Source organism: Streptomyces sp. NPDC046866, from assembly GCF_040704625.1.
Lineage (GTDB): Bacteria > Actinomycetota > Actinomycetes > Streptomycetales > Streptomycetaceae > Streptomyces.
In genome coordinates this window covers 1-113,721 of record NZ_JBEYXN010000009.1, presented here as the reverse complement: position 1 = coordinate 113,721, position 113,721 = coordinate 1, and the positions used below count along the sequence as shown (strand labels likewise).

Annotated in this window: 101 protein-coding genes, 5 tRNA genes and 2 pseudogenes (1 of these 108 only partly in view); 42 read left to right on the top strand and 66 right to left on the bottom strand. The window is 73.4% G+C overall.

Going from position 1 to position 113,721, the window contains the following annotated elements:
• A protein-coding gene (locus AB0953_RS16115; RefSeq protein ID WP_366860080.1) for a DUF1707 and DUF4190 domain-containing protein crosses the window boundary here: on the bottom strand, positions 1-71 show its 5' portion. The gene continues 556 nt to the left of window position 1, outside the view; only the first 71 of its 627 coding nucleotides appear in the window; its start codon is at positions 69-71; the stop codon falls past the left edge of the window.
• A gap of 178 nt (positions 72-249) precedes the next feature.
• Here AB0953_RS16115 and AB0953_RS16110 point away from each other — a divergent pair, with 178 nt between their 5' ends.
• A complete protein-coding gene (locus AB0953_RS16110) occupies positions 250-972 on the top strand; it encodes a hotdog fold domain-containing protein (protein WP_366860079.1) in 723 nt (240 codons plus the stop codon).
• Positions 973-1,156: 184 nt separating this feature from the next.
• Here AB0953_RS16110 and AB0953_RS16105 read toward each other — a convergent pair whose 3' ends face one another.
• Positions 1,157-1,549 (bottom strand): helix-turn-helix domain-containing protein, encoded by a 393-nt coding sequence (locus tag AB0953_RS16105; protein WP_366860078.1) that lies wholly within the window; start codon positions 1,547-1,549, stop codon positions 1,157-1,159.
• 97 nt (positions 1,550-1,646) lie between these two features.
• On the opposite strand from AB0953_RS16105, the gene AB0953_RS16100 reads away from it, so the two are divergent.
• A complete protein-coding gene (locus AB0953_RS16100) occupies positions 1,647-2,567 on the top strand; it encodes an NAD(P)-binding domain-containing protein (RefSeq protein ID WP_366860077.1) in 921 nt (306 codons plus the stop codon).
• Between the two features lie 503 nt (positions 2,568-3,070).
• Here the strand turns inward: AB0953_RS16100 and AB0953_RS16095 are convergent.
• The 3 genes and pseudogenes from AB0953_RS16095 to AB0953_RS16085 form a co-directional block, all read right to left on the bottom strand.
• Positions 3,071-3,796 (bottom strand): annotated as a pseudogene (locus AB0953_RS16095) (EI24 domain-containing protein); the annotation flags it as partial.
• A gap of 67 nt (positions 3,797-3,863) precedes the next feature.
• The gene (locus AB0953_RS16090) at positions 3,864-4,286 is read right to left on the bottom strand and encodes an organic hydroperoxide resistance protein (RefSeq protein ID WP_361905094.1); all 423 of its coding nucleotides are present in this window, start codon (positions 4,284-4,286) and stop codon (positions 3,864-3,866) included.
• Between the two features lie 65 nt (positions 4,287-4,351).
• A complete protein-coding gene (locus AB0953_RS16085) occupies positions 4,352-5,371 on the bottom strand; it encodes an NADP-dependent oxidoreductase (protein WP_366860076.1) in 1,020 nt (339 codons plus the stop codon).
• 92 nt (positions 5,372-5,463) lie between these two features.
• Between AB0953_RS16085 and AB0953_RS16080 the strand changes: the two genes are divergently transcribed.
• Entirely contained in the window at positions 5,464-5,895 is a 432-nt protein-coding gene (locus tag AB0953_RS16080) for a MarR family transcriptional regulator (protein WP_366860075.1), read from the top strand.
• Between the two features lie 9 nt (positions 5,896-5,904).
• Here the strand turns inward: AB0953_RS16080 and AB0953_RS16075 are convergent, their stop codons facing one another.
• A complete protein-coding gene (locus AB0953_RS16075; RefSeq protein ID WP_366860074.1) occupies positions 5,905-6,789 on the bottom strand; it encodes a hypothetical protein in 885 nt (294 codons plus the stop codon).
• A 78-nt stretch (positions 6,790-6,867) separates the two neighbouring features.
• On the opposite strand from AB0953_RS16075, the gene AB0953_RS16070 reads away from it, so the two are divergent.
• Positions 6,868-7,503: a hypothetical protein gene (locus tag AB0953_RS16070; RefSeq protein ID WP_366860073.1), complete on the top strand. Its 636-nt coding sequence runs from the start codon at positions 6,868-6,870 to the stop codon at positions 7,501-7,503.
• Positions 7,504-7,710: 207 nt separating this feature from the next.
• On the opposite strand, the gene AB0953_RS16065 is transcribed toward AB0953_RS16070, so the two are convergent.
• Positions 7,711-8,478 carry a triacylglycerol lipase gene (locus tag AB0953_RS16065; RefSeq protein WP_366860072.1) on the bottom strand — a complete coding sequence of 256 codons (768 nt, stop codon included), beginning with the start codon at positions 8,476-8,478 and terminating at the stop codon, positions 7,711-7,713.
• A 221-nt stretch (positions 8,479-8,699) separates the two neighbouring features.
• Between AB0953_RS16065 and AB0953_RS16060 the strand changes: the two genes are divergently transcribed.
• On the top strand, positions 8,700-9,737 hold the full coding sequence (locus tag AB0953_RS16060; protein ID WP_366860071.1) for a rod shape-determining protein: 1,038 nt from the start codon (positions 8,700-8,702) through the stop codon (positions 9,735-9,737).
• The gene (locus AB0953_RS16055) at positions 9,734-11,293 is read left to right on the top strand and encodes a GAF domain-containing protein (RefSeq protein ID WP_366860070.1); all 1,560 of its coding nucleotides are present in this window, start codon (positions 9,734-9,736) and stop codon (positions 11,291-11,293) included. The genes AB0953_RS16060 and AB0953_RS16055 overlap by 4 nt, the downstream gene beginning before the upstream one ends.
• Here the strand turns inward: AB0953_RS16055 and AB0953_RS16050 are convergent.
• Complete coding sequence (locus tag AB0953_RS16050) at positions 11,290-11,736, bottom strand: Lrp/AsnC family transcriptional regulator (RefSeq protein ID WP_366860069.1); 447 nt, start codon at positions 11,734-11,736, stop codon at positions 11,290-11,292. The genes AB0953_RS16055 and AB0953_RS16050 overlap by 4 nt on opposite strands.
• Before the next feature lie 70 nt (positions 11,737-11,806).
• On the opposite strand from AB0953_RS16050, the gene AB0953_RS16045 reads away from it, so the two are divergent.
• Positions 11,807-12,592: a LysE family transporter gene (locus AB0953_RS16045; protein WP_366860068.1), complete on the top strand. Its 786-nt coding sequence runs from the start codon at positions 11,807-11,809 to the stop codon at positions 12,590-12,592.
• A gap of 43 nt (positions 12,593-12,635) precedes the next feature.
• Positions 12,636-13,988: a carboxyl transferase domain-containing protein gene (locus tag AB0953_RS16040; protein ID WP_366860067.1), complete on the top strand. Its 1,353-nt coding sequence runs from the start codon at positions 12,636-12,638 to the stop codon at positions 13,986-13,988.
• 55 nt (positions 13,989-14,043) lie between these two features.
• On the opposite strand, the gene AB0953_RS16035 is transcribed toward AB0953_RS16040, so the two are convergent.
• Positions 14,044-15,306, bottom strand: coding sequence for an MFS transporter (locus AB0953_RS16035; RefSeq protein WP_366860066.1), 1,263 nt, complete (start codon positions 15,304-15,306; stop codon positions 14,044-14,046).
• Between the two features lie 214 nt (positions 15,307-15,520).
• Here AB0953_RS16035 and AB0953_RS16030 point away from each other — a divergent pair, with 214 nt between their 5' ends.
• Positions 15,521-16,711 (top strand): glutamate--cysteine ligase, encoded by a 1,191-nt coding sequence (locus AB0953_RS16030; RefSeq protein ID WP_366860065.1) that lies wholly within the window; start codon positions 15,521-15,523, stop codon positions 16,709-16,711.
• 533 nt (positions 16,712-17,244) lie between these two features.
• Here AB0953_RS16030 and AB0953_RS16025 read toward each other — a convergent pair.
• The 3 genes from AB0953_RS16025 to AB0953_RS16015 form a co-directional block, all read right to left on the bottom strand.
• Positions 17,245-17,318, bottom strand: a tRNA-Ile gene (locus AB0953_RS16025).
• Positions 17,319-17,500: 182 nt separating this feature from the next.
• Positions 17,501-17,573, bottom strand: a tRNA-Asn gene (locus tag AB0953_RS16020).
• A 5-nt stretch (positions 17,574-17,578) separates the two neighbouring features.
• Positions 17,579-17,651: transfer RNA gene (locus AB0953_RS16015), tRNA-Asn, on the bottom strand.
• Between the two features lie 146 nt (positions 17,652-17,797).
• Here AB0953_RS16015 and AB0953_RS16010 point away from each other — a divergent pair.
• The 4 genes from AB0953_RS16010 (at position 17,798) to AB0953_RS15995 (ending at position 23,444) form a co-directional block, all read left to right on the top strand.
• Positions 17,798-18,109, top strand: a complete 312-nt coding sequence (locus tag AB0953_RS16010; protein ID WP_366860064.1) for a YtxH domain-containing protein — start codon at positions 17,798-17,800, stop codon at positions 18,107-18,109.
• A 74-nt stretch (positions 18,110-18,183) separates the two neighbouring features.
• Positions 18,184-19,638, top strand: coding sequence for an FGGY family carbohydrate kinase (locus AB0953_RS16005; RefSeq protein WP_366860063.1), 1,455 nt, complete (start codon positions 18,184-18,186; stop codon positions 19,636-19,638).
• Positions 19,639-19,791: 153 nt separating this feature from the next.
• Entirely contained in the window at positions 19,792-21,525 is a 1,734-nt protein-coding gene (locus AB0953_RS16000) for an ABC transporter ATP-binding protein (protein WP_366860062.1), read from the top strand.
• Positions 21,522-23,444: an ABC transporter ATP-binding protein gene (locus tag AB0953_RS15995; protein WP_366860061.1), complete on the top strand. Its 1,923-nt coding sequence runs from the start codon at positions 21,522-21,524 to the stop codon at positions 23,442-23,444. Before AB0953_RS16000 ends, AB0953_RS15995 begins: the two co-directional genes overlap by 4 nt.
• Before the next feature lie 234 nt (positions 23,445-23,678).
• On the opposite strand, the gene AB0953_RS15990 is transcribed toward AB0953_RS15995, so the two are convergent.
• A complete protein-coding gene (locus AB0953_RS15990; RefSeq protein WP_366860060.1) occupies positions 23,679-24,896 on the bottom strand; it encodes an RNA polymerase sigma factor in 1,218 nt (405 codons plus the stop codon).
• 302 nt (positions 24,897-25,198) lie between these two features.
• On the opposite strand from AB0953_RS15990, the gene AB0953_RS15985 reads away from it, so the two are divergent.
• Entirely contained in the window at positions 25,199-25,507 is a 309-nt protein-coding gene (locus tag AB0953_RS15985; RefSeq protein WP_366860059.1) for a hypothetical protein, read from the top strand.
• Positions 25,508-25,522: 15 nt separating this feature from the next.
• On the opposite strand, the gene AB0953_RS15980 is transcribed toward AB0953_RS15985, so the two are convergent.
• Both AB0953_RS15980 and AB0953_RS15975 read right to left on the bottom strand, forming a co-directional pair.
• Complete coding sequence (locus AB0953_RS15980; RefSeq protein ID WP_366860058.1) at positions 25,523-27,601, bottom strand: molybdopterin oxidoreductase family protein; 2,079 nt, start codon at positions 27,599-27,601, stop codon at positions 25,523-25,525.
• A 261-nt stretch (positions 27,602-27,862) separates the two neighbouring features.
• Complete coding sequence (locus AB0953_RS15975) at positions 27,863-28,573, bottom strand: ElyC/SanA/YdcF family protein (RefSeq protein ID WP_366860232.1); 711 nt, start codon at positions 28,571-28,573, stop codon at positions 27,863-27,865.
• A 353-nt stretch (positions 28,574-28,926) separates the two neighbouring features.
• Between AB0953_RS15975 and AB0953_RS15970 the strand changes: the two genes are divergently transcribed.
• The 4 genes from AB0953_RS15970 to dnaG all read left to right on the top strand — a co-directional run bounded on the left by AB0953_RS15970 (position 28,927) and on the right by dnaG (position 34,470).
• Complete coding sequence (locus AB0953_RS15970) at positions 28,927-29,646, top strand: CbiX/SirB N-terminal domain-containing protein (RefSeq protein WP_366860057.1); 720 nt, start codon at positions 28,927-28,929, stop codon at positions 29,644-29,646.
• 162 nt (positions 29,647-29,808) lie between these two features.
• Entirely contained in the window at positions 29,809-31,146 is a 1,338-nt protein-coding gene (locus AB0953_RS15965) for a deoxyguanosinetriphosphate triphosphohydrolase (protein ID WP_366860056.1), read from the top strand.
• 93 nt (positions 31,147-31,239) lie between these two features.
• Positions 31,240-32,514, top strand: a complete 1,275-nt coding sequence (locus tag AB0953_RS15960; protein ID WP_366860055.1) for an FAD-dependent oxidoreductase — start codon at positions 31,240-31,242, stop codon at positions 32,512-32,514.
• 33 nt (positions 32,515-32,547) lie between these two features.
• A complete protein-coding gene (dnaG, locus tag AB0953_RS15955) occupies positions 32,548-34,470 on the top strand; it encodes a DNA primase (protein ID WP_366860053.1) in 1,923 nt (640 codons plus the stop codon).
• Here the strand turns inward: dnaG and AB0953_RS15950 are convergent.
• A complete protein-coding gene (locus tag AB0953_RS15950; RefSeq protein WP_366860052.1) occupies positions 34,467-34,949 on the bottom strand; it encodes a gamma-glutamylcyclotransferase family protein in 483 nt (160 codons plus the stop codon). The two genes, dnaG and AB0953_RS15950, sit on opposite strands and share 4 nt — an antisense overlap.
• Positions 34,946-35,320, bottom strand: a complete 375-nt coding sequence (gene cutA, locus AB0953_RS15945) for a divalent-cation tolerance protein CutA (protein WP_366860051.1) — start codon at positions 35,318-35,320, stop codon at positions 34,946-34,948. The genes AB0953_RS15950 and cutA overlap by 4 nt, the downstream gene beginning before the upstream one ends.
• A gap of 296 nt (positions 35,321-35,616) precedes the next feature.
• Here cutA and AB0953_RS15940 point away from each other — a divergent pair, with 296 nt between their 5' ends.
• Positions 35,617-36,162 (top strand): hypothetical protein, encoded by a 546-nt coding sequence (locus AB0953_RS15940; protein ID WP_366860050.1) that lies wholly within the window; start codon positions 35,617-35,619, stop codon positions 36,160-36,162.
• A 139-nt stretch (positions 36,163-36,301) separates the two neighbouring features.
• Entirely contained in the window at positions 36,302-36,922 is a 621-nt protein-coding gene (locus tag AB0953_RS15935; protein ID WP_366860049.1) for a class F sortase, read from the top strand.
• Between the two features lie 71 nt (positions 36,923-36,993).
• On the opposite strand, the gene AB0953_RS15930 is transcribed toward AB0953_RS15935, so the two are convergent.
• Positions 36,994-37,770 (bottom strand): TSUP family transporter, encoded by a 777-nt coding sequence (locus AB0953_RS15930; protein WP_366860048.1) that lies wholly within the window; start codon positions 37,768-37,770, stop codon positions 36,994-36,996.
• A 204-nt stretch (positions 37,771-37,974) separates the two neighbouring features.
• Between AB0953_RS15930 and AB0953_RS15925 the strand changes: the two genes are divergently transcribed.
• From AB0953_RS15925 to nirD, 3 genes are read left to right on the top strand one after another with little or no spacing between them, the layout of a single operon-like run.
• The gene (locus AB0953_RS15925; protein WP_366860047.1) at positions 37,975-39,351 is read left to right on the top strand and encodes an FAD-dependent oxidoreductase; all 1,377 of its coding nucleotides are present in this window, start codon (positions 37,975-37,977) and stop codon (positions 39,349-39,351) included.
• Between the two features lie 2 nt (positions 39,352-39,353).
• Positions 39,354-41,924 (top strand): nitrite reductase large subunit NirB, encoded by a 2,571-nt coding sequence (nirB, locus tag AB0953_RS15920; protein WP_366860046.1) that lies wholly within the window; start codon positions 39,354-39,356, stop codon positions 41,922-41,924.
• On the top strand, positions 41,921-42,268 hold the full coding sequence (nirD, locus tag AB0953_RS15915; protein ID WP_366860045.1) for a nitrite reductase small subunit NirD: 348 nt from the start codon (positions 41,921-41,923) through the stop codon (positions 42,266-42,268). Before nirB ends, nirD begins: the two co-directional genes overlap by 4 nt.
• Before the next feature lie 29 nt (positions 42,269-42,297).
• On the opposite strand, the gene AB0953_RS15910 is transcribed toward nirD, so the two are convergent.
• The 5 genes from AB0953_RS15910 to dusB all read right to left on the bottom strand — a co-directional run bounded on the left by AB0953_RS15910 (position 42,298) and on the right by dusB (position 49,198).
• A complete protein-coding gene (locus tag AB0953_RS15910; RefSeq protein WP_366860044.1) occupies positions 42,298-42,705 on the bottom strand; it encodes a VOC family protein in 408 nt (135 codons plus the stop codon).
• Positions 42,706-42,822: 117 nt separating this feature from the next.
• Positions 42,823-43,335, bottom strand: coding sequence for a group III truncated hemoglobin (locus AB0953_RS15905; protein WP_366860043.1), 513 nt, complete (start codon positions 43,333-43,335; stop codon positions 42,823-42,825).
• A gap of 190 nt (positions 43,336-43,525) precedes the next feature.
• A complete protein-coding gene (locus AB0953_RS15900) occupies positions 43,526-44,581 on the bottom strand; it encodes a helix-turn-helix domain-containing protein (RefSeq protein ID WP_366860042.1) in 1,056 nt (351 codons plus the stop codon).
• A gap of 389 nt (positions 44,582-44,970) precedes the next feature.
• On the bottom strand, positions 44,971-47,679 hold the full coding sequence (gene ppdK / locus AB0953_RS15895; RefSeq protein ID WP_366860041.1) for a pyruvate, phosphate dikinase: 2,709 nt from the start codon (positions 47,677-47,679) through the stop codon (positions 44,971-44,973).
• A 376-nt stretch (positions 47,680-48,055) separates the two neighbouring features.
• Entirely contained in the window at positions 48,056-49,198 is a 1,143-nt protein-coding gene (gene dusB, locus AB0953_RS15890) for a tRNA dihydrouridine synthase DusB (RefSeq protein ID WP_366860040.1), read from the bottom strand.
• A gap of 64 nt (positions 49,199-49,262) precedes the next feature.
• Between dusB and AB0953_RS15885 the strand changes: the two genes are divergently transcribed.
• From AB0953_RS15885 to AB0953_RS15870, 4 genes are all read left to right on the top strand, one after another.
• Positions 49,263-50,741: an MFS transporter gene (locus AB0953_RS15885; RefSeq protein ID WP_366860039.1), complete on the top strand. Its 1,479-nt coding sequence runs from the start codon at positions 49,263-49,265 to the stop codon at positions 50,739-50,741.
• A 116-nt stretch (positions 50,742-50,857) separates the two neighbouring features.
• Positions 50,858-51,907 (top strand): aldo/keto reductase, encoded by a 1,050-nt coding sequence (locus tag AB0953_RS15880; RefSeq protein WP_366860038.1) that lies wholly within the window; start codon positions 50,858-50,860, stop codon positions 51,905-51,907.
• A 21-nt stretch (positions 51,908-51,928) separates the two neighbouring features.
• Complete coding sequence (locus AB0953_RS15875; protein WP_366860037.1) at positions 51,929-52,522, top strand: TetR family transcriptional regulator; 594 nt, start codon at positions 51,929-51,931, stop codon at positions 52,520-52,522.
• Between the two features lie 145 nt (positions 52,523-52,667).
• Positions 52,668-53,384: a VC0807 family protein gene (locus tag AB0953_RS15870; protein WP_366860036.1), complete on the top strand. Its 717-nt coding sequence runs from the start codon at positions 52,668-52,670 to the stop codon at positions 53,382-53,384.
• A gap of 79 nt (positions 53,385-53,463) precedes the next feature.
• On the opposite strand, the gene AB0953_RS15865 is transcribed toward AB0953_RS15870, so the two are convergent.
• Positions 53,464-54,846: a glycine--tRNA ligase gene (locus AB0953_RS15865; RefSeq protein WP_366860035.1), complete on the bottom strand. Its 1,383-nt coding sequence runs from the start codon at positions 54,844-54,846 to the stop codon at positions 53,464-53,466.
• Between the two features lie 156 nt (positions 54,847-55,002).
• On the opposite strand from AB0953_RS15865, the gene AB0953_RS15860 reads away from it, so the two are divergent.
• Genes AB0953_RS15860 through AB0953_RS15845 form a run of 4 tightly spaced genes read left to right on the top strand, consistent with a single transcriptional unit; the run spans position 55,003 to position 58,160 of the window.
• Positions 55,003-55,995 (top strand): metal ABC transporter substrate-binding protein, encoded by a 993-nt coding sequence (locus AB0953_RS15860; protein ID WP_366860034.1) that lies wholly within the window; start codon positions 55,003-55,005, stop codon positions 55,993-55,995.
• Positions 55,995-56,810: a metal ABC transporter ATP-binding protein gene (locus tag AB0953_RS15855; RefSeq protein ID WP_366860033.1), complete on the top strand. Its 816-nt coding sequence runs from the start codon at positions 55,995-55,997 to the stop codon at positions 56,808-56,810. Before AB0953_RS15860 ends, AB0953_RS15855 begins: the two co-directional genes overlap by 1 nt.
• Positions 56,810-57,679, top strand: a complete 870-nt coding sequence (locus AB0953_RS15850) for a metal ABC transporter permease (protein ID WP_366860032.1) — start codon at positions 56,810-56,812, stop codon at positions 57,677-57,679. Before AB0953_RS15855 ends, AB0953_RS15850 begins: the two co-directional genes overlap by 1 nt.
• Before the next feature lie 49 nt (positions 57,680-57,728).
• A complete protein-coding gene (locus AB0953_RS15845) occupies positions 57,729-58,160 on the top strand; it encodes a transcriptional repressor (protein WP_366860031.1) in 432 nt (143 codons plus the stop codon).
• On the opposite strand, the gene AB0953_RS15840 is transcribed toward AB0953_RS15845, so the two are convergent.
• From AB0953_RS15840 to leuA, 6 genes are all read right to left on the bottom strand, one after another.
• Positions 58,157-58,726: a YcxB family protein gene (locus AB0953_RS15840; protein ID WP_366860030.1), complete on the bottom strand. Its 570-nt coding sequence runs from the start codon at positions 58,724-58,726 to the stop codon at positions 58,157-58,159. The genes AB0953_RS15845 and AB0953_RS15840 overlap by 4 nt on opposite strands.
• 47 nt (positions 58,727-58,773) lie before the next feature.
• A complete protein-coding gene (locus AB0953_RS15835) occupies positions 58,774-59,601 on the bottom strand; it encodes an isoprenyl transferase (RefSeq protein WP_366860029.1) in 828 nt (275 codons plus the stop codon).
• A gap of 23 nt (positions 59,602-59,624) precedes the next feature.
• Positions 59,625-60,371 (bottom strand): DNA repair protein RecO, encoded by a 747-nt coding sequence (recO, locus tag AB0953_RS15830; protein ID WP_366860028.1) that lies wholly within the window; start codon positions 60,369-60,371, stop codon positions 59,625-59,627.
• A gap of 84 nt (positions 60,372-60,455) precedes the next feature.
• Positions 60,456-62,132 carry a nucleobase:cation symporter-2 family protein gene (locus tag AB0953_RS15825; RefSeq protein WP_366860027.1) on the bottom strand — a complete coding sequence of 559 codons (1,677 nt, stop codon included), beginning with the start codon at positions 62,130-62,132 and terminating at the stop codon, positions 60,456-60,458.
• Positions 62,133-62,639: 507 nt separating this feature from the next.
• Entirely contained in the window at positions 62,640-63,335 is a 696-nt protein-coding gene (locus AB0953_RS15820; RefSeq protein WP_366860026.1) for a TerB family tellurite resistance protein, read from the bottom strand.
• A 294-nt stretch (positions 63,336-63,629) separates the two neighbouring features.
• Positions 63,630-65,393 carry a 2-isopropylmalate synthase gene (gene leuA / locus AB0953_RS15815; RefSeq protein WP_366860025.1) on the bottom strand — a complete coding sequence of 588 codons (1,764 nt, stop codon included), beginning with the start codon at positions 65,391-65,393 and terminating at the stop codon, positions 63,630-63,632.
• A 366-nt stretch (positions 65,394-65,759) separates the two neighbouring features.
• Here leuA and AB0953_RS15810 point away from each other — a divergent pair, with 366 nt between their 5' ends.
• The 4 genes from AB0953_RS15810 (at position 65,760) to AB0953_RS15795 (ending at position 68,847) form a co-directional block, all read left to right on the top strand.
• Positions 65,760-66,854, top strand: coding sequence for a M4 family metallopeptidase (locus AB0953_RS15810; protein WP_366860024.1), 1,095 nt, complete (start codon positions 65,760-65,762; stop codon positions 66,852-66,854).
• 41 nt (positions 66,855-66,895) lie between these two features.
• Positions 66,896-67,165 carry a protealysin inhibitor emfourin gene (locus tag AB0953_RS15805; RefSeq protein ID WP_366860023.1) on the top strand — a complete coding sequence of 90 codons (270 nt, stop codon included), beginning with the start codon at positions 66,896-66,898 and terminating at the stop codon, positions 67,163-67,165.
• Between the two features lie 27 nt (positions 67,166-67,192).
• A complete protein-coding gene (locus AB0953_RS15800; RefSeq protein WP_366860022.1) occupies positions 67,193-68,020 on the top strand; it encodes a GNAT family N-acetyltransferase in 828 nt (275 codons plus the stop codon).
• 116 nt (positions 68,021-68,136) lie between these two features.
• Positions 68,137-68,847, top strand: a complete 711-nt coding sequence (locus AB0953_RS15795; protein WP_366860021.1) for a class I SAM-dependent methyltransferase — start codon at positions 68,137-68,139, stop codon at positions 68,845-68,847.
• Between the two features lie 100 nt (positions 68,848-68,947).
• On the opposite strand, the gene era is transcribed toward AB0953_RS15795, so the two are convergent.
• The 3 genes from era to AB0953_RS15780 all read right to left on the bottom strand — a co-directional run bounded on the left by era (position 68,948) and on the right by AB0953_RS15780 (position 72,372).
• On the bottom strand, positions 68,948-69,889 hold the full coding sequence (gene era, locus AB0953_RS15790) for a GTPase Era (RefSeq protein WP_366860020.1): 942 nt from the start codon (positions 69,887-69,889) through the stop codon (positions 68,948-68,950).
• A 44-nt stretch (positions 69,890-69,933) separates the two neighbouring features.
• On the bottom strand, positions 69,934-71,283 hold the full coding sequence (locus AB0953_RS15785; RefSeq protein ID WP_366860019.1) for a beta-xylosidase: 1,350 nt from the start codon (positions 71,281-71,283) through the stop codon (positions 69,934-69,936).
• A 99-nt stretch (positions 71,284-71,382) separates the two neighbouring features.
• Positions 71,383-72,372 carry a helix-turn-helix domain-containing protein gene (locus tag AB0953_RS15780; protein WP_366860018.1) on the bottom strand — a complete coding sequence of 330 codons (990 nt, stop codon included), beginning with the start codon at positions 72,370-72,372 and terminating at the stop codon, positions 71,383-71,385.
• A 182-nt stretch (positions 72,373-72,554) separates the two neighbouring features.
• Here AB0953_RS15780 and AB0953_RS15775 point away from each other — a divergent pair, with 182 nt between their 5' ends.
• Positions 72,555-73,808: an MFS transporter gene (locus tag AB0953_RS15775; protein ID WP_366860231.1), complete on the top strand. Its 1,254-nt coding sequence runs from the start codon at positions 72,555-72,557 to the stop codon at positions 73,806-73,808.
• A 55-nt stretch (positions 73,809-73,863) separates the two neighbouring features.
• Here the strand turns inward: AB0953_RS15775 and AB0953_RS15770 are convergent, their stop codons facing one another.
• From AB0953_RS15770 to hrcA, 12 genes are all read right to left on the bottom strand, one after another.
• Positions 73,864-74,217, bottom strand: coding sequence for a cytidine deaminase (locus AB0953_RS15770; protein ID WP_366860017.1), 354 nt, complete (start codon positions 74,215-74,217; stop codon positions 73,864-73,866).
• A gap of 212 nt (positions 74,218-74,429) precedes the next feature.
• Entirely contained in the window at positions 74,430-74,792 is a 363-nt protein-coding gene (locus AB0953_RS15765; protein WP_366860016.1) for an MmcQ/YjbR family DNA-binding protein, read from the bottom strand.
• On the bottom strand, positions 74,789-76,093 hold the full coding sequence (locus AB0953_RS15760; RefSeq protein ID WP_366860015.1) for a hemolysin family protein: 1,305 nt from the start codon (positions 76,091-76,093) through the stop codon (positions 74,789-74,791). The genes AB0953_RS15765 and AB0953_RS15760 overlap by 4 nt, the downstream gene beginning before the upstream one ends.
• On the bottom strand, positions 76,090-76,587 hold the full coding sequence (ybeY, locus tag AB0953_RS15755) for an rRNA maturation RNase YbeY (protein WP_366860014.1): 498 nt from the start codon (positions 76,585-76,587) through the stop codon (positions 76,090-76,092). Before ybeY ends, AB0953_RS15760 begins: the two co-directional genes overlap by 4 nt.
• 13 nt (positions 76,588-76,600) lie before the next feature.
• Complete coding sequence (locus AB0953_RS15750) at positions 76,601-77,656, bottom strand: PhoH family protein (RefSeq protein ID WP_366860013.1); 1,056 nt, start codon at positions 77,654-77,656, stop codon at positions 76,601-76,603.
• A 150-nt stretch (positions 77,657-77,806) separates the two neighbouring features.
• Positions 77,807-78,916 carry a PfkB family carbohydrate kinase gene (locus tag AB0953_RS15745; RefSeq protein WP_366860230.1) on the bottom strand — a complete coding sequence of 370 codons (1,110 nt, stop codon included), beginning with the start codon at positions 78,914-78,916 and terminating at the stop codon, positions 77,807-77,809.
• A 243-nt stretch (positions 78,917-79,159) separates the two neighbouring features.
• Positions 79,160-80,065, bottom strand: coding sequence for a ribonuclease Z (locus AB0953_RS15740; protein WP_366860012.1), 906 nt, complete (start codon positions 80,063-80,065; stop codon positions 79,160-79,162).
• A 2-nt stretch (positions 80,066-80,067) separates the two neighbouring features.
• Positions 80,068-80,427 (bottom strand): histidine triad nucleotide-binding protein, encoded by a 360-nt coding sequence (locus tag AB0953_RS15735; protein ID WP_366860229.1) that lies wholly within the window; start codon positions 80,425-80,427, stop codon positions 80,068-80,070.
• Positions 80,428-80,557: 130 nt separating this feature from the next.
• Entirely contained in the window at positions 80,558-81,301 is a 744-nt protein-coding gene (locus AB0953_RS15730) for a 16S rRNA (uracil(1498)-N(3))-methyltransferase (protein ID WP_366860011.1), read from the bottom strand.
• Complete coding sequence (locus AB0953_RS15725; RefSeq protein ID WP_366860010.1) at positions 81,298-82,389, bottom strand: nitronate monooxygenase; 1,092 nt, start codon at positions 82,387-82,389, stop codon at positions 81,298-81,300. The genes AB0953_RS15730 and AB0953_RS15725 overlap by 4 nt, the downstream gene beginning before the upstream one ends.
• A gap of 152 nt (positions 82,390-82,541) precedes the next feature.
• Positions 82,542-83,678, bottom strand: coding sequence for a molecular chaperone DnaJ (gene dnaJ / locus AB0953_RS15720; protein WP_366860009.1), 1,137 nt, complete (start codon positions 83,676-83,678; stop codon positions 82,542-82,544).
• Positions 83,679-84,695, bottom strand: coding sequence for a heat-inducible transcriptional repressor HrcA (hrcA, locus tag AB0953_RS15715; protein ID WP_366860008.1), 1,017 nt, complete (start codon positions 84,693-84,695; stop codon positions 83,679-83,681). It lies immediately after the preceding gene.
• Between the two features lie 165 nt (positions 84,696-84,860).
• Between hrcA and AB0953_RS15710 the strand changes: the two genes are divergently transcribed.
• A complete protein-coding gene (locus AB0953_RS15710; protein ID WP_366860007.1) occupies positions 84,861-85,586 on the top strand; it encodes an MBL fold metallo-hydrolase in 726 nt (241 codons plus the stop codon).
• A 28-nt stretch (positions 85,587-85,614) separates the two neighbouring features.
• Complete coding sequence (locus AB0953_RS15705; protein WP_366860006.1) at positions 85,615-86,427, top strand: DUF3097 domain-containing protein; 813 nt, start codon at positions 85,615-85,617, stop codon at positions 86,425-86,427.
• A gap of 316 nt (positions 86,428-86,743) precedes the next feature.
• Here the strand turns inward: AB0953_RS15705 and hemW are convergent, their stop codons facing one another.
• The 3 genes from hemW to lepA form a co-directional block, all read right to left on the bottom strand.
• A complete protein-coding gene (gene hemW / locus AB0953_RS15700; protein WP_366860228.1) occupies positions 86,744-87,946 on the bottom strand; it encodes a radical SAM family heme chaperone HemW in 1,203 nt (400 codons plus the stop codon).
• Positions 87,947-88,100: 154 nt separating this feature from the next.
• On the bottom strand, positions 88,101-89,990 hold the full coding sequence (locus AB0953_RS15695) for an AMP-dependent synthetase/ligase (protein WP_366860005.1): 1,890 nt from the start codon (positions 89,988-89,990) through the stop codon (positions 88,101-88,103).
• Between the two features lie 239 nt (positions 89,991-90,229).
• Positions 90,230-92,095, bottom strand: a complete 1,866-nt coding sequence (lepA, locus tag AB0953_RS15690; RefSeq protein WP_366860004.1) for a translation elongation factor 4 — start codon at positions 92,093-92,095, stop codon at positions 90,230-90,232.
• Positions 92,096-92,317: 222 nt separating this feature from the next.
• Here lepA and rpsT point away from each other — a divergent pair, with 222 nt between their 5' ends.
• Together rpsT and AB0953_RS15680 are read left to right on the top strand one after the other, a co-directional pair.
• Positions 92,318-92,578 carry a 30S ribosomal protein S20 gene (rpsT, locus tag AB0953_RS15685; RefSeq protein WP_361905322.1) on the top strand — a complete coding sequence of 87 codons (261 nt, stop codon included), beginning with the start codon at positions 92,318-92,320 and terminating at the stop codon, positions 92,576-92,578.
• A gap of 233 nt (positions 92,579-92,811) precedes the next feature.
• Positions 92,812-93,492, top strand: a complete 681-nt coding sequence (locus tag AB0953_RS15680) for a hypothetical protein (protein ID WP_366860003.1) — start codon at positions 92,812-92,814, stop codon at positions 93,490-93,492.
• Here the strand turns inward: AB0953_RS15680 and holA are convergent.
• Positions 93,401-94,399 (bottom strand): DNA polymerase III subunit delta, encoded by a 999-nt coding sequence (gene holA, locus AB0953_RS15675; RefSeq protein WP_366860002.1) that lies wholly within the window; start codon positions 94,397-94,399, stop codon positions 93,401-93,403. The genes AB0953_RS15680 and holA overlap by 92 nt on opposite strands.
• 61 nt (positions 94,400-94,460) lie before the next feature.
• Here holA and AB0953_RS15670 point away from each other — a divergent pair, with 61 nt between their 5' ends.
• Entirely contained in the window at positions 94,461-94,703 is a 243-nt protein-coding gene (locus AB0953_RS15670; RefSeq protein WP_366860001.1) for a hypothetical protein, read from the top strand.
• Between the two features lie 17 nt (positions 94,704-94,720).
• Here the strand turns inward: AB0953_RS15670 and AB0953_RS15665 are convergent, their stop codons facing one another.
• From AB0953_RS15665 to AB0953_RS15600, 14 genes and pseudogenes are all read right to left on the bottom strand, one after another.
• Positions 94,721-95,602, bottom strand: a complete 882-nt coding sequence (locus AB0953_RS15665; protein ID WP_366860000.1) for a YceI family protein — start codon at positions 95,600-95,602, stop codon at positions 94,721-94,723.
• A 130-nt stretch (positions 95,603-95,732) separates the two neighbouring features.
• Positions 95,733-97,856, bottom strand: a pseudogene (locus tag AB0953_RS15660) (ComEC/Rec2 family competence protein); the annotation flags it as partial.
• A 245-nt stretch (positions 97,857-98,101) separates the two neighbouring features.
• A complete protein-coding gene (locus tag AB0953_RS15655) occupies positions 98,102-98,890 on the bottom strand; it encodes a ComEA family DNA-binding protein (RefSeq protein WP_366859999.1) in 789 nt (262 codons plus the stop codon).
• A gap of 531 nt (positions 98,891-99,421) precedes the next feature.
• Positions 99,422-100,267, bottom strand: a complete 846-nt coding sequence (locus AB0953_RS15650) for a DegV family protein (RefSeq protein WP_366859998.1) — start codon at positions 100,265-100,267, stop codon at positions 99,422-99,424.
• Positions 100,268-100,391: 124 nt separating this feature from the next.
• The gene (locus AB0953_RS15645; protein WP_366859997.1) at positions 100,392-101,177 is read right to left on the bottom strand and encodes a hypothetical protein; all 786 of its coding nucleotides are present in this window, start codon (positions 101,175-101,177) and stop codon (positions 100,392-100,394) included.
• A 133-nt stretch (positions 101,178-101,310) separates the two neighbouring features.
• Complete coding sequence (gene leuS / locus AB0953_RS15640) at positions 101,311-104,181, bottom strand: leucine--tRNA ligase (RefSeq protein WP_366859996.1); 2,871 nt, start codon at positions 104,179-104,181, stop codon at positions 101,311-101,313.
• A 246-nt stretch (positions 104,182-104,427) separates the two neighbouring features.
• A tRNA-Ala gene (locus AB0953_RS15635) sits at positions 104,428-104,500 on the bottom strand.
• Between the two features lie 162 nt (positions 104,501-104,662).
• Complete coding sequence (locus AB0953_RS15630) at positions 104,663-104,896, bottom strand: hypothetical protein (protein ID WP_008738908.1); 234 nt, start codon at positions 104,894-104,896, stop codon at positions 104,663-104,665.
• Between the two features lie 144 nt (positions 104,897-105,040).
• Positions 105,041-105,113: transfer RNA gene (locus AB0953_RS15625), tRNA-Ala, on the bottom strand.
• 111 nt (positions 105,114-105,224) lie between these two features.
• A complete protein-coding gene (locus AB0953_RS15620) occupies positions 105,225-105,893 on the bottom strand; it encodes a histidine phosphatase family protein (RefSeq protein WP_366860227.1) in 669 nt (222 codons plus the stop codon).
• Entirely contained in the window at positions 105,890-106,336 is a 447-nt protein-coding gene (gene rsfS / locus AB0953_RS15615; RefSeq protein WP_114057521.1) for a ribosome silencing factor, read from the bottom strand. The genes AB0953_RS15620 and rsfS overlap by 4 nt, the downstream gene beginning before the upstream one ends.
• A gap of 98 nt (positions 106,337-106,434) precedes the next feature.
• Positions 106,435-108,204, bottom strand: coding sequence for an LCP family protein (locus tag AB0953_RS15610; protein WP_366859995.1), 1,770 nt, complete (start codon positions 108,202-108,204; stop codon positions 106,435-106,437).
• Between the two features lie 26 nt (positions 108,205-108,230).
• A complete protein-coding gene (gene nadD, locus AB0953_RS15605; RefSeq protein ID WP_366859994.1) occupies positions 108,231-108,848 on the bottom strand; it encodes a nicotinate-nucleotide adenylyltransferase in 618 nt (205 codons plus the stop codon).
• A gap of 67 nt (positions 108,849-108,915) precedes the next feature.
• The gene (locus AB0953_RS15600; RefSeq protein ID WP_366859993.1) at positions 108,916-109,083 is read right to left on the bottom strand and encodes a hypothetical protein; all 168 of its coding nucleotides are present in this window, start codon (positions 109,081-109,083) and stop codon (positions 108,916-108,918) included.
• Positions 109,084-109,224: 141 nt separating this feature from the next.
• Here AB0953_RS15600 and AB0953_RS15595 point away from each other — a divergent pair, with 141 nt between their 5' ends.
• Positions 109,225-110,322 (top strand): M48 family metallopeptidase, encoded by a 1,098-nt coding sequence (locus tag AB0953_RS15595; RefSeq protein WP_366859992.1) that lies wholly within the window; start codon positions 109,225-109,227, stop codon positions 110,320-110,322.
• On the opposite strand, the gene AB0953_RS15590 is transcribed toward AB0953_RS15595, so the two are convergent.
• The 3 genes from AB0953_RS15590 to AB0953_RS15580 form a co-directional block, all read right to left on the bottom strand.
• Positions 110,306-111,451 carry a hypothetical protein gene (locus AB0953_RS15590; RefSeq protein WP_366859991.1) on the bottom strand — a complete coding sequence of 382 codons (1,146 nt, stop codon included), beginning with the start codon at positions 111,449-111,451 and terminating at the stop codon, positions 110,306-110,308. The genes AB0953_RS15595 and AB0953_RS15590 overlap by 17 nt on opposite strands.
• 67 nt (positions 111,452-111,518) lie before the next feature.
• Positions 111,519-112,070, bottom strand: a complete 552-nt coding sequence (locus AB0953_RS15585) for a hypothetical protein (protein WP_366859990.1) — start codon at positions 112,068-112,070, stop codon at positions 111,519-111,521.
• 76 nt (positions 112,071-112,146) lie between these two features.
• Positions 112,147-113,424 carry a glutamate-5-semialdehyde dehydrogenase gene (locus AB0953_RS15580; RefSeq protein WP_366859989.1) on the bottom strand — a complete coding sequence of 426 codons (1,278 nt, stop codon included), beginning with the start codon at positions 113,422-113,424 and terminating at the stop codon, positions 112,147-112,149.
• Positions 113,425-113,721 lie beyond the last annotated feature (297 nt).

The window sequence follows — 113,721 nt, the reverse complement described above, 5'->3', positions numbered from 1 at the left end:
CCGTACCCGTACGGCTGCGGCTGCGGCCGGGGAGGGACCGGGTACTGCTGCCCCCACGGCTGATCGCCCATCCCGCCACCTCCGTCGCCCCTGCGCCCGGCACCCGCCGCGCGCCGCGCGCCTGCCGCGCACGTCGTCCCAGGATGGAGGACGAACGGGCCCCGGCAAAGGTTGCCGCTCTGCGGCCCGGGTCCTGCCGGGGTCCCGCCCGGCTCCCGCGGGGCGGAGGTGTGTGATGAGGTGGCGGTCATGACCGACTTCGAGACGATCACGGTACCGGCCCGCCTGTGCGGATACCCCGGAGTGGCCTTCGGCGGGTACGTGGCCGGGGTGCTGGCCGCGCGGGCGGCCGCGCCGACGGTACGGGTGGACTTCCGCCGCCCCGTGCCCACCGGCAGCCCGGTCCGGCTCGCCGCGACCGCCGGCGGCGGCGTGGAGCTGACGGACGGTACGGCCCTGCTGGCGGCGGCGGTCCCCGCCGAGCCGCCGGCGGAAGCCCCGCCCGCCCCCTCCTGGGACCAGGCGTCCGCGGCGGCCGACGCCTTCCGGGCGGCTCCGCCGGACGGCGGCGTCGACTGCTTCGGCTGCGGCCTGGACCGCACCCCCGACACGGGGCTGCGCCTGCACTGCGGCCGGGTGCCCGGGACCGGGCTGGTCGGCGCGGCCTGGACGCCGGGCCCCGACCTCGCCGATGCCGACGGGCTGCTGCCGCCCGAGCTGGTGTGGGGCGCACTGGACTGCCCGGGGAACGCGGCGGGCCGCCTCCTCGACGACCGCAAGGCCGGGGCGGTCACGGCCGCGCTGACCGCGCGGCTGCTGCGCCCGGTTCCGGTCGGGGGCGGGGGCCTGGTCTCGTACGCCTGGCTGCTCGGCAGCGAGGGGCGCAAGTACCGCGTGGGCACGGCCCTGGCCACCGCCGACGGTGAACTGTGCGCCCTCGGCGAGGCCCTGTGGGTGGAACCGCGCGGCTAGGTCGTCTCTTTCGGATCCTGCCGGTCAAGCCCGCGTCGTCCGGTGCCGTGCATCGGCGTGTTGGCGGAGCGCCCTTGTACTGGACGTACTCGGGTGCACCGCCAACGCGGCGAGGTGCGGTGCCGGGCGGCGCGGGTCAGGCAAGATCCGGAAGAGAGCCTAGTGCGGTGTGGGCCGCAGGGGTTCACCGCTCCGGGTGCGGCGAACCGGGCCGTCCCGACCCGGGACGCCACGCCTGGGCGGACGCGGCGGTGTCCGGGAGCAGTCTCTTCCCGAACGTCGACAGCGGCTCCAGGGCGGTGTTGAGCTCGTGGCCCAGCGGGGTCAGGGAGTACTCCACGCGCGGCGGGACCTCGTCGTAGGCCTCGCGGTGGACGAGGCCGTCGGCCTCCATCTCGCGCAGCTGGGCCGCGAGCACCTTCTCGGAGACGCCGGGGACCAGTCTGCGCAGTTCGCCGAAGCGGCGTGGCCGCTGGTCCAGCTCCCACAGGAGCGACACCTTCCACTTTCCGTCGATCAAAGACACGGCCGCAGCCACACCGCAGTGCTCCGCACCCGGCCTCCGCGTCACCGACATCGCACACCCCTCCCGACCTGTTCGCTCACCTCGGAGTAAGCACCCACTCCCAAGTGCGTACTTGAGCACCCGTCAGCCCGTGACCAGGCTGAAGGGCATGAACGACACCGACGCCACCGTGGCACAGCGCTCCCTCACCCTTCTCGGCCTAGGCGACATGGGCTCGGCCCTCGCCCGCACCTGGCTCGCAGCAGGCCACTCCCTCACCGTCTGGAACCGCACCTCCGCCAAGGCGCATTCCCTCGCCGCCGGGCACGGCACCGCCGGCACCGCCACCGTCGCCGCGACCCCGGCCGAGGCGGTGGCCGCGAACGACCTCGTCGTGGTGTGCCTGCTGGACGACGCCAGCGTGGGCTCGGCCCTCGACGGCGTCGACCTGACCGGCAAGGACCTCGTGAACCTCACCACCTGCACCCCGGCCGAGGCCCGCGGCCGCGCCGCCGGCTTCGAGGCGCGCGGCGCCCGGTTCCTGGATGGCGGGATCATGGCCACCCCGGTGATGATCGGCGCGCCCGAGGCCGGCGGCTACGTCTTCTACAGCGGCTCGCGGGCCCTGTTCGACACCCACCGGGCGGTCCTGGAGGTCCCGGCCGCCGGCCGCTTCGTCGGCGGCGACCCGGGCCACGCCGCCCTGCACGACGTGGCGCTGCTGAGCGCGATGTACGGCCTGTTCGCAGGCGTCAGCCACGCCTTCGCGCTGATCGAGGGCGAGGAGGGCATCGCACCGAAGGACCTGGCGCCGCTGCTGTCGGAGTGGCTGGGCGCGATGGGCTTCTTCATCGGCAACGCGGCTGAGCGGCTGACCTCGCGGGACTTCACCACGGGGGTGGTGTCGAACCTGGCCATGCAGGTCGCGGGCAGCGGGACGCTGCTGCGCACCGCCGAGGAGCAGGGCGTCAGCGCGGAGCTGATCGCCCCGTACTTCGGGCTGATGCGGCGCCGGCTGGCCGCCGACGAGGCCGCGTACGCCGGGGAGGACACGGCGGGCGCGATCACCCTGCTGAGCCGGGCGGGCTAAGCCGCCGGCCCTGCCGCTCACGGCTGCGGCGCCGACGGCGGCGCACCGTGGCCTCCGGCGGGGTACTGCGGCGGATGCGGGGCCTGCTGATTGCCGGCGGCCGGGTACTGCGGCGGGTACGGGCTCTGCGGCGGCTGGGCGTACGGGCCGGGCTGCTGCTGCGGCTGCGCGTACGGGCCCGGCTGCTGCTGGGCGTACGGCTGCGGCGGCGGCTGCTGCGTCGCGTACGGCTGCGACTGCGACTGCGGCTGCTGCGCGTACGGGTTCGCCTGCTGCGGCGGGTAGGGGCTCTGCTGCTGCGGCGGGTACGCGGCCTGGTGCGGCCCGGTGGCCCGGCCCTGCTGCTGCGCGTACGGCCCCGGCCGGTCCGCGTACGGCGCCTGCTGCCCGTACGGCGAGTGCTGCGCCGGGGACGCCGGCCCACCGGCGCCGCCCTCCGCGGCCCCCCGGTCCCCGTCGCGACCGGTCCCGGGGTCCTCGCCCGCGCCCTCGTCCTCGCCCCGCAGGTCCCGCACCATCAGCGTGGCCCCGGCCACCGCGCCCGGCATCAGGAACACCGCCACCAGCGGCAGCAGGAACGCCAGCACCAGCGGCACACCGAAGCCGAGGGCCAGCGCCCGCCGCCCGCGCAGCAGCGCCAGCCGGTCGGCGAACTCCACCTCGCGCCGCTGGAGCGCGACGGCGGTGAGCTCCTCGGTGAGGAAGAACCCGGAGACGCAGAACCCGATCGCCGGAATCACGGTCTGCCCGATCACGGGGATGAAGCCCAGCGCGAAGAGCAGGATCCCGTACAGCAGCACCCGCAGCAGCACCTTCACGCTGTCCCGGGCGGAGATCCACAGCTCCGTCAGCAGCGGCAGCCCGGACTCGGGGGCGTCGCCGCCGACGCTGCGGTCGACCTGCTCCGAGAGGGACTCGTAGAACGGCTGGCCGATGAGCAGGGTCACGGCGGTGAAGGTGATCACCGCGAGGAACAGGCCGAGGGCGAAGACCAGGGCGGTCAGGAAGCCGCGGAACAGCCCGAGCCAGGGCGAGCCCCAGTCGTCGGCGAAGGGCGTCGCCCAGGCGGTGAGGTCGTCGGCGCCGTAGCCGAGGCCGACGAGGGCGCCGGCGTACAGCACCAGCGACACCAGGCCGGGCAGCAGGCCGAAGCCCAGCCACCGGCCGTTACGGAACACCCATCTCTGTCCGGCCCACAGGTAGCCGAATCCCCCCGCAAGATCACGCATGGGGTCCAGCTTACGGCGAAGGCCGCCCTCCGCACCGGGGGGCGGCCTCCGCCGGGCGCGAGCCGGATCAGACGGCGAGCTCGACCGTGATGTTGCCGCGGGTGGCCTTGGAGTACGGGCAGACCTCGTGGGCCTTCTCGATGAGCTCCTTGGCCTTGGCCTCGTCGACGTTCGGGATCACGGCGGAGATCTTCACGATCAGGCCGAACCCGTCGTCGTTCTTGCCGATGCCGACCTCGGCGGTGACGGTGGAGCCGGAGATGTCGGCGTTCTCGTTGCGGGCGACGACGCCGAGGGCGCCCTGGAAGCAGGCGCTGTAGCCGGCGGCGAAGAGCTGCTCCGGGTTGGTGCCGGCGCCGTTGCCGCCCAGCTCCTTCGGCGGGTTGACCACGACGTCGAGCTGGCCGTCGTTCGTCGCGACGCGGCCGTCACGGCCGTTCTCGGCGGTGGCGACGGCGGTGTAGAGGACGTCGGACTGCTGGATGGACATGTAAGAGGATCCTCCTGGTCATCGCCGCGACTCGCGCCCACGATCGCGACGGTTGTGGAGTGAGCCTAACGGGTGAAGGAAACGATCATCTTTCCGGTGTTCTCTCCGCGCAGCATTCCGAGGAAGGCCTCGGCCGCGTTCTCGACGCCCTCGACGACCGTCTCGTCGGCCACGAGCTCCCCGGAGCGCAGCCAGCCGGCCACGTCCTCGACGAACTGCGGCTGGAGCCCGGCGTGGTCCCCGACGAGGATGCCCTGCAGGCGCAGGCGCTTGCCGATGACCGCGACGAGGTTGCGCGGCCCGGGCGCCGGCTCGGTGTCGTTGTACTGGGCGATCGCCCCGCACAGGGTGGCCCGGCCGTGCACCTTCAGGGAGGCGATGGCGGCTTCGAGGTGGTCGCCGCCGACGTTGTCGAAGTAGACGTCGATGCCCTCGGGGGCGGCTTCCTTCAGCTGCTCGCCGACGGGGCCGTTCTTGTAGTTGAAGGCGGCGTCGAAGCCGTACTTCTGCGTGAGGAGCGTCACCTTCTCGTCGGAGCCGGCGGAGCCGATCACGCGGGCGGCGCCCTTGATCCTGGCGAACTGGCCGACCAGGCTGCCGACGGCCCCGGCCGCGCCGGAGACGAAGACGGTGTCGCCCTCCTTGAAGGAGGCCACCTCGAACAGGCCGGCGTAGGCGGTCAGGCCCGGCATGCCGAGGACGCCGAGGTAGGCGGAGAGCGGGGCGAGCGAGGCGTCGACCTTGGTGGCGTGCTTGGCGTCGAGGTCGGCGTACTCGCGCCAGCCGAGGCCGTGCAGGACGTGGTCGCCGACCTCGAAGCCCTCGGCGGCGGAGGCGACGACCTCGCCGACCGCGCCGCCGTCCATGGGCTTGTCCAGCTGGAAGGGCGGGATGTAGGACTTCACGTCGTTCATGCGGCCGCGCATGTACGGGTCCACGGACATGTGGAGGTTGCGGACCAGGATCCGGCCGGGGGCGGGGGCGCCGACCTCGACCTCGCGCAGGGCGAAGTCCTCGGCGACGGGCCAGCCCTGGGGACGGCGGATGAGGTGCCACTCGCGGCTGACGGCAGGGATCTCGGACATGGTGCACTCCCGGTCGGAAAAATGCTTCAGAAGATGAAACAACCATGCGCCTGGATATTTCATGTTGTCAAGTAAATGGGTACGCTGGATCCATGCCCAGTCACCCCAGCCGCCGTGCGGATCCCCTGACCGTCGAGGTCGTCGAGCTCATCGGCACCGTCGTGGCCCGCTACCACGAGGAGTACGAGCACGCGGCCGCCAGTCACCAGCTCACCGGCGCCCAGGCGCGCGTGCTGAACCTGCTGTCCCTGGAGCCGATGCCGATGCGCCGCATCGCGCAGAAGCTGAAGTGCGAGCCGTCCAACATCACCGGCATCGTGGACCGCCTGGAGACGCGCGGCCTGGTCGAACGCCGCCCCGACCCGGCCGACCGCCGCGTGAAGTTGGCCGCCCCGACCGAGGAGGGCCTGCAGACCGCGGACCGGCTGCGCGAGTCGCTGGACTTCGCGCGCGAGCCGCTGGCCGGCCTGTCCGCGGACGAGCGGGCGGTCCTGCGGGACCTGCTCAAGCGGATGCTGGGCTGACCGGCCCGCTCAGCAGAAGATCCACAGCACGCAGGACTGCGCCGTCTTCGTCGGCGTCGGACTCGGCTTCGGCGGCGGCACCGGCTGCGCGGTGCCCGAGGCGCCCGGCGACGGCTTCCCCGACGTTCCCGGCTGTACGGACGGCCCCTTCCCGGTGCCCGGCTGCACTCCGGAGTCCCCGGAGGCGGAGGCCGACACCCCGGGACCCGGCTGCGCCGCGCCCGAGGCGGAGCCCCCGGGCTGCCCCGGCTGCGAAGCCCCCGCGGAGGCCTTCGCCCCGCCCGCGCCCTTGGCCGGCTTCAGCGAGGCCGGAGCGGCCGGCCCGCCGGTGCGGCTCGGCAGCGGAGCCGGCTCCTGGGGACCGTTCTCGTCGGTCAGCATCACCTTGGCGGCGCGGTCGGAGCGCTCCCCCTCGGCCACCATGCGGGCCAGCGCAACCGAGCCGCCGACCGCGAGCGCGAGCCCGAGCCCGACGCTGAGCAGCATCCGCCGGCGCCGGCGGGTCTCGGCCCGGCGGCGGGCCCCGGCGCGGCGCTCGTACGGGCCGGCCAGCTCGACGAGGGAGTCGGTGAACGGATCGGCCGTCTCCGGCTCGGCGGCGGCCCCGCCGGGCACGGCCGCACCGTACGGCGCATGGGCCGCGTACGCCCCGGGGGCCCGGCGGACCCCGTCGGCCTCGAACACACCGTCGGCCTCGTACACGCCGCCGACCGCGTGGGCTGCGTCGCCCCCGTACGGCCCGGCGGCCTGGTACGACCCCGCCCCCTCGTACGGGGCTGCGGCCGCGGCAGGGCTCGGCGGGGCGACGGGAGGCAGGTACTCGGCCGGGGTTCCGCACCCGGCACACGCCAGAGCGCCGTTGAGGTGCCTCCGGCAGGCGTGGCAGTAGTCCATGGCGTCCTGACGCTACGCCGTTCGACGCAACATCCGTATCGCGGGTTCGTAAAGGTCCTGTGTGGAATCGTGGGCTCCATGACCACGACACCGCCTCCGGGACCCTTCGGCCGGACCGCGTTCCAACTGGTCCTGCTGCGCCGGATGGCGGACTTCCGGCCGGAGCTTGCCGAGGACGCCCGGCGCCAGCTCGGTGCCTCGCTCGCCGACCAGCGGGAGGCCAACAGGCGCTGGCAGGCGATGGTCCGCTCGCCCCGCTCGCGCGGGGCCCTGGCCCGCTACCGCTCGGTGCTGGGCCCGCCGGAGTCCACGGCCGCGCGGACCATCGGCGACCTGCAGTGCGAGGCCCTGCTGTGGGAACTGCCGCTCTGGCCGGACCTGCGCTTCGAGGTGCTGGCCGCGCCCGACGGGGCGGTGTGGAACGAGTGGCTGGTCCGCGCCCCCGGCGCGCCGGGCCCCGTACTGAACACGCCGCAGGACCTGCGGCCCTGGTCGGCGACGGTGGACGAGGTGGCGCGGGCCTTCGCCCCGGTGCGGCCGATGGAGGGCACCGCGCCGACCCGGTGGCGGCTGGCGTTCGCCGCGCAGGGCCGGCCGTGCGTGGCGGAGTTCACGTACGGCCTGCTCCAGCGCGTGACGGTGGACGGCACCGAACTCGCACCGGCCGCCCCCTCGGAGCAGCAGACCGACCCCGGCGGCCCGAGCCCGGCCTAGGGCGGACGGGACCCGACCACGACCGAGGCCGCGCTGCCCGGCACGCGTGTCGGTCGGAGGAGTGGACCTGCTCGCCTCACGCGGCCGCGGCCTTCTCTCTTCTCTCGGCCTGCGGTCGTCCAGGCAACCGCCAACGTCGGCATCACCGGTCAGAAGACCAGGACGCTGGGGACCGATGCCCGGGTCCGCGGCTGATCGGTCACGGCGCTAGCGCGCGAGGAAGGCCCGCACCCCGGCCGCGGTGGCAGCGTCGCCCAGCAGGTCGTTGTGGTTCAGGCAGCCGACGGCGGTGTTGGCGGCTCCGGCCAGGGGGACGCTGCTGTCGGGGTTGACGACCTCGTCGCAGTCGGACCAGAACGCCGCGTACTTCACCGCGTCCGGCGTCTCGTCCCCGGAGTTCAGGTGCTGCACCACGTACGAGCCGGGCGTCATGTCCCGGCAGGCCTGGTCCCACAGGGCGCAGGCCCAGGCGGTGGAGGTCCCGTGGTTGGGGCCGGCCAGCGAGACCCAGTGGTTCACGCTCGCGGTGCCGCCGCCGTACTTCACGTACCAGCGGCTGACGAGCGATCCGAAGGAGTGCGCGACGATGTCGACCTCGGCGGCGCCGGTCTGCCGGCGGACCTGGTCGACGTACGTGCCGAGCTGCCCGGCCAGGACCTCGTTGACGGAGCGGTGGGTGTCGTAGCCCCAGGAGAAGAGCTCGGAGTCCGCGTATCCGGCGGCGCGCAGCTGCGCGCGCAGGGAACCCCAGACCCCCGGATCGGCGTTGTAGCCGTGGACGAGGACGACGGGCCGGTGCGCCGCGGCGGCGGCCGGTGCGGCGGCCTGCGCAGGTACGGCAGCCTGCGCCGGTGCGGACGCCTGCGCAGGTACGGCAGCCTGCGCCGGTGCGGGCGCACGGAAGCCCAGGAGGGCCGGGCAGAGCGCCAGGCACGCCGCCAGGAGGGCGGCCGTTCTCTGGCGGGGCGTCACCATCGCGGTCCCCTTACCTCGTTACGGGCCAGTAGCGCGGACGGTGCGCGCATCGTCGTGCCTGTCGGTACAGAAATCCACCCCCGTGCAGCACCCCGCGCCCCTGCGGCCCGCCCCGGCCGGAGCAGTTCAACGGGCGGTATGCCCCATTCGCCCGAGAAGATATGGAGTGCAAACCGGCATCCGCCGGTCTTCTTGCGTCAGCGCTCTCGGGAGGATCTGCCGTGACCGTCAGTCTTGAGCAGTTGCGCCGTTGCCACGTCGCCGTCGACCTCGGGGCCGCCAGGACCCGTGTCTACGTCAAGGGCGCCGGCCTCGTCGTGGACGAACCCAGCGTCGCCGCCGTCAACACCCGCACCGGCGCGCTCATCGCCGTCGGCACCTTCGCCGAGCGGATGACCGGCCGCACGCCCGACTACATCCGCGTGGTCCGCCCCGTCTCCGGCGGCACCGTGGTCGACATCGACATGGCCCAGCGGATGCTGCGCAGCCTGCTCGGCGAGAAGCTGCGGCGCGCCCTGCGCCGCAAGCCGCGGCTGCGGGCCGCCGCCTGCACCCCGTACGACGCCGACCCGCTCGCCCAGCGCGCCGCCGTGGAGACCCTGGTCGGGCTCGGCGCCCGGCACGTCGAACTCGTCGACACCCTCATCGCGGCGGCCGTCGGCTGCGGCCTCCCCGTGGAGCAGCCGACCGCGACCATGATCATGGTCTGCGGGGCCGCGGCCACCCAGGTCGCCGTCCTCTCCCTCGGCTCGATCGTCACCGCCGAGCGGATCCCCGTCGGCGGCGAGGCCATCGACCACGCCGTCGTCCAGCACCTGCGCCACGCCCACGAGCTGATGCTGCCCAGCCAGGCCGTCCGGCCCCTCCAGCTGGCCCTGCACGGCAACGGCATCACCCCCGACGGCCCCGCCTCGACCCTCATCCACGGCCGCGACGTGGCCACCGGGCTCGCCCGCTCCGTGCACGTCGACACCGCCGCCGTCCGGGACGCCATCCACACCCCGCTGACCGCCGTCCTCGACGGCATCGGCAAGGTGCTGCGGGACTGCCCGCCCGACCTGGTCGCCGACCTGACGGACCGGGGAATCATGATGGTGGGAGGCAGCGCCCTGCTGCCCGGCCTGGACCAGATGCTGCACGACGCCACCGGCATGCCCGTCGCCATCGCGGAGAGGCCGGACGTGTGCGCCGTGCTCGGGCTCGGCAAGATGCTCGAAGGGAAGATCGCCCCGATGGTCCTCAACCCGCTGTCCGAATGACCCCCGGGCAGGGAGCCGACCTCCCCGTCCCGCCGCGGGCGGTCCGCGGCGCCGGCTCGGAGCCGGAGCTGCGCACCACCCTCCAGCACCTCGTGGACTCGGCCGCCGAACTGTGCGGTGCCCGGTACGCCGCGCTCGGGGTCTTCGATCCCGGGCGCATCCGGCTGACCGAGCTGTACACGGCCGGGCTGAGCGAGGCCGAGCGCGCCGCGGTCCCCCGCCTGTCCGACGGCCGCACCGACCTGCTCGCAGCCCTCACCGGGGATCCGCGCCCGCCGGTGCCGGACGACCCGACGCAGGACCCCCGCCCGGCCGGCTCCCCGCCCGGCCGGCTGCCCGGCCACCCGCCCGTGCGCAGCTTCCTCGGCGTCCCCATCCGGGTCCACACCGAGGTCTTCGGCAGCCTCCACCTCGCCGGGAAGCGCGGCGGCGGGCCGTTCCTGCCCGAGGACCGCGCCCTCCTGCGCGTGCTCGCCCTGCAGGCGGGCATGGCCATCGGCACCGCCCGCCTGTACGAGACCGCCCGCCGCCGGGAGCGCTGGATCGAGGGCGCGGCCGCGGTCACCACCACCCTGCTGGCCGGACGGCCTGCCGCCGACGCGCTGATGTGCGTGGCCGAGCGGGCCCGGCTGCTCGCCGACGCGGCCGCCGGGGTGGTCCTCCAGCCGACCCCCGAGGGCGGCATGGAGATCGTGGCCGCCTCCACGCACGGCGACCCCGGCGACCTGGTCGGCACCACCATCGCGCCCGGTTCGGCGGTCCTGGAGCAGCTGCTCGGCGGCGAGCCCGTGTTCATCGAGGACTCCGCGACGGACCCGCGGATGACCACCCCCGTGCGCAAGCGCTTCGGGCCGAGCATGATGCTGCCGCTGCAGAGCGGCGGGCAGCTGATCGGCACCCTCGCCCTGCCGCGGCCCCGGGGCGGCCGGCCGTACGACGCCGTGGACCGGCTGCTGGCCTCCCAGTTCGCCTCCCAGGCCGCGCTGGCGCTGGTCCTCGCCGACGCGCAGCACGACCGGGAGCAGCTCGCCGTCTACGAGGACCGCGACCGGATCGCACGGGACCTGCACGACCTGGTCGTCCAGCGGCTGTTCGCGACGGAGATGATGCTGGAGAGCGCCAGGATGCGGTCGGCGGCCGCCGCGTCCGGGGACCCCGTCGGCGACGAACTGGCCCGCGCGGTGGACGAGCTGGACTCCACCATCCAGGAGGTGCGCACCGCCATCTTCGCCCTCCAGCAGCCGCCGACCGACGCGCCGACGACCTTCCGCGGACGGGTGCTGCGCGAGACCCGCGGCGCCGCGGTCCTGCTCGGCTTCCCCCCGTCGGTGCACTTCGCGGGCGCGGTCGACGCCCTGATCCCCGACCCGGTGGCCAAGGACCTGATCGCCGCCCTGCGCGGCGCGCTCGCCGCGGCCCACCGGCGCGCCGAGGTCGGCTCCATCGAGGTGGAGGTGGACGCCGCCGCGGACCGGGTCCGCCTGACCGTCACGGACGACGGCCGCACACCCACGGGCACCCGCGGGACGACGCTGACCTGGGAAGCGGCGCTCTAGGACCGGTCAGCGGACGGGCGGGCGGCGGCCCGCAGCGCGATCCGGGTGCTGGACTGCGCCACGCCCGCCTCCCGCTTGAGGCGGCGCAGCAGGCTGTCGAGCGCGGCCGGGTCGGCGGCCCGGGCCCGTACGAGGTAGTCGTACTCCCCCGTCACGTGGACCACCTCGGTGATCCCCGGCAGGGCGGCGGCCTTCTGCTCGAACTCCTCGTTGGTGGTGTCCTGGCGCAGGGTCAGGTCGATGAAGACGACGAGCCCGCCGCGGGTGTCGGCGGCCGGATCGACGACGACCGTGAACCCCCGGATGACCCCCTCGCGCCGCATGCGGCGGACGCGGTCGGCGGCGGCGTTGGCGCTGAGGCCGACGCGGACGCCGAGGTCCCGGTACGAGATCCGCGCATCCCCCTGGAGGATGCCGAGGATTTCCCTGTCGAGGCGGTCCATGCCGCGATTCTCGCAGTCGCGGCCGATATGCGCCGCCGCGGCCGGGGCGGGGCGGCGCACGCTGCCGCCCATGACGGAACTACTGACTCCCGCCCTGGCGGGCACGGTCGCGGGGCTGGGCGTGGCGATGCCGATGGGTGCGATGAGCGTGCTGCTGCTCCAGGAGGCGATGCGCGACCGCCGCACCGCCGTCGCGGCGGCGGCGGGCGTGGCGGCGGTCGACTTCGGCTACGCCGCCCTGGCCGCGGCGCTCGGCCCCTGGGTGGCCTCCCACGTGCGCCCGGTCGAGGCCTGGATCCGGCTGTTCGCCGCGGTGGCGCTCCTCGCGATCGCGGCCCGCGGCCTGTACGCGTCGACCCGCGCGGCCGCCTCCGACCCGAGCGGCCCGGCGGTCTCCGACCCGAGCGGCCCGGCCGCCGGCCGCCCGGAGGGGGCCGCGTCCGCGGCCCGGACCGGCGCCGGGGCTCCCATCGCCGCCGCGGTCCGGACCGGCGCCGGAGCTGCAGCGGTCGGCGGCGGCGCCGGGGCTGCTGCGGGTGCCGGCGGGGCGGGGAGGGCGTTCGGGCGGTACGTCGCGCTCACCGCCGTGAACCCCACCACCGCCCTCTACTTCGCCGCCCTCACCACCGCCCAGGCGGCCGCCCTCGGCACCGCCGCGGCCGCGACCGCCTTCGTCGCGGGCGTCGCCGTCGCCTCGCTCCTGTGGCAGCAGGCCCTCGTCGCACTCGGTGCGCTCGCCGGCCGCCGCATTCCGCCCGGCGTCCGGACGTGGACCTTCCGGCTCGGCTACGGGCTCGTCGCGCTCTATGCCCTCGACATCGCCTTCCCCCTGCCCTGGACCGCCACCGCCCCTTAGGGGAAGATCCAAAAGTGGCGGGCTCACCCCCTAGGGTGAGCCCGTGACGACGACCCGCCTCTCGGCCCGCGCGGCCATCGCCTCCGTGACCGACCCCGGCACCTTCGCCGAACTGCCCGCCCCACGGCGGGAGTCGGCTCCCGACGGCCCCCTGGGCTGGACCGGCTACGACGACTCCCGGGCCCGCGCCGCGGACCGGACCGGCGAGCAGGAGTCCGTGGTCATCGGCACCGCCCTGATCGGCGGCTGCCGCACGGCCGTCATCTCCTTCGAGTTCGGCTTCCTCGGCGGCTCCCTCGGCGAACGCACCGGAGACCGGCTCGAAGCCGCGTACACCCACGCTCGCGAGCACCGCCTGCCCCTGGTGTCCCTGATCGCCACCGGCGGCTCCCGCATGCAGGAGGGCATGCTCGCGCTGACCCAGCTCCAGCGGGTGGCCCGGCAGTGCGTCCTGACCCGGGCGGCCGGGCTCCCCCAGATCGCCGTCCTCCGCGACCCCACCACCGGCGGCGGCTGGGCCACCCTCGGCGCGGGCGCGGACGTCGTCCTCGCGCTCCCGGGCGCGCAGGTCGGCTTCGCCGGGTCCCGGGTGCGGCCCGCGGACGCGGACCCCGCGGCGTACACCGCGGAGGGCCAGTTCGCCGCCGGGCACGTCGACGCCGTGGTGCCGCCCGGCGAGCTGCCGGGCGTCCTGGCCGACTGGCTGCGCGTGCTGGCCGCCCCGCGCTCCGCCGAGCCGGTCGAGCCGCCGGCCGCGCTCGCCGACGCCGCGCCCCCGGCCGGCGGCTGGGACGCCGTACGGCAGGCCCGGCACCCCGGCCGGCCGCACGCCGAGGCCTACCTGGACGCGTACTTCTCCCTGCGGCTGCCGCTGTCCGGCGACCGGGCGGGCGGCACGGACCCCGGCATGCTGTGCGGGTTCGGGCTGCGCGAGGGGCGGGCCGTCGCGTACGCCGCCCAGTGCGGCACGGCCACCCGCCCGGCCGGATACCGCACGGCCGCCCGCGTGATCCGCCTCGCGGACCGCCTCGGCATCCCGGTGCTGACCCTGGTGGACACCCCCGGCGCGGCCAACGACGCCGCGGCCGAGCACGCGGGGGCCGGCGCGGCCATCGCGGACACCTTCGCCGCGGTCGCGGCGGCCGCGGTGCCGGTGACCACGCTCCTGATCGGCGAGGGCGGCTCCGGCGGGGCCCTGGCCCTGGCCGCACCGGGCAACACCTGGGCGACGCCGGACAGCTACTTCTCCGTCATCGCCCCCGAACTGGCCGCGGCCATCCTCAAGCGCCCCCCGGCCGAGGCCCCGGCCACGGCCGACCAGCTCCGCATCCGCCCCCAGGACCTGGTGGCCCTGGGCGTGGCCCGCGGCATCGTCACCCCGCGGCCGCCGGCGTAGGCCCGGCGGCCCGCACGGGGCCCGCCCGCACGGGGCCCGCCCACACCGCCCGGCGCTACGCCTGCGGTGAGCGGGCGTCGTAGCGGGCGAAGCCGGGCCAGCGCAGGGCGAGCAGGGCCAGCACCAGGACGCAGGCGAGGCCGCCGCCGGTGATCGCCACGGCCGGGGAGGCGAGGTCGGCGACGGTTCCGGCGAGGAAGTCGCCGAGCCGGGGCCCGCCGGCGACGACCACGATGAAGACGCCCTGGAGGCGGCCGCGCATCTCGTCCGGGGTGGCGGACTGCATCATCGTCGAGCGGAAGACCATGGAGATGGTGTCCGACCAGCCGGCCAGGGCCAGGAAGAACAGCCCGAGCCACAGGTTCCGGGTGAGCCCGAACACCGCGATGGCCAGCCCCCAGGAGGCCACGGACAGCAGGATGGCCAGGCCGTGCCGCTGGATCCGGCCCTGCCAGCCGGAGAACAGGCCGCCCAGCAGCGCCCCGACGGCGGGCGCGGCGACGAGCAGGCCGACGGTGCGGGCATCGCCCCCGTACCAGAGCCCGGCGATGGCCGGGAACAGCGCCTTGGGCTGGGCCAGCACCATGGCGGCGAGGTCGGAGAAGAAGGTCATCCGGACGTTGGGCCGGGTCCCGAGGAAGCGCAGGCCGTCCAGGACGGAGGCCCGGCCCTGCTTGCCGCCCTCCCGGTCGGGCAGCATCGCCGGCAGCCGCCACATCGCGTAGAGGGAGGCGCAGAAGGTGACGGCGTCGATGAGGTAGGCGGCCTGGTAGCCGGCCCAGCCGACGACCAGCCCGCCGAGCATGGGGCCGACCATCGTGCCGGAGGTCATCGTGACCGAATTCAGCGCATTGGCCGCGGGCAGCTGCTCGGCGGGCAGCAGCCGGGGGATCATGGCGGAGCGGGCGGGCCCGGCGAGGGCTCCGCACACGGCCTGGAGCGCGACGATCGTGTAGAGCAGCCAGACCCGGTGGAACGAGAGCAGGGCGGCCGCGGCGAGCACGAGCGACAGGGCGGTGAGGCCGACCGAGCTGTACAGGCCGAGCTTGCGCCGGTCGACGGTGTCGGCGATGGCCCCGCCGTAGAGCCCGAACGCGACGAGCGGGACGAGGGTGAACAGTCCGACGAGTCCGACGGCGAAGCTGGAGCGGGTGATGTCGTAGACCTGGAGCGAGATCGCGAGCGCGGTCATCGCCTGGCCGACCCAGGAGATGGTGCCGCCGATCCAGAGCCGCCGGTAGTCGGCCGAGCTGCGCAGCGGGGTCAGGTCGGCGAGTATGCGCGTCGGGCGCCGGGTCGGCGTGCTCGTTCCAGTCACAGCGGATGATAACCGGCGGCCCCGCGGCCGCCTGAGTGCCGTTCACGCCGTTCACGCACCCGCAACAGTCGCCCCACCGGGACCCGGGGTACCGCAGCGGCCGGATCCTTGCCGCTAACGCGCCACTGGCCACCGACATTTGACTGAATCGGCGTGCGCTCCGCGCCCGCTGCTCGGCTCATGATGAAAAGACTCGTATGTCCAGGGAGGCGTAGTGATCGAACCTGGCAACAGCACCACGAGCACCGGCAACGCGGACAACGACGTCCCCTCTGTCACCACCGTTCCCGTCCCCCGCACGGATCTCACCGCCCCGCTGACGGTCGGCGTCGAGGAGGAGTTCCTCCTCGTCGACGCCCGCACCTTCCGGGTGGTCCCGGCCGCCCCGCTCGTCCTCGAGACCGCCGCAGGCCTGCCCGCCGAAGTGCATGCCGAGGGCACCCGCTACCAGGTGGAGATCTCCACCCCCGTCGCCGACTCGGCGCCGAAGCTGCGCGAGGAGCTGGCCGCGCTGCGGCGCACCCTCTCCCGGGCGGCCCGCGCGCACGGCTGCCGACTGCTGGCCGCGCCCTCGCCGGTCGTGGCCGTGGACGGACCGCTGCACCTGACCGACGACGAGCCCCGCCAGCGCGAGCAGCACCGCCGCTTCGGGGCGCTCACCGACACGCTCGTCTCGTGCGGGCGCCACATCCACGTCGGCACCTTCGACGTGGACACGGCCGTGGCGGTCTCCAACCGGGTCAGACCGTGGCTGCCCACCCTGATCGCCCTGGCCGCCAACTCGCCGTTCTGGGGAGGCCGGGACACGGGGCACGCCAGCTGGCGGTCGATGGCCTGGTCGGGCTGGCCGTCTGCGGGGCTGCCCCCGCACTTCACGTCCACGGCCCACTTCCGGCTCGCGGTGCAGACGCTGCTGCACTCGGGGGCGGCCCTGGACACCAAGATGGTCTACTGGGACCTCCGCCCGTCCGGGAACTGGCCGACGCTCGAGATCCGGGCGCTCGACATGTCCCCGGACATCGACACGGCCATCCTCCAGGCCGAGCTGGTCCGCGCACTGGTGGCCACGGCCCTCGGGGACATCGCCGAGCACCGGGCGGAGCCCCCGGTGCGGGACGACGTCCTGCGCCTGGCGCGCTGGCGGGCGGCCCACGACGGCCTGGAGGGCTTCGGTCTCGACCCGTACACGGGGGCGGAACTCCCGGCGGCGGACCTCGCCGAGGGCCTGCTGGACCGGGTCGCCCCGCAACTGGCGGCCTCCGGCGAGCTGGACCACGCGGCGAAGACCATGGGCGGCCTGCTGCGCGACGGCTCGGGCGCCCACCGCCAGCGCAGGGCCTTCGCCCGCCGGCAGAACCTGACGGACGTGCTGCACCACCTGGCCGACGAAACGGAGAACTTCTAGAGGAGGCGCAGACCGGCAGGGGCCCGGCGGACGCGTCCTGCGCGGTCCGCCGGGACCCTGTCCGCTCTCACCACAGCACGTACAGCCGCCCGCGGACCCGCTTGGTGCCGCCCGTACGCCACACCAGCCGGTCGGCGGGGAGAGCAAGACGAAGACGCCGGTGCGCAGCGCCTCCCGCGTGCGGCGGGTCCGACGCCCTCCAACGCCCCCTGGATCCGCCGGACGTGGCCGGAGGCAGCGCACAGCTGTCTGCCATGACGGCACACCCCCGGAGCCCGGTACACCTCACGATGATTACTCACCGTGAGATCCCTCAGGGGAAAGGTCCCCCTCTGGACGGGAAAGAAGGGGCGTTCGCCTCACCGAATGACGCTGAGCAAGCGTTTCCGGCCACCCTCCACGCCCGCCCCGCGGCGCTCCCCGACCCCACCGGGCCCCGGCGTGACAACCGCCACAGCGGGCACGCCGCCCACAGCAATCCCCGGAAACGCCGAAGCCGCAGGTGAGATCGTTTCTGCACCTACGGCTTGCGGTGGGGCGGGTGGGACTCGAACCCACGGCCGACGGATTATGAGTCCGCTGCTCTAACCGGCTGAGCTACCGCCCCTTCTCGGCGTGGCGCGTACATGTGTGCGCGCCGTCTGCCGCAGCATAGCCGCTCATACGATCTCCTGCCTCGGGTGGGCCGCATGATCGGCTGCGCCTGCTGAAGGAGACCGTTTTCCGGCGTGCCCGGTTCCAGGAGCAGGGCAAAAAAAGAAGAGGACCCGACGGGGTCCTCTTCGTCCGCTCCCCCGGCTGGACTCGAACCAGCAACCCTCCGGTTAACAGCCGAATGCTCTGCCAATTGAGCTACAGGGGATCGCGCTCCCCCGACTGGACTCGAACCAGTAACCTGCCGGTTAACAGCCGGCTGCTCTGCCAATTGAGCTACAGGGGATTGCTGCGTTGCGCCGAACGACCCACCTCCGGCCTTGGCCGGGGGGCGAGCGCCCGTTGCGAGTCATAGATTAGCGCAAGCAGGGGGGTGCTCCGCCAATCGGTATCGACTGCAGGCCGGGCACCACACGACGAAGGGTGACAGCCATGCGGTACAAGGTCACGTTCGTGGTCGGACTGGCCCTCGGGTACGTGCTCGGCACGCGTGCCGGACGCGAGCGGTACGAGAAGCTCAAGAAGTCCGCCCGCGACCTCGCGCAGAACCCGGTCGTACGGAACGCCGCCGAGACCGCCGGGCACACCGGCCGGCAGTACGCGGGCAAGGCGTTCGCGGCGGTCGGCGACCGGGTCGGGGACGCGGTGCCCGCCTCGCTGGCCGGACGGGTGCGCGGGCTGCGCGACCGCCGGGCCGGCTCCGGCACCGGCGCCGAGGACGACTGGGGCACGAGCAACACCTGAGGCCCCTGGTGCTCCGGGAGCCGCCACCCTCACGGACGGCGGCTCCCGGCGCGCCGTGCGGCAGAATTCTCCGCATGGGGATAGTCGCCGGGCTGGACAGCTCTTCCGCCTTCACTCGCATCGTCGTCTGCGACACCGACACGGGTGCCGTGCTGCGCCAGGGCTACGCGCCCCATCCCCAGCCGGCGGGTGATCCCGAGAGCCTGCATCCGCACGAGACCGACCCGCAGGCCTGGCTGCTCTCCCTCGGCGAGGCCGCCGGCAACGGGCTCCTCGAAGGGGTCCAGGCCATAGGCGTCTCCGCCCAGCAGCACGGGCTGCTCCCCCTGGACGCGCAGGGGGCCCTGGTCCGCCCGGCCCTGGTCGGCAACGACAAGCGCGCCCAGGTCGCCGCAGCCGACCTCACCGAGGCCCTCGGGGGCCGGCAGGCGTGGGTGGAGGCCGTGGGGTCCGTCCCGCAGTCGGCGCAGCCCGTCGCCAAGCTCGCCTGGCTCGCCCGCAACGAGCCTGACGCGGCCCGGCGGACCGCGGTGCTGATGTCCCCGCACGACTGGCTGGTCTGGCAGCTGCTGGGCCGGCCCGCCCGGCGGACCACCGACCGCGGCGGCGCCTCCGGGACCGGCTACTGGTCCGCCGCCACCGGCGCCTACCGCCCCGACCTGGTCGAGCTGGCGCTCGGGCACATGGCCCTGCTGCCCGAGGTGCTCGCGCCGGCCGAGGCCGCCGGGATGACCCCGGAGGGCCTGCTGATCTCCGCCGGGACCGGCGAGACGATGGCGGCCGCGCTCGGGCTGGGCCTCGGCCCCGGCGACGCGGTGGTGTCCCTGGGCGCCTCCGGCTCGGTGATGGCGGTGCACCACGAGGCGCTGACGGAGCCGGGCGGCCTGATCACCTCCCTGGCCGACGCCGGCGGCATGCACCTGCCGGTGGTGAACACCTCCAATGCCGTACGGGCCCTGCGCGGCACAGCCGAGCTGCTCGGCACCGATCTGGAGGGGCTGTCCGACCTCGCGCTGAAGTCGACGCCCGGCGCGCACGGCCTCGTCCTCCTGCCGTACCTGGAGGGTGAGCGCACCCCGAACCTGCCGCACACCGCAGGAACGCTGACCGGGCTGCGCCGGGACTCCATGAAGCCGGAGCACCTGGCGCGCGCCGCGTTCGAGGGCATGCTGTGCGGGCTGGCGGACGCGCTCGACGTGCTGCGCATGCGCGGGGTCGAGATCCGCCGGGTGTTCCTGCTGGGCGCGGCGGCCGAGCTGCCCGCCGTACAGGCCGCGGCCCCGGGGCTGTTCGGTACGCAGATCGTCGTGCCGGCGCCGGCGGACTACGCGGCGCTGGGGGCGGCGCGGCAGGCGGCGTGGGCCCTCGGGGTGCAGCAGGGGACGCTGGCCCCGCACACCCCGCCGGTGTGGCCGGGCCCGGTGGCGCAGCTCTTCGCGCCGGACGAGGAGTACCCGGCCTGGCAGGCGGTGCGCCAGCAGTACGTCGCCACGCGCGAGCAGATCCACCCGGGCGCCTTCCAGGCGTAGGACGGCGTACGGACGGCGGGGGGCCGCGGTCCTACGCACCGCGCCGGGGGGCCTCCTCCTTTTGACCGGCCTTTGCGAAAACCGGTGGGGATTGCACGCAGCGTTGGCCGAAGATGGGTCGAACCCCCTCGACCGTTCCCACGGAGCCTGCGCGTGCTCATACGACTCCTGCGGACCCATCTGGGTCCGTACCGCAAACCGATCGCCGCGCTGGTCCTGCTGCAACTGCTGCAGACCAGCGCGAGCCTCTACCTGCCCACGCTGAACGCGGACATCATCGACAAGGGCGTCGTCCACGGCGACACCGGCTACATCCTGCGCTTCGGCGCGCTGATGCTGGGCGTCTCCGTCGTCCAGCTGGCCTGCAACATCGGCGCCGTCTACTACGGCGCCCGCACCTCGGCGGCCCTCGGCCGCGACATCCGCGCCGCCGTCTTCGACCGCGTGCAGAGCTTCTCCGCACGGGAGCTCGGCCAGTTCGGCGCGCCGTCGCTGATCACCCGTACGACCAACGACGTGCAGCAGATCCAGATGCTGGTGCTGATGACCTTCACCCTGATGGTCTCGGCGCCGATCATGTGCATCGGCGGCATCGGCATGGCGCTCTCGCTCGACGTGAAGCTGTCGGGCGTGCTGCTGGCCGTGGTGCCGGTCCTCGGCCTGTCGGTCGGCGCGATCGTGTGGCGCACGCGGCCGCTGTTCCGCCAGATGCAGCAGCGTCTGGACGTGGTGAACCGGGTGCTGCGCGAGCAGATCACCGGCAACCGCGTGATCCGCGCGTTCGTCCGGGACGCGTACGAGAAGGAGCGCTTCCACGGTGCGAACACCGCGCTGACGGACGTCTCGCTCGCCTCCGGCCGGCTGCTCGCCCTGATGTTCCCGACCGTCATCGTGGTCGTGAACATCTCCAGCGTCGCCGTCATCTGGTTCGGCGCCATGCGCATCGACGGCAACGGCATGGAGATCGGCCAGTTGACGGCCTTCCTCGCCTACCTGATGCAGATCGTCATGGCCGTGATGATGGCCACCTTCATGTTCATGATGGTGCCGCGCGCCGAGGTCTGCGCCGAGCGCGTCCAGGAGGTCCTGGACACCGAGTCCAGCGTGGTCCCGCCCGCCGAGCCGATCCGCGAGCTCTCCCTCGCCGGCGTGCTCGAACTGCGCGGCGCCGACTTCCACTACCCGGGCGCCGAGGCCCCCGTCCTGCGCGGGGTCGACCTCGTGGCCCGGCCGGGCGAGACGACCGCGGTCATCGGCTCCACCGGCAGCGGCAAGTCGACGCTGCTGGGCCTGGTGGCCCGGCTGTTCGACGCGACCGGCGGCCACGTGCTGGTCGACGGCGAGGACGTCCGCCGGCTCGACCCCGAGCTGCTGGCCACGACGGTCGGCCTGGTGCCGCAGAAGCCCTACCTCTTCTCCGGGACCGTCGCCTCCAACCTGCGCTACGGCCAGCCCGACGCCACGGACGAGGAGCTGTGGCACGCGCTGGAGGTGGCGCAGGCCGCGGAGTTCGTCTCCGCGCTCGAAGGCGGCCTCGACGCGCCGATCACCCAGGGCGGAACCAATGTCTCCGGCGGCCAGCGCCAGCGCCTGGCCATCGCCCGCACCCTCGTGCAGCGCCCGGAGATCTACCTCTTCGACGACTCCTTCTCGGCCCTGGACTACGCGACGGACGCGGCGCTGCGCGCGGCGCTGTCCCGCGAGACCGAGGACGCGACGGTGGTCATCGTCGCCCAGCGCGTCGCCACGATCCGCGACGCCGACCGGATCATCGTGCTCGACGAGGGCCGCGTCGTCGGCGAGGGGCGCCACCACGAGCTGATGGCGGACAACGAGACCTACCGGGAGATCGTGCTCTCCCAGCTGACGGAGGCGGAGGCCGCATGAGCGGGCCCGGAGGACGGATGATGATGGGACCGGCCCAGCGGTCCCTGGACTTCAAGGGGTCGGGCAAGCGGCTGCTGCGGCAGATCGCGCAGGACCGGGCCAAGCTGTGGGGCATGGTCGCGGCCGTCTTCGGCAGCGTCGTCTGCACGGTGATCGGACCGAAGATCCTCGGGCGGGCCACCGACCTGGTCTTCGCGGGGATCGTCGGCCGGCAGATGCCGGAGGGGATCACCAAGCAGCAGGCCCTGGACGGGCTGCGTGCCAAGGGCCAGGACGGCATGGCGGACATGCTGGCGGGCACCGACTTCACCCCCGGCAAGGGCATCGACTTCGGCGCGGTCGGGGTCGTGGCGCTGTGGGCGCTGGCGGTCTTCACCCTGGCCGGCCTGCTGATGCTGGTCGGGACGCGGCTGTCTAACCACATCATGAACGGCACCGTGTTCCGGATGCGCGAGGAGCTCCAGGACAAGCTGGCGCGGCTGCCGCTGTCGTACTTCGACCGGCAGAAGCGCGGCGAGGTGCTCAGCCGGGCCACGAACGACATCGACAACATCGGGCAGACGCTCCAGCAGACGATGGGCCAGCTGCTGAACTCGCTGCTGACGATCGTCGGCGTGCTCACGATGATGGTCTGGATCTCTCCGCTGCTGGCGCTGGTCGCGCTGGTGACGATCCCGGTGTCGGTGGTCGTCGCAGCGAAGATCGGCAAGAAGTCGCAGCCGCAGTTCGTGGCGCAGTGGAAGTCCACGGGTGCGCTGAACGCGCACATCGAGGAGATGTACTCGGGCCACACGCTGGTGAAGGTCTTCGGCCGGCAGAAGGAGTCCGCGGCGGTCTTCGCCGAGCAGAACGAGGCGCTGTTCCGGGCCTCGTTCAAGGCGCAGCTGGTCAGCGGCATCATGCAGCCGGTGATGTTCTTCATCTCGAACATCAACTACGTGCTGGTCGCCGTCGTCGGCGGTCTGCGGGTGGCCTCGGGCAGCCTGTCGATCGGTGACGTGCAGGCCTTCATCCAGTACTCGCGCCAGTTCTCGATGCCGCTGACGCAGGTGGCGTCGATGGCGAACCTGGTGCAGTCCGGCGTGGCCTCGGCGGAGCGGGTGTACGAGCTGCTCGACGCGGAGGAGCAGGAGCCGGACAGCGAGGTCCCCGAGCGCCCGGAGACGGTCCGCGGCCAGGTCACCCTCGACAAGGTGGCGTTCCGCTACGAGCCGGACAAGCCGCTGATCGAGGACCTGTCGCTGACGGTGGAGCCCGGGCAGACGGTGGCGATCGTCGGCCCGACCGGCGCCGGCAAGACCACGCTGGTCAACCTCCTCATGCGGTTCTACGAGGTCACCGGCGGCCGGATCGCCCTCGACGGGGTGGACATCGCGAAGATGACCCGCGAGGAACTGCGCAGCGGGATCGGCATGGTGCTGCAGGACACCTGGCTGTTCGGCGGCACGATCGCGGAGAACATCGCGTACGGGGCCTCCCGCGAGGTCACGCGCGCCGAGATCGAGGAGGCGGCGCGGGCCGCCCACGCGGACCGGTTCATCCGCACCCTGCCCGACGGGTACGACACGGTGCTGGACGACGAGGGCGCGGGCGTCAGCGCGGGCGAGAAGCAGCTGATCACCATCGCGCGGGCCTTCTTGTCGGATCCGGTGATCCTGGTGCTCGACGAGGCCACCAGCTCGGTCGACACCCGTACCGAGGTGCTGATCCAGAAGGCGATGGCACGGCTCGCGCACGGCCGCACCTCGTTCGTCATCGCGCACCGGCTCTCCACGATCCGCGACGCGGACGTGATCCTGGTGATGGAGAACGGCTCGATCGTGGAGCAGGGCACGCACGAGGAGCTGCTGATCGCGCAGGGTGCGTACGCGCGCCTGTACGAGGCGCAGTTCGCCCAGGCGGTGGCCGAGGTCGACTAGGTCGTCTCTTTCGGATCTTGCCGGTCAAGCCCGCGCCGTCCGGTGCCGTGCACCGGCGTGTTGGCGGGGCGCCCTTGTACTGGACGTACTCGGGTGCACCGCCAACGCGGCGAGGTGCGGTGCCGGGCGGCGCGGGTCAGGCAAGATCCGGAAGAGACGGCCCAGCCCCGGGCGGGGCTGGGGAGGGGGCGGAGTCCGGCGGTGCCGGGCCCGCCCCCTCCGTGCGTCACGGCGCTAGTCGAGGTAGCCGCGCAGCTGGTCGGCGAAGGCGTGGTCGCGCAGCTTGCCGAGGGTCTTGGACTCGATCTGGCGGATGCGCTCGCGCGTCACGCCGAAGATGCGCCCTATCTCCTCGAGGGTGCGGGGCCTGCCGTCGGCCAGGCCGTAGCGCAGCTGGACCACCTTGCGCTCGCGTTCGCCGAGGGTCGACAGCACGGCCTCCAGGTGCTCGCGCAGCAGGAAGAACGCGGCGGACTCCATCGGGGAGGCGGCGTCGCCGTCCTCGATCAGGTCGCCGAGGGCGACGTCGTCCTCCTCGCCGACGGGCGCGTGCAGCGAGACCGGCTCCTGGGCCAGGCGCAGCACCTCCAGGACCCGTTCCGGCGTCAGTTCCAGGTGCACGGCGACCTCTTCGGCGGTGGGCTCGTACCCGCGCTCCTGGAGCATGCGGCGCTGCACGCGCACGACGCGGTTGATGAGCTCCACGACGTGCACGGGGACGCGGATGGTGCGGGCCTGGTCGGCGAGGGCCCGCGACATCGCCTGGCGGATCCACCAGGTGGCGTAGGTGGAGAACTTGTAGCCGCGCGCGTAGTCGAACTTCTCGACGGCCCGGATGAGGCCGAGGTTCCCCTCCTGCACCAGGTCGAGCATGGTCAGCCCGCGGCCCACGTAGCGCTTGGCGACGGAGACGACCAGGCGCAGGTTCGACTCGATGAGCCGCCGCTTGGCCATCCGCCCCATGACGACCAGCCGGTCGAGGTCGAGGGCGAGCCGCAGGTCGAGGTCCGGGGTGTTGGCGAGCTTCTCCTCGGCGAAGAGGCCGGCCTCGACGCGGCGCGCGAGCTCGACCTCCTCGGCGGCGGTCAGCAGGGGGATCCTGCCGATCTCCCGCAGGTACTGGCGGAACAGGTCGGCGGACGGGCCCCCGCTGCCGCCGCTCTCGCCGCGCCCGCGCTGCTCCGGGACCTGCTCGATCAGCTCGAGCACCTCGGGCTCGTCGTCCACGGCGTCCAGGGCGTCCACGGCGCCGAGCGCTGCGTCCGCTTCGCCCGGCGCGCCGGCTCCGGGCTCGGTCCCCGGCCCCGTGTCGGGCTCTTCGCCCTCGACGGCCTCGGCCTCGGCGTCGTGCGCGGGCGGGCTCACGTTGACGGTCAGGATCCGGGTCTGCACGGGGGCGACCTCCAGGGCTCCGAGGACGGTGGCACCGCGATTCAGTGTGGGGTACGACACATCACCGCCACGAGGGGCGTGCGAGCACTTTCTGAGTCCGGTGCGTGACCGGATGGTTACCCGCCGCGGAGAACCCCGATGCGGCTCGGACGCATGTCCGAGAACACCCAGCGGTTGCGGGGGCCCGCGGGCGGCCGCGGCGGGCCGCGCCCGCGACGCGCTGGCCGCGGAGCTCCCGGCCGCCGCTACGCGATCCGCAGGAGCGGGAGTTCGTGCTGCAGACGGCATGAGCGGCGCACAGGGGAGGCCGTCGACTCCGGCCGGCCCGGACGATCCCGCGGGGCCTGGCTGCGGGCGCGCCGATGGCGCAGTGGTTCGGCCCCGCGGCGCTGGAGCCGCACGGCCTGGACTTCGTCGTCGTCCGGCGGAGTGGCGGATCGAGGAGGACCGCAGTCTGGACGTACGAGCGCGTGCCCGGCCGGCGGCTGGTGCTGACCTGGTCCGCGCCGGGACCGCCGGGCGGGCAGGTCCAGTTGGGCTTCGTCTTCAACGAGCCGCTGCCGGTGCCCGCGGAGCCGGTGGAGGTGGCCGGCGGGGAACCTGTACCCGCAGGGCGAGGACCTGTACGACGCGGTGCTGCTGGCGGAGGGCTCGCGGCCGGCGGTGCGTGAGGACGCGCCGGGCCCCTAGGGCACCGGTTCGACGCGGACCGCGCAGACCTTGAACTCCGGCATGCGGGAGACCGGGTCCAGGGCGGGGTTGGTCAGGGAGTTGGCGCGGCCCTCGCCGGGCCAGTGGAAGGGCATGAACACCGTGTCCGCGCGGATCGCGTCGGTGATGCGGGCCGGGGCAACGGCGCGGCCGCGGCGGGACACGACCGCCAGCGGGGTGCCCTCGACGGCGCCGAGGCGGGCGGCCAGGCGGGGGTGGAGCTCCACGAACGGGCCGGGGGCGGCGGCGTTCAGCTCGTCCACCCGGCGGGTCTGGGCGCCTGACTGGTACTGGGCGACCACCCGGCCGGTGGTCAGCAGGATCGGGTACTCGGCGTCGGGGAGCTCGGCCGCGTCCCGGTGGGAGACGGGTGCGAAGCGGGCCCGGCCGTCCTCGGTGGCGAACCGGTCCAGGAAGAGCCGGGGCTGCCCCGGGGAGCCCTCGGGGCAGGGCCAGAAGACGCCCTGCTCGGTCTCGATGCGGGCGTAGGAGATGCCGGAGTAGTCGGCGGGACCGCCGGCGGAGGCGCGGCGGAGCTCCTCGAAGACCTCCTCGGGCGCGGTCGGGAAGCCCTTCTCGATCCCGAGGCGGGCGGCGAGCCCGTGCAGGACCTCGAGGTCGCTGCGGACGCCGGGCGGCGGGTCCAGGGCGCGGCGGCGCAGCAGGACCCGGCCCTCCAGGTTGGTGGTGGTGCCGGTCTCCTCCGCCCACTGGGTGACGGGCAGGACCACGTCCGCGAGGGCCGCGGTCTCGGACAGGACGACGTCGGCCACGGCCAGGAAGTCCAGGGAGCGGATGCGGTCCTCGACGTGGGCGGCGCGGGGGGCCGAGACCACCGGGTTGGAGCCCATGAGGAGCAGGGCCTTCACGTCCGTGCCGAGGGCGTCGAGGAGTTCGTACGCGCTGCGGCCCGGGCCCGGCAGGCTGTCGGGGTCGACGCCCCAGACCCCGGCGACGTGGGCGCGGGCGGCCGGGTCGGCGAGCTTGCGGTAGCCGGGGAGCTGGTCGGCCTTCTGGCCGTGCTCGCGGCCGCCCTGGCCGTTGCCCTGGCCGGTGAGGCAGCCGTAGCCGGAGTGCGGCCGGCCGGCCCGGCCGGTGGCCAGGCACAGGTTGATCCATGCGCCGACGGTGTCGGTGCCCTTGGACTGCTGCTCCGGTCCGCGGGCGGTGAGCACCATGGCCGAGGACGGGGCGCAGAACAGCGAGACCGCCTCGCGCAGCTTCGGCACGGGGACGCCGGCGATCCGCTCGACCAGCTCCGGCCAGTGCGCCATCGCCGCCGCGCGGGCCTCCTCCCAGCCGGTGGTGCGCTCGGCGATGAACGCCTCGTCGGTGCGCCCCTCGGCGACGACGAGGTGCAGCAGGCCGAGGGCGAGCGCGAGGTCGGTGCCCGGGCGGGGGGCCAGGTGCAGGTCGGCGTGGTCGGCGGTGCGGGTGCGGCGGGGGTCGACGACGATGAGCGTGCCGCCGTTCGCCTTGAGCTCGGTCAGGTAGCGCAGGGCGGGGGGCATGGTCTCGGCCGGGTTCGAGCCGACGAGGATCACGCAGCCGGTGCGGGGGATGTCCTCCAGGGGGAAGGGCAGCCCGCGGTCGAGTCCGAAGGCCCGCTGGTGGGCGGCGGCTGCCGAGGACATGCAGAAGCGGCCGTTGTAGTCGATCTGGGAGGTGCGCAGGGCGACGCGGGCGAACTTGCCGAGCGCGTACGCCTTCTCGTTGGTGAGCCCGCCGCCGCCGAAGACGCCGACCGCGTCGGGACCGTGGGCGCGGCGGGTGCGGGTGAGGCCCTCGGCGACGGCGTCGAGGGCCTCCTCCCAGGTGGCCGGCTCCAGCCGCCCGGCGCGGGTGCGGATCAGCGGCTCGGTCAGGCGCACCCGGGAGGAGAGCACGGCGGGCGCGGTGCGGCCCTTGCCGCACAGGGCGCCCCGGTTCACGGGGAAGTCGGCCCGCTCCTCCACCGCCATGCCCCTGCCGTCCGGCGCGGGGCGGAGGTTCATGCCGCACTGGAGCGCGCAGTACGGGCAGTGGGTGGCGGTGGCGGTGTCCGGGGTGTGCATGCGGCCAGCGTGCGGGGGCGGTGTTACACGGGCCGCCGCCTCCGGTTACACCTCCCGTACGACCACCTCAGCGCACCCTGGACGCCCCGGTGAGGACCATCCCGGTCCGCCCCGGCCCAGCCTCGCCGCCTGCCGCCGAAGGAGCAACCCGGCTCCGCCGGGCACCGGGCTCCGCCGGGACCCGCGTCTCAAACGCCGGCGAGGCTGGATGTGCCGACCCTCGGCTTCGACAACGACAGCGGGGCCACCGGCAGCGGCGGGTCAGTCCCTCGGGCTGGCCAGTGCGCGGGAGACGCCCGGCTCCTTCGGTCCCAGGAACTGCGGGCCCGGCTTGAAGGCCGCGTCCAGCGCCGCCTTGCCGGCGGCGAACACCTCGCGGGTGCCGCCGTAGTACCAGGTCGCGTCGTGCTCGTCGTCCACCCCGACGCCGTAGGAGTCCACGCCCGCCGCCCCGCACAGTGCGACGGCCCGGCGTATGTGGAAGCCCTGGCTGATCAGCACCGCCCGCTCCACGCCGAAGATCTTCCGGGCCCGCACGCACGAGTCCCACGTGTCGAACCCGGCGAAGTCGCTGACGATCCGCTCCCCCGGCACGCCGTGCCGCGTCAGGTACGTGCGCATCGCGTCGGGCTCGTCGTACTCGGTGCGGCTGTTGTCCCCGGTGACGAGGACGACCTTGACCTTGCCGGTGCGGTACAGCTCGGCCGCCGCGTCGAGCCGGCGCGCCAGGTACGGGGTCGGCCGCCCGTTCAGCAGCCCCGCCCCGAACACCACCGCCACCTCGGCGGGCGGCGCGTCGGCCGTGGTGCGCAGTCGGTCCGCGGCCACCGCGTGCGTCCACGCCGACGGCAGCAGCGCGAGGACGCAGACCGCCATCACGGCCTGCACGGCCCGCCTCCGGCCGCGCACGGTGCGCGGCAGCCGGGGCCGCAGTGCCACCGCCGCCCGCCGCACCCGCCCGCGCACCCGCATGCCCTTCGCCTCCACGACCGTCACCGTCCCCACCGCCCGCGCCCCGCGCCCGTACACATCCTTCGCACGCTTGGACGATCAAGGCCGGAGCCCCAGTTCCCCCGACCGGCTCTTTCACTCGGACGAATGACCGAGTGAGCACCCGGAAAACACCCGTCACCCCGGCGCAACGCCGACGCAACCTGCGGCCCGCAGGATCGGTCCATGACGGAGCCGGTGCACCCTCCCGAGTCCCCTTACCTCCCGCTTCCCCCCGCCACCGCCGCGGAGCTGCTGACCCGGATCACCGACCAACTCGGCACGCAGCTGCGCGGACTGCGCCCGCCGGGGGCCCGGCACCACGGAGCCCACGCATGCAGCCCACCCTCGTTGCCGTCGCCCACGGCAGCCGCGACCCGCGCGCCCTGCCCACCGTCCAGGCCCTGCTGGAGCGCATCCGCGAGCTCCGCCCCCGCCTCGAGGTCCGCCTCGGCCACATCGAGCTGAACCGGCCGCTGCTCGCCGACACCCTCCGGCGGACCGACGGCCCGGCCGTGCTCGTGCCCCTGCTCCTCGGCCGCGGGTACCACGTCAAGCGGGACCTCCCCGCGGCCGCCGCCCGCCACCGAGACGCCCGCGTCGCCGCCCCGCTCGGCCCGCACCCGCTGCTGGTCGAGGCCCTGTGCGAACGCCTGCTGGAGGCCGGCCGGCCCCCCGGCTCCACGCCCGGTGCCGCGGTCGTGCTCGCCGCCGCCGGCTCGCGCGACCCCGACGCCGCCGCCGACACCCGCCGCACCGCCGCCCTGCTCTCCGAGCGCCTCGGCGGGGCGGCCGTGGTCCCGGCGTACGCCTCCGGCGCCGCACCCACCGTGCCCGACGCGGTCCGCGCCCTGGCCGCCCGCGGGCACCACCGGGTCGCGGTGGCCTCGTACTTCACCGCCCCCGGCCGCTTCGCCGCGCAGAGCGCGGCCGCCGCGACCGGCCCGGCGGCCGCCCCGCTCGGCGACCACCCGGCCCTCGCCCGCCTGGTGCTGCACCGCTACGACGAGGCCGTGGCCCGCCGGCGGCCCCCTCTGGAGCTGGCCACCGCCTAGGGCACGGGCCGGAGCACACTGCCGGACCACCGAAGGGGCCCGGACCGCTCGGATCCCTCGAACCCCTCGGACGATCGCACCGCTCGGACCGATCGCACCGCTCGGATCGCCCGCACCGCTCGGATCGCCCGCATTGTCGGCGGTCCCGGTTACCGTCTGAGCATGGAAGGCATGGCAGGCACCGCACCCGTCCGTCCCCCCGCCCGCCCCCGCGAGCCCTACGAGCCGGCCGACACCGAGCGCTGGGTCGCCGAGCCCGACAAACGGCCGGGCCGGACCGCCTTCCAGCGCGACCGCGCCCGCGTGCTGCACTCGGCGGCCCTGCGCCGCCTCGCCGGGAAGACCCAGGTGGTCACCCCGGGCAGCCGCAGCCACGACTGGGACGCCAGCCCGCGTACGCGGCTGACGCACTCGCTGGAGTGCGCCCAGGTCGGCCGGGAGCTCGGCGCGGCCCTCGGCTGCGATCCCGACCTGGTCGAGGCCGCCTGCCTCTCCCACGACATGGGCCACCCGCCGTTCGGGCACAACGGCGAGGAGGCGCTGAACGAGTTCGCCAAGGACTGCGGCGGCTTCGAGGGCAACGCCCAGTCGCTGCGCCTGCTGACCCGCCTGGAGCCGAAGCGTTTCACCACGGATCCGCAGACCGGCACCCCCGTGAGCGTGGGCCTGAACCTCACCCGGGCCTGTCTGGACGCGGCCACCAAGTACCCCTGGCCCCGCGGCGGCCACCCGGCCGACCCGGACTCGGTCAAGTTCGGTGCGTACGAGGACGACCTGCCGGTCTTCGAGTGGCTGCGGCGCGGCGCGCCCGCCGACCGCAAGTGCTTCGAGGCGCAGGTCATGGACTGGTCCGACGACGTGGCGTACTCCGTCCACGACTTCGAGGACGGCCTGCACGCCGGTCACATCGACCCCAACCTCCTCTTCGCGGAGCCCGAGCGCACCGCGATCGGCCGGGTCGCGATCGGGCGGTACGTACCGGCCGACACCGACCCGGAGGAGCTGCGCGAGGCGTTGGACCGGCTGATGGACCAGGAGTGGTGGCCGCACGGGTATGACGGCTCGGCCGTCGCCCAGGCCCGCCTGAAGGACGCCACCAGCCAGCTGATCGGCCGGTTCTGCCTGGCCGCGGAGGGCGCCACCCGCGAGGCGTACGGCTCCGGCCGGCTCACCCGGTACGCGGCGGAGCTCGTCGTCCCGCGCGCGGCGCGCAACGAGTGCGCGGTCCTGAAGGCGGTCGCCGACCTGTACGTGATGCAGCGCGACGAGCAGGAGCGGCTGCGCGCCGACCAGCGCATCGTCCTGGCCGAACTCGCGGAGGCGCTGCGGGCCCGGGCACCCGAGGGCCTGGACCCGCAGTTCAAGGCGATCTTCGATGCCGCCCCGGACGACCGGGCCCGCAAACGCGCGGTCATCGACCAGATCGCGTCCCTGACCGACGCCTCGGCGCGCTCCCTGCACGCCAGGCTCACCATGCGCACCCGCCGCGCCGCCGGGTGATCCGATCGGGCCACTCCCCCTTCCCGGGGCAGGCTCCTTGCGGGACGCTCGCTTGTGGCCGCAAGTGGCGGTGAGGTTATGAGGAGGCATCAGGTGGTCGACGCACACCGGACGTTCGTCATCGTGGGCGCAGGGCTCGCGGGGGCCAAGGCGGCCGAGACGCTGAGGTCCGAGGGGTTCACGGGGCGGGTGATCCTGATCGGGGACGAGCGCGACCATCCGTACGAACGGCCCCCGCTGTCCAAGGGCTACCTCCAGGGCAAGGAGGAGCGCGACAGCGTCTTCGTCCACGAACCGTCCTGGTACGCCCGCGCCGACATCGAGCTGCACCTCGGCCAGCCCGCGGTGCACCTGGACCGCGAGGCCAAGAAGGTGGTCCTCGGCGACGGCACGGCACTGCCCTACGACAAGCTGCTGCTGGCCACCGGCGCCGAGCCGCGCCGCCTCGACATCCCGGGCACGGGGCTGGCCGGCGTGCACCACCTGCGCCGGCTGGCGCACGCGGAACGGCTGCGCGGCGTGCTCACCACCCTCGGCCGGGACAACGGGCACCTGCTGATCGCGGGCGCCGGCTGGATCGGGCTGGAGGTCGCCGCCGCGGCCCGCGGGTACGGGGCCGAGGTGACCGTCGTGGAACCGCTGGCCACGCCGCTGCACGCGGTGCTCGGCCCGGAGATCGGCCGGCTCTTCGCGGACCTGCACACCGAGCGCGGGGTCCGCTTCCACTTCGGCGCGCGGCTCACCGAGATCATCGGGCAGGACGGGATGGTGCTCGCCGCCCGGACCGACGACGGTGAGGAGCACCCGGCGCACGCGGTGCTCGCCGCGATCGGGGCGGCGCCGCGCACCGCGCTCGCCGAGACCTCCGGGCTGGCCCTGGTCGACCGGGAGCACGGCGGCGGGATCGCCGTGGACGCCTCCCTGCGCACCTCGGACGCGGACGTCTTCGCGGTCGGGGACGTGGCGGCCGCCCACCACCCGCTGCTGGGGACGCGGCTGCGGGTGGAGCACTGGGCGAACGCGCTCAACGGCGGCCCGGCCGCCGCGCGGGCGATGCTGGGCCGGGAGGTGTCGTACGACCGGGTGCCGTACTTCTTCTCCGACCAGTACGACGTGGGCCTGGAGTACTCCGGCTACGCCCCGCCGGGCGGCTACGACCAGGTCCTGATCCGCGGGGACGTGGCCAAGCGGGAGTTCATCGCGTTCTGGCTGTCGCAGGGCCGGGTGCTGGCCGGGATGAACGTGAACGTGTGGGACGTCACCGAGCACATCCAGGCGCTGATCAGGTCGAAGGCGGCGGTCGACCGCGAGGCGCTGGCGGACCCGACGGTTCCGCTGGCCTTCCTCGTGCCGGCCGAGGGCGCCTGAGGGTTTTCCGGCGCCCGGCCGTAGACTTCACGGGTGGCAGGACGGATCAACGACGACGACGTGAAGGCGGTACGGGACGCGGTCCCGATCGACGCCGTGGTCTCCGACTACCTCCAACTGCGCAACGCGGGCGGCGGCAACCTCAAGGGCCTGTGCCCCTTCCACGACGAGAAGTCCCCGTCCTTCCAGGTCAGCCCCAGCAAGGGTCTCTACCACTGCTTCGGCTGCCAGGCGGGCGGGGACACCCTCGACTTCATCATGAAGATCGACCACCTGTCGTTCTCCGAGGCCGTCGAGCGGCTGGCCGCGCAGGCCGGCATCACCCTGCGCTACGAGGAGGGCGGCTACACCGCCGGCACCAGCGGCCGCGGCGAGCGGATCCGGCTGGTCGAGGCCCACAAGGCGGCCGCGCAGTTCTACATCGACCAGCTGGGCAGCCCCGAGGCCGAGATCGCCCGGCGCTTCCTCGCCGAGCGGGGCTTCGACCAGGCCGCGGCCGAGCACTTCAGCGTCGGCTACAGCCCGGCCGGCTGGGACCACCTGACCCGCTTCCTGCGCGGGCGGGGCTTCAGCGACCGCGAGCTGATCACCTCGGGGCTGTCCCAGGACAGCCGCAGCGGCAAGCCGATCGACCGCTTCCGAGGCCGGCTGATGTGGCCGATCCGCGACATCAGCGGCGAGGTCGTCGGCTTCGGCGCCCGCAAGCTGCGCGACGACGACAACGGGCCGAAGTACCTGAACACGCCCGAGACCGCGATCTACAAGAAGTCCCAGGTGCTCTACGGCATCGACCTGGCCAAGAAGGAGATCGCCAGGACCTCCCGGGCCGTCGTGGTCGAGGGCTACACCGACGTGATGGCCTGCCACCTGGCCGGGGTGACCACCGCGATCGCGACCTGCGGCACCGCCTTCGGCGGCGAGCACGTCAAGATCCTGCGCCGGCTGCTCATGGACAACGCCACCGCCGAGGTGATCTTCACGTTCGACGGCGACGCGGCCGGGCAGAAGGCCGCGCTGCGCGCCTTCGAGGACGACCAGAAGTTCGCCGCCGAGACCTCGATCGCGATCACCCCCGGCGGCATGGACCCGTGTGACCTGCGGCTGGCCGAGGGGGACGCGGCCGTGACGGCCCTGGTGGAGTCCCGGACCCCGCTGTTCGAGTTCGCGCTGCGGCACATCGTGGCCCGGCACAACCTGGAGAACCCGGCGGGCCGGGCGGCCGCCCTGGACGAGGCGGCCCCGGTCGTCGCCGGCATCAAGAACATCGCGATCCAGCACGAGTCGGCGGTCCAGCTGGCGGGCATGCTCGGCATCCGCGACGAGCAGTTCGTCGTCAAGCGCGTCGCGCAGCTGGCGCGCTGGGCCCGCGAGCGCGGCAACGGCGCCCGTCCCGGCCCCGGCGGCGGCCCGCAGCAGTCCGCCCCCGCCCGTCGCCCGTACGAGGCCGCCCCCGTCCCGGCGGCCCCCGCGGGCGGTCCCGCGCTGAACCTGCGCAGCCCCGCCCACCGCACCGAGCGGGAGCTGCTCAAGCTGGCCCTGCAGCGGCCGGAGCTGGTCTTCCCGGCGTTCGACGCGTACGGGGTGGACGAGTTCACCGCCCCGCCGTACGCGGCCGTCCGCCAGGCGATCCAGGACGCGGGCGGCGCCGCCCCGGGCGTCGACGGCTACCTGGCCCGGGTGCGCGAGGCCGCGCCCAACGACACGGTCCGCGCGCTCGTCACCGAGCTGGCGGTGGAGGCCATCCACGCCAAGACGGTGGACGAGGTGTACGCGGGCGTGCAGCTGGTCCAGGTCCGGCTGCGCGCGGTGGACCGGCGGGTCCACGAGATCCAGGGCACGCTGGCCCGCATGGGCAGTCACGCCCCGCCGGAGCAGCTGGCCGCGGTGCAGGAGGAACTGTGGGTCCTCCAGCAGTACGGGCAGCGCCTGCGCAACCGCGGCGCCGAAGGCCTCTAGCGCCGCGGGACCCGCGTGCCGGGCGGGGGCTCGGTGGGCTGGTCCCGGCGGTGCAGCCAGTCGCCGCCGGGTATCTGCGTGCCGCTCTCGCGCAGTCTGCGGGCCAGCGCGGGCGCCGCCAGGTAGACCCAGGCCGGGGTGCGGGTGCCGTCCGGCCGGACCGCGTCGCACCGCACCCGGTCGTAGACGTTGAGCGGCCCGTCCGGGCCGTGGTACTCCTCCAGCCGGTCCAGCTCGGCCAGCAGCCCCGCGTACGCGCCGGGCGCGGGGGTGATCAGCTCGCCGACGATCTCCGCCCCCGCGTGCCGGACGGCGTACGGGTAGCCGGGTCCGTCGTACAGCAGCGCGTCCGGGAGCCGGGCGGGCTCCTCGGCGGCCGTGCGTCCCCGCAGGAACAGCGCGTGGTTGACCTCGCCGGGCCGCAGGGTCCCGTACACGAAGAAGGGCAGTTCGGCGGGGAGGGCGGGCTCGGCGGTCATCCGGCGGCCACCTCCGCCGCGACCCAGGCCAGGTAGCCGGCGCTCCCCCGCACCACCGGCGTGGCGATGATCTCCGGCGTGTCGTAGGGGTGCTCGGCGGCCAGCCGGGCCTCCAGGGCCGGGTAGGCCGCGGCGGTGGTCTTGAGCAGCACCTGCCACTCCCGGGCGGTCTCCACCTCGCCCTTCCACCGGTAGACCGAGGTCACCGGCCCCGAGACCTGGGCGCAGGCGGCCAGGCGGGAGTCCACGGCGGACCGGGCGAGGCCGGCGGCCGCCTCCGCCGAGTCGACGGTGGTCAGTACGGTCAGCACCGGCTCCGGTGCCCGTTCCGGCTCCGGTGCCGGTTCCTGCGGCCGGTCGGCTGATGTCACGGGGACCTCCCTCGGATGCGGCGGGCAGCTCTTGGTCCGGCCATCGGTCCGGATCCTGCTGCGCCCCCCACCGTACGCACCTGCCCGCCCGGGCGGGACCACCCGGTTCCCACGGGCCCGCCCACCGCTTCACCCGGACGGGCCGATACCCGCGTACGGTCGAGAAACCGAGCGTGACCTGCGCAAACGGGCCTCTGCGGGGCCCGCCTGACACAGCGTCGGCAGGCGGGGCGGCTCCGACCCGGGGTACCACGGGACCACGACCCGACCACGACCCGTGTCCGGCAGGAGCCCCCATGTGCCGTCGCCCCGCCCACCTGCTCACCGCCGCCGTGCTGACCGCCGCCGCGGTCGCCGGCCCGGTCGCGGGTGGGACGGCCGCCGCGCAGCCCGCGGCGGCGCCGGGCCGTGCCCCGGGCGACTTCGCCGTGCTGGAGGTCTGGCCCAGGTCGGCCGCCCCCGGGGTCACGGTCACCGTGAACACCACGGCATGCGGGCCGGCCGGCCACGCCGACGGCGACGCCACGATGGTCGGCGGCGGCCGCTTCAAGCTGGTCCCGGGCACGCACGAGGAAGTGGTCATCGGGCAGTTCCAGGTCGCCCGCACCACCCGCCCGGGCACCTACAGCATCGGCGCGACCTGCGCCGACGGGAAGTACGCCACGGGGGACCTGGTCGTCACCGCACGCGGCCCGCAGGGCCGGGTGCACACCGGGGTGGGCGGTGGCACGACCACCACCGCCGACCCCGCCAAGGTCACGGCGGGAGCGGTCGTGCTGGCCGCGGCCGCCGTCGGCGGTACCTGGCTCCTGCGTCGCCGGGCGAGCGGCACGCGGAGCTGACGGGCGCCCACCGCGGCCCTGCCGCGGTCCCGACCGGTACCGTCCCCCGTCGCCCGGCCCCGCGAGGTCCCCCCGTTCGCGGGGCCGGGCGACGGACCCACGACCGAGCAGCGAATCCCCGAGCACCGAGGGGGCGTCCATGGGCACCGGCCGGGCCGGCCGCGGCGGGATCGTCGCGCTCACCGCCTGCATCGGCATCTGGCTCATCGCCAGCGGCTCCGGCGAGTCCGTCGGGCCCCCGCTGCCCTCCCCCGCCGAGGCGCTGGACGGGCACACCCGGGACCCGGGCGGGATCGACCCGCTGCCCGGCTCCCCGCCCATCCGCATCCGGATCCCGTCCATCGGGGTCGACGCCCCGCTGGCGGGGCTCGGGCTGGCGCGCGACGGCAGCCTCGAGGTGCCTCCGCCCGCCCGGCCCGACCTGGCCGGCTGGTACCGCGACGGCACCACCCCGGGCGCGGTGGGCACGGCCCTGGTCGTCGGCCACGTCGACGACGCCTCAGGGCCCGCCGTCTTCTACCGGCTGGGCGCGCTGCACCGCGGGGCCGCCGTCGAGATCCGGCGCGCGGACGGGCGTACGGCGGTGTTCACCGTGCACGCGGTCGAGGTGTACGACGCCAAGGGCTTTCCCGACGCCCGCGTGTACGGGCCCTCGGCGCGGGCGGAGTTGCGGGTGATCACCTGCGGCGGCCGCTTCTCGCCCCGCACGGGGTACCAGGGCAACGTGGTCGTCTTCGCCCACCTCACGGGCACCCGCTGACGGCCCCTGCCGGGCCGCCGTGCCGCCCGGCTGCCACGACCGCCGCAAGCGCCGCGAGCGCCGCACCCGCCTCAGCCGAACTGCTCGAAGCCGAGCTTGAGCACCAGGGCGCCGACCACCGTGAGCAGGACGCCCCGGACGAAGCCGCTGCCCTTCTTCAGCGCCGTCCGCGCCCCGATCATCCCGCCGGCCAGGTTGAACGCCGCCAGCAGAGCGGCCAGCTGCCACAGCACCCGGCCCTGGTAGGCGAACATCGCGAGGGCGCCCGCGTTCGTGCACACGTTGACGATCTTGGCGGTGGCGGAGGCGTTGACCAGGTCCAGGTGGAGCAGCGCGGTCAGGGCGAGGACGAGGAAGGTACCGGTGCCGGGGCCGATCAGGCCGTCGTAGAAGCCGATGCCCAGGCCGGCGAGGCCGATGGCGAGCAGGACCCGCTGCCGGCTCGCCGGAGCGGCGGCCGGGGCCGTCCCGAAGGCGGGCTTGAAGGCGACGAACCCGCCGACGAGCAGGAGCACGGCCATGATCAGCGGGCGCATGGCGTCCTTGCTGATCCCGTCGGCCAGCAGGGCGCCGCCCATGGACCCGGCGACGGCCGCCAGGCCGATCCGGACGGCGAGCTTCACATCCACCGGCGCCTTGCGGACGTACGTCACGGCGGCCCCCGTGGTCCCCACGATGGCGACGGCCTTGTTGGTGCCGAGCACGGCGGCGGGATGGGCGTGGGGCAGGCCGAGCAGCAGGGCCGGGAGGAGCAGCAGGCCGCCGCCGCCCACCACGGCGTCGATCCAGCCGGCCGCCGCGGCCGCGATGCACAGGACGATGAGCATGGTCGTGGATATGTCAGGCACAAGGCGACCCTAGGGACCGACTCGATGCACTGCCCATTCCTTGCGGGAAACTTGCGCAAAGGTTGAGGTTCGCGCCGTCCCCGACGGCCTCCGCGGCACCCGGACGGCGGCTCACCGGCCCGCCGCGGCGGCGCTGAGGTGGGCGTTCCGTTCGGGTAACAAGCGCGATGCCGAGGGGAAACAGCGGCCGCGCACGCTCGGGGCATGACCTCGGAGCAACAGCGTGTGGTGGTGATCGGCGGCGGCCTCGCGGGCCTCCGGCTCGCGGCGGGGCTCGCCGCGGACCGGGCCGCGGACGTCACCGTGCTCGGCGAGGAGGCGCACCTCCCGTACAACCGGGTCCTGCTCGCCGAGGTGCTGGCGGGCCGGTACGCCCCTGAGGTGGCCGCCCTGCCCGCGCCCGGCCCGGTGCTGCGGCGCGGGGTGCGGGCGGTACGGATCGACCGGGCCGAGCGGGTGGTGCACTGCGACGACGGCAGCACGGAGCGGTACGACGCCCTGGTCCTGGCCACCGGCTCCAACGCGGTGCTGCCGCCGCTGCGCGGGCTGTTCGAACCCGTCGGCACCCGCCGAGGGGCGGCGGCCGCGCCAGCGGGCGCGGCGGCCGACGTGGCAGCGGGCGCGGCGGTCGGCGGGGAACTCCCCGACGGGGTGCACGCGTTCCGCACCATGGACGACTGCCTGGCGCTCTCCGCGGCCGTCTCCGCCGTGCCCGGCCTGCGCGCGGTGGTGATCGGCGGCGGCCTGCTCGGCGTCTCGGCAGCCCGCGCGCTGGCCGAGCGCGGGGCGCAGGTGGTCCTGGCCCAGCAGGGCGAGCGGCTGATGGAGCGCCAGCTGGACGCGGGGGCCTCGGCGCTGCTGCACGCCCACCTGACCGCCCTCGGCATCGAGATCCACACCGAGTGCCGGGTCCGCGGGCTGAGCACCTGCCAGGTCCCGGCCGCCGGCCGGCGCCGGGTCACCGGGGTCGAGCTCGCCGACGGCTACCGGCTCGACGCCGACGCCGTCGTCCTGGCCTGCGGGGTGCGGCCGCGGACCGGTCTGGCCCGCGCGGCCGGACTGGAGGTGCGCCTCGGGATCGTGGTCGACGACCGGCTGCGCACCAGCGACCCGGACATCCACGCCATCGGCGACTGCGCCGAGCACGCGGGCCGGGTCTACGGCCTCGCGGGCCCCGCCCTGGAGCAGGCCGACGCCCTCGCCGCGCTCCTGGCCCGCGGGCCCGCCCCACGGGAGGGCGACACCGCGCACCCGGCAGCCGACACCGCTGCCGCGCCCGCCCCGCCCGCCGCCTACACCGGCACCCGGGCCCTGACCCGCCTCACCCTGGTCGCCGGCGCGTCCGGCCCGCTCGATCTCGCCGCCTTCGGCGAGACCACCCCGCTGCCCGGCGACGACGTGGTCCGCCTCTCGGACGCCACCCGCCGGACCTACCGCAAGGTCGTCGTCCGCGGCGACCGCCTCGTCGGCGGCGTCCTGCTCGGCGAACTCTCCAGCGTGGGCGCCCTGGCCCGCAGCTGGGAGGACGAGGAAGCCCTGACCGACCTGTTCCACCTGCTCACCGACGACGGAGGCTCCTGATCATGGCCGCACCCCCGCCCACCCCCGCCATCGTGCTCATCGGCCACGGCATGGTCGGCCAGCGCTACCTGGAGGCACTCGCCGAGCGCGGGGCCACCGCCACGCACCGGATCACCGTGCTCTGCGAGGAGCCCCGGCCCGCGTACGACCGCGTGCACCTCACCTCGTACTTCTCCGGCAGCAGCCCGGAGGACCTCTCGCTGACTCCTCCCGGCTTCATGGACCAGCACGGCATCGACCTGCGCCTGGGCGACGCCGCCGAGAGCATCGACCTGAAGGCGCGCACGGTCACCTCCCGCTCCGGGCGGGTGGTCCCCTACGACGTGCTGGTCCTGGCGACCGGCAGCTACCCCTTCGTGCCGCCCGTCCCCGGCAAGGACGCCCCCGGCTGCTTCGTCTACCGCACCATCGAGGACCTCCTCGCCATCGAGGAGTACGCGAGGGCGCTCCCCCGGACTCCGTCCGGGGCGGCCCCCGGCGGCGCGGTCGTCGGCGGCGGCCTGCTCGGGCTGGAGGCCGCCGGCGCCCTCCAGGGGCTCGGGCTCGCCACGCGGATCGTGGAGTTCGCCCCGCGCCTGATGCCCGTCCAGGTCGACGAGGGCGGCGGCGCCGCCCTCCTGCGCACCATCGAGGGCATGGGGCTGACCGTCCACACCGGCGTCGGCACGCAGGAGGTGGTCACGGGCGAGGACGGCCGCGTCAGCGGGATGCGCCTGTCCGACGGCTCCACCGTCCCCACCGGGCTCGTCGTCTTCTCCGCCGGCGTCCGCCCGCGCGACCGGCTGGCGCGCGACGCGGGCCTGGCCGTCGGCGAGCGCGGCGGCATCGCGGTGGACGCCCGCTGCCGCACCTCCGACCCGCACGTGTACGCCATCGGCGAGTGCGCGCTGGCCGCCGACGGCCGCGTCTACGGCCTGGTCGCGCCGGGCTACGAGATGGCCGAGACCGCCGCGGAGGACCTGCTGGGCCGCGAGAAGGAGTTCACCGGGGCGGACCTGTCCACCAAGCTCAAGCTGCTCGGCGTGGACGTGGCCTCCTTCGGCGATGCCCACGGCGCCGCCCCCGACAGCCTCGACGTCGTCTACTCCGACTCCCGCACCGGGGTCTACAAGAAGCTGGTCGTCTCCCCCGACGGGGTGCTGCTCGGCGGCGTCCTGGTCGGCGACGCGGACGCGTACGGGCTGCTGCGCCCGCTGACCGGCAGCGTCCCGCCCGTCAGCCCCGACCAGCTGGTGCTGCCCGCCGGCCTCGCGCCCGCCGCGCAGCTGGGCCCGTCCGCCCTGCCCGACACGGCCGTGATCTGCTCCTGCCACAACGTCACCAAGAAGGCGATCACCGCCTGCGCCACCCTGGCCGAGGTCAAGCAGTGCACCAAGGCGGGCACCGGCTGCGGCGGCTGCACCAAGGTGATCGAGCAGCTGCTGCCCGCCCCCGCCGACAAGGGACTGTGCGGCTGCTTCCGCTTCACCCGGGCCGAGCTGTACGAGATCGTCCGGACCCGGCGGCTCACCTCGTACGAGCAGCTCCTCGACGGGCACGGCCGCGAGGAGGCCCGCGGCGGCGACGGCTGCGAGGTGTGCAAGCCCGCCGTCGGCTCGATCATCGCCTCGCTGGCCCCGACGCTCGGCGCGAGCGGCTACGTCCTGGACGGCGAGCAGGCCGCCCTGCAGGACACCAACGACCACTTCCTCGCGAACCTCCAGCGCAACGGCTCCTACTCCGTCGTCCCCAGGATCCCCGGCGGCGAGATCACCCCGGACAAGCTCATCGTGATCGGCGAGGTGGCGCGCGACTTCGGCCTCTACACGAAGATCACCGGCGGGCAGCGCATCGACCTCTTCGGCGCGAGCGTGGACCAGCTCCCGCGGATCTGGGCCCGGCTCGTGGACGCCGGGTTCGAGTCCGGGCACGCGTACGGCAAGGCGCTGCGCACGGTGAAGTCCTGCGTGGGGCAGACCTGGTGCCGCTACGGGGTCCAGGACAGCGTGCGGATGGCCATCGACCTGGAGCTGCGCTACCGGGGGCTGCGCGCCCCGCACAAGCTCAAGTCGGCGGTCTCCGGCTGCACCCGCGAGTGCGCGGAGGCGCAGAGCAAGGACTTCGGGGTCATCGCGACGGCCAACGGCTGGAACCTCTACGTAGGCGGCAACGGCGGGGCCGCCCCGCGCCACGCCGACCTGCTGGCCCAGGACCTCTCCGACGCGGAGCTGGTGCGGCTCATCGACCGGTTCCTGATGTTCTACATCCGCACGGCGGACCGGCTGGAGCGCACCTCCACCTGGCTGGACCGGCTGGAGGGCGGCCTCGACCACCTGCGGGACGTGGTCGTGCACGACTCGCTCGGGCTGTGCGCCGAGCTGGAGGCGCTGATGGCCGACCACGTCGCGCACTACCGCGACGAGTGGGCCGAGACGCTCCAGGACCCGGACCGGCTGCGCCGCTTCGTCTCCTTCGTCAACGCGCCGGGCGCGCCCGACCCGACCGTGCGCTTCGTCCCCGAACGCGACCAGGTCAAGCCGGACCTGGCCGTCCTGACCCGTCAGCCGCTGGACGCCGTGGGAGGCAACCGATGACCGTGGAACTGCAGGTGGGAGAGGGCTGGCTGACGGTGTGCGAGCTGTCCGACTTGACGCCGGGCCGGGGGGTGGCGGTGCTGCTGCCCGACGGCGGCCAGGCCGCCGTCTTCCTCGGCCGCTCGGGATGGACGTACGCCGTGGACAACCAGGACCCCTTCACGGGCGCGGCGGTCCTCTCCCGCGGGCTCGTGGGCTGTGTGGAGGGCCGGCCCTTCGTGGCGTCGCCGCTGCTCAAGCAGCGCTTCGACCTGGAGACGGGCCGCTGTCTGGACGACGGGGAGGTGGCGGTCCGGACCTACCCGGTACGGACCGCCGTGGCCTCCGGCGCCGCGGCGGCCTAGCGCGGCGGGGGCGGGGCGGCCGGCGGGGCTCAGCCCTGGACGGCCGCCGGGTCCATCCACATGATCTCCCAGGTGTGGCCCTCCAGGTCCTCGAAGGCCCGGCCGTACATGAAGCCGTGGTCCCGGGCGGGGCGGGGCTCGCCGGCACCGGCCGCGACGGCGGCGTCGACGAGCTCGTCGACCTTCTCCCGGCTCTCGGCGCTCAGGCAGAGCAGCGCCTCGGTGCTGGTGGAGGTGTCCGCGATCGCCTTGTGCGTGAACTCCTTGAAGCGGGGCTCGGTCAGCAGCATCGCGTAGATGGTGTCGCTGATGACGAGGCAGGCGGCGGTGTCGTCGGTGAACTGCGGGTTGCAGGAGTAGCCGAGCCGCGCCCAGAAGGCCTTGCTGGCCTCCAGGTCCTTGACCGGCAGGTTGACGAAGATCATGGTGGCGGGCATCGCGGTTCCTCTTCTCTCGTGTCGCGCTTTCGAGAGGTAGACCGGGGGCCCTGCGGGAACTCATCGCTCCTCGGCGGAATTTTTTCCCGGCTTTCGTCGCGGGGGGGGCGAAGCGGGTCAGGCCACGGTGCGCAGCTCCAGCACGGCCAGCGGGACGAAGCCCGCGCGGCCGGCGTGCGCGGCCTCGGCCGGGGCGTCCGGCCCTGCCAGCCGCCGCAGCAGCGCCAGCGCGATCTGCTCGCCCTGGGCCTTGGCCCGCTCGGTGGCGGGCCCGCGGTGCCGGCCGTCCAGGGCGGCCCGCCACAGCTGCACCCAGCGCCCGAAGTCCTCGGCGGTCAGGGCCCGTGCCGAGTGGAGCGCGGCGTGCGGGGCGAAGGCGTCACCGGAGTAGTCGGCGCTGCGGAAGAGGGCCCGCTCCCAGAAGTCGGCGATCCGGGGCAGGTGCGCCTCCAGGTCCGTGCCCGCGACCTCGGTGAAGAACGGGCCGATCCGCCGGTCGGCGAACGCGGCCGCGTAGAAGCGGCGCAGCACGGCCTCGAGGTCGGCGCGGCCGCGTATGTCGCCCTCCCGGGCGGCGGGGTCGGCGGCGGAGGGGGCGGCGGGCCGGTCGGGAGCGGCGGAGTGGTTCATCAGTCCACCATTGTGGACCGTCCGCGGGCCGCCCGGGGCGGATCGCCGCGTGCTCCGTCACATCGCGTGTCCGAACGCCGCCGGGCGCCGCCGGAGGGGCTCCCCGGGAGACCGCGCCACTATCCGAACAATGGCCGAAAACACCCGGTCCCGGCCCCGGAAAATCCGGGTGCCGGGACGGGCACGTCTGCTACGAGGCGACCGCGCCGCCCTTGAGGAGCGCGGCCCCGAGGGGGGTCACCGTGTGCAGTACGGCATTGCCGCGGCGCAGGGTGGTCACGAGGCCGGCCTCCCGCATCACGCAGGCGTGCTGGCTCGCGGAGGCCAGGGAGACCCCGGCCCGGCGGGCGAGCTCGCTGGTGGTGGCCCCGTCGCCGATGGCCCGCAGGACCACCGAGCGGGTGTGCCCGACGAGCTTGCCCAGGGTGCGCTGGCGCTGCTCCTCCAGGGGGCGAATCGATTCGCCGCCGGCGGCCGCCGAGGCCAGCTCCGCGGCGGCCGGGTAGACCAGCACCGGGGGCAGCTCCGGGTCGTGCAGCGTCACGGCCGTGCGCCGGCAGAAGAACGAGGGCTGGAGCAGCAGCCCGCGCCCCCGCAGCCGCACGTCGCGGTCCACGGGGTAGTCGCACTCCAGGACCGGGGCCCGCCAGCGCAGCATCGGCGGCAGGGAGGCCAGCAGCTCGTCGGCGCCGCCGTCGAGCAGGGCCCGGCCGCGCGCGGCGCGCTCGGCCTCGATCTGGGCCTGGATGTGGGTCCAGTACGGGGCCACGGCCGCCCGGTGGTACCCGCGCAGCTCGCCCATGAGCTTCGGCAGGTACGCGGTGCCGCCGTCCATGAACTCCCGCAGCCGCTTCGGGATCCCGGTATCTCCGCCGCCGGTTGCGGCGCTCGCGGGCATGCCGAAGGCGGCTCCCACCCGCGCGCCCGCCCCCAGCAGGGCCAGCTCGCGCCGGATCCGCTCGGGGTGGAGCCCGCGCAGCGCGTCGAGGCCCACGTCCCACCCGTACTGCCCCTCCACAGGGGTCAGGAAATCGGGGAAATAGCCGCGACTCGGTATGAGCGCGCCGAGCAAGCGTGTTTCACTATTCAACCTGCTCCGGGTTTCCGTACGCCATTCACCGAAGAGCCGGGCATCACGCCGGTCTCTTAAGCGGTGAAAACTCAGAACCGTTTCCCACAACGCATCGGGACGCCCTGCCATCCGTACGCGTGCCAGGTCCACTCCAGTGAAATGGATACGCAGCACCGAACCCCCACCTGTGCAACCGCAATCCCCCCGCCCCATGAGTATGCACGCCGTCACACGACGTCACCACGCCCTTTCGGCCACAGTTGAAACCCCTTTCGGCGGGGGCGTGACAACCGAAATGCTGTACTCCGCCAGGCACACTCCAGTGCGACCGAAACGCTCCGTGAAGGCCGTGGGGGGCTTTGCGGGGCCTGGCGGTCGGTCGCACCGGGAAGCGCCGACGTGCCTGGCAGATTGGCAGCAGGCGGTGGACGGGTGGGGATCCGTCCACCGCCTGCTGGCGTAAAGACTTGTTGAACAACAAAGAATTGCCCGCCTGCCCTCGGGGGTCAGGGAACCCGGGGGCAGGCGGACGTATCGGGGGCCCGGGCGCGCCCGGGGGCGGGTCAGCGGCTGTCGCTGCCCGTCGCCTCGGCGGCCGCGCGGCCGGCCTCCAGGCGCGCCACCGGAATCCGGAACGGCGAGCAGGAGACGTAGTCGAGGCCGACCTCGTGGAAGAAGTGGACGGACTCGGGGTCGCCACCGTGCTCGCCGCAGACGCCGAGCTTGAGGTCGGGGCGGGTGGCCCGGCCCTGCTTGACCGCGTGGCGGACGAGCGAGCCGACGCCGTCCTTGTCGATGGTCTCGAACGGGGAGACCCCGAAGATGCCCTTCTCCAGGTAGGCCGTGAAGAAGCTGGCCTCGACGTCGTCGCGGGAGAAGCCCCACACCGTCTGGGTCAGGTCGTTCGTGCCGAAGGAGAAGAACTGCGCGGCCTCGGCGATCTGCGCGGCCGTCAGGGCGGCGCGCGGCAGCTCGATCATCGTGCCGATGGTCAGCTTGAGGCTGGTGCCGGTGGCGGCCTCGACCTCGGCGATGACCTGGTCGGCCTCCTCGCGGACGATCTCCAGCTCCTGGACGGTGCCGACGAGCGGGATCATGATCTCGGCGCGCGGGTCGCCCTTGGCGTTCTTGCGCTCGGCCGCGGCCTCGGCGATCGCCCGGACCTGCATGGCGAACAGGCCGGGGATGACCAGGCCGAGGCGGACGCCGCGCAGACCCAGCATCGGGTTCTGCTCGTGCAGCTTGTGCACGGCCTGCAGCAGGCGCAGGTCGTTCTCGTTGTGGTCCTTGCGGGCCTCGGCGAGGGCGACGCGCACCGACAGCTCGGTGATGTCGGGCAGGAACTCGTGCAGCGGCGGGTCGAGCAGGCGGACGGTGACCGGCAGGCCGTCCATCGCCTCGAAGAGCTCGATGAAGTCCTTCTTCTGCAGCGGGAGCAGCTCGGTGAGGGCGTCCTCGCGCTCGGCCTCGGTGTCCGCGAGGATCAGGCGCTCGACCATCTCGCGGCGCTCGCCGAGGAACATGTGCTCGGTGCGGCAAAGGCCGATGCCCTGGGCGCCGAAGCGGCGGGCGCGCAGCGCGTCCTCGGCGTTGTCGGCGTTGGCGCGTACCCGCAGGCGGCGGACGCGGTCGGCGTACGCCATGATCCGGTGGACGGCCTGGACCAGCTCGTCGGCGTCGTCGGCGCCGGCGTGCATGCGGCCCTCGAAGTACTCGACGACCGGGGAGGGCACGACGGGTACCTCGCCGAGGTAGACCTTGCCGGTGGAGCCGTCGATGGAGACGACGTCGCCCTCTTCGATGACCCGGTCGCCGACCGTCATGCGGCGGCGCTTGGTGTCGACGTCGAGCTCCTCGGCGCCGCAGACGCAGGTCTTGCCCATGCCGCGGGCGACGACGGCGGCGTGCGAGGTCTTGCCGCCGCGCGAGGTCAGGATGCCCTCGGAGGCAATCATGCCGTCCAGGTCGTCCGGGTTGGTCTCGCGGCGGATCAGGATGACCTTCTCGCCGGAGCGGGACCACTTGACGGCCGTGTAGGAGTCGAAGACGGCCTTGCCGACGGCCGCGCCCGGGGAGGCGGCGATGCCGCGGCCGAGCAGCTCGGTCTTGGCGTCCTCGTCGAAGCGGGGGAACATCAGCTGCGCGAGCTGGGCGCCGTTGACGCGCTGGAGGGCCTCGGCCTCGTCGATCAGGCCCTGGTCGACGAGCTGGGTGGCGATGCGGAAGGCGGCGCCGGCGGTGCGCTTGCCGACACGGGTCTGGAGCATCCACAGCTGGCCGCGCTCGATCGTGAACTCGATGTCGCAGAGGTCCTTGTAGTGGGTCTCCAGCGTCTCCATGATCTGCATCAGCTGGTCGTAGGACTTCTTGTCCAGCTGCTCCAGGTCGGCGAGCGGGACGGTGTTGCGGATGCCCGCGACGACGTCCTCGCCCTGGGCGTTCTGCAGGTAGTCGCCGTAGACGCCCTGGTGGCCGCTGGCGGGGTCGCGGGTGAAGGCGACGCCGGTGCCGGAGTCGGGGCCGAGGTTGCCGAAGACCATCGAGCAGACGTTGACGGCGGTGCCCAGGTCGCCGGGGATGCGCTCCTGGCGGCGGTAGAGCTTGGCGCGGTCGGTGTTCCAGGAGTTGAAGACCGCCTCGACGGCGAGGTCGAGCTGCTCGCGGGCGTCCTGCGGGAACTCGCGGCCGGCCTCCTTCTGGACGATCTTCTTGTAGACCTTGACCAGCTTCTTGAGGTCGGCGGCGTCGAGGTCGGTGTCGACGGTGACCTTCTTGGCGGCCTTGGCCTGGTCGAGGGCGTCCTCGAAGAGCTCGCCCTCGACGCCGAGGACGGTCTTGCCGAACATCTGGATCAGGCGGCGGTACGAGTCCCAGGCGAAGCGCTCGTTGTCGGCCTGGGCGGCGAGACCGACGACGGAGGCGTCGGAGAGGCCGATGTTGAGGACCGTGTCCATCATGCCGGGCATCGAGAACTTCGCGCCGGAGCGGACGGAGACCAGCAGCGGGTCGTCCGACTGGCCGAGCTTCTTGCCCATCTTCGCCTCGAGGGCGGCGAGGTGGGCGCTGACCTCGTCGCGCAGCGCGGCCGGGGCCTCACCGCTCTCGAGGTAGACCTTGCAGGCCTCGGTGGTGATGGTGAAGCCGGGAGGGACCGGCAGACCCAGGTTGGTCATCTCGGCGAGGTTGGCCCCCTTGCCGCCGAGAAGGTCCTTGAGGTCGCGGTTTCCCTCGGTGAAGTCGTAGACGAACTTCTGGTTCTTGTTTTCCGACACGGGTCTCGACTCCTCGAGGACTCGGTGGCTGCCCTGACGGCGAGGAACATACCCAGATCGAAGGCTTCTGGGTACGTCCACTTGGCCGTCATACGGCCGTAACCACCCATGCGCCCCCGGATCGAAAGTGACCAATGAGTAGCCGGAACCTCCGAAGAGCGTTCACCTCCCGAAGGGGGACGGCACTCCTGCGGCTTGTTTGCGCTCGGATGAGCGATCATCGATACATTTGCGTTCAAGACTTGAACAAACAAAGGGTGGCACCCAGTGCCACCCTTTGGAAGTCATACCCGTGATTTTCGCGCTCATCTGAGCGCAACCCCACCCATGCGTGGTGTATGTCACGCCGCCGACGGCATAGTTTGTCAGCTGATTCTCATCCTCCGGACGTGTCCAGCTCGGCGTCCTCGCTGACCCCTGCGCAGTCGTACGGATCCTTCAGCCACCCGTCCGGGAGGACAACCCGGTTGTTTCCGGACGTTCGGCCGCGCGGGCCGTCCGCGCTCTCGGGCCAGGGCTGGTCCAGGTCGAGCTCGCTCAGATGAGCGTCCAGCTCGGCCAGGGACGAGGTGACCGCGAGCTTCTTGCGCATCTCGGAGCCGACCGCGAAGCCCTTCAGGTACCAGGCCACGTGCTTACGGAAGTCGATCACCCCGCGCGCCTCGTCGCCGATCCACTCCCCCAGCAGCTGGGCGTGCCGGTGCATCGTGGCCGCGACCTCGCGCAGCGAGGGCTTGTGGAAGTCCTCGGGGCGCCCCTCGAAGGCCGCCACGAGGTCGTTGAACAGCCACGGGCGCCCCAGGCAGCCACGGCCGACGACCACGCCGTCGCAGCCGGTCTCGCGGACCATGCGCAGCGCGTCCTCGGCGCACCAGATGTCGCCGTTGCCGAGGACGGGGATCTCCGGGACGTGCTCCTTGAGGCGGGCGATGGCCTCCCAGTCGGCGGTGCCGCCGTAGTGCTGTGCGGTGGTGCGGCCGTGCAGGGCGATGGCGGTGACGCCCTCCTCGACCGCGATCCGGCCGGCGTCCAGGTAGGTGAGGTGGTCGTCGTCGATGCCCTTGCGCATCTTCATGGTCACCGGCAGGTCGCCGGCGCCCGCGACCGCCTCGCGCAGGATGGCGCGCAGCAGGTTCCGCTTGTAGGGCAGGGCGGAGCCGCCGCCCTTGCGGGTGACCTTGGGGACCGGGCAGCCGAAGTTGAGGTCGATGTGGTCGGCGCGGTCCTCCTCGACGATCATCCGGACCGCCTTGCCGACCGTCACCGGGTCGACGCCGTACAGCTGGATCGAGCGCGGCTTTTCGGTCGCGTCGAAGTGGATCAGCTGCATGGTCTTCTCGTTGCGCTCGACCAGCGCGCGGGTCGTGATCATTTCGCTCACGAACAGCCCCTTGCCGCCGCTGAACTCGCGGCAGAGGGTGCGGAACGGGGCGTTGGTGATGCCGGCCATGGGGGCGAGCACCACCGGGGGCTGCACGGTGTGCGGGCCGATCGCGAGCGGCGGAGGGAGCGTGGTCATCCCTCCATTGTGGCGGAGAGAAAATCGATCACACTTTTCTTTAGTTAGGCGTACTATCGTACGTATGCAGGAGTCGATCCGCCGCCGGAAGACGCTGGTCCTGGCGATCTGCTGCATGAGCCTGCTCCTGGTCAGCCTCGACGTCACGGCCCTCAACGTCGCCCTGCCCTCGATGCGCCGGGAGTTCGGCGCCTCGGTGGCCGGCATGCAGTGGACGATCGACGCGTACACGCTGGTGCTGGCCTCGCTGCTGATCCTGGCGGGCTCCACGGCGGACCGGATCGGGCGCCGCCGCGTCTTCACCGCAGGGCTGGTGCTGTTCACGGCCGGCTCGCTGCTCTGCTCCCTGGCGCCGGGCCTCGGATGGCTGGTCGGCTTCCGGGCGGTGCAGGCCGTGGGCGGCTCCATGCTGAACCCGGTCGCCATGTCGATCATCACCAACACCTTCACCGAGCCGCGCGAACGCGCCCGCGCCATCGGCGCATGGAGCGCGGTGGCCGGCCTCTCCATGGCGGCGGGCCCGCTGATCGGCGGGCTGCTGGTGGACTCGGTGGGGTGGCGGGCCGTGTTCTGGGTGAACCTGCCCGTCGGGCTGGCGGCCCTGGGGCTCACGCGGCGGTACGTCCCCGAGTCGCGGGCCGAGCGGCCGCGGCGCCCCGACCCGGTGGGCCAGTTGCTGGTCATCGCCGCCCTCGGCGGCGTGACGTACGCCATCATCGAGGCGCCGGCCGCGGGCGCGGACTCCCCGGCCGTCCTCGGCTGCGCCTGCCTCGCGGCGGCCTCGCTGGCGGCGCTCGTGCCGTACGAGCTGCGCCGCGCCGACCCGCTGATCGACCCGCGGTTCTTCCGCAGCGCCCCCTTCAGCGGCGCGACGGTGATCGCGGTGTGCGCCTTCGCCGCGCTGTCGGGGTTCCTGTTCCTGAACACCCTGTACCTGCAGGAGGTACGGGGGCTCGACGCACTGGGCGCGGGGCTCTGGATGCTGCCCATGGCGGCGCTCGCCTTCCTGTGCGCGCCGCTCTCGGGCCGGCTGGTCGCCGCGCGCGGGCCGCGGCTGCCGCTGCTGCTCGCCGGGACCGCGATGGCCGCGAGCGGGCTGCTGTTCGCCGCCTTCTCCGCCGAGGCCTCGAATCCGCTGCTGTTCACCGGGTACGCCCTGTTCGGCCTGGGCTTCGGCCTGGTCAACGCGCCGATCACCAACACCGCGGTCTCCGGGATGCCCCGGTCCCAGGCGGGCGTGGCGGCCGCGATCGCCTCCACCAGCCGGCAGACCGGGGGCACGCTGGGCGTCGCCGTGATCGGGGCCGTGCTGGCGGCCGGAACGGCGGGCGGCGGGGGCGCGCCGGTCCTCGACGGCGGCGCGGAGTTCGTCGCGGCGGCCCGGCCCGCCTGGTGGATCATCACGGCCTGCGGGGCGCTGGTCCTGACCGTGGGCGCCGCGACCAGCGGGCGCTGGGCCCGGGGGACGGCCGTGCGGACGGCCCGCCGCCTGGAGCGGGCCTGCGCCGACCCGTCTCCGGCCGGGGTCCCCCCGCAGGCCTGACGCACCGGGCCTCCTTTCCGACGAGCCACCCCGCCCCCTCCTCTCCGATCACGACGCCCTCACACTGACGGGTGACAGATATTGAAATCTGTCACCCGTCATGTCATTCTCGTTGCATGACGACGAACGAGAGCACCCCTCGGAACACCACCGCCGCTGCCCACCCCACCCGCACCCTCGGCTCGACCGGCCCCGCCGTCTTCCCGCTGGGCCTGGGCTGCATGGGCATGTCCGCGCTCTACGGAGAGGCGGACCGCAGCGAGTCGATCGCGACGATCCACGCCGCACTGGACGCAGGGATCACGCTGCTGGACACCGGCGACTTCTACGGCATGGGCCACAACGAGCTGCTCATCAACGAAGCCCTGCGCACCGCGCCGGCCGCAGCCCGCGACCAGGCGCTGACCAGCGTGAAGTTCGGCGCGCTGCGGACGGTCGAGGGCGCCTTCACCGGCTACGACGGCCGCCCGGAGGCCGTGAAGAACTTCCTGGCCTACTCGCTCCAGCGGCTGGGCCGGGACCACATCGACATCTACCGGATCGCCCGCGTGGATCCGGCCGTGCCGATCGAGGAGACCGTGGGCGCCATCGCCGAGGCCGTCGAGGCGGGGCACGTGCGGCACATCGGCCTGTCCGAGGTGGGCGCGGACACCCTGCGCCGGGCCGCGGCCGTGGCCCCGATCGCCGACCTCCAGATCGAGTACTCGCTCCTCTCCCGCGGCATCGAGGAGGAGATCCTGCCGACCGCCCGGGAGCTCGGCATCGGCATCACCGCGTACGGGGTCCTCTCGCGCGGCCTGATCAGCGGCCACTTCACCCGCGACCGGGAACTGGCTCCGGGGGACTTCCGCGGGATGAGCCCCCGCTTCCAGGGCGGGAACCTCGACCGGAACCTGGAGCTGGTCGAGGCGCTGCGCAACGTCGCCGACGGCAAGGGGGTCAGCGTGGCGCAGACCGCCATCGCCTGGGTGCTCTCGCGCGGCGAGGACATCGTGCCGCTGGTGGGGGCCCGCCGGCGGGACCGGCTCGCCGAGGCACTGGGTGCCATGGACGTGAAGCTGACCGCGGCCGACCTGGCGGCGATCGAGGAGGCGGTCCCGGCGGGAGCCGCGGCCGGCGACCGGTATCCGGCGGCCCAGATGGCCCACCTGGACAGCGAGCACTGAGCCGGCGGTACGGTCGTACCCATGTCACCCGCTGCCGCCGAGCCCCTGACCCCCGAGCGCATCCTCGAGACCACCGAGGAGGTGCTGCGGCGCTACGGGCCGACGAAGGCGACGGTGGTGGACGTGGCGCGTGCCCTGGGCGTCAGCCACGGCAGCGTCTACCGGCACTTCCCTTCGAAGGCGGCTCTGCGCGAGGCGGTCACGGACCGGTGGCTCGCCAAGAGCGTGGTCATGCTGGAGGCAATCGCCTCGGCACCGGACGAGGCCGCCCCCTCCAAGCTGGAGGCCTGGTTGGAGGCCCTCTTCGAGGCCAAGCGCCACAAGGCGGGCGACGATCCGGAGCTGTTCGCGACGTACGGCGTGCTGCTCGCCGAGAACAGCGGGGTGGTCGACGCCCACCTGACCGAGCTGGTCGACCAGCTGACCCGGATCATCGCCGAGGGAGTCGACGCAGGCACCCTGGCCGCCCCCGACGTGCCGGCCGCCGCCCGCGCCGTCTTCGACGCCACCGGCCGCTTCCACGACCCCCAGTACGTGGCGGAGTGGCTCTCGCCCACGATCACCACGGAGTTCGAGGCCGTCGTCGCCCTCGTCATCAGGGGCCTGCGCCCCTGAACCGGCGTCGATACGCTCCGAGTTATGCGGAATTGGACACTCCGCACGGCTTGGCGATCATTTGAGCCGTGTCGGCTTGTACATGCCAGCGACAGTTCCTTACGGTCCCCTTACCGCACTATTCATGCACGTACCAGGGGGAACCTTGTCCACGGCAGCAGTACAGCCCTCACCTCCCGCACGCTCCGGCGGAGCAGCCGCGGCCGGCCTGATCCTGACCATCGCGCTCAGCGTGGTCGCGCCGATCATCACCTACAACACGCTCGTCGACGACCACGGCTGGAGCGAGGCCTCGGCGCTGCTGGTCAGCGGCGCCTGGCCGATCCTCGACAGCGCCATCATGGTGGCCTGGCGGCGCAAGCTGGACGAGTTCGCCATCGTCACCCTGGTGTTCCTGGGGATCACCGCCGCCGTCTCCCTCATCGGCGCCAACTCCACCCGGGCCCTGCTGGTCAAGGACTCGGCCGTCACGGGGCTGTTCGGGCTCCTGTGCCTGGCCACGCTGCTCGCGCCGCGTCCGCTGATGTTCTACTTCGGCCGCAAGTTCGGCACGGACGGCACCCCGGCGGGCGTGGCGTACTACAACGGCCTGTGGCAGTTCGAGGGCTTCCGCAAGGCCCAGCGCCACATCACCCTGGTCTGGGGCGTGGTCTACCTGATCGAGGCGGCGGTCCGGGTCGCCCTGTCGTACGCCCTGAGCACCTCCACCATGGTGACCCTGAGCCCGTTCCTGATCTACGGGACGCTCGGCGGCCTGGCCCTGTGGACGGTCCGCTTCGTCAAGCGCACCAAGGCGGAGGGCGCCAAGCGGGCCGCCGCGGCGGCGGCCGCCGCCGAGCAGGCCGGCGGCTCCGCGGCCTGAGCGGCCGCCCACTGCACGGGAAAGACCGGTGGCCCGGTGCGCGTCTCGCGCACCGGGCCACCGTCCGTTCCGGCGGGTCCTAGCAGCCGAGGAGACGGCTGCCGAGGTAGGCCTGGATCTGGTCGAGGGAGACGCGCTCCTGCTTCATGGTGTCGCGCTCGCGCACGGTCACCGCGTTGTCGTCCAGGGTGTCGAAGTCGACGGTGACGCAGAACGGCGTACCGATCTCGTCCTGGCGGCGGTAGCGGCGGCCGATGGCGCCCGCGTCGTCGAACTCGATGTTCCAGTTCTTGCGCAGGTCGGCGGCGAGGCCCTTGGCCTTCGGCGACAGCTGCGCGTTGCGGGACAGCGGCAGGACGGCGACCTTGATCGGGGCCAGGCGCGGGTCGAGGCGCATCACGGTGCGCTTCTCCATGACGCCCTTGGCGTTCGGGGCCTCGTCCTCGTTGTACGCGTCGAGCATGAACGCGAGCATGGCGCGGTTGACGCCGGCCGCCGGCTCGATGACGTACGGGGTGTAGCGCTCACCGGCTTCCTGGTCGAAGAAGGTGAGGTCCTGGCCGGAGGCCGCGGAGTGGGCCTTCAGGTCGTAGTCCGTGCGGTTGGCGACACCCTCGAGCTCGGAGAACTCGCTGCCGCCGAAGTTGAAGCGGTACTCGATGTCGGCGGTGCGCTTCGAGTAGTGGGACAGCTTCTCCTTCGGGTGCTCGTACCAGCGCATGTTCTCCTCGCGCAGACCCAGGCCGCGGTACCAGTTCCACCGCTCCTGCATCCAGTACTCCTGCCACTGCTCGTCCTCGCCCGGCTTGACGAAGAACTCCATCTCCATCTGCTCGAACTCGCGGGTGCGGAAGATGAAGTTGCCCGGCGTGATCTCGTTGCGGAAGGACTTGCCCATCTGGGCGATGCCGAACGGGGGCTTCTTGCGCGAGGAGGTCTGCACGACGGCGAAGTTGGTGAAGATGCCCTGGGCGGTCTCGGGGCGCAGGTACGCCTTGGAGCCGGTGTCCTGGGTCGGGCCGAGGTGGGTCTCCAGCATGCCGGAGAACTGCTTCGGCTCGGTGAACTGGCCCTTCACACCGCAGTTGGGGCAGTTGACGTCGGCCAGGCCGTTCTCGGGGAGGCGGCCGTGCTTGGCCTCGTACGCCTCTTCGAGGTGGTCGGCGCGGTGGCGCTTGTGGCAGGAGGTGCACTCGGTCAGCGGGTCCGAGAACGTCGCGACGTGGCCGGAGGCCACCCAGACCTCGGGGGCCAGGATCACGGAGGAGTCGATGCCGACGATGTCCTCACGCCCGGTGACCATGGCCTTCCACCACTGGCGCTTGATGTTCTCCTTGAGCTCGACACCCAGCGGGCCGTAGTCCCAGGCAGCCTTGGAGCCGCCATAGATCTCACTGCAGGGGTAAACGAAGCCACGGCGCTTGCTCAGGCTGACGATGGTTTCGATCTTGTCGGCGGCCACGGTGCTCTCTTCATTACGAGGACGAACGGCGAATGCCTCAGGTTACCGGCGTCCGCCCCTCCCCTTTCAACTCGGATACCCCTTCCCCGGCCGGGCCACCCCACCTGTCACCAGGGTTTTTGACAACGGTTTCCATATTTGATGAAAATGGATGTCATGAACGTACGCCGCCTCATACCCGCAGCCGCCCTCGCGGGCGCCGTCGTCCTCGGCTCCACGGCCCTCACCGGCTGCTCGGCAGGCTCCGCCGCGGGGGGCGGGAAGGACGGCAGGATCGCCGTGACCGCGTCGTTCTACCCCCTGCAGTTCCTCGCCGAGCAGATCGGCCGCGACCACGTCAGCGTCTCCTCGCTCACCAAGCCCGGCACCGAGCCCCACGACCTGGAGATCACCCCCAGGCAGACCGGCCGGCTCGGCCAGTCCGACGTGATCGTCTACCTCAAGGGCCTGCAGCCCGCCGTGGACGAGGCCGTCGCCCAGGCCGGGGTGAAGAACGTCGTCGACGCCGCCGCCCTGACCGAACTGGAGGCCCACGGCCCCTCCGGCCACGGCCACGCCCCCGAAGGCGCGGACGGGCACGCCGAGGACCACGCGGGCGGCCACGACCACGACCACGGCGGCGAGGGCGGCAAGGACCCGCACGTGTGGCTCGACCCGGTGAAGTACGCCGAGATCGCCAAGGGCGTCGGCGCCGCCCTGGAGAAGGCCGACCCCGGCCACGCGGCGGACTACCGGAAGAACACCGACGACCTGACCGGCAGACTCGCCGCCCTCGACGCGGAGTTCAAGGCCGGCCTGGCGAACAGCGCCTCGAAGACCTTCATCACCACCCACGCCGCCTTCGGCTACCTCGCCGAGCGCTACGGCCTCGACCAGGAGGGCATCTCCGGCGTCGACCCCGAGTCCGAGCCGAGCCCGGCCCGGATGAAGGAGCTCCAGGAGCTGGCGAGGAAGGAGAATGTCTCCACCGTGTTCTTCGAGACCCTCGCCAGCGACAAGACGGCCAAGGCCCTCGCCGGCGACACCGGCCTGAAGACCGACGTCCTCGACCCGCTCGAGGGCATCACCGACACGTCCCAGGGCGCCGACTACTTCGAGGTCATGCGCTCCAACCTGAAGAACCTCCAGAAGGCGCTCGGCAGCAAGTGATGGCAGTTACGGAGGCGGATGCCATGCAGTACCGGCCCGATCAGGCAGCGGACCAGCCCGTCATATCCCTGCGCGGGGCCACCGCCTCGCTGGGCTCGCGCCCGGTGCTGCGCGGGGTCGACCTCACCGTCCGGCGCGGCGAGGTGGTCGCGCTGCTCGGGGCCAACGGCTCCGGCAAGTCCACCGCCGTGCGCGCCGTCGTCGGACAGGTTCCGCTGTCCGGGGGCGAGTTGGCGCTGTTCGGCACCGAGTTCAAGCGCTTCCGCGCCTGGTCGCGGATCGGGTACGTCCCGCAGCGCACGACCGCGGCCAGCGGCGTCCCCGCCACCGTCCGCGAGGTCGTCTCCTCCGGCCGGCTGGCCCGCACCCGCTTCGGCGTCCTGCGCAAGGCCGACAGGGCCGCCGTCGACCGGGCCCTGGCCCTGGTCGGCATGGACGCGCATGCCGGGGCCTCCGTCAATGCGCTCTCCGGCGGCCAGCACCAGCGCGTGCTGATCGCCCGGGCGCTCGCCGTGGAGCCCGAGCTGCTGATCATGGACGAGCCGATGGCCGGCGTCGACCTCGGCAACCAGGAGGTCCTGGCGAACGCGGTGCGCGAACAGGTCGCCGCCGGGACGACCGTCCTGCTCGTCCTGCACGAGCTCGGCCCCCTGGAGCCGCTGATCGACCGGGCCGTGGTGCTGCGCGACGGCTGCGTCGTCCACGACGGGCCGCCGCCGGAGGCCGTGGGCCAGCACGCCCTGCCCGGCCACGACCACGTACACCCCCACGCGGCGCACGACGCCGAGCCCCTGCGGACGGGACTGCTCAGCTGATGGAACTCCTCGACTTCGCCTTCATGCAGCGGGCCCTGCTCGCGGCCGTCCTGGTCGGCATCACCGCCCCCGCGATCGGCACCTACCTCGTCCAGCGCCGCCAGGCCGTGATGGGCGACGGCATCGGCCACGTCGCCATGACCGGTGTGGCCCTGGGCTTCCTGCTGAACGCCAGCCCGGTGTGGGTCGCCACGCTCGTCGCCGTCCTCGGCGCCGTCGGCATGGAGCTGATCCGCTCCCGCGGCCGCACGAGCGGCGACATCGCGCTCGCCATGCTCTTCTACGGCGGCCTCGCCGGCGGCGTGATGATCATCAATCTGGCCCCGGGCGGCTCCACGGCCAACCTGACCAGCTACCTCTTCGGCTCGATCACCACCGTCTCGCCCGCGGACGTCACCGCGGTCGTGGTCCTCGCGGCCTTCGTCATCGCCGTCACCGTGGGCCTGCGCCGCCAGCTGTTCGCCGTCTGCCAGGACGAGGAGTTCGCGCGGGTGACCGGCCTGCCGGTGCGCGCGCTGAACCTGCTGATCGCCGTCACCGCCGCCGTCACCGTCACCGTCGCCATGCGGATCGTGGGCCTGCTGCTGGTCAGCGCCATGATGGTGATCCCGGTCGCGGCCGCCCAGCGCGTCACCCGCGGATTCACCGCCACCCTCGCCGTCGCCATGGGCATCGGCGTGCTCGTCTCGCTCTCCGGCACGGTCGCGACGTACTACATCGACGCGCCCTCCGGCGGCACCATCGTGCTGCTGGCCATCGGCGTCTTCATGGTGATGACCGGGCTGTCCGCGCCCCTGGCCCGGCGCCGGGCCACGGCGGCGCGTGCCGCAGAAGAGGTCTGCACCCGCGACGACGTGAAGGTCCAGTAGGGGCGGCCGCCTGGCACAATTGGGCCGAGGCCGATACGAGGAGGAACCGGTGGCGACTGCGCCTGGCGAGACGAATACCGCGCCAGTACGAGGACGATCCACCCGGCAGCGGGCAGCGGTCGCGGCGGCGCTGGACGAGGTGGACGAGTTCCGCAGCGCCCAGGAACTGCACGACATGCTCAAGCACCGCGGTGACTCCGTGGGTCTGACCACGGTCTACCGCACCCTCCAGTCCCTGGCCGACGCCGGCGAGGTGGACGTGCTGCGCACCAGCGACGGCGAGTCCGTCTACCGGCGCTGCTCCACCGGGGACCACCACCACCACCTGGTCTGCCGCAGCTGCGGCAAGGCCGTCGAGGTGGAGGGCCCGGCGGTGGAGAAGTGGGCGGAGTCCATCGCGGCCGAGCACGGCTTCGTGAACGTCGCCCACACGGTGGAAATCTTCGGCACCTGCGCCGACTGCGCGTCCGCCGCCTCCTAGAGCCGCCGCAGGTTCGCGTCCAGCAGCTCCCGCAGCCGGTCGACGTCCGCCGGGTGCCGGACGCCGCGCTTGGGGAGGATCGTCATGGACGCCGCGCGCCTGTGCAGGTCGAGCGTGAGGAAGAGCTCGTCCGTTTCGGCGTAGGCGGGCTGTGCGGTCCAGTCCATGCGGGTGGAGTACTGCCGCGTGCTCACGCTGATCCCGGAGCCGTCGACGACGGCCCGGGTCTGCCCCGCCTTCGCCAGCATCCCGGCGAAGGCACGCGCCTGCAGCCGGGGACCGAAGACGCAGAGCCCGCACAGCAGCAGGCCCAGCCCGAGGAACAGCACCGCCTTCGACCCGGCGGGCTGCCCGCTCAGCAGGGCACTGCCGCCCAGCAGGGCCGACAGGCCGCCGAGCAACGGCATCAGCCACCGCTGCCGGCGCAGTGCGGGCGTGGCCCGGGTGCGCACCCGGATGGCCTGCGCGAGATCGGCGGTGGCGACCTCGTAGACGAGCTCGACGCCTTCCCCGGTCCCCGCCCCGGTCCCGGCCGCCGCAGCCGGCTCCATTGCGTTCATGTGCATGACAGGGGAGCCTAGCGCCGCGGCGGGACCGGGTCGATCGCCTTCCGTCAGCCCTCGGAGCCGTCCGGTTCCACCTGGTTGGGGACGGCGCCGCCGAAGCGGCGGTCGCGCTGGGCGTACTCCAGGCAGGCCTGCCACAGGTGGCGCCGGTCGAAGTCCGGCCACAGCACGTCCTGGAAGACCATCTCGGCGTAGGCGCTCTGCCAGATCAGGTAGTTGGAGGTGCGCTGCTCGCCGCTGGGGCGCAGGAACAGGTCCACGTCCGGCATGTCCGGGTAGTACAGGTACTTCGCGAGGGTCTTCTCGGTGACCTTCGACGGGTCCAGCCGGCCGGCCTTGACGTCCTCGGCGAGCGCCTGGGCGGCGTCGGCGATCTCGGCGCGGCCGCCGTAGTTCATGCAGAAGTACAGCGTCAGCTTGTCGTTGCCCTTGGTCTGCTCCTGCGCGACCTGGAGCTCCTTGGCCACCGACTTCCACAGCTTCGGCATCCGGCCCACCCAGCGGACCCGGATGCCGAGCGAATCGAGCTGGTCGCGGGTCTTGCGGATGAAGTCGCGGTTGAAGTTCATCAGGAAGCGCACCTCGTCGGGCGAGCGCTTCCAGTTCTCGGTGGAGAAGGCGTACAGGGAGATGTTCTTGACGCCCATCTCTATGGCGCCCTGGAGGACGTCGAGGACCCGCTCGGCGCCCACCTTGTGGCCCTCGGTGCGCGGCAGGCCGCGCTCCTTGGCCCAGCGGCCGTTGCCGTCCATCACGATGGCGACGTGCTCCGGGACCAGCTCACCCGGGATCTTCGGGGGCCGGGCACCGGACGGGTGGGGCTCGGGAAGCGTGTACTCGCGGCGGGAGCGTCCCAGGAATCCGCGTACTGCCATGGCGCTTTGGTCTCCGATCTCGGTCACTTCTCTACGTAACGCAAGGAGCGCAGCCCGCGCTCCAGATGCCAGTGCAGATAGGCGGAAACGAGTCCGCTCCCCTCGCGCACGTACCGCGGCTCCGCCGCGTCGGCGGTTGCCCAGTCCCCCGTGAGCAGGGCGCTGAGCAGCCCGATGGCCTCAGCAGATGGTACGACGCTGCCGCCGACCCGGCAGTCCCCGCAGACGACCCCGCCCGCGGAGACCGAGAAGTGCCGGTTGGGGCCGTGGATGCCGCACTTCGCGCAGTCCTCGAAGCTGGGCGCGTAGCCGTTGACGGCGAGGGAGCGCAGCAGGAAGGCGTCGAGGATGAGGTTCGGGTCGTGCTCGCCGCGGGAGAGGGTGCGCAGGGCGCCGATGAGCAGCAGGTACTGCTGGACGGCGGGCTCGCCCTCGTTCTCGGTGAACCGCTCGGCGGTCTCCAGCATCGCGGTGCCGGCGGTGTAGCGGGCGTAGTCGGTGACGATGCCGTTGCCGTACGGGGCGATGATCTCGGTCTGGGTGCACAGCGGGAGGCTGCGGCCGACGAGCTCGCTGCCGCGGGCGAAGAACTGGACGTCGGCGTGGGAGAAAGGTTCCAGCCGGGCGCCGAACTTCGACTTCGTGCGCCGCACTCCGCGGGCGACGGCCCGCACGCGTCCGTGGCCGCGGGTCAGCAGCGTGATGATGCGGTCCGCCTCGCCGAGCTTCTGGGTGCGCAGCACGATGCCGTCGTCGCGGAACAGACTCATGCGCCCATTGTCCCCTGTGCGGGTACGGCGACGGCCCCCCGTCCGGACACGGTCCGGACGGGGGGCCGTCGCCCCTTGGGAGGGTCAGGAGGCGGGCGCGGCGGCCTCGTCCGCGTCCGGCTTCCTCTGCGCGGCGTCCTCGTCCGTGCCGGGATCGGCGGCGACTGCGACGGCGACCGCCACCGCGCTGTCGGCGGCCCCGGTGGAGCCGGCGGCTTCGGCGGCCCCGGCAGCGCCGGACGCGGTGCTGCCGGCGGGCTCGGCCGTGTCGGCGGACGCGGTGCTGCCGCTGGTGTCGGCCGTCTCGGCGGCGCCGGCGGTGTCGGCGGGGTCCGCCCGGTCGGCGCCGTCCTCCGGGGCTGCCGCCTGGGCGGGCAGCTCTGCCCGGGGGGCGGTGTGCGCGTCGCCCCCGCCCAGGCCGTTGAAGATCAGGTTCAGCACGATCGCGGCCGTGGCGCCGAGGGTGACACCACTGTTGAGCAGGGAGGACAGGTCGGCGTCCAGGTGCTCCTTGAAGAACACCGGGACGGTGGCCGGGAGCAGCGCGAAGGCCAGGGAGACGCCCACGACCAGGGCGTTCTTCTCCTCCTTCAGGTCGACCTTGCCCAGGGTCTGGATACCGGCCAGGGCCACCATCGCGAACATCACGGTCGCGGCGCCGCCGAGGACGGCGTGCGGTACGGAGGCGACGATCGCGGCGGCCTTGGGCAGCAGGCCGAGCAGGATCATGAAGGCTCCCGCGGCGACCACCACGAAGCGGCTCTTGACCTTGGTCATCCGCACCAGCCCGACGTTCTCGGCGAAGGCCACGTACGGGAAGGAGTTGAGGATGCCGCCGAGGGCAGTGGCGGCGCCGTCGGCCCGCAGGGCGCGTGCGACGGTCTCGCTGTCGACGTCCTTGCCGACGATGTCGCCGACGGCGTACGTGTCACCGGTGGTCTCCACCATGGTGATCAGCATGACGATCAGCATCAGCAGGATCGGGAACCACTCGAACTTCGGCGCCCCGTAGTGGAAGGGCGTGGTGACGCCCACCCAGGCGGCCTGGCTCACGTCGCCGAACTTCGCGTCGCCGAGCAGGAAGGCGACGAGCGTGCCGCCGACCAGCCCGAGCAGGATGGCGATGCTGGAGAGGAACGGACGGCCGAGCTTCATCAGGACCAGGATGAAGAGCATGGTGCCGCCGGCGTAGGCGAAGTTCTTCGGGTCGCCGAAGTCGGGGCTGCCGAGGCCGCCCGCGGCGTCGTTGAGGCCGACGGGGATGAGCACGATGCCGAGCACCGTGATCACCGAGCCGGTGACGACCGGCGGGAAGAGCCGCATCACGGCCCGGAAGGCCCGGGCGGGCAGCCAGGCGAAGGCGAAGGTCGCGATGCCGGCCGTGATGACGGCGCCGTAGATGACGAGGAGGGCGGCGGTACCGCCGCCGGCCCCGAGGCCGATGGCGATCATGGGGGACACCGCGGTGAAGGTGACGCCCTGGATCAGGGGGAGCCGCGCGCCGATCCGGCCGATGCCCCAGGCCTGGATGATCGAGGCGATGCCGCAGGTGAAGAGGTCTGCGTTGATCAGGTAGACCAGCTGCTCCGTGGAGAGCTTGAGGGCTCCGCCCACGATGATCGGCACGATGACCGCGCCTGCGTAGAACGCCAGTACGTGCTGGAAGCCGTAGAGGGCGAGTTTGGGAAGGGGGAGCACCTCGTCGACCGGGTGGGTGCTCTGCTCTCCGGTGTCGGAGAGCCGGGCGGCGACACGTGCCATCTCTGCCTTGCCCTTCAAGAGGTAGGTAATCGAGAGGAATTTCTGGTTATCCCCGGTCGAAGTGGGTCGCTATCCCGTTGGTTCGCCAGGGTTTCAGTTGCGTTCACGTGAATCGAAGCCCCGCTGTGTTACCGGCAGAGTCTCGTCGTGTGACCGGAATTGAACGCCTGCGGGAGAGCGCACAGATATCGGAGACTTCTACAAACCGTTGAGCTCCACGGGGCACGGCTTTGTGGGTTCCTCCACTGGCGCACATGGATCCGGACAGGGTAAGGAACGAGACCCCTTCGTCGACCCCGGACGCCTGCACGAATGCGAAGGCCGGCGCTCCGACGTGCACAAATGGACTTAGCTCCGGAGCTCACGGCAAATACGAAAGGGCCGCTCCGGGTGTCCACCTGGTGGAATCACCGACGCCGGAGCGGCCCTCGAATGGCGAGAATTCAGCCCGGCGAGGCCGGATTGTTACCTCTTCAGAGGCCGTTACTGCCGGGTTTCGGCCGCATTTCAGGGTGCGCTGACCGCCGAGAGCAGCCGGCTCACCTCGTCGGAGCCGATGCGCAGGGCCGCACCGACCGTGGCGAGCACCTCCCGCTCGGCCGGGGTGTAGGGGCCGTCGGCGAGGGCGATCCGGGCTCCCTGGAGCAGGATCGACGCCCGGCCGGGGCCCACCAGGTGCGGGGCGAGCGGCTCCAGCGCCTCGTGGAGCTCGATGGCCAGCGCCGCGCCGCAGCAGTCGGGGGCGTCGTAGAGCCCGAGCCGGCCCTGGTCGCGGCCCAGGGCCTCCACGAGGGACTCCAGCTGCTCCTGCGTGCAGTCCTGGAAGCCCGCTGCCCGTACGGCCGACACGGCGGCGTCCAGCGCCCCGCGCGCGCAGGTGCCGCCCGCCGCCAGCACGGCCAGGGCAACGGTGTGCACGGCGTCGCGCAGCAGCGCCGAGAAGCGGGTGGTGGTGAGGTGGTCGAGGACCTCGGTGTCGAAGCGTTCTCGGCAGCCCTGGCACTCCACGACCGGGCCGGCCTCGCCGCGCGGCAGCAGCGGCACCCCGAGGACGGTGAACCGACGGCGCCCCGTGCGCCGGCGGTAGTTGCGGTCGCCGCCGCAGTCGGGGCAGAAGAACTCCCCGTCCGCCACGGTGTTCCACGTGGTGCGGATGCCCCAGAACGTCAGCTTCCGGCCGTCCCCACCCCGAACTGGCAGCACGTCGCACCTCCGTAACTCCCCCGCCGCCCCTGCGGGCGCGGGCGGGAAGCCCGGGCAGCGGCACCCGGGTTGGCGTGATGTTAGCCACATCGGTGAGGCTTCGTCAGTCGTGTGACAAGACAACATGCTCCGCCGTGCGCAGTTGGCCGGTCTGCGCCCCCGCCCCTCCCCGGGCCGCCCGCCCCCCGTCCCGGCGCGCGCCGTGCAGGCGGGAAGGCGGGAACGGCACTGCCCCGCCCCCCGTGCCGCGGCGGGCGAGGGGGCGGGGCAGCGCGGTGTCAGGTGTCCGGTGGATCAGCGACCCGCGCGGTTGACTGCGGAGATGACGGCCTTCATGGAGGCGCGCGTGGTGTTGGCGTCGATGCCGATGCCCCACAGGACGCGGCCGTCGATGGCGCACTCGATGTAGGAGGCCGCGACGGCCGAGGCGCCCTCGCTCATCGTGTGCTCGGTGTAGTCCAGCAGGCGGGCGTCGACGCCGATGCCGGCCAGCGCGTCGAAGAAGGCCGAGATCGGACCGTTGCCGGTGCCGCTCAGGACCGTCTCCACGCCGTCCACGACCGCCTCGACGGTCAGCGTGTCGGTGCCGTCCTTGTCGGTGGCCGTCGAGCCGGAGCGCAGCTGGATGCGTCCCCACGGGTTCTCCGGGTTGGGCAGGTACTCGTCGGAGAAGATGTCCCAGATCGCCTTCGGCGTGATCTCGCCGCCCTCGGCGTCGGTCTTGGCCTGGATGATCCGGGAGAACTCGATCTGCATGCGGCGCGGCAGGTCCAGCTTGTGGTCGTTCTTCAGGACGTACGCGATGCCGCCCTTGCCGGACTGCGAGTTCACCCGGATGACGGCCTCGTAGGAGCGGCCGACGTCCTTGGGGTCGATGGGCAGGTACGGGACGGCCCACTCGATCTCGTCGACGGTCTTGCCCTGGGCGGCCGCGTCGGCCTCCATGGCGTCGAAGCCCTTCTTGATGGCGTCCTGGTGGGAGCCGGAGAAGGCCGTGTAGACCAGGTCGCCCGCGTAGGGGTGGCGCGGGTGGACCGGCATCTGGTTGCAGTACTCGCTGGTGCGGCGGATCTCGTCGATCTGGGAGAAGTCGATCTGCGGGTCGATGCCCTGCGAGAACAGGTTCATGCCCAGCGTGATCAGGTCGACGTTGCCGGTGCGCTCGCCCTGCCCGAACAGGCAGCCCTCGATGCGGTCGGCGCCGGCCATCAGGGCCAGCTCGGCGGCGGCGACGGCGGTGCCGCGGTCGTTGTGCGGGTGCACGGAGATGCAGATGTGCTCGCGGCGGGTCAGGTTGCGGGCCATCCACTCGAAGCGGTCCGCGTGCGTGGACGGAGTCGAGCGCTCCACGGTGGCGGGCAGGTTCAGGATGATCTCGCGGCCGGGGCCGGGCTGCCAGACGTCGCAGACGGCCTCGCAGACCTCCAGGGCGAAGTCCAGCTCGGTGTCGGTGAAGATCTCCGGGCTGTACTGGTAGCCGAAGACGGTCTCGGGGCCCAGCAGCTTCTCGGCGTACTCCATGACCAGGCGGGTGCCGTCGACGGCGATCTGCTTGATCTGCTCCTTGGAGCCGCGGAAGACGACCCGGCGGAAGGTCGGGGCGGTCGCGTTGTACAGGTGGACGGTGGCGCGCTTGGCGCCGACCAGCGATTCCACGGTCCGCTCGATCAGGTCCTCGCGGGCCTGGGTCAGGACGGAGATGGTGACGTCGTCCGGGATCGCGCCCTCTTCGATGATGGAGCGCACGAAGGCGTAGTCGGTCTCGCCGGAGGACGGGAAGCCGACCTCGATCTCCTTGTAGCCCATGCGCACCAGCAGGTCGAACATCTCGCGCTTGCGGGCGGGGGTCATCGGGTCGATCAGCGACTGGTTGCCGTCGCGCAGGTCGGTGGAGAGCCAGCGGGGGGCCTTGGTGACGCGGGCGTCGGGCCAGGTGCGGTCCGGCAGGTCGACCTGCTCGTAGAACCCGTACTTGTGGATCGGCATGCCGGAGGGCTGCTGGGTGTGGGTCGCGTTGGTGATGGGCGTGGGGCGACCGACAAAAGGCTGCTGGCTCATGACGCTGGGCTCCTCGCGTGTCCGCGTGTAGTTCGCTGGGACGGCCGACTTCCGGTCGTAAAAACCGCAACACCAAACTCCGCGGGGAGGGGGTCGGCCTACGACTACAGACCCTCGCCGCGGCGGCTAAGAAGAAGCAGCCCGAAACGCATGATGGGCCGAGCCTAGCCGAGCCGCGCCGTGACGCGAGGACCTGTTTCAGTATGCAAGACCCCCGTGTCCGATTTGTACCAAATGTGAGTTACGTCTCCCCGACCCGCCCGAGGTCCGGCCGATCCGTCAATGCACCGCGACCGCTTTCAGACAACCGAATGAATCATGGTTGCAGCTAGTGACAGCGACATGACCCACTGCCACATTGCCTGGATGGATGCCTCCCACACCTTCGCCTCCGAGCCCTCCCGCGGCCGCACCCGCCGCCAGCCGGTCTTCTGCACCGTCGTGCCGCCGCACCTCCTCGATCGGGCCGCCCGGTCCGAGGTCGCCCGCCGCGCCGAAGCCGCGCTGCGCACCCTCGAACAGGACGCCGCCCTGCGCACCCGCCGCCGGATCACCGCGGTCCGCGCCGTCGCCCCGACCGCGGCGGCGCCCGCCGGTGACGACCCGCGCCGGACCGTCTACGACGCCCAGCACCGCACCCGGCTCCCCGGCAGGAAGGTCCGCGCCGAGGGCCAGGACCCGGTCAAGGACGCCAGCGTCAACCGTGCGTACACGGGCCTGGGCGCCACGTACGAGCTGTTCCTGAAGGCCTTCGGGCGGCACTCGATCGACGGCGCCGGGCTGGCCCTCGATGCGAGCGTCCACTACGGCCAGGACTACAACAACGCCTTCTGGGACGGCACCCAGATGGTCTTCGGCGACGGCGACGGCGAGCTCTTCGTCGACTTCACGGTCGCGGTGGACGTCATCGGGCACGAGCTGGCCCACGGCGTCACCCAGTACACCGCCAACCTGGAGTACCACGGCCAGTCGGGCGCCCTGAACGAGTCGATGTCCGACGTCTTCGGCTCCCTGATCAAGCAGTACTCACTGGACCAGACCGCCGACCAGGCCGACTGGCTGATCGGCGCCGGACTGCTCGGGCCCGGCGTCAGCGGGGTCGCGCTGCGCTCGATGAAGGCGCCCGGCACCGCGTACGACGACGACGAGCTCGGCAAGGACCCCCAGCCGGCCACCATGGACGGCTATGTGAGGACCTCCGGCGACAACGGCGGCGTGCACATCAACTCCGGCATCCCCAACCACGCCTTCTACCTGGCCGCCACCGAGCTCGGCGGCAAGGCCTGGGAGCGCGCCGGACAGATCTGGTACGACACCCTGACCGGCGGCGAGCTCGCCTCCGACGCCACCTTCCAGGACTTCGCGCGCCTGTCGACGGCGGCCGCCGTCACCCGGTACGGGGAGGGCGGCGCCGAGCACCAGGCGCTGCAGAAGGCGTGGTCGACGGTCGGCCTCGGCTGAGCGGGCCCTTGGGGGGCCGCGAGCGGGGTAGAAAGGCGGGCATGCGGATTCTGGTGGTGCGGACGGGCGGTTTCGCGGGCATCGAGCGCCGGGCCGAGGTGGACACCTCGGGCCGGCCCGACGAGGACGAGTGGCGGGCCCTGGCCCAGCTGGCGCTGCGGCCGGCCGCGCCGCCCTCGGCGGGGGCCCGCGTACCGGACGGGTTCTCGTACCGGATCACGGTCGACGGCCGGACGGTGACCTGCCACGACCCGCACCTGTCGGACGCCCAGCGGGCCCTGATCACCCGGGTCCTCAAAGAGGGTGCCTGAGCAGGGCTGCTTTGCTTGGATGGCCGGATGACACCGACCCTTCTGTCCCGGCTCGAGCAGTACTACGACACCGTGCCGCGTGTGGGAGGGGCGCGGGCCGAGGACTTCGGCCCGCTGACCCTCTTCGTCCGGGAGGGCGCGGGCTGGCCGTACTACGCGCGGCCCGCCCTCGGCAGTTCCGGCGTCGGCCCGGCCGACGTGGAGCGCGTGCTGGCCCGCCAGCGGGAGCTCGACGTCCCCCTGGCCTTCGAATGGGTGGCCGAAACCAGCCCCTGGCTGCGGGACGCCGTGGAGGCGGCCGGGCTGCACGTGCACGCGCACCCGCTGATGGTGCTGGAGCCCTCCGCTCCGCAGCCACCCGCGCACCCGGACGTCCGCCTCCTCGGCGCGGACGACGCGCTGCTGCGGGCCGCGGTGACGGTGCCGATGCTGGCCTTCGCCGAACCGGGGACCGCCGTCGGCGCGGCGGGCCCGGCCGAGCTGGCCGCCGCGGCGGCGGACCCCGCGGCCGGGCTGCGCCGGGACGCGGTGTCCGAGGGGCTGGCCTCGGGCCGGACGGCCATGGCGGCGGCGGTGCAGGACGGCGTGGTGCTGGCCTCGGGCCAGTACAACCCGGTCGGCGACGTCGCCGAGGTCGCCGGCGTCGGCACCCTTCCGGCCGCGCGCCGCCGCGGCCTGGCCCTCGCCGTCACCTCGGCCCTGGTCGCGGACGCCCTCGCCCGCGGCGCCCGTACGGTCTTCCTCTCGGCCGGGGACGAGGCGGTGGCCCGGATCTACGCCCGGGCCGGCTTCCGCACGGTGGCGACGGCCCTGATCGCCGAGCCCCCGGCGGACGGGCGCACGGCCGGGGCGTAGGCCGGGGCCGGGCGGCTGCTTGCCGAAACGGCAAAGGTGTTTGGCCCCGCGGCGGCGGGCGGCGCAGCATCGGGCACGTCCGGCACCCCTCGACCGAGCAGAGGAAGGCACCCCCCGTGTCCGAGCACAGCCCCCGCCACCGGCACACGACCGCCCACGACCCCGCCCACTCCCACCACCACGGCGGGACCCCCGCCGAGACGCCCTCCGGGGACCGGGAGTTCTGGGACTCCCGCTACAGCGAGAGCGACCGCATCTGGAGCGGCCGCCCCAACGCGGCCCTCGTCCGCGAGGTGGAGGGCCTCGCCCCGGGCCGCGCCCTCGACCTCGGCTGCGGCGAGGGCGCCGACGCCGTCTGGCTGGCCCGCCGGGGCTGGCGGGTCACCGGGACCGACATCTCCGGCGTGGCCCTGGAGCGGGCCGCCGCGCACGCCGCCGAGGCGGGCGTCGCCGACCGCATCGAGCTGTGCCGGCACGACCTCGCCGAGTCCTTCCCGGCCGGGGAATTCGACCTCGTCTCGGCCTGCTTCCTGCACAACTACGGCGACTTCCCCCGGGCCCGGGTCCTGCGGACCGCCGCGGCGGCCGTGGCCCCCGGCGGGATCCTGCTGGTCGTCGGCCACGGCGGATGGGCCACCTGGCAGCAGCAGGAGGTGCGCCCGGCGATCGACTTCCCGACGCCGGACGAGGTCCTCGCCCAGCTGGAGCTGCCCGAGGGCGCGTGGGAGGTCCTGCGCGCGGAGGAGTACGTGCACGAGCACACGAGCCCCGACGGCCACGCCGGGACCCGGGCCGACAACACCGTGAAGGTGCGCAGGCTCCCGTAGCGCGGGCTCCCGTAGCGCGGGCTCCCGTAGCGCAGGCTCCCGCAGCCCCGGATCCCGAAGCGCCGGAATCCCGTGGAGCCGGGTGCCCGTTCTGCGGGCTCTAGAAGCCGAGCTTGCGCAGCTGCTTGGGGTCGCGCTGCCAGTCCTTGGCGACCTTCACGTGCAGGTCCAGGAAGACGGGGGTGCCGAGCAGCGCCTCGATGTGCTTGCGCGACTTCATCCCGACCTCCTTCAGGCGCGAGCCCTTCGGGCCGATGATGATGCCCTTCTGGCTCGGCCGCTCGATGTAGACGTTGGCGTGGATGTCGAGCAGCGGCCGGTCCGCCGGGCGGTTCTCCCGGGGGATCATCTCCTCGACCACGACGGCGATGGAGTGCGGGAGCTCGTCGCGCACGCCCTCCAGGGCGGCCTCGCGGATCAGCTCCGCGACCATCACCATCTCGGGCTCGTCGGTGAGGTCGCCCTCGGGGTACAGCGGCGGGCTCTCCGGCAGCATCGGCGCGATCAGGTCGGCCAGCAGCCGGACCTGGTTGTCGCCGACGGCGGAGACGGGGACGATCTCGGCCCACTCGATGCCGAGCTCGTCGCCGAGCTGCTGGATCGCGATGAGCTGCTCGGCCAGCTGCTTGGACTCGACCAGGTCGGTCTTGGTCACGATGGCGATCTTGGGGGTCTTCTTGATCCCCGCGAGCTCCTTGGCGATGAACTTGTCGCCGGGCCCGAGCTTCTGGTCGGCGGGCAGGCAGAAGCCGATGACGTCGACCTCGGCCCAGGTGGTGCGCACGACGTCGTTGAGCCGCTCGCCGAGCAGCGTGCGCGGCTTGTGCAGACCGGGCGTGTCGACCAGGACGAGCTGGGCGTCGGGGCGGTGCACGATGCCGCGGACGGTGTGGCGGGTGGTCTGCGGCCGGTTGGAGGTGATCGCGACCTTGGTGCCCACGAGTGCGTTGGTCAGGGTCGACTTCCCCGCGTTGGGGCGGCCGACGAAGCAGGCGAAGCCCGCACGGTGCGGGCCGGTGGACTCGGGGGAACGATCGCTCATACGGGCCATTCTCCCCGATGCCGCTCCCGGCGCCGACCAGGCGGTCAGGAGAGGGTCAGGGTGAGGACCGCCGTGTACGCGCCGGGCGGGGTGTAGGCCGGGATGTGCAGGGCGACCTCCGCGTCCACCGTGAACGTGCCGCCGGCCTGCGGGGCGCCGGCCGTGGTGGCGAGGACCGCGCCCCGCGGGCCGACCGGCCCGGCGCTGCCCGCGGTGCAGCGTCCGCCGCCCGACGCGGCCGTGCACCGCGGCGTCCAGCTCAGCGACGCCCCCGGGACGCGGACGCCGTCCGGCCCCCTGAGCTCGGTGACCCCGCCCGTCAGCGTCCACGCCCGCGCCGGGCCGCCGCGGGCGTCCTCCACCGTGACGGTCCCGATCCGGCCGGGCGCTGCGGCTGCGCCCCCGTACGCGAGCGCGCCGAGGGTGATGGCCTCGCCCGCCTGGCTCATCGACAGCCCGCCCGGGCCCGGCTCCACCACCGCCGCCAGCCGCTGCGTGTCGGCCGCCGGTACGGGGGCCGGGTCCAGCACCGTGTACGCCGCCGGGCCCGAGCCCTCCTGCGGGGACCAGACCGCGCCCTCGTACGCGACGACCGCCGTGGTCTCCCGGTCGGTGACCGGGAGCTCGGCCCGGAACGCGCCCCGCACGTCCGCCGTGGCGCGCACCCGGTCCCCGGTCTCGGCGGCCCCGGCCCGGCCGGCCACCGTCACGGGGGCCCCGGGGGCAAAGCCGGCGCCCGTGACCGCGACCCGCGCGCCCGGCCTCCCCGCGGCGGCGCCGAGCGCGACCGACCGGAGGTTCGCCCGGGGCAGCGGGCTCGCGGTGAGCCGGGCGGAGACCGGGCTGCCGGTGGCGGTGGCGGTGGCGGTGCACACGGTGTCGAGGTCGGGGGCGTGCCGGGTGTGCAGGGTGTAGCCGCCCGGGGCGAGGGTGATCTCGCCGGCGGCGGTGGCCGTGAAGGTGCCGGTCATGGTGAAGGCGGGCAGGGCGGCTCCGGCCGGGACCGGGTCGTGGCGCCCGGCTCCGACGACGGTGACCGCGCCGGTCTGGGCGCCGCCCAGCAGGACCCGCCCGGTCGGGACCAGGGCGTCGGCCGGGAGTCCGGTGGACAGCGGTCCGGCGGCGGGGGTGCCTGTCACCCGGTAGGTGACGGTGACCGTGTCGCCGGCCCGGGGCTGCGGGTTGTCGACGGCGATCCGGGCGGTGGTCGGCCCGTCGGCGGCGGGCTGCCCGGTCTCCCGCGGCAGGAGGCAGTGCGTCGGGAACTCCACCTCGCCCGGCGGTGCTTCCCCCTCGGCGGATGCCTCAGGGCCCAGTGCGCCGCCGGCGGCGGCCGCGAGTGCGGCCAGGCCGAGGGCCGCCGACCATCTCCTGCTGCCCGCCGCTCTTCGCACTGCCCGCCCCCAGGGTTCTCCGTCGCGCCGAGGTGGGGCCATTCACGAGCGGGCGGCGGAAGAAGTCAATGCGCGCATCCGGCAGCGACTGATGGCCCATCAGGAGGCGGCAGAGTGCGGCGCGGCCGCCCTGAACGCGCGCCGGTACGCGGTCGGGCTCACCCCCAGCGCGGCCTGGACGTGCTTGCGCAGCGACTGCGCCGTCCCGAACCCCGTCTCCCGCGCCACCCGCTCCATCGGCAGGTCCGTCCGCTCCAACAGGTCGCGTGCCCGCTCCACCCGCTGCCCGACGATCCACTCGCCGGGGCTGATCCCGGCCTCCTCCCGGAACCGGCGGGTGAAGGTCCGTACGGACATGGACTCCTGCTTCGCCAGGTCGGCCAGCCGCACCGGCTCGTGCAGCCGGTCCAGCACCCAGGCGCGGGCCCTCGCGGTGCTGGCCAGCTGCGGCTGCGGCACGGGCCGCTCGATGAACTGGGCCTGCCCGCCGTCGCGGTGCGGGGGTACGACGGTCCGCCGGGCCACGTCGTTGGCGACGCCCGCGCCGTGGTCGCGGCGCACGATGTGCAGGCACAGGTCGATGCCGGCGGCGACCCCGGCGGAGGTCAGGACGTCCCCGTCGTCGGTGTAGAGCACGCCGGGGTCCACGCGCACGGCCGGGAAGAGGCGCTGGAAGTGCTCGGCGTGGAACCAGTGGGTGGTGGCGGGGCGGCCGTCGAGGCGGCCCGCGGCGGCGAGGACGTAGCCGCCGGTGCAGATGGAGACGAGCCGGGTGCCGGGCCGGATCCGGGCGAAGGCGGCGGCGAGCTCGTCGGTCAGGACGCCCTCCTCGTACACCGGCCCCAGCTCGTACGAGGCGGGCACCACCACGGTGTCGGCGGTGGCCAGCAGTTCGGGCCCGTGCTCGACGGCGATGGCGAAGTCGGCGTCGGTCTGCACCGGCCCGGGGGCGAGCGCGCAGGTCAGGATCTCGTACAGCGGCCGGCCCTGCGCATCCTTGGCGCGGCCGAAGATCCGGTGCGGGATGCCGAGTTCGAAGGGCAGCAGGCCGGTGAGGGCGAGGACGGCGACACGGTGGACGGCGGTCATGGCCCGATCATATCGAAGGGTGTCGGTCAGGCCACTGTCGTGGCGGGGCCCCGTGGCCGGATCCTGACGGCGTGACGCAGACAGCCCCCTCCTCCACGCCCCCGACCGGTCCGTTCCGCGACCGCGACCGCCCCCGCGACGTCCCCTCCGCCGCGACCTCCCCGCCCGCCGCCAGCGGACGCATCCACCGGGCCTGGTTCGTCGCGGCCGTCACCTTCGTGACGATCATCGGCGCCGCCGCCTTCGCCTCCCTGCCCGGCCTGCTCATCGAGCCGCTGCACGAGGAGTTCGACTGGTCGCGCGGCACGATCGGCTCCGCCGTCTCGGTCAACCTGGCCCTGTACGGGCTCACCGCGCCCTTCGCCGCGTCGCTGATGGACCGCTTCGGCATCCGCCGGGTGGTGGCGGTGGCCCTGCTGGTCATCTCCGGCGGGTCGGTGGCCACGGTGTGGATGACCGCCGCCTGGCAACTGGTGCTGTTCTGGGGCGTGCTGGTGGGCCTCGGCAGCGGCTCCATGGCGCTGGCGTTCGCGGCGACCGTGACCAACCGCTGGTTCACCGCCCGGCGCGGCCTGGTCACCGGCATCCTGACCGCGGCCGGGGCCTCCGGCCAGCTGGTCTTCCTGCCGCTGCTGTCCTGGCTGGTGGAGCACCACGGCTGGCGGCCGGCCGCGGTGACCGTCTCGCTGGCGGCACTGTCGGTGGTCCCGTTCGTGTGGCTGCTGCTGCGCGACCACCCGGCCGACGTGGGCCTCGCCCCGTACGGCGGCACGTACGCCGCGAAGCCCGCACCGGCGGCGGGCGCGGCCCGGCGGGCGGTGGCGGTGCTGTTCCGGGCGGCGGGGACCGGCCCGTTCTGGCTGCTGGCGGGCACCTTCGCGATCTGCGGGGCCTCCACCAACGGCCTGGTCAAGACGCACTTCGTGCCCGCGGCCCACGACCACGGCATGCCGGTGACGGCGGCCGCCGGACTGCTGGCGGTGATCGGCGTGTTCGACGTCGTCGGCACGATCGCGTCCGGCTGGTTCACCGACCGCTTCGAGGCGCGGCGGCTGCTGGCCGTCTACTACGCCCTGCGCGGCGTCTCGCTGCTCTTCCTGCCGATGCTGCTGGCGCCGTCCGTGCACCCGCCGATGGTGTTCTTCATCGTCTTCTACGGCCTGGACTGGGTGGCGACGGTGCCGCCGACGATCGCGCTGTGCCGCGAGCACTACGGGGAGGACAGCGCGATCGTCTTCGGCTGGGTGCTGGCCTCGCACCAGGTCGGCGCCGCGGCGGTGGCCTTCCTGGGCGGCCTCGCGCGGGACGTCTTCGGCTCCTACGACCTCGTCTGGTACGCCTCGGGGGCGCTGTGCGCGATGGCCGCACTGATGGCGATGGTCATCCGGCGCGGCCGCGCCGCTCCTGCGGCAACGGCGGGCCCGGCCACCGCCTAGGCCACCGGGCGCGCCGCGGCAGGGGCCGCGGGCGCAGGAGACGCAGGAGGCGGGGTCAGCCGGCCGGGGTGGCGGACTTCAGGGTCCCGTCCGGGCCGGCCAGGAGCACCGGGGTGTCCGGGCCGCCGAGGTCGCTGACGGCGGCCCGGTCGGCGTCGGCCACGGCCTCCGCCGCGCTGACGACGGCCGCGGCCTCCAGGGACTCGGCCCCGCTCGCCACCGCCATGGCGACCGCCGTCTGCAGGGCGCTCAGCTTGAGGGAGGCCAGCTCCACCGTCCCGGCGACGTACGTGCGGCCGGTCTCGTCCCGGACGGCCGCACCCTCGGGCACGCCGTTGCGGGCCCGGGCGCTGCGCGCCAGCGTGATGATCTTGCTGTCCTCGGGGCTGATCCCGGTGGTGTCGGTCATGGTCGAAAGCATAGGGAGCGCCCCGGTGCGACCGTGCAACGGCCCCGCCGGGGCGCCCGCGCGCTCCATCCCCCCGCTTCCCCCGATGATCATGGAGCGATGACCCCAACATAAGCCTGTAACCAGCAGAAACCTGCGATCCAAAGGTCACCTGGTGCAGTGACCTTCGTCCCAGCCTGCCCCGCGGCCGGGCTCAGCGCCGGTCAGCGCGGTCAGCGCCGGTCGAGGCGCAGCCGCTCCGCCCTCGGCAGGCCCGCCACCACCAGGTCGTAGCTGTCCTCGATCAGCTCGCGGACCATCTCGTCCGGCAGGGCGCCGGGCCCGCCCGCCGTCACCGTGTTCCAGTGCCGCTTGTTCATGTGCCAGCCCGGCACGATCGCCTCGTGCTCCTCGCGCAGCCGCACGGCGAGCTCCGGCTCGCACTTGAGGTTCACCTTGAGCGGCTCGGCGTCCAGCGCGGAGAGCGCGAACACCTTGCCGAGCACCTTGAACACCGAGGTCTCGGCGTTGAACGGGAACTCCTCGACCGCGGCGTTGAACTCCAGGCAGAAAGCGCGCAGCTCGGCCGGCGTCATGCGCCCTCCTCATCCTCCACGGGATCCGGGGCCACCGGCTCCACCAGCACGGTCACGATCTTGTTCCGGCGGCCGGCCGGGGACTCGGCCGTCAGCCGCAGCGGCCGCCCGTCGGGCAGCTCCACCACCGCCGAGGCGCCGGCGATGGGCACCCGCCCGAGCGCCTTGGCCAGCAGGCCGCCGACCGTCTCCACGTCCTCGTCGTCGAAGGCATCCACCTTGAACAGCTCGCCGAGGTCGGTGATGTCCAGGCGCGCGGTGACCCGGTAGCGGTCCTCGCCCAGCTCCTCCACCGGCGGCAGCTCCCGGTCGTACTCGTCGGTGATCTCGCCGACGATCTCCTCGAGGATGTCCTCGATGGTGACGATGCCCGCGGTGCCGCCGTACTCGTCGATGACGACGGCCACGTGGTTGCGCACCTGCTGCATCTCGCGCAGCAGGTCGCCCGCGTTCTTGGTGTCGGGCACGAACGCGGCCGGGCGCATGGCGGTGGAGACCAGGTCGGACTCCGCCTCCCGGTTGACGTGCGTCTTGCGGACCAGGTCCTTGAGGTACACGATGCCGACGATGTCGTCCTCGTTCTCCCCGGTCACCGGGATCCGGGAGAAGCCCGAGCGCAGCGCCAGCGTGGTGGCCTGACGGATCGTCTTGTACCGCTCGATGCACACCAGGTCGGTGCGCGGCACCATCACCTCGCGCACCAGCGTGTCGCCCAGCTCGAAGACCTGGTGCACCATGCGGCGCTCCTCGTCCTCGATCAGCGACTCCTTCTCGGCGAGGTCGACCAGCGCGCGCAGCTCGGCCTCCGAGGCGAACGGCCCCTTGCGGAAGCCCTTTCCGGGCGTGAGCGCGTTGCCGATGAGGATCAGCAGCTGCGGCACGGGCCCCATGACGCGGGCGAGCGGGACCAGCACGTACGCGGCCGCCGTCGCCGTGTTGAGCGGGTGCTGCCGGCCGATGGTGCGCGGGGAGACGCCGACGGCGACGAAGGACACGAGGACCATCACCGCGATCGCGATGAGCAGGGCCTTCCAGTTCTCGCCGAACTCGTCGAGGCAGACGTACGTGACGAGGACGCCGGCCGCCATCTCGCAGGTGACCCGGACCAGCAGCGCCACGTTCAGGTACCGGGTGGGATCGCCGGCGACCTGCAGGAGCTTGGCGCTGCCGCGCCGGCCCTCCCGTACGGCCTGCTCCGCGCGGAAGGACGAGACCCGGGCGAGCCCCGACTCCGCGCACGCCGCGAACCAGGCGACGACCACCAGCAGGACCGCTCCGGTGATCAGCTGCGGAGCGGTCACGAGACGGTCGGGGCCGGGGACGGGCCGGTCAGGCCGCGCTCGGCGCGCCATCCGTCCACGATGGCCGCCTGGAGGCCGAACATCTCGGCCTTCTCGTCCGGCTCCTCGTGGTCGTACCCGAGCAGGTGCAGCACCCCGTGGACGGTCAGGAGCTGGAGCTCCTCGTCCATGGAGTGCTGCGTCGGGGCCTCCTGGCCCTGCCTCTTGGCCACCTCGGGGCAGAGCACGATGTCGCCGAGGAGGCCCTGCGGGGGCTCCTCGTCGTCCTTCGCCGGCGGACGCAGCTCGTCCATCGGGAAGGACATGACGTCGGTCGGGCCGGGCAGGTCCATCCACTGGATGTGGAGCTGCTCCATGGCGTCCTCGTCGACGACGATGACGGAGAGCTCGGACAGGGGGTGGATCCGCATCCGGGTGAGCGCGTAGCGGGCGATGTCGAGGATCGCCCGCTCGTCGACCTCGGTTCCGGACTCGTTGTTGACGTCGATCGACATGGTGCGCTGGGTTCTACTTCCGCTGGTGTTCGTTCCGGGCGGGCCCGGTGACCCGGCCTTCCCGGCTGTCGTCGTACTTCTCGTACGCATCGACGATACGGCCGACCAGCTTGTGCCGGACCACATCCTCGGACGTGAGCATCGAGAAGTGGATGTCCGGGACGCCCTCCAGGATGGCCTGGACCTGGCGCAGGCCCGACTTGGTGCCGCCGGGCAGGTCGACCTGGGTGATGTCACCGGTGATGACGATCTTGGAGTCGAAGCCGAGCCGGGTCAGGAACATCTTCATCTGCTCGGGGCTCGTGTTCTGCGCCTCGTCGAGCACCACGAAGGCGTCATTGAGCGTGCGACCCCTCATGTATGCGAGGGGCGCGACCTCGATCGTGCCGTTGGCCATCAGGCGCGGGATCTTGTCCGGGTCGATCATGTCGTGCAGCGCGTCGTACAGCGGGCGCAGGTACGGGTCGATCTTGTCGAAGAGCGTGCCGGGCAGGAAGCCGAGCCGCTCCCCCGCCTCGACGGCCGGGCGGGTCAGGATGATCCGGCTGACCTGCTTGGACTGCAGGGCCTGGACCGCCTTGGCCATGGCGAGGTAGGTCTTGCCGGTGCCAGCCGGGCCGATGCCGAAGACGATCGTGTTCCGGTCGATCGCGTCGACGTACCGCTTCTGGTTGAGGGTCTTGGGGCGGATGGTGCGGCCGCGGTTGGAGACGATGTTCTGCGTGAGCACCTCGGCAGGGGTCTCCTCGGGACCGTCGCCGTTGTCGCTCGCCTTGAGCATGGCGATCGAGCGTTCCACTGCGTCCTCCGTCATCGGCTGCCCGGTGCGGAGCACGAGCATCATCTCGTCGAACAGGCGCTGGATCAGTGCGACTTCCGCCGCCTCGCCGATCGCGCTGACCTGGTTCCCCCGGACATGGATGTCGGCCTTCGGGAAGGCCTTCTCGATCACGCGCAACAGGGCGTCACCGGAGCCGAGCACCGACACCATCGGATGGGTGGCCGGAACGGTGAAGTGGGCTCGCGCCTGCCCCGGGGCGGGGGTGTGGGCTGTGGGTGTCTGAGTCATGGGCCGGCACTGTGGCCTGCACATACCTCCTGCTGAGGGGCCGCGCCGATCGACGACCTCCGGAGTACCAAGGGTACGTCGCCGCGGGGGCATCCCCGAGGGGTTTTCCGGCGGCCTGCGCGGCCCCCGGCGGCCTGCGCGGTCGCGCGGCTACGCGAAGTGGCGGAAGCCGATCGTCGGGACCGCCCTGCGGCGCGGGGAGGGGGCCGTACCGCGCGGGATCAGCTCGTCCAGGAAGGCGTAGCGGCCGCGCAGGGCGTCGGGGGCCGTGCGCCACCAGTGGGCCACCTCCGGCCAGCCCGGCGCCGAGAGGGAGCCGCCGAACTCCTGCACGGACAGGGCGGCGGTCAGGCCGGCGAAGGCGAGCCGGTCGGCCAGCGGCCAGCCGGCCAGGGAGCCCGTGACGTAGCCCGCGACGTAGACGTCCCCGGCGCCGGTGGGGTCCAGGGCGTCCACGGCGATGCCCGGCACGTGCACCGTCTCGCCGCTGCCCGAGTCCACCGCGTACGAGCCCTCCGAGCCCATCGTGACCACGGCGACGGGGACCCGCTCGGCCAGCAGCCGGGCCGCCGTTCTGGGGCAGTCCGTGCGCGTGTACCGCATCGCCTCGCCCGCGTTCGGCAGGAAGGCCTCGCAGTGCTCCAGGTCCGTCAGGGCCGCCAGGTCCCAGCGGCCGCTGTCGTCCCAGCCCACGTCGGCGAAGATCCGCGAGCCGCGGCGGGCGGCCTCGCCGATCCAGCCGTCCTCCCGGCCGGGGGCCAGCGAGGCCACGGCCGCCCGGGCGCGCGGCGGGCACTGCGGGAAGACGCCGGGACCGGCCGGGGGCGGGGCCTCGTGGCCGTGCGAGACCATGGTCCGCTCGCCCTCGTACGCCATCGAGACGGTGACGGGGCTGTGCCAGCCGGGCACGGTGCGCGACATGGACAGGTCGATGCCCTCGCCCTGCTCCAGCGCGTCCCAGCAGTACTCGCCGTAGTGGTCGTCGCCGAAGGCCGCGGCCAGGGAGGTGCGCAGGCCGAGCCGGGCCAGCGCGGTGGCCATGTTGGCCACGCCGCCGGGGCTGGAGCCCATGCCGCGCGCCCAGGACTCGGTGCCGCGCACGGGGGCCGAGTCGAGGCCGGTGAAGATGATGTCGAGGAAGACGGTGCCGGTCAGGAAGACGTCGCAGCCGGGTTCGTGGGGGTCGCGCAGCGGGCCGAGCGGGTCCAGGGCGGCGGTGCGGCCGTCCACGGCGGCAGTGCGGCTGCTGCTGGTGCGGATGTCCCGACTGGTCACGTCTTGCTCCCCGGTCCGATCGAAGGGTCGTTTCTGCGAGCGGTCTGCGCGTGGTCGTTCGACGGAAAGACGACAGCGGAAAGACGGACGGCCTTGCCGGTCCCCTCCAGAGCCGAGCACCCAGTGTGGCGCACGTCACCACCCCCGGGCGGCCCTTCGGCACCGCCCGGCCCCGCCGCCGGGCCGCACCGCCGCCCGGCGCTCCGGCGGCGGGCCGTCCGGCGCGGGTCAGCGGCGCTTGGGGACGGCGACGCGGGCCAGGTCCGCGGCGATGGTCAGCTCGCCCTCGAAGCCCGCTGCGCGGGCCTGGCGCTCGAACTCCGACGGGTCGCCGTAGCGCTGCGAGAAGTGCGTCAGCACGAGGTGGCGGACGCCCGCGTCACGCGCCGCCCGGGCCGCCTGCCCGGCGGTCAGGTGCCCGTGGTCGACGGCCAGCCGCTCGTCCTCGTCGAGGAAGGTCGACTCGATGACCAGCAGGTCGCAGCCCTCGGCGAGGGCGCCCACCCCGTCGCAGAGCCTGGTGTCCATGACGAAGGCGAAGCTCTGGCCCCGCCGGAGCTCGCTGACGTCGTCGAGGGCGACGCCGCCCAGCTGCCCGTCGCGCTGGATCCGGCCCACGTCGGGCCCCTTGATCCCGTGCCGGGCGAGCAGCTCGGGCACCATGCGGCGCCCGTCGGGCTCGGTGAGCCGGTAGCCGAAGGACTCCACGGGGTGGGAGAGCCGGCGGGCCTCCAGCGTGTACGGGGGCCCCTGGGCCAGCGCCCCGTCGCGGGCCACCGGCTCCTCGCGCAGCTGCACCGTCTCCCGGTAGGCGGTGGCGTGGCGCAGCCGGTCGAAGAACTTCTGCCCGGAGGCCGGGTAGTGCGCGGTCACGGGGTGGGGTACCTGGTCGAGGTTGATGCGCTGGATCACCCCGGCCAGTCCGAGGCTGTGGTCGCCGTGGAAGTGGGTGATGCAGATCCGGTTGATGTCGTGGGCCGCCACGCCCGCGCGGACCATCTGCCGCTGGGTGCCCTCGCCCGGGTCGAAGAGGATGCCCTCGCCGTCCCAGCGCAGGAGGTAGCCGTTGTGATTGCGGTGGCGCGTGGGCACCTGGCTGGCGGTGCCCAGCACCACGAACTCGCGTACGGACACGGCTATCCCGGCGGCCACTGCAGGCCGCGCCCGCCGATGACGTGCGCGTGCGCGTGGAAGACGGTCTGGCCGGCCCCGGCGCCGGTGTTGAACACGATCCGGTAGCCGTGCTCGTCGACCTGCTCCTGGGCGGCGATCTCGCCGGCCTCGCGCAGCACGTCGGCGGTGACGTTCGGCTCGGCGGCCGCGAGGGAGGCGGCGTCGGGGTAGTGCAGGCGGGGGATCACCAGCACGTGGGTGGGCGCCTGGGGGTTGATGTCCCGGAACGCGACGGTCGTCTCGGTCTCCCGGACCACCGTCGCCGGGACGGTCCCCGCGACGATCTTGCAGAACAGGCAGTCGGCCTGCGGTTCCCCGGCCATTGCTTCGCCTTCCGTGGGTGACGCGGGCGGTGCGCCGACGTCGACGTTGATCAGCTCCGGCATCGTATCCGCCGACGCCCGGGCCAGGGCCCGCCTTTCGGGCACGGCGGCTCTCCGGGACCGGCGCCTTTCAGGACCAGCGGCCGGTCCGGGCCAGCAGCACGGCCGCCGCCGCGGTGCCGGCGGTGGAGGTCCGCAGCACCGAGGGGCCCAGCCGGAAGGGCCGGGCGCCCGCCTCCGCGAAGACGGCCAGCTCCTCGGGGGAGACCCCGCCCTCGGGGCCGACCACCAGGACGATGGAGCCCTTGGCCGGGAGCTCGGCGGTGGCGAGGGCTCCCGACGGGTGGGCGCGGTCCTCGTGCAGGACCACCGCGAGGTCCGCCTCGGCGAGCAGCGCGGCGACCTGCTTGGTGCTCATCGCCTCGGCCACCTCCGGGAAGCGGACCCGGCGCGACTGCTTGCCCGCCTCGCGGGCGGTACTGCGCCACTTGGCCAGGGACTTGGCGCCGCGGTCGCCGCGCCACTGGGTGATGCAGCGCGCGGCCTGCCAGGGCACGATCGCATCGACGCCGGTCTCGGTCATGGTCTCCACGGCCAGCTCGCCGCGGTCGCCCTTCGGCAGGGCCTGGACCACGGTGATCCGCACCTCGGGCTCCGGCTCGTGGCCGGTGGCGCAGACCGCCACCGTCAGCCGGTCCTTGCCCTCGGCCGCCTCCACGACGGCCTCGGCCCATGCGCCGCGGCCGTCGGTGAGGACCACCGCCTCGCCCGGGTTCAGCCGCTTCACGGAGACCGCGTGCCGGCCCTCGGGGCCGTCCAGGACGAACCGGGGCCCGGCGGGCACCTCCTCGACCACGAACACGGGGGCGGTCATGACGTACTCCTCTTCTGCATGTCGTTCAACGCGCTCTGCGCCTCGGCGAGTTCCGCGGCCAGCACCTCCACCAGCCCGCCCGCCGGCAGCGCCCGCGCCAGCCGGTGCCCCTGGCCGGCCCACAGGGCCATGCCCTGCGGGTCGCCGGCCGCGGCGGCCGCCTTGCGCAGGCCCGCGGTCATGTGGTGGATCTGCGGGTACGCGGCCGGGGCGTAGGGGCCGTGCTCCCGCATGAACCGGTTCACCAGGCCCCGGGCCGGGCGCCCGGAGAACGCCCTGGTCAGCTCGGTGTGCGGGAACATCGGGTCGGTGAGCGCCTTCTTGTGCAGCGGGTGCGCGCCCGACTCGGGGCAGGGGAGGAACGCCGTGCCGAGCTGGGCCGCCTCCGCGCCGGCCGCCAGCAGCGCCGCGATCTGCGAGCCGCGCATCAGCCCGCCCGCCGCGATGATCGGAAGGGCCACCGCCTCCCGTACCTGCGCCACGAGCGCGAGCAGCCCGACCCGGGCCGTGCCGTCGGCCTGGGGGTCGTCGCGGTGGGTGCCCTGGTGGCCGCCCGCCTCGACGCCCTGGACGCACACCGCGTCGGCGCCGACCGCCTGGGCGGCGCGGGCCTCGTCCACCGAGGTGACGGTGACGATGCTGTACGTGCCGACCTTGCGCAGGGAGGCGAGGACCGCGGGCGTGGGGCAGCCCATGGTGAACGACACCACCGGGACCGGGTCCTCGATCAGGATCGCGAGCTTGGCGTCGTAGCCGTCGTCGCTGGTGCCGAGGGTGTCCTCCTCGGCCAGGGAGACGTCGTACCAGCCGGCCTCGCCGGCCAGCTGGCCGCGGTAGGCCTCGACGGCGGCCGGGTCGGCGTGCCCGGTCTGCGGCATGAAGAGGTTCACGCCGAACGGGCGGCGGGTGAGCGCACGCAGCCGCTTGACCTCCTGGTACATGCCGTCGGCGGTCTTGTAGCCGCCGGCGAGGAAGCCCAGGGCGCCCGCCTCGCACACGGCGGCGGCCAGCGCCGGGCAGGAGGCGCCGCCCGCCATGGGTGCCTGCACGATCGGGTACCGGGTCAGACCGTTCGCTGCCGAGGACATGCTGTGCATCGTGCCACGTCCCGCCCACGGGGCCGAATCACCGCATTCGCCTGGCATGGTCCCCTTCGGCGTCCGGCCGCAGGCGGCCGGACGCGCCGCGGGCCCGGCCGGGGCATGTCCCCGGACCGGGCCCGCAGCTGCGGTCCTGCGGCTCAGCGGCCGTTGAACGCGTCCTTCAGGCGGCTGAACAGGCCCTGCTGGCCCGGCGCGAACTGGCCCATCGGCCGCTCCTCGCCGCGCAGCTTCGCCAGCTGGCGCAGCAGCTCCTCCTGCTGCGGGTCCAGCTTGGCGGGGGTCTGCACCTCGACGTGGACGATCAGGTCGCCGCGACCGCCGCCGCGCAGGTGCGTCACGCCGCGGCCGTGCAGCGGGATCGACTGGCCGGACTGGGTGCCGGGCCGGATGTCGACCTCCTCCATGCCGTCCAGCGTCTCCAGCGGGCACTTGGTGCCCAGGGCCGCCGCCGTCATGGGGAGGGTCACCGTGCAGTGCAGGTCGTCCCCGCGGCGCTGGAAGACCGGGTGCGGGAGCTCGTGGATCTCCACGTACAGGTCGCCGGCGGGGCCGCCGCCGGGGCCGACCTCGCCCTCGCCCGCGAGCTGGATGCGGGTGCCGTTCTCGACGCCGGCCGGGATCTTGACCGTCAGGCTGCGGCGGGAGCGGACCCGGCCGTCGCCCGCGCACTCGGGGCACGGGGTCGGGACCACGGTGCCGAAGCCCTGGCACTGCGGGCAGGGGCGCGAGGTCATGACCTGGCCCAGGAAGGACCGGGTGACCTGCGAGACCTCACCGCGGCCGCGGCACATGTCGCACGTCTGCGCGGAGGTGCCGGGAGCGGCCCCCTCGCCGGAGCAGGTGGTGCAGACGACGGCGGTGTCGACCTGGATGTCCTTGGTCGTGCCGAAGGCGGCCTCGTCCAGCTCGAGGTCGAGGCGGATCATGGCGTCCTGGCCGCGGCGGGTGCGCGAGCGCGGGCCGCGCTGTGCCGCCTGGCCGAAGAAGGCGTCCATGATGTCCGAGAAGTTGCCGAAGCCGCCGGCGCCGAAGCCGCCCGCGCCCGCGCCGCCCGAGGAGGACAGCGGGTCGCCGCCGAGGTCGTAGACCTGCTTCTTCTGCGGGTCCGAGAGGACCTCGTAGGCCGCGTTGATCTCCTTGAAGCGCTCCTGCGTCTTCGGGTCCGGGTTCACGTCCGGGTGGAGTTCGCGCGCGAGGCGGCGGAAGGCCTTCTTGATCTCGTCCTGCGATGCGTCGCGGCGCACGCCGAGTACGGCGTAGTAGTCCGTGGCCACTTACGACTCCGCCAGGATCTGTCCGACGTAACGTGCCACTGCGCGTACCGCTCCCATCGTTCCGGGGTAGTCCATGCGGGTCGGTCCGACCACGCCGAGTTTGGCGACAGTTTCGCCGCCCGAACCGTAGCCGACCGACACGACGGACGTGGAGTTCAGTCCCTCGTAGGCATTCTCATGCCCGATCCGTACGGCCATGCCCGATTCGTTGGCCTCGCCGAGCAGCTTGAGGAGCACGACCTGCTCCTCCAGCGCCTCGAGCACCGGCCTGATCGTCAGGGGAAAATCGTGCCCGGAGCGCGTCAGATTGGCGGTGCCGCCGATCATCAGGCGCTCCTCGGCCTCCTCGGCCAGGGTCTCCAGCAGCGTCGACAGCACGGTCGACACCGTCGGCCGGTCCTCGGGCTCGAACGACTCTGGCAGGTCCTGCACCAGCTGCGGGACGTCGGTGAACCGGCGGCCCACCACGCGGCTGTTGAGCCGCGCCCGCAGATCGGCCAGCGAGGCCTCGCCGAACGGCAGCTGGCAGTCGACGAGCCGCTGCTCGACCCGGCCCGTGTCCGTGATCAGCACGAGCATCAGGCGGGCGGGTGCCAGCGCGAGCAGCTCGACGTGCCGGACGGTGGAGCGGGTCAGCGAGGGGTACTGGACGATCGCGACCTGCCGGGTCAGCTGCGCGAGCAGCCGCACCGTGCGGCCGACGACGTCGTCGAGGTCGACGGCCCCGTCGAGGAAGTTCTGGATGGCCCGGCGCTCGGGCGTCGACAGCGGCTTGACGCCGGCGAGCCTGTCGACGAAGAGCCGGTAGCCCTTGTCCGTGGGGATGCGCCCGGCACTGGTGTGGGGCTGGGCGATGTACCCCTCCTCCTCCAGCACCGCCATGTCGTTGCGCACGGTGGCCGGCGAGACTCCCAGTCGGTGCCGCTCGGTCAGCGCCTTGGAGCCGACCGGCTCCTCCGTCCCGACATAGTCCTGGACAATGGCGCGCAGCACCTCGAGTCTGCGTTCGCTGAGCATCGCGTGCACACCTCCAGCTGTGATGCGGGTCGTCGTGGTGATCGTCCGTGGCGTCTGGCACTCGGGTCGCACGAGTGCCAGAGAACCCCCGGTCAGTGTACGGCCGGGTAGTACACGGCTAGCAAGGGCGGCCCGCCAGGTGACCTTGCCAGGTAGCGTCGCGGCATGGACGTACGTTGGGAAGAGGCCGGGTGGGAGCGGTTGACGCGGCGGACCGGCCGCAGACGCCTCCCGGTGTGGGATTGCACGGTGGGACTGGTGGTCGGCGACGATTCCGTCCTCGTGGTCGACCCGGGTTCGAGCCTCCGGGAGGGGGCTCGGGTACGGGCCGAGGCGGAGCGGCTGACGGGCCGGCGCGTGACCCATATCGCATTCACCCACGGCCATTTCGATCACGTCCTGGCCGGGGCCGCGTTCTCCGGGGCCGAGGTGTACGGGGCCGTCGGCCTGGACGCCGAGCTCCTCGCGGGCGGCGACGGGCTGCGCAGGGACGCGGTGCGCCACGGCCTGGACCCGGCGGAGGCCGCCGAGGCCGCCGACCTGCTCGTGCCGCCGCGGCACCTGGTGTCGGGCGAATGGACGCTGGAACTGGGCGGAGTGCAGGCGCTGCTGGCCAACGTGGGCCCCGGCCACACCGGGTACGACCTGGCCGTCTTCGTGCCGGGCGAGCGGGAGACGGTGTTCTGCGGGGACCTGGTGGAGGAGTCGGGCGAGCCCCAGGCGGGGCCCGACGCGGTGCCGGGGCAGTGGCCGGCGGCCCTGGACCGGCTGCTGGCGCTCGGCGGGGAGGACGCCCTGTACGTGCCGGGGCACGGGGCGGTGGTGGACGCGGCGTTCGTGCGTGCGCAACGCGACACACTGTCGGCGCGTTTCGGCGTGTCGGGCGTCTGAGCGCGCCGGCTCTCCTAAGGTCGGCCGGATGCGTGAGTACTCCCCCGACCTGACCCCGCCGTGGAAGCGCGCCAAGGCCGTGCCCGTGCCCGAGGTGCCGGCCGAGCCCGACCTGGTGGTCGAGGTGGCGGGTACGGACTTCTGCGGGGCCGTGGTGGGCTGCGAGGCGGGCGCGGTGACGCTGGAGGACCGCTTCGGCAAGCGGCGGGTCTTCCCGCTCCAGCCGGGCGGGTTCCTGCTGGAGGGGGCCGCGGTGACCCTCGTACGGCCCCCGCGGACCCCGGCCGGGCCGGCCGGGCCGCAGCGCACGGCGTCGGGCTCGATCGCCGTGCCCGGGGCGCGGGCGCGGGTGGCGCGGGCCGGGCGGATCTACGTGGAGGGGCGGCACGACGCCGAGCTGGTCGAGCGGGTCTGGGGCGACGACCTGCGGATCGAGGGGGTCGTGGTGGAGTACCTGGAGGGCGTCGACGACCTCCCGTCGATCGTCGAGGCCTTCGCCCCCGGCCCGGACGCCCGCCTGGGCGTGCTGGTGGACCACCTGGTCCCCGGCTCCAAGGAGTCCCGCATCGCCGCGGCGGTCTCCTCGGAGCACGTGCTGGTGGTGGGCCACCCGTACGTGGACGTCTGGCAGGCCGTGAAGCCGGCCGCGCTCGGCATCCGGGCCTGGCCCGAGGTCCCTCGGGGCCAGGACTGGAAGAAGGGCGTCTGCCGGGCGCTGGGCTGGCCGGAGAACACGGGGGCCGCCTGGCGGCACATCCTGTCCCGGGTGACCTCGTACCGCGACCTGGAGCCCCCGCTGCTGGGCGCGGTGGAACACCTGATCGACCACGTCACGGCCTGACGCCGCCGCTGCCGCTGCCGCTGCGCGGAGCCAGTCCCCTCCCCGCCCCTTCCCGAAACCGGGGGCTCCGCCCCCGGACCCTCCCCCAGCTACCGCTGGGGGTACCCCAGCGCCTCAAACGCCGGCGGGGCTGGAATTGCCGCGCAGCGGCACGATCCAGCCCGCGCGGCGTTTGAGCGCACCGGGCGCGAAGCGCACGGAACGGGGTCCGGGGCGTCGGCCCCGGTTTCGGGAAGGGGCGGGTAGGGGAAGCGGCTCCGCGCAGCGGCAGCGGCAGCGGCAGCGGCAGCGGCAGCGGCAGCGGCAGCGGCAGCGGTCAGTCGACCAGGTCGCGGACCACGGCGTCGGCGAGGAGCCGGCCGCGGAGGGTGAGGACGGCGCGGCCGTCCGCGTAGGGGCCCGGCTCCAGCAGGCCGTCCTGCAGCGCACGGCGGGACGCCGCCAGCCCGGCCGGAGCCAGCAGGGACAGCGGGCAGCCGTCCACCAGCCGAAGCTCCAGCAGGATCCGCTCCACCCGCCGGTCCTCCTCGGACAGCAGCTCACGCCCGGCGCCGGGCGACCGCCCCTCGGACAGCGCGGCCGCGTACGCGCCCGGGTGCTTCACGTTCCACCACCGCACGCCGCCCACGTGGCTGTGCGCCCCGGGACCGGCGCCCCACCAGTCGGCCCCCCGCCAGTACAGCTCGTTGTGCAGGCAGCGCCCGGCCTGCGAGGTGGCCCAGTTGGACACCTCGTACCAGCCGTAGCCCGCCGCGGCGAGCACCTCGTCGGCGATCAGGTACCGGTCGGCGTGGACGTCGTCGTCCGTCATCGGGACCTCGCCGCGCCGGATGCGCCGCGCGAGCTGCGTGCCCTCCTCCACGATCAGCGCGTACGCCGAGACGTGGTCGGGCCCGGCGCCGAGGACGGCGTCCAGCGAGGCCCGCCAGTCGTCGTCCGACTCCCCGGGGGTGCCGTAGATCAGGTCCAGGTTGACGTGCTCGAAGCCGGCCTCCCGGGCCTCGGCGACGCACGCCTCGGGGCGGCCGGGGGTGTGCGTGCGGTCCAGCACCTTCAGCACGTGCTGCTTGGCGCTCTGCATGCCGAAGGAGATCCGGTTGAAGCCGCCGGCGCGCAGCTCCGCGAGGTAGGCGGGGTCCACGGACTCCGGGTTGGCCTCGGTGGTGATCTCGGCGTCGTCGGCGAGCCCGAACTCGTCGCGGATCGCCGCGAGCATGCGGACCAGGTGCGCGGCGGGCAGCAGCGTGGGGGTGCCGCCGCCGACGAACACGGTGCGCACGCTGCGCGGGTCGTCGCCGAGGACCTTGCGGGCGAGGCGGACCTCGTCGATCAGGGTGTCGGCGTAGTTGTCGCGGGAGGCGAGCACACCGCCGGTGCCCCGCAGCTCGGTGGCCGTGTAGGTGTTGAAGTCGCAGTACCCGCAGCGCGTGGCGCAGTAGGGGACGTGCAGGTAGAAGCCGAGGGGCCGGTCCCCTGCGCCCGCCAGGGCGTGCGAGGGCAGGGCGCCGTCCTCGGGCATGGGGTCACCGTCGGGCAGGGCGGAAGGCATGCCACCATTGTCCCGCACGCCGCCCGGGGCCCCGGCCGCCGGAGCCCGCCCGGGCCCTTGCCGGGGGCGCCGCGGCCGGCGGCGCCCCGGGCCGCGGGGCCCGGGCACCGCCGCCGTGCAGGGGTCACGCCTCGCGGGCGCCCTCGTACATCTCGTCGATCAGGTGCTTGAACTCACGCTCGACCACCGGCCGCTTCAGCTTCAGGCTGGGGGTGAGGTCGCCGTGCTCGACGTCGAGGTCGCGGGGCAGGATCCGGAACTTCTTGATGGTCTGCCAGCGCTGGAGGCCCTCGTTGAGGGTCTGTACGTACGTCTCGACGAGCCGGTTGGTCTCGGCGGCGGCGAGCACCTCGGCGTAGCTCTTGCCCTCCAGGCCGTGCTCGGCGGCCCAGCCGAGGATGGCGGCCTCGTCGAGGGCGATCAGGGCGGTGCAGAAGTTCCGGTCGGCGCCGTGCACGACGATGCTCGACACGAACGGGCAGATCGCCTTGAACTGGCCCTCGATCTCGGCCGGGGCGACGTACTTGCCGCCGGAGGTCTTGATCAGGTCCTTCTTGCGGTCGGTGATGCGCAGGTATCCGTCGGGCGAGAGCTCGCCGATGTCGCCGGTGTGCAGCCAGCCGTCCTCCTCCAGCACCTCGGCGGTCTTGTCGGGCTGGCCGTGATAGCCCTGCATGATGCCGGGGCCGCGGAGGAGGATCTCGCCGTCGTCGGCGATGCGGACCTCGGTGCCGGGCAGCGGCTTGCCGACGGTGCCGGTGCGGTAGGCCTCGCCGGGGTTGACGAAGGACGCGGCGCTGGACTCGGTGAGGCCGTAGCCCTCCAGGATGTGGACGCCCGCGCCGGAGAAGAAGTAGCCGATCTCCGGGGCGAGGGCCGAGGCGCCCGAGACCGCCGCGCGCAGCCGGCCGCCGAAGGCGTCGCGGAGCTTGGAGTAGACGAGCGCGTCGGCGATCTTGTGCTTGGCGGCGAGGCCGAGGGGGACGCTCGGGTTGCCGGTGCGGCGGTAGTTGTCCTGGGTGGTCCGGGCGTACTCGCGGGCCACGCCGACCGACCACTTGAAGATCTTGTACTTGGCGCCGCCGCCGGCGCGGGCCTTGGCCGCCACGCCGTTGTAGACCTTCTCGAAGATGCGCGGGACGGCCGCCATGTAGGTGGGCTGGACCACCGGAAGGTTCTCGATGATCTTGTCGATGCGGCCGTCGACGGCGGTGACGTGCCCGACCTCGATCTGGCCGGAGGTGAGCACCTTGCCGAAGACGTGGGCGAGCGGCAGCCACAGGTACTGGACGTCGTCGCTGGAGATCATGCCCGTGGCCACGGTGGCCTTGGCCATGTACGACCAGTTGTCGTGCGGCAGGCGGACGCCCTTGGGGCGGCCGGTGGTGCCGGAGGTGTAGATCAGGGTGGCGAGCTGGTCGGAGGTGATGGAGCCGATGCGCTCCTTGACCGCGTCCGGGTGCTTGGCGAGGTACTCCTTGCCGCGCGCCTCGAGTTCGGCGAGGGAGAGCACCCAGCCCTCCGGGTCCCCCTCGGCCGCGACCGCGTCGGCGGCGTCCAGGACGACCACGTGGGCGAGCTCGGGCAGGTCGGCGCGGCGCTCGCGGGCCTTGGCCAGCTGGGCGGCGTCCTCGGCGATCAGCACGCGGCTGGCGGAGTCGGAGAGGATGAACGCCGACTCCTCGGCGTTGGTGCTGGGGTAGATGGTGGTGACGGCGCCGCCCGCGCACATCACGCCCAGGTCGGAGAGGATCCACTCGACGCGGGTGTTGGAGGCGAGCGCGACCCGCTGCTCGGGCTCCAGGCCGAGGTCGATCAGTCCGGCGGCGATGGCGAAGACCCGCTCGGCCGCCTGGCCCCAGCTCAGCGACTTCCAGTCGTCCGGTCCGCTGCCGGAGGCGGCGGGCACCGGGTACCGGTAGGCCTCGTTGTCCGGCGTGGCGGCGACACGCTCAAGGAAGAGGGCCGCCACGGTGGGCGGACGGTTCTCGATCAGGGTCTGTGTGTCGCTCACGGACGTCCTCCGGACCACGCGGCAGGGCCTGCCGCCCTAGTGGGGGGACGGCGGCTTCCAACAGGGCTTGCAACCAGGGGTTGTAACTGGCGAGTAACCAAACGGGTAGTGATCAGGGTAGGGCGCCTCCGGCTGACGCGTAAGAGCCCTTGAGCCGCCGATTCATAACGAAACAGGCCCCCGCGGCGCTGCGCGGGGGCCTGTTCCGCCTGCCGTGCACGGCAGGCGGCTACGGACGGCTACTTCTTCTTCGCGCCCGATTCGTCACTCGACAGGACGGCGATGAAGGCGTCCTGCGGGACCTCCACCGAGCCGACCATCTTCATGCGCTTCTTGCCTTCCTTCTGCTTCTCCAGCAGCTTCCGCTTGCGGGAGATGTCACCGCCGTAGCACTTGGCGAGGACGTCCTTGCGGATGGCGCGGATGGTCTCGCGGGCGATGACGCGGGAGCCGATCGCCGCCTGGACCGGCACCTCGAAGGCCTGCCGCGGGATCAGCTCGCGCAGCTTGGCCACCAGGCGCACGCCGTACGCGTACGCGGCGTCCTTGTGGGTGATGGCGGAGAAGGCGTCGACCTTGTCGCCGTGGAGCAGGATGTCCACCTTGACCAGGCTGGAGGACTGCTCGCCGGTGGGCTCGTAGTCCAGGGAGGCGTAGCCGCGGGTCTTGGACTTCAGCTGGTCGAAGAAGTCGAAGACGATCTCGGCGAGGGGCAGCGTGTAGCGGATCTCGACGCGGTCCTCGGAGAGGTAGTCCATGCCGAGCAGGGTGCCGCGGCGGTTCTGGCACAGCTCCATGATCGAGCCGATGAACTCGGTCGGGGCGAGGATCGTGGCGCGCACGACCGGCTCGAACACGTCCGAGATCTTGCCCTCGGGGAACTCGCTCGGGTTGGTGACCGTGATCTCCTTGCCGTCCTCCAGGACGACCCGGTAGACGACGTTCGGCGCGGTGGCGATCAGGTCGAGGCCGAACTCGCGCTCCAGGCGCTCGCGGATCACGTCCAGGTGCAGCAGGCCGAGGAAGCCGACGCGGAAGCCGAAGCCGAGGGCGGCGGAGGTCTCCGGCTCGTACACCAGGGCGGCGTCGTTGAGCTGGAGCTTGTCCAGCGCGTCGCGCAGCTCGGGGTAGTCGGAGCCGTCCAGCGGGTACAGGCCCGAGAACACCATGGGCTTGGGGTCCTTGTAGCCGCCCAGCGCCTCGGTGGCGCCGCCCGTCATCTGGGTGATGGTGTCGCCGACCTTGGACTGGCGGACGTCCTTCACACCGGTGATCAGGTAGCCCACCTCGCCGACCGAGAGGCCGTCGGCCGGCAGCATCTCGGGCGAGTTGCAGCCGATCTCCAGCAGCTCGTGCGTGGCGTTGGTGGACATCATCCGGATGCGCTCGCGCTTGTTGAGCGTGCCGTCGACCACACGGACGTACGTGACGACGCCGCGGTACGAGTCGTAGACGGAGTCGAAGATCATCGCGCGGGCGGGGGCGTCCTTGACGCCGACCGGCGCCGGGACCTCCTGCACCACGCGGTCGAGCAGCGCGTCCACGCCCATGCCGGTCTTGGCGGAGACCCGCAGCACGTCGTCGGGGTCGCAGCCGACCAGGTTCGCCAGCTCCTCGGCGAACTTCTCCGGCTGGGCGGCCGGGAGGTCGATCTTGTTGAGGACCGGGACGATGGTGAGGTCGTTCTCCATCGCCAGGTAGAGGTTGGCGAGGGTCTGGGCCTCGATGCCCTGGGCGGCGTCCACCAGGAGGATCGTGCCCTCGCACGCGGCGAGGGAGCGGGAGACCTCGTAGGTGAAGTCGACGTGCCCCGGGGTGTCGATCATGTTGAGGATGTGCGTCTTGCCCACGCCGTCGCCCGTGGTGGGGGCCCAGGGCAGACGGACCGCCTGGGACTTGATCGTGATGCCGCGCTCACGCTCGATGTCCATGCGGTCCAGGTACTGGGCGCGCATCTGCCGCTGGTCGACGACGCCGGTCAGCTGGAGCATCCGGTCGGCAAGCGTCGACTTGCCGTGGTCGATGTGCGCGATGATGCAGAAGTTGCGGATCAGCGCCGGGTCGGTACGGCTCGGCTCGGGCACGTTGCTGGGGATGGCGGGCACGCAGTGTCCTGATTCTCGGGTCGCAGTCTGAAGCGTTGGCTGAGCGTCGGTCTGTGCGACAGGCGGATCTGTACGCAGACTCCCATGGTCCCATGGACGCAGGGATGCGCTCGGTTTGGGCCGGTCGAAGCGTGCCTGGTAGCCTGGGTGGCTGTGTCTCGCATGCCCTCTCAGCAGACGGGACACGTCCGGAAAAAACTCTGAACCTGAAAAGGCTCTTTCGTGGCGAACATCAAGTCCCAGATCAAGCGGAACAAGACCAACGAGAAGGCTCGCCTTCGCAACAAGTCGGTCAAGTCCGAGCTGCGCACCTTCATCCGCAAGGCCAACGAGGCCATCCTCGCCGGCGACGCGGAGAAGGCCACCGCTGCGGTCCGCCTGGCTTCCAAGAAGCTGGACAAGGCCGTCTCGAAGGGTGTCATCCACAAGAACGCCGCCGCCAACAAGAAGTCGGCGCTGGCCTCCAAGGTTGCCTCCGTCTGAGGTTCCGCACTCGATGTGATCGCCGGGACGGACCAAGCGGGCCCTCTCATCCGCTCCTGACCGGCACCCCGCGCCGCACGCGGCCTGCGTTCGCCACGCGGGTGCGGCGCACACAGCAGTGACCGAAGGCCCCGGCCTCCACCCTTCCCCAGGGTGGCGGCCGGGGCCTTCGGCATACCCCGAACGCCACTGCGCGCATGCGGCGCCCGGTGCCCACCCGCACCCTGGGTGCCATGCGCACCAGGGGCCGCACCCGAGGCGGGATTCCGCGCTGGGGATGGCTGCTCAGCGGCATGGGCCTGCTGATCGCCCTGGCAGTCGCCGTCGCCGGGATCACGCTCGCCGCACGCGACGAGGGCGGCGGCGAGCTGTTCCTCCAGCCGGCGTCCAGCCTCGGCCCCGACCCCTTCTCCACATACGCCGCCACGGCGTGGCCCTCCGCCCCGGCCCCTTCCGACTCCGGCGACATGGCAGCACCGAGCCGCTCCCCCGCGCCGGTCGCATCGCCGACCGGCCCGGCTCCGACCGCCACCAGGACCGCGATCGCCTTGGACGCCCGCCGGCAGGCCGAGGTGGGCGGGCTGGCCCGGTGCATCGGGCAGCTGACCCTCAAGGACCTGAGCAGCGGGCAGCAGACCGGCCCGATCCGGCAGGGCGGGCAGGTCGTTCAGGAGCCCGCTGCCGATTCGGCAGGGTGGGTCAGTCCGCTGATCGTCCTCGGCGTGGTGGGCGCGCTCATCGGGGTCAGTGGGCAGGTGCTGCTCTGGCGGGAGCACCGGCGCGGCCGGGCCGCCGTGCGGGCCCGGCTGTCGGCGGTGGCGGTCAGTACGCGGGCCGGCGGGGGCGGGCTGCGCGGGCTACGGCCACGACGGCCTTCTCCAGGGCGTACTCGGGGTCGTCACCGCCGCCCTTGACACCCGCGTCGGCCTCCGCGACCGCGCGCAGGGCGTCGGCGACGCCGTCCGCCGACCAGCCGCGCATCTGCTGGCGGACCCGGTCGATCTTCCACGGGGGCATGCCGAGGTCGCGGGCGAGGTCGCCGGGCCGGGCACCGCGGGGCGCGGAGGCCAGCTTGCCGATCGCCCGGACCGCCTGGGCCAGCGCGCTGGTGATCAGGACGGGGGCCACGCCGGTCGCCAGGGACCAGCGCAGGGCTTCGAGGGCCTCCGCCGCCCGGCCCTCGACGGCCCGGTCGGCGACGGTGAAGCTGGAGGCCTCGGCCCGGCCGGTGTAGTAGCGGCCGACCACCGCCTCGTCGATGGTGCCCTCGACGTCGGCGCAGAGCTGCGCCACCGCGCTGGCCAGCTCCCGCAGGTCGCTGCCGATCGCGTCGACCAGCGCCTGGCAGGCCTCCGGGGTCGCGGAGCGGCCCGCCGTGCGGAACTCGCCGCGGACGAACGCCAGCCGGTCCGCGGCCTTGGCCATCTTCGGGCAGGCGATCTCCCGGGCACCCGCCTTGCGGGCCGCGTCCAGCAGGCCCTTGCCCTTGGCGCCGCCCGCGTGGAGGAGCACGAGGACGACGTCCTCGTCGGGCGACGCCAGGTACGCCTTGACGTCCTTGACGGTGTCGGCGGACAGGTCCTGCGCGTTGCGCACGACCAGCACCTTGCGCTCGGAGAACAGCGAGGGACTGGTGAGCTCGGCCAGGGTGCCGGGCTGGAGCTGCTCGGGGTTGAGGTCGCGCACGTCGGTGTCGGGGTCGGCGGCGCGGGCGGCCGCGACCACCTCCCGTACGGCGCGGTCGAGCAGCAGGTCCTCCTGCCCCACCGCCAGGGTGAGCGGGGCGAGCGGATCGTCGGTGGTGTTCTTCCTGGTGGCCATCGCCCCCAGGATCCCACGCCGCACCGACAGTCCCCCGCGCCGCGTACCGGAGAATGGTCGGGTGAACCTGCGACATGTACTGGTGCTGCCCGACCGCGACGCCGCCGAGGAGGTGGCCGGGGAGGTCGTCGACCGCTTCGGCCTGCCGGAGGAGCCGCAGTTGGTCCGCGACGCCCTGGCCGGCGAGGACGACGCCGAGGACGCCCAGTGGCTGGTGGTCGTCGAGGATCCCGGCGGGCGGCTCGACGCAACGGAGCTGGACGGCCTCGCCGCCGCGTACGAAGGCTGGCTGGAGGCCCCGTAGGACCTCCCGGGCCCGTCTCAGGCCTTGTGGACGATCTGCACGTCGAGGGTGACGTCCACGCCGGAGCCGATCGCCGCGATCCCGTTCGCCAGCACGGACTGCCAGTCCAGGGCGAAGTCCTCGCGGTGGAGTTCGGCGGAGGCCCGGCAGGCGGCGCGCGGCTCGCCCTCCAGCCCCGTGCCCTGGCCCAGGTACTCGGTGTCCAGGGTCACCGAGCGGCTGGTGCCGTGCAGCGTCAGCGCGCCCGCGACGGCCCAGCGGCTGCCGCTGCGGTGGATGAACCGCTCGCTGTAGAACTCCACGGTCGGGTAGCGGGCGGCGTCCAGGAAGTCCGCCGAGCGCAGGTGGTCGTCGCGCATCCGCAGCCCGGTGTCGATGCTCGCCGCATCGATGATCACGTGCATGGAGGAGTCCTCCATGCGGTCGGCTATCCGCACCGCGCCGGCGAAGGTGTTGAACCGGCCCCGGATCCGGGCGAAGCCGATGTGCCGGGCCGTGAAGGCGATCGACGAGTGCGCCGGGTCGAGCTCCCAGTGGCCGGGCTGCGGCAGCAGCGGCGGCTCCACCGCATCGAGGATGATCTCGGCGGTACCGGGCTGCGCCGCATCGCCCACGATCGTCGCGCCGTGGAAGGGCGCGAAGCCCTCGGCGGTGACGGTGAGCCGGTACTCGCCCTCCGGGACGGCCGCGGTGAAGCCGCCGTACGGGTCGGTCTCGCCGCCGACGATGCGCCGGCCGATCGGGTCGGTCACCTCGAACGCCGCCTGCCGGACCGGCTGGTGGACGGTGTCCAGGACCCGACAGCTGAGCAGGCGCGCCGTATGAGGGAGGGTCAGGGTCGCGGATGTCTGCGAGCCGGCGCTTCCGGCCGTCTCCGTCCCCCGTCTGCGACCGAACATGGTTGATGCACCCCCGTGCTGAATGGACTGTTTGCCCTGTGGCGAGAACGCATTCGATCATGCTGTCGAGTCGGGGGCAAACAGAGGGGCCCCGCCCCCTATGGGCGTGTCGCCGCCTTCGTCCCGACGGGACGCCCCGCAGGCCCGGACCGCTTCCCGTGACGGCGATCGAGCCGTCGCTGTCGGTACGCAGGACGGCCGCGCCGAGTGAGCGCAGCCGCGCGAGCGTACCCGCGGCGGGGTGGCCGTAGCGGTTGCCCTCACCCACCGGGACGATCGCCAGCCGCGGCCGGATCCGGGCCTGCAGCGCCGGGTCCTGGTGCGCCGAGCCGTGGTGGGCCACCTTGAGCACATCGACCGGCCCGAGGTCCGGATAAGCCGTCAACAGGGCCTGCTGGGACGGTGGTTCGAGATCGCCGAGCAGCAGCAGGGTCAGGCCGCCCGTGCGGACCAGCAGGGCCACACTGGCGTCGTTGGGCCCCTCGGGCCGCGGGCCGTCGGGCGGCGGCCACAGCACCCGCCATTCCAGCGGCCCCGCCCGGCGCCGCTCCCCCGCCGTGGCCGGCGCGACGGGCACCCCGGCGGCCGCCGCGGTCCGCCGGACGAACCGGGCCTGCCCGGCGGGCTCTTCCAGCGTGGTGGTCTGGATCACCCCGACGGCTCGGCCCCGCAGCACCCCGGCCAGGCCCCCCACGTGGTCGGCATGGAAATGGGTCAGCAGGAGCAGCGGCACCCGGCGCACCCCCAGGCTGCGCAGGCACGCGTCCACCGGCTCCGGCTCGGGGCCCGCGTCCACCACCACGGCGGCGCCCGGCCCGGCGGCGAGCACGGCGGCATCGCCCTGGCCCACGGCGCACTGGACGTAGCTCCAGTCGGGCGGAGGCCAGCCGGTGAGCGTACGGGTGAGCTGCGGCGGCCGCAGCACCGCCAGGAGCAGCAGCACCACCAGCGCCGCGCACACCCACGGCCGGCCCCGGATCCGCGGGCCGAGGCCGACGGCGGCGGCGGTCGCCGCGGCCAGCAGCAGCCCCCCGGTGAGCCCGCCCGGCCAGGGCGCCTCCGCCCCGGGCAGCCGCGCCCCGCCCCGGGCCACGGCGGCGATCCACCCGGCCGGCACCGCCGCACAGCGGGCGAGCAGTTCTGCGGCCGGCATGCACAGCGGGGCCACCGTGAGGACCGCGAAGCCGAGCACGGTCGCGGGACCCGCCGCGAGCTCCGCCAGCAGGTTGCACGGCACGGCGACCAGGCTGATGCGCGCCGACAGCACCGCGACCACCGGGGCGCACACCGCCTGGGCGGCCGCGGCGGCCCCCAGCGCGTCCGCGAACCGCGGCCGCACACCGCGCCGCCGCACAGCGGCGCTCCACCGCGGGGCGAGGGTCAGCAGGGAACCGGTCGCCAGCACGGAGAGCAGGAACCCCGGGCTCCGGGCCAGCCACGGATCGTGGAGCACCAGCAGCAGCACGGCGGCGGCCAGGGCGGGGAGCAGGGATCTGCGCCGGCCGGTGGCGAGGGCCAGCAGGCCGACGCCCCCGCACGCCGCGGCCCGCAGCACGCTCGGGTCGGGCCGGCAGACGACCACGAAGCCGAGGGTCAGCACCGCGCCGGCGAGAGCGGTCGCCCGCAGGGACAGGCCCAGTCGCGGCGCGAGGCCGCGGCGCTCGGCGTGCTGCGCGCGGGCCGGCGGCCCGATGAGCAGGAACAGCACCACGGTCAGGTTGGACCCGGAGACGGCCAGCAGGTGCAGCAGGTCGGTGGCCCGGAACGCCGCGTCCAGGTCGGGCGGCACCCGGGAGGTGTCCCCGACCACCAGCGCCGGCAGCAGGGCCCGGGCGTCGGGCGCCAGGCCCTCGGTGGCCCGGCGCAGCCCGACCCGCAGCCGCCCGGCGAGCCGCTGGACGGCATTCGGGCCGCCGGTCACCCGCGGCGGGGCCTGCCCGGCGGGCCGCAGCAGCGCCACGGCCCGCTCCCCGGCCCGGCCGGGGGCCAGCCGGGCCTCGACCGCCACGCGGGTGGAGGGCAGCAGCCCGGACCACTGCGGATCGGCGAGCACCCGCACCGGGGTCGCGACCCGCATCCGGCCGCCGCCGGGCAGCCCCACCCGGGTCACCACCGCGTCCAGCACCACGGCGGGCGGCCCGCTGCCGCCGCGGGTGCTCCGCGCGTCGGAGGCGATGGTGAGCTCGGCGACGACCCGGGCGTGCTCCCGGGCCAGCCCCGCCACCGGCCCGGCACGCTCCTCGGCCCGGGCCATCCCCGCCACCGCGGCCGCGCCGGCCGCGCACAGCAGGGCCAGGGCCGCGGCCGTCCCGGCCCGCCACAGCCGCTCGGGCCGGCGGCACCCCGCCAGGAGCAGCAGCCCGGCTGCCGCAACGCCGAACCCCGCCGCGGCCGCGGTCCACCCGGCCGGCGCGTCGAGCGCGGCCGCGGCCGCCGCCCAGGCGGCCAGCGCCGGCACCACCAGCCGCAGGTCCGCCGGCCCCCGCTCCTCACTCCGGTTCACGGCCGCACCAGCTTGCGCAGGTCGGCGAAGCGCCGCTCGCCGATGCCGTCGATCTGCCGGAGCTCCTCCACGGACCGGAAGCCGCCGCGGGCGGTCCGGTACTCCACGATGTGCTGCGCCAGCACCGGCCCGACCCCGGGCAGCGCGTCCAGCTGCTCCACGGTGGCCGAACCGAGGCTCAGCGGCCCGGAACCGGGCCCGGCCGCACCCGGCGCGGGCGGCGGCGCCGGGCCTCCGACCACCACCTGCTCGCCGTCGACCAGCACCCGGGCCCGGTTGAGCCCGGTGGTGTCCGTGCCGGGCGGCACTCCCCCGGCGGCGGCGAGCGCGTCCTCCACCCGCGATCCGGCGGGCAGCCGCCGCACCCCGGGCTCACGGACCTTGCCGCTGACGTCCACCACGATCCGGGACCCGGCGGGCGGCCCGCCGACGGGCCCCGGAGCCGAAGCCGGAGCCGGGCCCACCACCGCGGGCGCGGTCACCGGCTGCGGCCGGGCCGACCAGTACTGCTGCACCCCGAGGACGACCGCCGCGCCCAGCACCACCGCCACGGCGGCGACCGCCCGCGGCTGCACCGCCACCCGCGCCTGCACCCACACCGGCAACCGCTCCCGGACGGAGACCCACCGCCCGGCCGCAGGCCCCGCCGCCGCGGACCCGAGCTCCCGCCCGGCACCGGAAGCGGGGGCGACGGCCTCACCCGCGGACCCGCCCGGGGCGGCCCCCGCTGCGCGGTGGGCGGCGCCGGACCCTCCGGCCCCGAGGGATGCGGCGCCGTAACCCATCGGATTCTCCGGCGGAGTCCTCGACAGCCGGGCTCCCGCCCCCGGCGGTGACCCCGCCGCCGAACCCGCCTCGGCCTCCGCGGACGGGCCCGGCGCAGGGCCTGCTCGCCCCGCCCCCGGCGGCGGGCCGCCGCCCAGGAGAGCTTCGGCCCTGCGGCGGAGGACCTCCGGGTCGGGGGAGTCGGCGGTGCGGCGGGGGCTGCCGGCGCGGCGCAGGCGGCCGTCCGAGGGGCGGGGGCGGCCCGGGCCGCTGCCCGCTCCCGCCCGGTGCGACGTGCGCGTACGAAGCGTGCTGCGAAGAGTCATGCCACGACGGTAGGGACCGGTCCCGACCCCCGCTCGGACCCCTCAATTCCGGTGGATATCCCCACGGTTGTGGATATCTCCGCCACCCGTTCCGGTGACCGGCCCCGCCCATCGGCCGAGGACCGACCCGGGCAACCGGCAGAGGACCGGCCCCGCCCATCGGCCGAGGACCGACCCGGGCAACCGGCAGGGGATCAGCCGCGGCAACCGGCGTGGCGCGTGGGATCAGCGCGGCGAGACCACCGCCGCCAGCAGGCCCGGCCCGGTGTGCGCGCCGATCACCGCTCCGACCTCGCTCACGTGCAGCTCGACCAGGCCCGGGATGCGCTCGCGCAGCCGCTGCGCCAGCTTCTCCGCCCGTTCCGGCGCCGCCAGGTGGTGCACCGCCACGTCCACGCTCGCCGCCCCGGCCCGCTCCACCGCCAGCTCCTCCAGGCGCGCGATGGCCTTGGACGCCGTCCGCACCTTCTCCAGCATCTCGATGCGCCCGCCGTCCAGCGTGAGCAGCGGCTTCACGGCCAGGGCCGAGCCGAGCAGGGCCTGCGCGGCCCCGATGCGGCCGCCGCGCCGGAGGTAGTCCAGGGTGTCCACGTAGAAGTAGGCCGACATGTCCGCGGCCCGCTTCTCGGCGGCGGCCACGGCCTCGTCGAGGGAGCCGCCGGACTCCGCGGTCTCGGCGGCGGCCAGGGCGCAGAACCCCAGCGCCATGGCGACCATGCCGGTGTCGACCACGCGCACGGGCACGGGCGCCGTCTTCGCCGCCAGCACGGCGGCGTCGTAGGTGCCGGAGAAGTCCGAGGAGAGGTGCAGGCTGACGATGCCGGACGCACCGGCCTCCGCGGCCGCCCGGTAGGCCCGTACGAACTCCTCCGGACCGGGCCGGGAGGTGGTCACCGAGCGGCGCTTCTGCAGGGCCAGGGCCAGGCTGCGCGCCGAGATCTCGGTGCCCTCCTCGAGGGCCTCGTCCCCGAGGACCACGGTCAGCGGGACGGAGGTGATTCCGTGCCGCGCCATGGCCTGGGGGGGCAGGTAGGCCGTGGAATCGGTGACGATCGCGACATGGCGGGACATGAGCCGGAGGTTACCGCCAGAGGGGGCGCCGCGGCAGCCCGACCCCTCCTGCCGCCACCGTCACGCCCCGTTCAGCGCCCCGACACCGACCGCCACCGGACGTCCGCGCCCGGCCGCCCGGCCCTCAGGTCGTCGCCTCGGGCCGCCGGCTCTTCTGCCAGGGGTACTGCGGTGCCGGCGCGGACGGGTCCAAGGCCGGCGTGCCCTGCCCCGACGCCCGGCCGGAACCACCCGCCGCCCCCGGAGCCCGCGAAGCTCCCTGGCCGCCCGGGCCCTCCGGAGCCCCCGCTCCCGGGGCCCCGGCCTCCGCCTCCCACTGCGCCGCAGCAGCGGCCAGGTCGTCGGCGGCGTCCCGCCGGGAGGCCCAGTCCCGCAGCGCGCCGGACTCGACCTCGATCTGCGCCGAAAGGTGTGCCAGGTCGTCGTCGGCGAAGCGGCGGGCCCGCTCCCGGGCCGCCCACCGCAGTGAGTCCGCGGCCTGCGTGATCCTGGCGACCCGCTCCTTCAGCCCGGGCACGGCAGTCGCGACACGCGCCCGGTCCGGCTCCTGCTCCATCCGCCTGAGCTCGTCGTCCAGCTTGTGCCCGTGCGCGCTGAGCTGCCGGAACAGGTCAAGGGACTCCTTCAGGGACGGATCCGTCCGCACGCCCTCGTCCAGGGCCTCCCGCGTCGCCCGCATCGAGGTCCTCAGGTCCAGCCGCAGCTGCGCCAGCGCCCCGCCGACCCCGACCTGGCCGATGCTCTTGGCCTTCAGCGCCGCGTCCTCCACGGTCCGGCGGGCCTGGGTGATCGTCCGGTCGACGCCGCGCTTCGCCGCGCCCACCGCCTTCGCCGTGGCCCACACCCCCAGTCCCAGGACGGCGAACAGCATCACCAGGGCAAAGATGATGATCAACACGCCAGCCTCCACGAGGCCCCCTTCCCCTGCCGATTCCCTCCCCTCCACCGTAAACGCCACGGGCAGGCCGGGGGTTCCAAACGAACCCCCAACCTGCCCGTACGGGAAGACCCCTACAGCGCCGGCACAGCGCCGGCGCCCCGCGTCACACGACGATGTTCACCAGCTTCGGCGCGCGGACGATCACCTTGCGGATCTCGGCCCCGCCCAGCGCCGCCACGACCGCCTCGTCGGCCAGTGCCAGCTGCTCCAGCTCACCCTCGGAGATCGCCGGCGGCACCTCCAGGCGGGCCTTGACCTTGCCCTTGACCTGGACGACGCAGGTCACGGTCTCGTCCACGACGTACGCCGGGTCCGCGACCGGGAAGTCCTGGTGGACCACCGAATCGGTGTGGCCCAGGCGGTGCCACAGCTCCTCCGCGATGTGCGGGGCCAGCGGGGCGACCAGCAGGACCAGCCGCTCGGCGACCGAGCGCTCCAGCGGGCGGCCCGCCTTGGTCAGGAAGTTGTTCAGCTCGGTGATCTTGGCGATGGCGGTGTTGAAGCGCAGGCCCGCCATGTCCGCACCGGCCCCGTCGATCGCCTTGTGCAGCGCGCGCAGGGTGTCCTCGCCGGGCTCGCCGTCGACGACGGTGACGGCGCCCGTCTCCTCGTCCACGATGTTGCGCCACAGCCGCTGCAGCAGCCGGTACTGGCCGACCACGGCACGCGTGTCCCACGGGCGCGAGACGTCCAGCGGGCCCATCGCCATCTCGTACAGGCGCAGCGTGTCCGCGCCGTACTCCTCGCAGATCTCGTCCGGGGTGACGGCGTTCTTCAGGGACTTGCCCATCTTGCCGTGCTCGCGCTTGACCGGCTGGCCCTGGTAGAAGTAGCCGCCGTCGCGCTCCTCGACCTCGGCCGCCGGCACGTAGACGCCGCGTGCGTCGGTGTACGCGTACGCCTGGATCATGCCCTGGTTGAACAGCTTGTGGAACGGCTCCGCCGAGGAGACGTGGCCCAGGTCGAACAGCACCTTCGACCAGAAGCGGGCGTACAGCAGGTGCAGCACCGCGTGCTCGGCGCCGCCCACGTACAGGTCGACGCCGCCGTGCGGCGCGCCCTCGCGCGGGCCCATCCAGTACTGCTCGATCTCCGGGTCGACCAGCGCGGACGCGTTGTGCGGGTCCAGGTAGCGCAGCTCGTACCAGCAGGAGCCGGCCCAGTTCGGCATGGTGTTGGTCTCGCGGCGGTACGAGCGCACGCCGCGCCCGTCGCCCAGGTCCAGCTCGACGTTGACCCAGGCCTCGTTGCGCGACAGCGGGGTCTCCGGCTTGGAGGACGCGTCGTCGGGCTCGAAGGTGCGCGGCGAGTAGTCCTCGACCTCGGGCAGCTCCAGCGGCAGCATCGACTCCGGCAGGGCGTGCGCGACGCCGTCCTCGTCGTAGACGATCGGGAAGGGCTCGCCCCAGTAGCGCTGGCGGCTGAACAGCCAGTCCCGCAGCCGGAAGTTGACGGTGCCCTCGCCGATGCCCCGCTCGGACAGCCAGGCGGTGATGGCGGCCTTCGCCTCGACGACGCCCAGGCCGTCCAGGGAGATGCCCTCGCCGGTGGAGTTGACCAGGGTGCCGTCGTACGAGGTGAAGGCGTCCTCCCACTCGGCCGGGTCGGCGTCGCGGTCGTCGGTGGGCTCCACGACGCAGCGCACCGGCAGCTCGAAGGCCTGCGCGAAGGCGAAGTCGCGGGAGTCGTGCGCGGGTACGGCCATGATGGCGCCGGTGCCGTAGCCCATCAGGACGTAGTCGGCGATGAAGACTGGGACGAGGGCGCCGCTGACCGGGTTGGTCGCGTAGGCGCCGGTGAAGACGCCGGTCTTGTCCTTGGCCTCGGCCTGGCGCTCGACGTCGGACTTGGCGGCGGCCTGCTTGCGGTACGCGTCCACGGCCTCGCCGGGGGTCGCGGCGCCGCCGGTCCACACCTGGTGGGTGCCCTCGGGCCACTCGGCCGGGACGATCTTCTCGACCAGCGGGTGCTCGGGCGCCAGCACCATGTAGGTGGCGCCGAACAGGGTGTCGGGGCGGGTGGTGAAGACGGTGATCGCGTCGTCGCCGACGGCGAAGTCGACACGGGCGCCCTCGGAGCGGCCGATCCAGTTCCGCTGCTGCAGCTTGATGGCCTCGGGCCAGTCCAGCGCGTCCAGGTCGTCCAGCAGCCGGTCGGCGTACGCGGTGATCCGCATGTTCCACTGGCTCAGCCGGGACTTGAAGACCGGGAAGTTGCCGCGCTCGGAGCGGCCGTCCGCGGTGACCTCCTCGTTGGCCAGCACGGTGCCCAGGCCGGGGCACCAGTTGACGGGCGCGTCCGAGGCGTACGCCAGCCGGTACTCGTTCAGGACGTCGGCCCGCTCGGCGGCGGTCAGCGCGTCCCAGGAGCGCCCGCCCGGGACCTCGCGGGAGCCGTCCGCGAACGCGGCGACCAGCTCGGCGATCGGGCGGGCCTTCTTCGCGTCGGTGTCGTACCAGGAGTTGTAGATCTGCAGGAAGATCCACTGGGTCCACTTGTAGTAGTCCGGGTCGATCGTCGCGAAGGACCGGCGCTTGTCATGGCCCAGGCCCAGGCGGCGCAGCTGGGCCTTCATGTTCTCGATGTTCGCCTCGGTGGACACGCGCGGGTGCGTGCCCGTCTGGACGGCGTACTGCTCGGCCGGCAGGCCGAAGGCGTCGAAGCCCAGGGTGTGCAGGACGTTGTGGCCGGTCATCCGCTGGTGGCGGGCGAAGACGTCCGTGGCGATGTAGCCGAGGGGGTGGCCGACGTGCAGGCCCGCACCCGACGGGTACGGGAACATGTCCATGATGAACTTCTTGGGGCGTGCGACGACCTCCGCGTCCCCGGCCAGGTCACCGGTCGGGTTCGGGGCCTCGTAGGTGCCCTGCGCGTCCCATACGTCCTGCCAGCGTGCCTCGATGTCGGCGGCCATGGCAGCCGTGTAACGGTGCGCCTCGGCCGCCTCGGGGGCCGGGGTGTTCGTCTCGCTCATGTTTTCGGAAGCTCCATCGATCGTCTCTGCCGTCTCTGCTCGCTCAAACGAAAAAACCCCTCGCACAGGAGGGGGCGCCGCGCCGATGCCGACCGTCTCGGGGTCGGCACTGATCAGCGCGGCTCGGTAAGCAGAAGGCGTACGGCACGCATGGCGCCAGGGTACCGCAGCGGTCCCGACGGCCGCTCGGTCGTTCCGCACAACGAGAAGAGGGCCACCCGATCCGGGTGGCCCTCTTCCACACTGTGGAGCTAAGGAGAATTGAACTCCTGACCTCCTGCATGCCATGCAGGCGCTCTACCAACTGAGCTATAGCCCCTTGCTTCTCTCTGCCGCCGGGCCCCTTCTCGGTTTCCCTTGCCGGTTCCCCCCTGGCGACACCCAGAACATTACACGGTTCCGGCCCAGGTCCAAAAACGGGTTTCCCGGTGGGACAGATGGGTCCACTTTGTCCGTTTCGCCGCAGTGGGGCCGACCCCGGCTAGGCCCGGGCGAATTGGTAGAAGCGCTTGAGCGTGCAGTGCTCGTCGAGGAGCCGGCCGTAGATCGGCTCGCCCTCCAGCTCGCGGTACGTCTCGATGGGGTCGCCCTTGATGATCAGCGCCCGCGCGCATTCCTCGCACCAGTACTGGTAGTCGGGGTTGACCGGGTCCATGTCCCGCACGATCGGCGTGCCGTTGTTGCACCAGTCGCACCGCCGCCGGTGTGCACCCATCCGTCAGCGACTCCCTCCCGCGTCGGGCCGTCGACTCCCCCTCCGGCCGTCCGATTCTGCCACGCGGGTGCGCGGCAGGTCAGCAAGCGCCCGAGGAACAAACGCAAAGGATCCCGCCCCCTGTTGGGGACGGGATCCTGATTGTGGAGCTAAGGAGAATTGAACTCCTGACCTCCTGCATGCCATGCAGGCGCTCTACCAACTGAGCTATAGCCCCGCTCTCCGCCTCGCTCCCCCGTTTCCGGTGTTCCGCGCTGCGAACAAGAAGAACTCTAGCCTGTGACCACCCGGAAAGTGAAATCCGGGTGGCGGGGCCCCTGAGACGGGCTCAGTCGTCGTCGCCGAGCACCGGTTCCGGCAGCGTGCCGGCGTTGTGCTCCAGCAGGCGCCAGCCGCGCGCGCCCTCGCCCAGGACGGACCAGCAGCAGTTGGAGAGCCCGCCCAGGCTCTCCCAGTCGTGCGCCTCCAGCCCGAGGAGCCGGCCGATGGTCGTGCGGATGGTGCCGCCGTGGCTGACCACGACGAGCGTGCCGCCCTCGGGCAGCAGTCCGGCGTGCTCCAGCACCACCGGGGCGGCCCGGTCCGCGACCTCGGTCTCCAGCTCGCCGCCGCCGCGGCGGACGGGCTCGCCGCGCTTCCAGGCCGCGTACTGCTCGCCGTGCTTGTCGAGGATCTCGTCGTGGGTCAGGCCCTGCCACTCGCCGGCGTACGTCTCGCGCAGCGCGGCGGTGTGCGCGACGGGCAGCCCCGTCACGGAGGCCAGCTCGGCGGCCGTCGCGGAGGCGCGCACCAGGTCGGAGGCGACGATGGCGTCCGGCTTCAGCGAGGCCAGCAGCCGGGCGGCGCGGCGCGCCTGCGCCACACCGGTCTCCGTCAGCGGGATGTCCGTGGAGCCCTGGAAGCGGCGCTCGAGGTTCCACGACGTCTGGCCGTGCCGCCACAGGACGATCTTCCTGCCGGTCCGGGTGCCGGCCGGGGTGCTCGTACCGGCGCTCAGAACAGATCACCGTCCAGGTCGTCGTCGCCCTGGGCCTCGCGCAGCTTCGCGTACTCCTCGGCCTTGCCCTTGGTGAGCTTGGCGTCCTCGGGGAGCTCGATCTCGGGGCAGTCCTTCCACAGGCGCTCCAGCGCGTAGAAGACCCGCTCCTCGCTGTGCTGGACGTGGACGACGATGTCGACGTAGTCGAGCAGGATCCAGCGGGCGTCGCGGTCGCCCTCGCGGCGCACCGGCTTGGCGCCGAGCTCCTTCAGGAGGCGCTCCTCGATCTCGTCGACGATCGACTTGACCTGGCGGTCGTTGGGCGCCGAGGCGAGCAGGAAGGCATCGGTGATCGACAGCACGTCGCTGACGTCGTACGCGATGATGTCGTGCGCGAGCCGGTCGGCCGCCGCCTGGGCGGCGGTGGTGATGAGCTCGATGGAGCGGTCCGTGGCGGTCACTGGCCATGCTTTCGGGTTGGCGGGCAGATCCCTACAAGGGTCTCATGTACCGCCGACGCCGCCCGCGCGGAACGGACCGCGCGGGCGGGCGGGGACGGTCAGGACGGTTTGTAGTCCTTGCCCAGCGTGACCACCACGTCCGCGTTGACCGCGTTCTCGCCCTTCTTGACCGCCGTCTCCGGCAGGCCCAGCGTCTTGGCGACCTCGACGGCCCTGGCGCGCTGGGCGTCGTCCTGGTACGTGATCTGCGTGGCCGGCTGCGTGCGGTCGGCCCTGCCGCCGTCGACGAAGGTGTAGCCGCCGTTGAGCAGCGCGGCCTTCGCCGCCACCTGCGTCTTGTCGTCCCCGGTCGCGTCGCGCAGGCCCACGCGCGGCGCGGAGCCGGCCGGGGCGGCGGTGAAGCTGCCGCCGAGCACCTCCTTGACCACGTTCTTGTTGGCGTCGTCGGTGAGGGTGCCGTCCGGCTTCACCCCGAGCACGTCGGTGCGGTAGCCGGCGGGGCCCTCCTTGGCGTGCTCGCCGAGCCGGGCCAGCAGGGTGCCCAGGCTCTGGGCGTTCAGCGACGGGTCGAGGATCTGGCCCATGCTCTCCACCGTCACGGTGGCCGCCTTCGGGTCGCCGGAGATCTTGCGCAGCACCCCGTAGAGCACCTTGCCGAGCCGGTCCAGCTGCTTGGCCTCGGGCTCGCCCTGGCCGCGGTGCATGGCGTAGGCGACGGCCATGGCCCCGCTGAGGTGCTGCTTGGCGCCCTGGGCCACGGCCGGCGCCTTGACGGCGTCGTCGGCGGGGACGGCGGTGTCGGTGTCGACCTCGATCCCGCCGACCAGCTCGACCAGGTTCTCCAGGAAGGGCGTATCGAGGCGCCAGGTGCCGCCGATGCGGGTGCCGAGCACCGAGTCGAGGGATTCGCGCACGCCGAGGCCGCCTTCCTCGACGGCCTTGCCGAGGGCGGCGGCGCTGCCGTCGTCCTTGGGGACGCCGAGGGCGTTCGGCAGCAGGACGGTGGCGCCCTTCTGCGTGGTCACGTTGTCCACGAGCAGCAGGGTGGAGGTGCCGCCCTTCTTGGTGTTGTGGACGTGCACGACGATCATGTCGCGCTTCTGCGGCCCGGAGGCGGCCGCGGGCTTCCCGGCCCTGCCCGGGCCGTCGAGGAAGGGCAGCCTGCCCGTGTACCAGAGCCAGCCGAGGCCGCCGACGACGAACAGGGCGAGGACGACGATCAGGGCCACCACGCGGTTGCGGCCGCGGCGGCGGGCCTCCTCGCGGCGCTCGGTGCGGCTCTCGGTGAACTTGAGCCAGTCGATGACGTCCTCGGACTCCTCGTCCGGCTGGTCGAGGAAGGCGAACTGCTCGGTGCGGTAGTCCGGGGCCTGTGCCTCGCCGTCGCCGGCGTCCGGGCCCCGGTCGGGCTGCGGCTGCGGTACGGGGTGGGGGCCGGCCTGGGGGGCGGCCTGCTGCGGGATCCACGGCTGGGACCGCGGCGGCGCCTGCTCGGCCTGCGCCTGGGCCTGCTGCTGGGCCTGCTGGAGGTGCCCCGCGTCGTAGGCGGTGTCGTAGGCCGTGCCGTGGGCGGTGCCGTGGGGGTTTCCGTAGGCATTGCCGTAGCCGTAGCCGGCGTCGTACCCGGCGGCGGGGGCCTGGGAGGGGTCCTGCGGGGCGTACTCCTGGGCGTAGTACTGCTGCCCCCCGCCGTAGGACGGGTCGTGGCCGTACTGCTGCTGCCCGTAGGCCGCGCCGTAGGGCGGGGCCTGCGGGGCGGCGGGCTGTGCGGGCACGTGGCCGTACACCGGCTGCCCGTACGCGTCGTATCCGATGAGCTGCTGCTCCTGGGCGGCGTACGGGTCGTACGGCTCCTGTCGGTCGTTCACCGCGGGGCCCCTCTCTTCCGGAAAGCTCAGGTTCCCCGGTACAGCTCACGCTTGTCGATGTAGCGCACCACACCGTCGGGTACCAGGTACCAGACCGGGTCGCCCTGGGCCACCCGCGTGCGGCAGTCCGTGGAGGAGATCGCGAGCGCGGGCACCTCGACGAGCGAGACCCCGCCCTCGGGCAGCCCGTCGTCGGTGAGGTGGTGGCCCGGGCGGGTCACCCCGATGAAGTGGGCGAGGGAGAACAGCTCGTCGGCGTTGCGCCAGGTGAGGATCTGCGCGAGGGCGTCGGCGCCGGTGATGAAGAACAGGTCGGCGTCCGGGTTGAGCGCGGTCAGGTCCCGGAGGGTGTCGATCGTGTACGTCGGGCCGCCGCGGTCGATGTCGATGCGGCTGACCGAGAACTGCGGGTTCGAGGCCGTCGCGATAACCGTCATCAGGTAGCGGTCCTCGGCGGGCGACACGGCCCGCTGGGACTTCTGCCACGGCTGGCCGGTCGGTACGAAGACCACCTCGTCGAGGTGGAACAGGGCGGCCACTTCACTGGCGGCCACCAGGTGTCCGTGGTGGATCGGGTCGAACGTCCCGCCCATCACGCCGAGCCGGCGCTTGACCGGGCCGGTAGGCATCTCCTGCTCTCCCATGAGCGCAGAGCCTACTGGCCCGGCGGAGCGGTGCGGACCCGCATGCGCGCGCCTGTACGAGCCCGGGTCAGCGGTCGCGGTTCAGGCGGGTGGTGACCCACAGCATGAGGAGCAGCACGACGAACGCGCCGCCGCCGGTCAGGTACGGGTTCAGGCTGTCGTGGTTGCCGCCGTGCTGCTCGGCGCCCTCCGATGCGAGGAGCACCAGGTCGTGGGCGGTGGAGGTGAGGCTCATCAGGCAGGTACCTATCCGGTCGGGGAGCGGGCGGAGACTTCGCTCACATCGTATGCGGGGGCCTGGGGCACGCTCGCGCCGACTCAGGCGTTGGAGAGGATAGACGCCGGAAGCGAGCCGGCCGATCTAGGGGGAGGCGTTATGGGCGGTACGGGTTTCGAGAAGGTGCCGGCGCGGGAGCGCAGGCGGTTCGAGGGCATCTCGTCGCGGGCGTACGAGCATCCGGCGGACCGGTCGGCCCTGGTGGCGCTGCGCAGGCTGAGCGGGTTCGACACGGTGTTCAAGGCCCTGAGCGGGTTGCTGCCGGAGCGCAGCCTGCGGCTGCTGTTCCTGTCGGACTCGGTGCGGGTGGGCGAGACGCAGTTCCCGCACCTGTACGCGATGCTGCGGGACGCCTGTTGGGTGCTGGACCTGGAGAAGGTCCCGCAGATGTACGTGCAGCAGGATCCGAAGCCGAACGCCATGTGCATTGGGCTGGACGAGCCGATCATCGTGGTGACCACCGCTCTGGTGGAGCTGCTGGACGAGGAGGAGATGCGGGCGGTCGTGGGCCACGAGGTGGGCCACGCGCTGTCGGGCCACTCCGTGTACCGCACGGTGCTGCTGTTCCTGACGGGCCTGGCGCTGAAGGTGGCGTGGATCCCGCTGGGCACGGTGGCGATCACCGCGATCGTGACGGCGCTGCGGGAGTGGTTCCGCAAGTCGGAGCTGTCGGCGGACCGGGCGGGCCTGCTGGTCGGGCAGGACGTGCAGGCCTCGATGCGGGGTCTGATGAAGATCGCCGGCGGCAACCACCTGCACGAGATGAACGTGGACTCCTTCCTGGCGCAGGCCGAGGAGTACGAGGCGAGCGGCGACCTGCGCGACTCCGTCCTGAAGATCCTCAACGTGCTGCCGCGGACGCACCCCTTCACCACGGTGCGGGCGGCCGAGCTGAAGAAGTGGTCGCAGAGCCGGGACTTCCAGCGGATCATGGACGGCCACTACCCGCGGCGCGACGAGGACAAGGACGCCTCCGTCTCGGACTCCTTCCGCCAGTCGGCCGCGCACTACGCCGACTCGGTGCGCACCAGCAAGGACCCGCTGATGAAGCTGGTGGGCGACATCGCGGGCGGTACGGCCGATCTGGGCGGGAAGCTGCGGGAGAAGTTCACCGGCGGCAGCGGCGGGGCCGGCTCCCCCGGCGGATCCGGTGCCTACGGCGCCCCCGGCGGCGGGAGCGCTACGGAGCAGGGCTGACGGGGGGCGTCGCACCCGCATCCGGAGCCAGGACCCCGCACAGTCCGGCGGTGCGGCGGGGACGGCCGCTGGCGTACGGGTCGCTCGCGGCCGGGCCGACCGTGGTGGGCCCGGTGCCGGCCGTCGCCGGGCGGAAGCCCGCCGCGGGCTCGGCGGAGCAGTCCTGCGGTCCCGCCATCACGTAGGCGGCGGCCAGCTCCGCCCGGCGGGCCGTGAGGTCCTCCCGGTCGAAGCGCAGCCGCAGCTCGCGGCGGACGGTGAAGAGCGAGGCGCCGTCCGCGGGGGCGGGCGCCCCGGTGGCCGGCCGGACGGCGTACACGAAGGTGTGGTCGGTGACGACCTCCAGCACGTCCGGGGAGACCTCGTCGTAGACGAGCGCCCCGTTCACCCGGACCCGCGGGTCGGCGACGACGGCGGTGTTCTGGTCGAAGCGGACGAGCCATCCGGTGGCCGCGTGGCGGCCGTCGCCGGAGGGCGAGGTCATGCTGCGGTCGAACTGGGCCAGCTGGTCCGGGTCGAGCAGGACCCGCACCGGCCGGGTGGCGGCCCCGGCCAGGACGTCGGGGTCCAGCGAGGACTGCACGAGGTAGTCCTTGGCGACGGACAGGGCGGTCACGACCTGGCCCTCGGTGAAGTGGTGGGTGCGGCGCGCGGCGGGCAGGGTGATCCCGGCCGCGCCGATGCGGTAGTCGGCCGCCGGGCTGTGGGCGAACAGGTCGGCGGGCCGCCCCCCGGGCACCGGGCCGGCCGGCGCGAGCGGGACGACGGTGCTGCTCAGCGGTTCGGTGTGGCGCTCGGGCAGCGGTGTGGCCGGATTGCGCAGGCCCATGTACACGGCGGCGGCGAAGGCCACCGCGATGAGCAGCACGAGCGCCATGCCCTGCCGGGCGGCGCGGCCCGGTGTGCCGGTCCGGGGCCGGGAGGGGCCGCTGCCGGACCAGATGGAGCGGCTGCGAACGGCCCGCGCGTGCTCGCCCATGCGCTCCTGGGCCGAGAACTCCTGGAGCCGGGCAGCGCGGACGAAGTCCTCGTCGAAGACCACCGCCCGGTATTCGTCCGACCGGAATTCGTCGTCGCCCCCGCCGAAGCCGTCGGGGGTGTTGTCGGGTGGATCTGCTGGCACGGCCATCGCTTCTCCCGCTGTCCCCGCTTCAGAGAAGCCCCCGGCTCCGGTGAACGGAAGTGGGGTCGTACCTTCAGGGTTGGCGGCCGACGCGGTCCATAAACGCCCCGGCGCCGGTGACTTCGGTCAGCGGGGTGCTGGCGGGCGCGGGAGCGGGCTCGGACTTGCCCGAGGCGCTGCGGTAGACGGCGCTGAAGGCCAGGGCGACCATGCCGAGGCCCATGACGAAGGCGAGGACCCAGGCGACGGGGCGCAGCCACGGGGAGCGGCCGCGGTAGGGGCGCAGGCTGCCGCCGTAGGCCCCGTAGGGGCCGTCGGGGCAGCCGTGGGCGTGGACCTGCTCCCAGCCGGCCTCGTCGGTGCCGTATCCGTCGGGGCGGCCGTAGCCGTACGGCTCGTAGTCCTCGTCGGAGGTCCAGCCGCCGGCGACGGCGCGGGCGGCCTCGGCCTCGGCGCGGGCCCGGTCGGCGGCGCGCTGGCGCTCGGCCGCGCTGGGTTCATGGATCTCGGCGGCCCGTACGAAGTCCTCGTCGAACACCACGGAGGCGAAGTCCTGCTCCGCGCCTCCGCGGTCGTCGTCGGGCTCCCCGCTGTCCGGGAACTTGCCCCCCACGTCGTCCGGCACAGCAACAGCGTAGACCTGGGGGGCTGCTTTGGGCAGCGTGTCGGCGAAATCCGGCCACACCGCGTGGGCCGGGCGGCTACCGGGTGTGACCGTCGCCGGTGACGATGTACTTGGTGGAGGTGAGCTCCGGGAGGCCCATGGGGCCGCGGGCGTGCAGCTTCTGGGTGGAGATCCCGATCTCCGCGCCGAAGCCGAACTGGCCACCGTCCGTGAACCGGGTGGATGCGTTCACGGCGACCGTGGTGGAGTCGACCAGTTGGGTGAAGCGGCGGGCGGCGGCCTGCGAGGTGGTGACGATCGCTTCGGTGTGGCCGGAGGTCCAGCGGCGGATGTGGGCGACGGCGTCGTCGAGGGAGTCCACGACGCCCGCGGCGATGTCGTACGAGAGGTACTCGGCCGCCCAGTCCTCGTCGGTGGCGGGCACGGCGGTCACCTTGGAGTCCTCGGCGGCGGCCAGGACGCGCTCGTCGCCGTGGACGGTGACGCCGGCCTCGGCGAGCGCGTCGAGGGCGAGCGGCAGGAACCTGTCGGCGATGTCCCGGTGGACGAGGAGGGTCTCGGCGGCGTTGCAGACGGAGGGGCGCTGGGCCTTGGAGTTGACGAGGATCTCCACGGCCATGCCGAGGTCGGCTTCCGCGTCCACGTAGACGTGGCAGTTGCCGGTACCGGTCTCGATGACCGGGACGGTGGACTCCTCGACGACGGTCTTGATGAGGGAGGCGCCGCCGCGCGGGATGAGGACGTCGACGAGGCCGCGGGCGCGCATCAGCTCGCGGACGGAGTCGCGGGACTCGCCGGGCACCAGCTGGATCGCGTCCGCGGGCAGGCCGGCGGACGCGACGGCGTCGCGGAGGATCGCGACGAGCGCCGTGTTGGAGGCGTAGGCGGAGGAGCTGCCGCGCAGCAGGACGGCGTTGCCGGACTTCAGGCAGAGGGCCGCGGCGTCGACGGTGACGTTGGGGCGGGCCTCGTAGATGATGCCGACGACGCCGAGCGGGACGCGGACCTGGCGCAGGTCGATGCCGTTGGGGAGGGTCGAGCCGCGGACGACCTCGCCCACCGGGTCGGGGAGGGCGGCCACGTCGCGCACGTCGGAGGCGATGGCGGCGACCCGCTCCGGGGTGAGGGTCAGCCGGTCGATGACGGTCTCGCTGGTGCCGGCGGCGCGGGCCTTGTCGGTGTCGACGGCGTTGGCGGTGACGATCTCGGCCGTACGGGCCTCCAGCGCGTCGGCGATCGCCAGCAGCGCGGTGTCCTTGGCGGACCGCGGGAGCGGGGCCAGGGTCGCGGCGGCGGTGCGGGCGCGGTGTGCGGTGGCCTGGACGGGGGAGGTGGTGGCATCGAGCGAGGTCATGCCGCCCAGGGTAGTCGCCGCCCGCGCAGCACCGGCCGGGGTTTCCACCCCGCGAGACGGCCCCGCGGCGGGCCCTGCCGTCGCGCTGCCGCTGCCGCTCCCGCTGCCGCTGCCGCTGCGCCGTCCTGGCGGTGCGGGTGGCCGCTGCGCGGAGCCCGTCCCCTCCCCGCCCCTTCCCGAAACCGGGGCCTGCGGCCCCGGCCCCCGCCGCGGGGCTGCGCCCCCGCACCCCCTTCGGGGGCTCCGCCCCCGCACCCTCCCCCAGCTACCGCTGGGGGTACCCCCAGCGCCTCAAAC

Coding starts and splice junctions, on each gene's coding strand:
- hrcA (WP_366860008.1), bottom strand. CDS start 84,695: ATGCTCAGCGAACGCAGACTCGAGGTGCTGCGCGCCATTGTCCAGGAC.
- AB0953_RS15935 (WP_366860049.1), top strand. CDS start 36,302: ATGGGCACCGGCCGGGCCGGCCGCGGCGGGATCGTCGCGCTCACCGCC.
- AB0953_RS16005 (WP_366860063.1), top strand. CDS start 18,184: ATGGGGATAGTCGCCGGGCTGGACAGCTCTTCCGCCTTCACTCGCATC.
- AB0953_RS15875 (WP_366860037.1), top strand. CDS start 51,929: ATGTCACCCGCTGCCGCCGAGCCCCTGACCCCCGAGCGCATCCTCGAG.
- AB0953_RS16050 (WP_366860069.1), bottom strand. CDS start 11,736: ATGGACCGCCTCGACAGGGAAATCCTCGGCATCCTCCAGGGGGATGCG.
- nirB (WP_366860046.1), top strand. CDS start 39,354: ATGGCCGCACCCCCGCCCACCCCCGCCATCGTGCTCATCGGCCACGGC.
- leuA (WP_366860025.1), bottom strand. CDS start 65,393: ATGAGCCAGCAGCCTTTTGTCGGTCGCCCCACGCCCATCACCAACGCG.
- AB0953_RS15665 (WP_366860000.1), bottom strand. CDS start 95,602: ATGTTCGGTCGCAGACGGGGGACGGAGACGGCCGGAAGCGCCGGCTCG.
- hemW (WP_366860228.1), bottom strand. CDS start 87,946: ATGCCCGAGGACGGCGCCCTGCCCTCGCACGCCCTGGCGGGCGCAGGG.
- nadD (WP_366859994.1), bottom strand. CDS start 108,848: ATGGGAGAGCAGGAGATGCCTACCGGCCCGGTCAAGCGCCGGCTCGGC.
- AB0953_RS15880 (WP_366860038.1), top strand. CDS start 50,858: ATGACGACGAACGAGAGCACCCCTCGGAACACCACCGCCGCTGCCCAC.
- dusB (WP_366860040.1), bottom strand. CDS start 49,198: ATGACCACGCTCCCTCCGCCGCTCGCGATCGGCCCGCACACCGTGCAG.
- AB0953_RS15950 (WP_366860052.1), bottom strand. CDS start 34,949: ATGACCGCCGAGCCCGCCCTCCCCGCCGAACTGCCCTTCTTCGTGTAC.
- AB0953_RS15655 (WP_366859999.1), bottom strand. CDS start 98,890: ATGGGTTACGGCGCCGCATCCCTCGGGGCCGGAGGGTCCGGCGCCGCC.
- AB0953_RS16110 (WP_366860079.1), top strand. CDS start 250: ATGACCGACTTCGAGACGATCACGGTACCGGCCCGCCTGTGCGGATAC.
- holA (WP_366860002.1), bottom strand. CDS start 94,399: ATGGCCACCAGGAAGAACACCACCGACGATCCGCTCGCCCCGCTCACC.
- AB0953_RS15710 (WP_366860007.1), top strand. CDS start 84,861: ATGGACGTACGTTGGGAAGAGGCCGGGTGGGAGCGGTTGACGCGGCGG.
- AB0953_RS15705 (WP_366860006.1), top strand. CDS start 85,615: ATGCGTGAGTACTCCCCCGACCTGACCCCGCCGTGGAAGCGCGCCAAG.
- AB0953_RS15985 (WP_366860059.1), top strand. CDS start 25,199: ATGGCGCAGTGGTTCGGCCCCGCGGCGCTGGAGCCGCACGGCCTGGAC.
- AB0953_RS16090 (WP_361905094.1), bottom strand. CDS start 4,286: ATGTCCATCCAGCAGTCCGACGTCCTCTACACCGCCGTCGCCACCGCC.
- AB0953_RS15750 (WP_366860013.1), bottom strand. CDS start 77,656: ATGACTCAGACACCCACAGCCCACACCCCCGCCCCGGGGCAGGCGCGA.
- AB0953_RS16065 (WP_366860072.1), bottom strand. CDS start 8,478: ATGGTGACGCCCCGCCAGAGAACGGCCGCCCTCCTGGCGGCGTGCCTG.
- AB0953_RS15855 (WP_366860033.1), top strand. CDS start 55,995: ATGGCAGTTACGGAGGCGGATGCCATGCAGTACCGGCCCGATCAGGCA.
- recO (WP_366860028.1), bottom strand. CDS start 60,371: ATGAGTCTGTTCCGCGACGACGGCATCGTGCTGCGCACCCAGAAGCTC.
- AB0953_RS16085 (WP_366860076.1), bottom strand. CDS start 5,371: ATGTCCGAGATCCCTGCCGTCAGCCGCGAGTGGCACCTCATCCGCCGT.
- AB0953_RS15995 (WP_366860061.1), top strand. CDS start 21,522: ATGAGCGGGCCCGGAGGACGGATGATGATGGGACCGGCCCAGCGGTCC.
- AB0953_RS15595 (WP_366859992.1), top strand. CDS start 109,225: ATGGGCGGTACGGGTTTCGAGAAGGTGCCGGCGCGGGAGCGCAGGCGG.
- AB0953_RS16100 (WP_366860077.1), top strand. CDS start 1,647: ATGAACGACACCGACGCCACCGTGGCACAGCGCTCCCTCACCCTTCTC.
- AB0953_RS15630 (WP_008738908.1), bottom strand. CDS start 104,896: ATGGGTGCACACCGGCGGCGGTGCGACTGGTGCAACAACGGCACGCCG.
- AB0953_RS16105 (WP_366860078.1), bottom strand. CDS start 1,549: ATGTCGGTGACGCGGAGGCCGGGTGCGGAGCACTGCGGTGTGGCTGCG.
- AB0953_RS15885 (WP_366860039.1), top strand. CDS start 49,263: ATGCAGGAGTCGATCCGCCGCCGGAAGACGCTGGTCCTGGCGATCTGC.
- AB0953_RS16080 (WP_366860075.1), top strand. CDS start 5,464: ATGCCCAGTCACCCCAGCCGCCGTGCGGATCCCCTGACCGTCGAGGTC.
- AB0953_RS15980 (WP_366860058.1), bottom strand. CDS start 27,601: ATGCACACCCCGGACACCGCCACCGCCACCCACTGCCCGTACTGCGCG.
- AB0953_RS15780 (WP_366860018.1), bottom strand. CDS start 72,372: ATGACCGCCGTCCACCGTGTCGCCGTCCTCGCCCTCACCGGCCTGCTG.
- AB0953_RS15860 (WP_366860034.1), top strand. CDS start 55,003: ATGAACGTACGCCGCCTCATACCCGCAGCCGCCCTCGCGGGCGCCGTC.
- AB0953_RS15965 (WP_366860056.1), top strand. CDS start 29,809: ATGGAAGGCATGGCAGGCACCGCACCCGTCCGTCCCCCCGCCCGCCCC.
- AB0953_RS15825 (WP_366860027.1), bottom strand. CDS start 62,132: ATGGCACGTGTCGCCGCCCGGCTCTCCGACACCGGAGAGCAGAGCACC.
- AB0953_RS15850 (WP_366860032.1), top strand. CDS start 56,810: ATGGAACTCCTCGACTTCGCCTTCATGCAGCGGGCCCTGCTCGCGGCC.
- AB0953_RS16010 (WP_366860064.1), top strand. CDS start 17,798: ATGCGGTACAAGGTCACGTTCGTGGTCGGACTGGCCCTCGGGTACGTG.
- AB0953_RS15650 (WP_366859998.1), bottom strand. CDS start 100,267: ATGTCCCGCCATGTCGCGATCGTCACCGATTCCACGGCCTACCTGCCC.
- AB0953_RS15835 (WP_366860029.1), bottom strand. CDS start 59,601: ATGGCAGTACGCGGATTCCTGGGACGCTCCCGCCGCGAGTACACGCTT.
- AB0953_RS15730 (WP_366860011.1), bottom strand. CDS start 81,301: ATGACCGCCCCCGTGTTCGTGGTCGAGGAGGTGCCCGCCGGGCCCCGG.
- leuS (WP_366859996.1), bottom strand. CDS start 104,181: ATGAGCGAGACGAACACCCCGGCCCCCGAGGCGGCCGAGGCGCACCGT.
- AB0953_RS15580 (WP_366859989.1), bottom strand. CDS start 113,424: ATGACCTCGCTCGATGCCACCACCTCCCCCGTCCAGGCCACCGCACAC.
- AB0953_RS16070 (WP_366860073.1), top strand. CDS start 6,868: ATGACCACGACACCGCCTCCGGGACCCTTCGGCCGGACCGCGTTCCAA.
- AB0953_RS16075 (WP_366860074.1), bottom strand. CDS start 6,789: ATGGACTACTGCCACGCCTGCCGGAGGCACCTCAACGGCGCTCTGGCG.
- AB0953_RS15940 (WP_366860050.1), top strand. CDS start 35,617: ATGTGCCGTCGCCCCGCCCACCTGCTCACCGCCGCCGTGCTGACCGCC.
- AB0953_RS15975 (WP_366860232.1), bottom strand. CDS start 28,573: ATGCGGGTGCGCGGGCGGGTGCGGCGGGCGGCGGTGGCACTGCGGCCC.
- AB0953_RS15765 (WP_366860016.1), bottom strand. CDS start 74,792: ATGACGCCGGCCGAGCTGCGCGCTTTCTGCCTGGAGTTCAACGCCGCG.
- AB0953_RS15805 (WP_366860023.1), top strand. CDS start 66,896: ATGCGGATTCTGGTGGTGCGGACGGGCGGTTTCGCGGGCATCGAGCGC.
- AB0953_RS16055 (WP_366860070.1), top strand. CDS start 9,734: ATGACCCCCGGGCAGGGAGCCGACCTCCCCGTCCCGCCGCGGGCGGTC.
- AB0953_RS15600 (WP_366859993.1), bottom strand. CDS start 109,083: ATGAGCCTCACCTCCACCGCCCACGACCTGGTGCTCCTCGCATCGGAG.
- AB0953_RS15800 (WP_366860022.1), top strand. CDS start 67,193: ATGACACCGACCCTTCTGTCCCGGCTCGAGCAGTACTACGACACCGTG.
- AB0953_RS15770 (WP_366860017.1), bottom strand. CDS start 74,217: ATGACCGACACCACCGGGATCAGCCCCGAGGACAGCAAGATCATCACG.
- AB0953_RS15840 (WP_366860030.1), bottom strand. CDS start 58,726: ATGCACATGAACGCAATGGAGCCGGCTGCGGCGGCCGGGACCGGGGCG.
- AB0953_RS15910 (WP_366860044.1), bottom strand. CDS start 42,705: ATGCCCGCCACCATGATCTTCGTCAACCTGCCGGTCAAGGACCTGGAG.
- AB0953_RS15590 (WP_366859991.1), bottom strand. CDS start 111,451: ATGGCCGTGCCAGCAGATCCACCCGACAACACCCCCGACGGCTTCGGC.
- nirD (WP_366860045.1), top strand. CDS start 41,921: ATGACCGTGGAACTGCAGGTGGGAGAGGGCTGGCTGACGGTGTGCGAG.
- AB0953_RS16045 (WP_366860068.1), top strand. CDS start 11,807: ATGACGGAACTACTGACTCCCGCCCTGGCGGGCACGGTCGCGGGGCTG.
- ybeY (WP_366860014.1), bottom strand. CDS start 76,587: ATGTCGATCGACGTCAACAACGAGTCCGGAACCGAGGTCGACGAGCGG.
- AB0953_RS15810 (WP_366860024.1), top strand. CDS start 65,760: ATGGATGCCTCCCACACCTTCGCCTCCGAGCCCTCCCGCGGCCGCACC.
- AB0953_RS15735 (WP_366860229.1), bottom strand. CDS start 80,427: ATGGCCGGGGAACCGCAGGCCGACTGCCTGTTCTGCAAGATCGTCGCG.
- AB0953_RS15905 (WP_366860043.1), bottom strand. CDS start 43,335: ATGAACCACTCCGCCGCTCCCGACCGGCCCGCCGCCCCCTCCGCCGCC.
- AB0953_RS15925 (WP_366860047.1), top strand. CDS start 37,975: ATGACCTCGGAGCAACAGCGTGTGGTGGTGATCGGCGGCGGCCTCGCG.
- era (WP_366860020.1), bottom strand. CDS start 69,889: ATGAGCGATCGTTCCCCCGAGTCCACCGGCCCGCACCGTGCGGGCTTC.
- AB0953_RS15680 (WP_366860003.1), top strand. CDS start 92,812: ATGCGCACCAGGGGCCGCACCCGAGGCGGGATTCCGCGCTGGGGATGG.
- AB0953_RS15970 (WP_366860057.1), top strand. CDS start 28,927: ATGCAGCCCACCCTCGTTGCCGTCGCCCACGGCAGCCGCGACCCGCGC.
- AB0953_RS15725 (WP_366860010.1), bottom strand. CDS start 82,389: ATGTCCTCGGCAGCGAACGGTCTGACCCGGTACCCGATCGTGCAGGCA.